We start from the raw sequence: 115,343 nt of genomic DNA, 5'->3' as shown, positions 1-115,343 counted from the left end.
GGCCACCGGTATGAGTCAGCAGCGCTTGCTGGGCATTACCATGGTGCCGGCTGTCATCGTCGCCCTGATTGTGGCCTGGTTGAGCCTGAGCCTGGCCCCGCAAGGCGCCAATCAGTTTCAGCTGCTGCTGAACAAGCAAGATGCGCTGACCGAATTCGACACGCTGGAGCCGGGCCGCTTTCAGGCATTGAATGACGGTTCGCGGGTCACTTATACCGAACAGTTGACCAATGACCGGACCCACCTGAACGGGGTGTTCATTACGCAGAAGCCCGCGGCTCAGAACGGCAAGGATCGTGGCATTACCGTGCTGGTGGCAGAGAAGGGGCGTCAGGAAGTGCGTGCCGACGGCAGTCGCTGGCTGATTCTGGATAACGGTTACCGTTATGACGGTAACCCGGGGCAGGCCGACTACCGTGCCATTCAGTACGACACCTATGGTGTGTTGCTGCCCAAGCCTGATGTCAGCGATGAAGTGACCGACCGCGATGCGATGCCGACCATGGATCTTGTCGGTAACCCGGATATTCGTGCGCAAGCCGAACTGCAATGGCGTTTTTCCATGCCGCTGCTGGTCTTTATCGTGACGCTGATCGCGGTTCCGCTGTCTCGCGTCAATCCGCGTCAGGGGCGCTTCCTCAAGCTGTTACCAGCCATTCTTCTTTATATGGCGTATGTGACCGCTTTGATTCTGGTCCGCGGTGCCCTGGAAAAAGGCAAGATTTCACCGGCGCTCGGTTTGTGGTGGGTGCATGGCCTGTTCCTGATCATTGGCCTGTTGTTGTTTTACTGGGAGCCTTTGCGCTTGAAACTGGCGAATCGCCGTAGCGTGAAGGAGATGGCCCGTGGTTAAGCTCGATCGCTATATTGGTAAAAGTGTGTTCCTGGCGATCCTGGCGGTAACCGGGATCATTCTGGGGCTGGCGTCGCTGTTCGCGTTTATCGATGAGGTAAAGAGCGTCTCCGATACCTACACGATCATGGACGTTTTCAGTTTTGTCATGCTGACAGCGCCGCGCCGCATGTACGAAATGTTGCCGATAGCGGCGCTGATCGGCTGCCTGATTGGTCTGGGCAGTCTTGCGAGCAACAGCGAACTGACGATCATGCGTGCGGCCGGTGTGTCCACCGGGCGTATTGTCTGGGCGGTCATGAAGCCAATGCTGGTGCTGGTGCTGGCCGGCATCCTGATCGGCGAGTATGTCGCCCCGGCAACTGAAACCGTTGCCCAGGCCAACCGTGCACTGGCCCAGGGTGGCGGTGACGCACAAAGCTCCAAGCATGGTCTGTGGCATCGCCAGGGTGATGAGTTCATCCATATCAACGCTGTTCAACCAAACGGCATGCTGTTGGGCGTAACCCGCTACCGGTTTGATAAAGAACGTCATCTGCTGTCGGCGAGTTTCGCCAAGAAGGCCCAGTTCGACCAGGATCAATGGCTGTTGAGCGATATTGCAACCACGGTTTTCCATGAGCGCAGCACTGAAGTCATCAAGGTGCCTGAAGAGCGTTGGGATGTTTCGTTGAGTCCGCAGTTGCTCAATACCGTGGTCATGGCTCCGGATGCGCTGTCCATCAGCGGCCTGTGGAATTATATCCACTACCTGAAAGATCAAGGTCTGAACAACGGCCGTTACTGGCTGGCATTTTGGGTGAAAGTGCTGCAGCCACTGGTTACGGCGGCGCTGGTATTGATGGCCATCTCCTTTATTTTCGGGCCGTTGCGTTCCGTCACCCTGGGGCAGCGCGTGTTTACCGGTGTATTGGTGGGCTTTGCTTTCAAAATCGCGCAAGACTTGCTGGGGCCGGCCAGTCTGGTGTTTGGCTTCTCACCGCTGTTTGCGGTACTGCTGCCGGCCGGTATTTGTGCGCTGGCCGGTATCTGGCTGTTGCGCCGGGCACGTTGATGAACTGCTCTTGATGCAATCAGAAGCCTCTATCACGCGATAGGGGCTTTTTTGTGCGGGGCTATTGGCCTGCGGACGTGACGCTTGGCGCGCGGATCAGGTACAATTCCCGGCTATTTTTCGGCGGGCAGTCTGCCTGCGACTTTTTTTGAGTGTTGACCCGTGAGTGATTTGAGTCATATCCGCAATTTCTCCATCATCGCCCACATTGACCATGGCAAGTCGACGCTGGCCGATCGTTTTATTCAGATGTGCGGCGGCCTCGCCGAGCGCGAAATGGAAGCCCAGGTTCTGGACTCCATGGACCTCGAGCGCGAGCGCGGGATCACCATCAAAGCCCACAGCGTCACCCTGTATTACACGGCCAAAGACGGCAAAACCTATCAGCTGAACTTCATTGATACCCCGGGCCACGTTGACTTCACCTATGAAGTCAGCCGGTCTCTGGCGGCGTGTGAAGGTGCGTTGCTGGTGGTCGATGCCGGGCAGGGCGTAGAAGCCCAGTCCGTAGCCAACTGCTACACCGCCATCGAGCAGGGCCTTGAGGTTATGCCGGTCTTGAACAAGATCGACTTGCCCCAGGCCGATCCTGATCGCGTCAGGGATGAAATCGAAAAAATCATTGGTATCGATGCCACTGATGCCGTGACATGCAGCGCCAAAACCGGCCTGGGCGTCGACGAAGTGCTTGAGCGCCTGGTGCAGACCATTCCTGCGCCGACCGGCAACTACGAAGATCCGCTGCAAGCGTTGATCATCGACTCCTGGTTCGACAACTACCTGGGCGTTGTGTCCCTGGTTCGCGTGCGCCACGGCCGCGTGAAAAAGGGCGACAAGATCCTGGTCAAGTCCACCGGCAAGGTGCATCTGGTCGACAGCGTGGGTGTGTTCAACCCCAAGCACACCGCGACCACTGATCTGAAAGCCGGTGAAGTAGGCTTCATCATCGCCGGTATCAAGGACATTCACGGTGCGCCAGTGGGCGACACCCTGACCTTGAGCTCCACCCCGGATGTTGACGTACTGCCAGGTTTCAAGCGGATTCAGCCGCAGGTCTACGCGGGCTTGTTCCCGGTCAGCTCTGACGACTTCGAAGACTTCCGTGAGGCCCTGCAAAAGCTCACGCTGAACGACTCGTCGCTGCAGTACACCCCGGAAAGTTCCGACGCCCTGGGCTTCGGCTTCCGTTGCGGGTTCCTCGGCATGCTGCACATGGAGATCATCCAGGAGCGCCTTGAGCGCGAATACGACCTGGACCTGATCACCACGGCGCCTACCGTAATTTTTGAGCTGCTGCTCAAGACCGGTGAAACCATTTATGTGGATAACCCGTCCAAGTTGCCGGACGTGTCCTCCATTGAAGACATTCGCGAACCTATCGTTCGTGCCAATATCCTTGTGCCTCAAGAGCACCTGGGTAACGTCATTACCCTGTGCATTGAAAAGCGCGGCGTTCAGCATGACATGCTGTTCCTCGGCTCCCAGGTGCAAGTGACTTACGATTTGCCGATGAACGAAGTGGTTCTGGACTTCTTCGACCGTCTCAAATCCACCAGTCGCGGCTATGCTTCGCTCGACTACCATTTTGACCGTTATCAATCGGCCAACCTGGTCAAGCTTGATGTCTTGATCAACGGCGAGAAGGTTGACGCACTGGCTCTGATCGTTCACCGCGACAACGCTCACTACAAAGGGCGTGCGCTGACCGAGAAGATGAAAGAGCTGATTCCGCGTCAGATGTTCGATGTGGCAATTCAGGCTGCCATTGGTGGCCAAATCATTGCGCGCTCGTCTGTTAAAGCGCTCAGAAAAAACGTACTGGCCAAATGCTACGGTGGTGACGTTAGCCGTAAGCGCAAGCTGTTGGAAAAGCAGAAAGCCGGTAAAAAACGCATGAAGCAAGTGGGTAACGTGGAAATTCCACAAGAAGCCTTCCTTGCAGTGCTCAGGTTGGATAGCTAGGTCCTATGTCACTAAATTTCCCGCTGTTGCTGGTCATTGCTGTTGCCGTGTGCGGTTTGCTGGCGCTGCTCGATTTGGTCTTCCTGGCACCTCGCCGGCGCAAGGCCATTGCCAACTATCAAGCCAGTGTTACACCGGCTGATGCGCAGGTAATCGAAAAGCTCAACAAGGAACCGTTGCTGGTTGAATACGGCAAATCGTTCTTCCCTGTGTTGTTCATCGTGCTGGTATTGCGTTCGTTTCTGGTTGAGCCGTTCCAGATTCCGTCCGGCTCGATGAAGCCAACCCTGGATGTGGGCGATTTCATCTTGGTGAACAAATTTTCCTACGGGATCCGCTTGCCGGTTCTCGATACGAAAATCATCGAGGTGGGTGATCCGAAGCGGGGCGATGTGATGGTGTTTCGCTACCCGAGCGATCCGACGGTCAACTACATCAAGCGTGTAGTCGGCCTGCCGGGCGACAAGATTCGCTACACCAGCGACAAGCATTTGTACGTCAACGATCAACTGGTTGCCGAGCAACTGGTGGGAACGGAGCCGGGCACCCTGGGCAGCGCGGAGCTCTACAAAGAGAAGCTGGGCGAAGTCGAGCACATGATCCGCAAGGAAATGAGCCGTTATCGCGCGCCGCCTGACAAGGAGTGGACGGTTCCGGCCGGTCACTACTTCATGATGGGTGACAACCGCGACAACTCGAACGACAGCCGTTACTGGGATGATCCGAACATTCCCAAAGACGAACTGGGCATGGTTCCCGACAAGAATATCGTCGGCAAGGCCTTCGCTGTCTGGATGAGCTGGCCGGAACCCAAGACAAGCAACCTGCCGAACTTCTCGCGGGTTGGATTGATCAAGTAGCCAAGACGGCGCTGTTAATAACAGCGCCGAATGCTTTTCAGGCGTCCGAATAAATTCGGAGGTCAGCGGTTCTTAAGGTCGTCATGCCGCTTCAGGCATGCCGGCCAACAGTATTCAGGATGTGGATTTGAACAAAGCGTTAAGTGTGACGGCGGCGAACAGCCTGTTCCCTGTCCATTTGCTATGCGATAAACGAGCATCACTGATCCCTAATATCGGTCCGGTGGTGACATTCGGCCACGAACTCAGCGTGGGTAAATCGTGAGTTTTTCTTTAGAGCGTTTAGAGCGTCAGCTCGGCTATACCTTCAAAGACCAGGAGCTGATGATTCTGGCCCTGACACACCGCAGTTTCGCGGGGCGCAATAACGAGCGTCTCGAGTTTCTGGGGGATGCCATTCTTAATTTTGTAGCCGGCGAAGCGCTGTTTGACCGCTTTCCGCTGGCCCGGGAAGGCCAGCTGTCGCGCTTGCGTGCCCGCCTGGTAAAAGGGGAAACCCTGGCCGTCCTGGCCCGTGGTTTTGAACTGGGCGAGTATCTGCGCCTGGGCTCGGGTGAGCTCAAGAGCGGTGGTTTTCGCCGTGAGTCGATTCTGGCCGATGCCCTCGAAGCGCTGATTGGCGCCATTTACCTGGATGCGGGCATGGATGCCGCCCGTGACCGCGTACTGGCCTGGCTTGCCAGCGAGTTCGAGACCCTGACCCTGGTCGACACCAACAAAGATCCAAAGACCCGCCTGCAAGAGTTCTTGCAGTCACGTGCCTGTGATCTGCCACGTTACGAAGTGGTAGATATCCAGGGCGAACCGCATTGCCGCACATTCTTCGTTGAGTGCGAAATTGCCCTATTGAATGAAAAAAGCCGGGGTCAGGGTGTGAGCCGTCGTATTGCCGAACAGGTAGCGGCCGCCGCAGCACTGATAGCCCTTGGCGTGGAGAATGGCCATGACTGATTCAACTGCAACACGCTGTGGCTATGTCGCCATTGTTGGTCGACCAAACGTGGGTAAATCCACACTGCTGAACCACATTCTGGGTCAAAAGCTGGCGATCACTTCGCGCAAGCCACAGACCACCCGCCACAACATGCTGGGGATCAAGACCGAAGGCAACGTGCAAGCGGTCTATGTCGATACCCCGGGCATGCACAAAGGTGGCGAGAAAGCCCTGAACCGCTACATGAACAAAACTGCATCGGCTGCGTTGAAAGACGTTGATGTGGTGATTTTTGTCGTTGATCGCACCAAGTGGACCGACGAAGACCAGATGGTCCTCGAGCGTGTCCAGTACGTGACCGGTCCTTTGATCGTGGCCCTGAACAAGACCGATCGCATTGAAGACAAAGCCGAGCTGATGCCGCATCTGAGCTGGCTGCAGGAACAACTGCCGAACGCCCAGATCATTCCGATCTCCGCTCAGCATGGTCACAACCTTGAAGCCCTTGAGCGTGTGATTGCCGATCATCTGCCGGAGAACGAGCACTTCTTCCCGGAAGACCAGATCACTGACCGCAGCAGCCGCTTCCTGGCCGCAGAGCTGGTACGTGAGAAAATCATGCGCCAGATGGGTGCCGAACTGCCGTACCAGATCACTGTCGAGATCGAAGAGTTCAAGCAGCAGGGCAAAACCCTGCACATCCACGCATTGATTCTGGTTGAGCGTGATGGCCAGAAGAAAATCATCATTGGCGACAAGGGCGAGCGTATCAAGCGCATCGGTACCGAAGCGCGCAAGGATATGGAACTGCTGTTCGACTCCAAAGTCATGCTTAACCTGTGGGTGAAAGTGAAAGGCGGCTGGTCCGACGACGAACGCGCCCTGCGTTCCCTGGGCTACGGCGACCTGTAACAGGCTGTAATCTGCGGCGCGACAATCGCTGGCAAGCCAGCTCCCACAAAGACTTGCGTGGGTTGGCAGGTTAGCTCCCGCAAGGTCAGATCAAGGCCTGTGTGGGTTAGCAGGTCAGCTCCCACAAGGTCAGTTCAAGACTTGTGTGGGGTGGCAGCTCAGCTCCCACAAGGTCAGTTCAAGACTTGTGTGGGTTGGCAGGTCAGCTTTCACAAGGTCAGTTCAAGACTTGTGTGGGTTGGCAGCTCAGCTCTCACAAGATCAGTTCAAGACTTGTGTGGGCTGGCAGGTCAGCTCCCACAAGACAGGTTCAAGACTTGTGTGGGCTGGCAGGTCAGCTCCCACAAGGTCAGTTCAAGACTTGTGTGGGCTGGCAGGTCAGCTCCCACAAGACAGGTTCAAGGCTTGTGTGGGTTGGCAGGTCAGCTCCCACAAGATCAGTTCAAGACTTGTGGGCTGGCAGGTCAGCTTTCACAAGGTCAGTTCAAGACTTGTGTGGGTTGGCAGCTCAGATCCCACTAGATAGGTTCAAGACTTGTGTGGGCTGGCAGGTCAGCTTTCACAAGGTCAGTTCAAGACTTGTGTGGGTTGGCAGGTCAGCTCCCACAAGACCGGTTCAAGACCTGTGGGAGCTGGCTTGCCAGCGATGGCTCCCTGGAAGTCGTCCAGGGTTTTCAGGATTAACACTGTCCATGTCCAGCAAAACCCCCATCCCGCAACTCGCTTACGTTCTGCACAGTCGCCCCTATCGTGAAACCAGTGCCCTGGTGGATTTCCTCACGCCCCAAGGCCGGCTGCGGGCGGTGCTGCGCAGTGCGCGCGGAAAGGCCGGGACTCTGGCGCGGCCCTTTGTCCCGCTGGAGATCGAGTTTCGTGGGCGTGGCGAGCTGAAAAACGTCGGACGCATGGAAAGCGCCGGTATTTCAACCTGGCTCAATGGCGAAGCGCTGTTCAGCGGTCTCTACCTTAACGAGCTGCTGATTCGCCTGTTACCTGCTGAAGATCCGCATCCCTCGATATTCGATCATTACGCGGCGACCTTGTTGGCGCTGGCTGAAGGCCGGCCGCTGGAGCCTTTGCTGCGGGCCTTTGAATGGCGTTTGCTGGATGACCTGGGCTACGGCTTCTCATTGTCGCTCGATATCCATGGCGAGCCGGTGCAGGCAGACGGCCTGTATCGGTTGCAGGTGGATGCCGGGCTGGAGAGGGTATGGCTGCAGCAGCCCGGGCTGTTCCATGGCGAGCAATTGCACGCCATGGCTGAGGCTGACTGGAGTGCACCGGGGGCATTGCTGGCAGCCAAGCGCCTGATGCGCCAGGCATTGGCGGTGCATCTGGCAGGCAAGCCGCTGGCCAGTCGTGAGTTGTTTCGCAAGCCCTGAATAGACCGGTATGCTGTGCGCCGAATCTTCAACTCTTCAGGAGAGCCCTCGTGACTACCAGTAACCGCATTCTTCTCGGCGTGAATATCGACCACGTAGCCACGCTGCGCCAGGCGCGCGGCACCCGTTACCCTGATCCGGTCAAGGCTGCCCTGGACGCAGAAGAGGCGGGCGCTGACGGCATCACCGTGCACTTGCGCGAAGACCGCCGGCACATCCAGGAGCGTGATGTACTGCTGCTCAAGGATGTACTGCAAACGCGCATGAACTTCGAAATGGGCGTCACCGAAGAAATGATGGTATTTGCCGAGCGCATTCGCCCGGCCCATGTCTGTCTGGTGCCTGAGACCCGTCAGGAGTTGACTACCGAAGGTGGTCTGGACGTTGCCGGGCAAGAAGCGCGGATCAAGGCTGCCGTCGAGCGCCTGGCGAAAATAGGTTGTGAAGTCTCGTTGTTTATCGATGCCGATGAGCGGCAGATTGCGGCTTCAAAACGCGTCGGTGCCCCTGCTGTCGAGTTGCACACCGGGCGTTATGCCGATGCGCAAACCCCGACCGAAGTGGCCGAAGAGTTACAGCGGGTGGCTGATGGCGTGGCATTTGGCCTGGCGCAAGGGCTGATCGTTAATGCCGGTCATGGCCTGCACTACCACAACGTAGAAGCGGTGGCGGCGATCAAGGGCATCAATGAGCTGAACATTGGTCATGCCTTGGTGGCACATGCTCTGTTCGTTGGCTTCAAGTCGGCAGTGGCGGAGATGAAGGCGCTGATTCTGGCGGCGGCAAAGGCTTAAACCCGGTCACGGCTCGACGGGTATTGGCGGTGCTGGCTTAAAGCTGCGGCTCTTCTTTAGGCTTGGTCTTGTTGATACCCGGTATGTGCAGCTTGCCGTCAGCGGCCTGATCGCCCTCAAGCTGTGGCTGTGTGGCCCATGTCAGGATGTCGTAGTAACGACGGATGTTGGCCACAAAGTGCACGGGCTCGCCGCCCCGGGCGTAGCCATAGCGGGTTTTGCTGTACCACTGCTTCTGCGCAAGGCGAGGCAGCATTTTTTTCACGTCCAGCCACTTGTTCGGGTTCAGGCCTTCTTTCTTGGCCAGCTTTCTCGCGTCATCCAGGTGACCGCCGCCAACGTTGTAGGCCGCCAGTGCAAACCAGGTGCGATCAGGCTCTTCGATATCGTCGTCCAGTTCGCTCTTGATCAGTGCCAGGTACTTGGCACCGCCCATGATGCTTTGCTGCGCGTCCAAGCGGTTGGACACGCCCATGGCTTGTGCAGTGTTCTGGGTCAGCATCATCAGGCCGCGAACGCCGGTTTTGGAGGTGACGGTGGGCTGCCACAAGGATTCCTGATAGCCCATGGCTGCCAGCAGGCGCCAGTCGACCTGTTCCTTTTTGGCCGCATCCTTGAAGAATTTTTCGTATTTGGGCAGGCGCTGCTGCAGGTGCTGGGCGAAGGTATAGGCGCCGACGTAACCCAGTACGTCGACGTGGCCGTAGTAACGGTCCTTCAAGCGTTGCAGGGTGCCGTTCTTTTCGACCTTGTCCAGGTAGGCGTTGATCTCGTTGAGCAGGCTGTTGTCTTCACCGGCCATTACCGCCCAGCGCTGGCTGCGGGCATCACCCAGGTCAAAGGCCACGCGAACGTTGGGGAAGTACACCTGGTTCATTGCCACTTCGTTGGAGTCGACCAGGGTCAGGTCTATCTGTCCTTCATCGACCATGCGCAACAGGTCGACGACCTCGACAGCGTCGGACTCTTCGTATTCGATTCCGGGATATTGCTTCTTGAGTTCGGCAAGTTGCTCGGCGTGGGAGCTGCCTTTAAGCACCATGATGCGTTTGCCCACCAGATCGGCGGCATTGGTGGGGCGCGACTGACCGTTGCGGTAGATGATCTGGGGCGTGACTTCAAGGTACGGGTGAGAGAACTTGGCTTGCTGCAGGCGTTTCTCGCTGCTGACCAGACCGGCAGCAGCTAAAGCGGGACCGTCAGGTTTACCCAGCTGTATGAAGATGTCGTCCAGGTTGTCGGCTGTTTCGATCTTCAGTTCGACGCCCAGATCGTCGGCAAAGCGCTTCACCAGCTCGTATTCGAAGCCGGTTTCGCCGTTGCGATCTTCGAAGTAGGTGGCTGGGCTGTTACGGGTGATCACCCGCAGTACCCCATCCTCCTTTACGCGCTCAAGGGTACTGGGTTTTTCAACGCAGGCACCGAGCATCAGGAAGAGTCCGGTTACGAGTAGCCATCTGGCTCCACGCTGGCGGAATGCAGTTAGAGAAAACATTCGCGCAGTATACGCAAAGCAGCACGGGTGCCATATCTCGACAATTTACGGTCATTCTGATAACAGCTGCCAAAAACGACAAAACCCTTATGGAATGGGGTGTCGGGGGCTGTTTAAAGATCATGACCGCCCATCCACAAACGCTCTGATAGCTATAAAGAATAAGGCTTTGGTCGGTTAACGGCCTTTGGCGCACGTCAGGTGTGCCGTTTCGGGTGCCGTTAGCGCCGGTTTAGGCTAGAATGCCGGGCCTCAAAGCATACCCCTCCCGAGGCTGTCCCGAAGATGTTGATCCTGCGCGGCGCTCCTGCCCTTTCTGCCTTTCGCCACAGCAAACTCCTTGCACAACTGAGCCTGAAGGTTCCGGCTGTCACTGGTTTGTATGCTGAATTCGCCCACTTCGCCGATGTTACCGGTGAGCTGACCAGCGATGAACAGCAGGTCCTGGCTCGTCTCTTGAAGTACGGCCCTAGTGTGCCGGTCCAAGAGCCCAGTGGCCGACTGTTCCTGGTGTTGCCGCGGTTCGGCACCATTTCCCCTTGGTCGAGTAAGGCCAGCGACATTGCCCGTAACTGTGGCCTGGCTAAAGTCCAGCGCCTGGAGCGTGGCATTGCGTTTTACGTGGCCGGTCAGTTCAGCGACGCTGATGCAGAGCTGATTGCAGCGGCACTGCATGACCGCATGACGCAAATCGTGCTGGGCAACCTTGAGCAGGCTTGCGGTCTGTTCAGCCATGCCGAGCCCAAGCCGCTGACGGCGATTGACGTGCTGGGCGGCGGTCGCGCCGCGCTGGAAAAAGCCAACGTCGAGCTGGGCCTGGCTCTGGCTGAAGACGAAATCGATTACCTGGTCAATGCGTTCAACGGTCTTGGCCGCAACCCGCACGACATCGAACTGATGATGTTCGCCCAGGCCAACTCCGAGCATTGCCGTCACAAGATCTTCAATGCCAGCTGGGACATTGACGGCCAAAGCCAGGATAAAAGCCTGTTTGGCATGATCAAGAACACCTACGTGATGCACAGCGAAGGCGTGTTGTCGGCTTATAAGGACAACGCTTCGGTCATCGTCGGCAGCGTTGCAGGGCGTTTCTTCCCGGACCCTGAAACCCGCCAGTACGGCGCGGTGCAGGAGCCGGTGCATATTTTGATGAAGGTTGAGACCCACAACCACCCGACCGCCATTGCCCCGTTCCCGGGCGCGGCGACCGGCTCCGGTGGCGAGATCCGTGACGAAGGTGCTACCGGTCGTGGCGCCAAGCCAAAGGCCGGCCTCACCGGCTTCACCGTATCCAACCTGCAAATCCCGGGCTTTGAACAGCCATGGGAAGTGCCGTACGGCAAACCCGAGCGCATCGTTACCGCGCTGGACATCATGATCGAAGGCCCGCTGGGCGGCGCCGCGTTCAACAACGAATTCGGCCGTCCGGCCCTGACCGGTTACTTCCGTACCTTCGAGCAGTCGATCACGACTCCCCGTGGCGAAGAAGTGCGCGGTTACCACAAGCCAATCATGTTGGCCGGCGGCATGGGCAACATCCGCGCCGAACACGTACAGAAAGCCGAAATCACCGTTGGCTCCAAGCTGATCGTGCTGGGCGGCCCGGCAATGCTGATCGGCCTGGGTGGCGGTGCAGCTTCCTCCATGGCCACCGGCGCGAGCTCGGCCGATCTGGACTTCGCTTCGGTACAGCGCGAAAACCCGGAAATGGAACGCCGTTGCCAAGAGGTCATCGACCGTTGCTGGCAACTGGGCGACAAAAACCCCATCAGCTTCATCCACGACGTGGGCGCAGGCGGTCTGTCCAATGCCTTCCCGGAACTGGTCAACGATGGTGAGCGTGGCGGTCGTTTCGAACTGCGCAATATTCCCAACGACGAGCCGGGCATGGCCCCGCACGAAATCTGGAGCAACGAATCCCAGGAACGCTATGTAATGGCGGTGGGCGTTGCCGATTTCGAGCGCTTCAAAGCGATCTGCGAACGTGAACGTTGCCCGTTTGCCGTGGTCGGTGAAGCCACTGCCGAACCGCAGCTGACGGTTACCGATAGCCACTTCGGCAACAACCCGGTGGACATGCCACTGGAAGTGTTGCTGGGCAAGGCGCCGCGCATGCACCGTTCGGCCGTCCGTGAAGCCGAACTGGGGGATGACTTCGATCCGTCCACGCTGGCCATCGGCGAGTGTGTCGAGCGCGTACTGCATCACCCGGCCGTGGCCAGCAAAAGCTTCCTGATCACCATCGGCGACCGGACCATTACCGGCCTGGTAGCCCGTGACCAGATGGTAGGTCCGTGGCAAGTGCCGGTTGCTGACGTAGCGGTCACCGCCACCAGCTTTGACGTATACACCGGTGAAGCCATGGCCATGGGCGAGCGTACTCCGCTGGCACTGCTGGATGCTCCGGCATCGGGCCGTATGGCCATCGGCGAAACCCTGACCAACATCGCGGCTTCGCGGATCGGCAAGATCAGCGACATCAAACTGTCGGCCAACTGGATGTCCGCGGCGGGTCACCCCGGCGAAGACGCCCGTCTGTACGACACCGTAAAAGCGGTCGGCATGGAGCTGTGCCCTGAGCTGGGCATCACCATTCCAGTGGGCAAAGACTCGATGTCGATGCAAACCCGCTGGAGCGAAGAGGGCACTGACAAGACTGTCACCTCGCCGCTGTCGCTGGTAGTAACCGGTTTTGCTCCGGTGCTCGATGTGCGTCAGACCATGACCCCGGTGCTGCGCATGGACAAGGGCCTGACCGATCTGATCCTGATCGACCTGGGCCGTGGCCAGAACCGCATGGGCGCCTCGATCCTGGCCCAGACTTACGGCAAGCTCGGTAAACACGCCCCGGACGTGGATGACGCAGAAGACCTCAAGGCCTTCTTCGCCGTGATCCAGGGCTTGAATGCCGATGGCCACCTGCTGGCTTACCATGACCGTTCCGACGGTGGTTTGCTGACCAGCGTGATGGAAATGGCGTTCGCCGGTCACTGCGGTGTCAACCTGGCACTCGACGGCCTGGCTGAAACCGCTGCCGACATTCCGGCCATCCTGTTCAACGAAGAGTTGGGTGCGGTGGTTCAGGTGCGTCAGGACTCTACTGCTGACGTACTCGCACAATTCAGCGCCGCCGGCCTGGGTGAGTGCGTGTCGGTAATCGGTCAGCCGCGCAATTGTGCAGACGTCACTATCACCTTCAATGGCGAGACCGTTTTCGCCGGTCAGCGCCCTCTGCTGCAACGTCAGTGGGCTGAAACCAGCTACCAGATCCAGCGTATGCGTGACAACGCAGACTGCGCCCAGCAAGAGTTCGACGTGCTGCTGGAAGAAGACAATCCGGGCCTGAGCGTTCAGCTGAGCTTTGATGTCAACGCCAACATCAGTGCGCCGTATATCAAGAAAGGTATTCGCCCACAGGTTGCCGTACTGCGCGAGCAGGGCGTCAACGGCCAGGTTGAAATGGCGGCGGCGTTTGACCGTGCCGGTTTCAACGCGGTCGATGTGCACATGAGCGACATTCTGGCCGGCCGTGTCGACCTCAATGACTTCAAGGGCATGGTTGCGTGCGGTGGCTTCTCCTACGGTGACGTACTGGGTGCCGGTGAAGGCTGGGCCAAGTCGGCCCTGTTCAACGCCCGTGCACGTGATGCGTTCCAGGGCTTCTTCGAACGTACCGACAGCTTCACCCTGGGTGTTTGCAACGGTTGCCAGATGATGTCCAACCTCAGCGAACTGGTACCGGGCAGCGAGTTCTGGCCGCACTTTGTGCGTAACCGTTCCGAGCAGTTCGAAGCCCGGGTGGCAATGGTTCAGGTACAGGAGTCGAACTCGATCTTCCTGCAGGGTATGGCCGGTTCGCGCATGCCAATCGCCATCGCCCACGGTGAAGGCCATGCCGAGTTCGCCAGCCCTGAAGCCCTGCTGCAAGCCGATCTGTCGGGTTGCGTGGCACTGCGCTTCGTCGACAACCACGGCAAGGTTACCGAGAGCTACCCGGCCAACCCGAACGGCTCGCCGCGCGGGATTACCGGTCTCACCAGCCGTGACGGCCGTGTGACTATCATGATGCCGCACCCGGAGCGGGTATTCCGCGCCGTGCAGAACTCGTGGCGTCCTGACGAGTGGAACGAAGATGCGCCTTGGTTGCGCATGTTCCGTAACGCGCGCGTGTGGGTCGACTAAGGGCATGTACAAGCTCAGCTTCTTCGTTCCTCCAAGCCACGTCGAAGTGGTCAAGGATGCTGTATTCGCTGCCGGTGGCGGACGGATCGGCAACTATGATCACTGCGCCTGGCAGGTATTGGGCCAGGGCCAGTTTTGCGCGCTGGACGGCAGTCAGCCGTTTATCGGGCAAACCGGTCAGGTCGAATATGTCGGGGAATGGAAAGTTGAGCTGGTCGTTGCCGATGATCTGATCCATGGGGTGGTGGCTGCGCTCAAGCACAGTCACCCCTATGAGACGCCCGCTTATGAAGTGTGGCGACTGGCGGACTTGTAACCCCCAAACACCAACCTGTAGGAGCGAGCTTGCCTCGCGATGCAAACAATGCGCGGTTTCTGAGAAAACGCATTGAGACCATCGTGAGGCAAGCTCGCTCCTACAGTTCGTTCAGCGTGCGTGATCTGGCCTGATCAATCGCGCCAGCGCTTCGCTCAACCCCTGCGCCTGTTCCCCCACCAATACATGCCAAACGCCATCGGCGTGCTGGCTGATGCCCTGGCTGCCCAGTGCCTTGAGCTGGCTCTGCGACAACGAACGCTGGTCTCCCAGCTTGATCCGCAAGCGGGTGAGCGCTACGCACTCGACGTGCAATACATTGCTGCTGCCGCCCAGCGCGCCCAGCCATTTGTTGGCGGCCTCGCGCCCGACCTCGTGCGCCGGTTCCACCGCAGGGGCTTGAGCCTTGCTGACGGCGGGCGAACGGTTGACCCGGGTTAGCGCCAAACGTATTTCATCGGCAATGCTGTCGGCCATCGGCCCGACCACTACTTGCAGGCTGCCCGCGCGGCCAGGACGCATCACCCCCATGGCGCCCAGCGCCTTGAGTTCGCTGTCCTGAGCCTTGTTGCGATCGGCCAGCTCCAGGCGCAGGCGCGTGGTGCAGGCGCCGACGGTGAGCAGATTGTCCGGGCCACCCAGCGCCTGGATATAGCCATCAGCCCGCTGGTTTTCGGTGAGGTCGGCGGTTTCTGCCACTGGGTTGTCTTCACGGCCCGGGGTTTTGAGTTTGAAGCGGCGGATGCAGTAATCAAACACCAGGTAATAAATGGCGAAGTAGACCAGCCCGACGGGAAAGATCATCCAGCCATTGGTGGACTTGCCCCAGCCCAGCAGCATATCGATGGCACCACCGGAAAAGGTGAAGCCCAAATGGATATTCAGCAGGTTGGTGATGGCCATCGACAGCCCGGTCAGCAACGCATGCAACAGATAGAGGAAGGGCGCGAGGAACATGAAAGCAAATTCGATGGGTTCGGTGACGCCGGTCAAAAACGCGGTCAGCGCCAGTGACAGGAAAATCCCGCCCATCAGTTTGCGCCGCTCCGGCAACGCATTGCGGTACATCGCCAGGCACGCAGCCGGCAGGCCAAACATCATCACCGGGAACATGCCGGTCATGAATTGGCCGCCCTTGGGGTCGCCCGCGAAGTATCGGGTCAGGTCGCCGGTCACCACTTGCCCGGCATCGGTGGTAAAGCTGCCGAACACGAACCACGCCATATTGTTAAGGATATGGTGCAACCCGGTGACGATCAGGATGCGGTTCAGCACGCCAAAAATGAACGCCCCCAGGCTGCCGCTTTCGAGCAGCAACACACCCAGGCTATTGATGCCTTCCTGAATCGGTGGCCAGATCAGGCCGAACAGGGCCCCCAGGGCTACGGCGGCAAACCCGGTGACGATCGGCACAAAACGCCGGCCGCCAAAAAACGCCAGGTATTCCGGCAGTTTGATGTCCTTGAAGCGGTTGTACAGCGCCCCGGCCATCAGGCCGCTGACGATCCCGGCGAGCATGCCCATGTTGATATGGGGGTCCAGGGCCTTGAGGGTCGAGATCAGCACCAGATAACCGATGGCCCCGGCCAGGCCCGCAGTACCGTTGTTGTCGCGGGCAAAACCCACGGCAATGCCGATGGCGAAGATCAGCGCCAGGTTGGCGAAAATCGTGTTGCCGGCATCGTGGATGATTGCGATGTTGAGCAAGTCGGTGTCGCCCAGCCGCAGTAGCAGCCCGGCAATGGGCAAAATCGCAATCGGCAGCATCAACGCCCGGCCAAGCCGCTGCAGACCTTCGATGAAGTATTGATACATGAGAAATTCTCCGTCGTTGTTTTTGTTGTTGTCAGTCGGAAAGCGGCCAGTACTGATGACAGGCCTCGCGTACAGATTTTGCGTTGCTCATGTTCAGCAGTTTCTGGCTCAGTGTTTGACACATTCCGGCGTCCAGCTGGCGGACCCTGGCCTTGATTTCACCGATTTGCAGCGGGCTGACCGACAGCTCGCGAACCCCCAGGCCGATCAGCACCGGGGTGGCCAGAGGGTCGCTGGCCAGTGCACCGCACACGCCTACCCAGCGTCCGTGCTTTGCCGCACCGGCACAGGTATGGGCGATCAGGCGCAGCAGCGCCGGATGCAGGGCATCGACCCGTGAGGCCAGCCCTGCATGGTCGCGGTCCATGGCCAGGGTGTACTGCGACAGGTCGTTGGTGCCGATGGACAGAAAGTCCGCGTGCTCGGCCAATTGTTCTGCCATCAGGGCCGCTGCCGGCACTTCAATCATCACCCCCAGTTCCGGGCGCTGGCTCAGGCCCATTTCACCGCGCAAGGCCTCCAGGCGACGGCGGATATGCAGCAGCTCGTCGACCTCGGTGATCATTGGCAACAAGATGCGGCAGCGTTGTACCGGGCTGACCTGCAGCAGGGCGCGCAGTTGCTGATCGAGGATGTGCGGATGCATCTGTGCCAGGCGGATGCCGCGCAGGCCCAATACCGGATTGGCTTCGGCGGGCAGCGGCAGATAATCAAGTTGCTTGTCGCCGCCCACATCAATGGTGCGAATGATCACCGGCTTGTCACCCATCGCATCGACCACGCCCTGGTAGGCCGCAATCTGCTCCTGTTCATTGGGAGCAGTGCTGCGATCGACAAACAGGAACTCGGTGCGCAGCAGTCCGACGCCATCTGCGCCATTGGCATGGGCGCCGGCCGCTTCGTGGCTGGAGGCAACGTTGGCGGCAATTTCGATCTGCAGCCCGTCACCGGTCACTGCCGGTTCGTGGGCGTGCAATTGCTGCCGGGCAAAGCGTTGCTGACGGGCGAGAATGCTGTTTTGCACCTGTTCGATGCGTTCGGCGCCGGGGCTCAGTTCCAGGCGGGCGCTGTCGGCGTCGAGAATCACCTGTTGTCCGGCCGGCAAGTCCAGCAACCCTGAGCCCAGGGCCACCAGGCAAGGCAGGCCTTTGCCCCGGGCCAGAATCGCGACATGGGAGGTGGCCCCCCCTGCGGCCATGCATAAACCGGCAACTTGCTGTGCGCTGAGCATGAGCAGGTCGGAAGGGGTCAGCTCGTGTGCGGCAACAATGGCTCCGGGCGGCACCTGGCACTGGGCACTTTCCCCCAGTAATGCTCTGAGAACCCGTTGTTGCAGGTCATGCAAGTCGTTGGAGCGTTCAGCCAGCAAGGTATTGCCCAGTTGTTGCAGAATCGCGCATTGCTGCTCGATTGCATCACTCCAGGCGTGGGCCGCATTGCGGCCCTGGGCGATGGCGCCGTGGCTGGCCTGCAGCAGCTCGCTGTCTTCGAGCAAGGCCAGGTGAGTGTCGAAAATGGCTTCTTCGTCGAGGTTGCCCTCGGCCCGGGCCTGGATCAGGGTCAGGCGGATCTCGGCGCGCACCTGCTCCAGCGCCGAATGCAGCGCCTGCATTTGCTCCTCGGGGAGGTGATTGCCGAGGTCGGGTGGCAGTTGCACGGTGCTTAAAAAATACAGCGCACCACTGGCTAGGCCGGGGGCCGCACTCACTCCGTTCAATTGTCCTTCTTGATTGATGGGGCGAGCGACGGCCGGCAGCATTTTCAGCGTGGTGGCGGCCGGTCTGACCTGATCTTTGGCCAGTGCGGCCAGAATGGCCTGCAGCGCGGCGTCGGCATCCTCGCCGGCACAGCTGACTTGAACTTCATCGTGCTCGCTGATGCCCAGGGCCAGCAGCCGGACAATACTGTCGCACGGAGCCGAATTGGCGCCGATGTGCAGCCGGCAAGTGCTTTTGAAACCCAGTGCTGTTTGCCGTATCAGCGCAGCCGGACGTGCATGCAGGCCACCGTGGTGAGTTATGCGCACGCTGCCTTGTGCCTGCCCCTGAGAACTGTCGGTCGCGGTAACGGCGGCCTCGATCTGGCGCGCGGCTATCTGCAGCAGTGGCTCGCCGGCCACGGCGGTGTCGTGTTGCAGCAGTTGCAGCGCGAACCGATCGCCATTGGTCAGCACCAGCAGGCTGATCAGGCTGGTGCAGCGCTGGGCGATGTAATCGGGGTCGAAGCGTACCAGGGGCTGGCCGTTGCTGATCTGCTCGCCGTTTTCCACCAGCAGTTGAAAACCTTCGCCCTGTAGATCAAAGGTGTCCAGCCCCACATGCAAAAGCACCTCGGCGCCATTATCGGCACGCAGGGTCAGGGCATGGGCGGTCTTGGCCACGTGCACGATCACCCCGTCACAGGGCGCATACAAACAGTCGTTCAATGGGTCGATGGCAATCCCGTCGCCCATTACGCCGCTGGAAAATACTTCATCCGGCACCAGGGCGAGTTTGATGATCGGCCCGCTGAGCGGCGCACTGAGGGTGAGCTTTTTATTATTGTGCATGGCGCGATACTCATTAAACCTGCGGGGGAAGACAACTCAGTGGGTACGGGTCACTTTGCTCAGGAACCGTGGCTGATCCGGGTCCAGCCCCCGGGCCTCGGCCAGACCCGCAGCCATCACGTAGAAACTTTGAATGGCCAGGATCGGGTCCAGATCCGGGTGTGCCGCCTGGCTCAACGTCAGGTCGCGCTCGGCCACATCATCCGGGGCCGCCAGCAGCACCCGGGCGCCGCGCTGGCGCATGTCACGGGCCAGGGTCAGCAAGCCCGCCTGTTCCACACCCCGAGGGGCGAAAATCAGCAGCGGGTAGTCTTCTTCGATCAGGGCCATCGGGCCGTGGCGCACTTCGGCACTGCTGAAGGCTTCGGCCTGCAGGGTCGAGGTTTCCTTGAATTTGAGCGCGGCTTCCTGGGCGATGGCAAAGCCCGCGCCCCGGCCGATCACCAGCAATCGCTGGGCATCGCGCAAGGTCTCGATGGCTTTGCTCCAGTCCTGGGTGCAGGCGTCGCGCAAGTCGGCGGGCAGCAGGTGGCCGGCCTCAAGCAGGGCTTTATCATTGGCCCAGTGCGCAACCAGGCGGGCACCGGCACTCAAGGTGGCGATAAAGCTTTTAGTGGCTGCGACGCTGATTTCGGCGCCGGCACACAAGGGCAAGCTGTAGGCGCAGGCGGCTTCCAGTGGTGTGTTTTCGGCATTCACCAGCGCCACGCTCAGCGCCCCGCGTTCACGCAACAGGCTCAGGCTGTCGATGATGTCGGGGCTCTGGCCGGACTGGGAAAAGGCAAATACCGCCTGGCCCTGCACCCGCAGCGGGGACTGGCGCAAGGTCACCACTGACATCGGCAACGACGCCACGGGCACGCCCACATGCTGCATGGTCAGATAGGCAAAGTAACTGGCGGCATGGTCGGAGCTGCCACGGGCCAGGGTCATGGCTACGTCGGGCGGGCTGGCCCGCAGGTCGCGGGCAAGGTCGATCAGGCGCGACTCCAGGTTGAACAGTTGACGTTCCACCGCTTCGCTCGCGGACCGGGCCTCTTCCAGCATTTTTGACGGCTTGTTAGAAGACAAGTGCTTCCCCTTCGACCATGACAGCGGTGAGATTCAATGAACGGTCCAGGCGCACGCAGTCGGCCCAGCTACCGGGCTGCAAACGCCCGCGTTCGGTAATGCCGAGGTAGTCGGCCGGGTACTGCGACAGGCGTTGCGAGGCTTCGGCCAGTGGCAGGCCGATTTTCACCAGGTTGCGCAGTGCCTGATCCATGGTCAGCGTGCTGCCCGCCAGCGTGCCGTCTGCCAGGCGTACGCCGCCCAGGCATTTGGTGACGGTGTGGCTGCCCAGTTGGTATTCGCCATCGGGCATGCCGGTGGCTGCAGTGGAGTCGGTGACGCAATACAGGCACGGAATCGCACGCAAGGCTGCGCGAATGGCGCCGGGATGCACGTGGAGCAAGTCGGGGATCAGTTCGGCAAAACGCGCATGGGCCAGGGCGGCACCCAGAATGCCGGGCTCGCGGTGATGCAGCGGGCTCATGGCGTTATACAAATGGGTGAAGCTGGTGGCGCCCGCATCCAGTGCGGCCACGCCTTCTTCATAACTGCCCAGGGTATGCCCCAGCTGCATGCGAATGCCCCGGGCGCTCAGGGCGCCGATCAATTCGATATGGCCGGCGATTTCAGGGGCGATGGTGATGACTTTGATCGGCGCCAGACTCAGGTAATCCTCGACTTCGGCCATCAGCGCGGTATGGGCGAAGTTAGGTTGAGCGCCGAGTTTGCCGGGGTTGATAAACGGGCCTTCGAGATGCACCCCCAGTACCCGGGCGCAGCCGGCCGGCCGTTGCTGACAAAACTCGCCGAGGGCACCGAGCACGCGGCTGATCTCGTGATTCGGCGCGGTCATGGTGGTGGCCAGCATTGCCGTGGTGCCGAAGCGCAAGTGGGTGCGGGCGATGGTGTCGAAGGCCGGTGCGCCTTGCATGATGTCTTTGCCGCCGCCGCCGTGCACATGCAGGTCGATAAAACCGGGCAGCAGGTAAGGCAAGTCGTTGTCGGCCGGGTCACAAGGGCTGCCCTGGATGCCGAGGACTTTGCCGTTCTCGTGCAGCAGGCGGCCGCGGACCCAGCCTTGGGGCGTGAGGATGTTGTCTTCGGACATGTACAGCCCTCCGGGGGTGTTGTCGGGTCAGCGGCGCAGTTCGGCCACAAAATCGTAGAAATCGTTACGGCAGTAGGTATCGGTGACTTCGATGGGGGTGTTGTCTTCGAGGTAGCCGACCCGGGTCATCAGCAGCATGGCGGCCCCGGGTTCGATCCCCACCAGGGCGGCAAACTCTGCGCTGGCGTTGATCGCCTGAATATGTTGCAGGGCGCGGACCACCGGTTTGCCGATGCTGTCCAGATACTCGTAGAGCGAGTCGCCAAGCACCTGCGGCTGCGGGATCAGGGAAGCGGGCAGGGCGCTCATTTCGATGGCCATGACCGTGTCATCGGCTTTGCGCAGGCGCTTGAGGCGCGCGACTTTATCCGTGGGGGACAGCGCCAGGCGGATCAGCTCTTCATGGGTCGGCTGGGTGATTTCCCGCTGTAACCACTGAGAGCCAGGTACGAAGCCCTTGAGCCGGAGCATTTCGCTGAAACTGGACAGCCGCGACAAGGGTTGCTCAAGGCGCGGGGTGATGAAGGTTCCGGAGCCCTGGCTGCGGCGGATCAGGCCTTGTTCGAAGAGAATTTCCAGGGCTTTGCGGGCCGTGACGCGAGACAGGCCCAGTTGTTCGCTCAGGCTGCGCTCCGAAGGCAGCGCCTGCTCGGCTTTCCAGACCCCGGCATGGATCGCGGACTCCAGGTTGCGGGCCAGTTGCAGGTACAACGGCGTGGCCAGACGGTCATCCGGGCGCAGGTCGGCGAGGGTGGTCATAGGGCTGTTCATGGTGGTGGATCCGATGCGGTTATTGGAGTTTTGTCGCCCGGTAATGGCGCGAAAGTAATACCACTTCAATACCAAGTCAACGCATGCACAGGCGTATTTCCCGCCGAAAACAGGGTGTTTGGCCGTTGTGATTTTATGTGGTGTTTAAGTGGTATTAGGAGTGCGCTGAAGGCGCCGAGATGCTGCGGGCCCGTTCGGGCCCGGCGACAGGTAAAGGTATTAGGAGTAGGCGGGAGGGCGTAACGGGGACAAAAGGTAATTTATTTTTGCTTAAGGCCGGATTTCAACCAGAGTGCCGTCCTTGACCAGGCTCCAGACTTCACGCATTTCGTAGTTTTTCATCGCGATACAGCCATCGGTCCAGTCCAGGGTATGGAACAGCTCTTCGGGATTCTCTTCGGAGTCCGGCGTACCGTGGATCATGATCATCGACCCGGGGTTCAGGCCTTGGCGCCGGGCTTGGGCCGCGTCACTGACGTTGGGGTAGTTGATATGCATCGCCAGGTTGAACTTGTCGCTTTTTTTGCGCCAGTCGACCCAGTAAAGGCCCTCCGGGGTGCGTTTGTCGCCCTCCTGCAGTTTTGGCCCCTTGGGTTGTTTGCCCAATGAAATGCGGTAGCTCTTGATCGGTTTGCCATCGCTGATCAGCTGCAGCTTGCGGGCCGACTTGAGCACCAGGATTTTTTCGATTTTTTGCCCGGCTTTGATCGTCTGTGTTGACTGGGCCGGTTTGAGGACCTGATTTTTATCGACGGGTTTGCCATTCACGGTAATGAAAACGGAAGCTTGGCAAGTAACAGCAAACGACAGGCAGAGGGCAGCGAGCAACCAACGCATTAGAGGGATATTCCTGAATTACACGGCAAACAACATTATTGTTGGGGTTTGGTCAGGCCGGCCAGAGGCGCCACGGCCTCGCTGCGTACGGGGTAGAGGTTACCCGGGCGGTCGGCGAAAAAGCATTCTAAGGTACGGCTGACCGTGCGAAAAGCCAGCTCTGACCAAGGGATGTCGGCTTCATCGAAAAGCCGCACCTCAAGGCTTTCTTCACCTGCGGCAAAGTCCGGGGTCAGCAGCTCGGCGCGGTAGAACACATGTACCTGGTTGATGTGGGGTACATCGATCAGGGTATAGATAGCCAGGTTTTCGACCTTGGCACAGGCTTCCTCGAGGGTTTCGCGGCGAGCGGCCTGTTCAACGGTCTCGCCGTTTTCCATAAAACCGGCAGGCAGTGTCCAGTACCCTTTGCGCGGCTCGATGGCGCGTCGGCACAGCAGCACCTGAGTGCCCCAGGTGGGCAGGCACCCGGCAACAATATTGGGGTTCTGATAATGAATGGTCTGGCAGTGGTCGCAGACATAGCGCAGGCGCGAATCGCCTTGCGGGATATGCTGGCTGACAGAATGACCGCACTGGCTGCAAAATTTCATGCTGGGTTCTCTGATAAGGCGCTTATCTTGAGGCTGAGTCGGGCTGGCGGCAAGTGCCGCGGTGGTTGCTGCGACACTGCGGGGCTTGGGTGCCCGGTGCGATTTGGTGCATGATGCCCGATAAGTGACGGATCGAGATGACCTATGCTGGACGAGCTGCTTGGCCGTGTGAGCCGCTATACCCCACGGACTCTGGAAACAGATCGGCATTTTCCCGAGGCGGCAGTATTGCTGCCGGTGACGCGCAGTGCTGAACCCGAACTGATTCTGACCCTGCGTGCCAGCGGGCTGTCGACCCATGGTGGTGAGGTGGCTTTCCCAGGCGGGCGGCGCGATCCTGAAGACCCGGATCTGATCTTTACCGCTCTGCGTGAGGCCGAAGAAGAGATCGGCCTGCCGCCGGGCCTGGTGGAGGTGATCGGTCCCCTCAGCCCCTTGATCTCGTTGCACGGTATTCGCGTAACCCCCTATGTCGGACTGGTACCTGACTACGTTGAGTATCTGGCCAACGATGCCGAGATCGCTGCGGTGTTCAGCGTGCCGCTGGAGTTCTTCCGCCAGGACCCGCGCGAGCATACCCACCGCATCGATTACCAGGGCCGCAGCTGGTATGTGCCGAGTTACCGTTTTGGGGTGTACAAGATCTGGGGGCTGACGGCGATCATGATCGTCGAGCTGATGAACCTGCTCTACGACGACGTCAATATCAGCCTGCATACTCCGCCTGAACGCTTTATCAATATTTAGAGCTGTCAGCAGACAGCCGCTCAGCCTTGAGGACACTCCCATGAAATATCGCTTGGGCGACTCGCTCGTCGAAACCCATCCCGACAGCTGGACGGCCCCCAACGCCACCCTGATCGGCAAGGTACGGCTGCAAGAGGGTGCCAGCGTCTGGTTTAACGCTGTGTTGCGTGGCGACAACGAACTGATCCTGATCGGTAAAAACAGCAACGTGCAGGATGGCGCCGTCATGCACACCGACATGGGCTACCCATTGACCCTGGGCACCGGTGTGACCATTGGCCATAACGCCATGCTGCATGGCTGCACTGTGGGTGACTACAGCCTGATCGGTATCAACGCGGTGATCCTCAATGGCGCAAAAATCGGCAAGCATTGCATCATCGGCGCCAATTCGCTGATCGGTGAGGGCAAGGAAATCCCCGATGGTTCGCTGGTCATGGGCTCGCCCGGCAAAGTGGTGCGCGACCTCACCGACGAGCAGAAAAAACTGCTGGAAGCCAGTGCGGCGCACTATGTGCACAACGGCCAGCGTTATGCCCGTGACTTGCAGGTGCAAGAATAATGAGTGATACAGAACGCCCGGTGGCCTCACCCTGCGTGAATATTTGCGCGCTGGACGACGATGATCTGTGCACCGGCTGCCAGCGTTCGGTGGCCGAAATTACCCGTTGGAGCCGCATGACCAATCCTGAGCGCCGTGAGGTGCTGGCGTTGTGTCATGAGCGCGCGAAATCCAGTGGCATGGTGTGGACGGTGGGCAGCCTGTAGTCCCTGCCGCAGGCTGCGATACACCCTGTGGGCGCTGGCTTGCCCGGGATGCAGGCAATGGGCACTTCGAGGCTGACTGCGGGGCTGTAAATCCCCGGCAAGCCGGCTCCCGCGGTCGAACTGTCCAGCCTCGGTGTACACGCTACAAAATCAGGCATGACTCAAGTACCCTGTGCGCCTTATTCAGAGGTATCACCAGGTCCCATGTTGTTTCTAATCGCTTATATCGCCAGCGTCGTGCTGATCAACTACGCGTTTTCGACGGCGCCGCACCTCGATATCATCTGGTCGGCCTGGGGCGGGCTGGTGTTCGTGCTGCGGGACATGGTGCAAATCCGCTTCGGCCACGGCGCCATTCTGGCCATGCTGGCGGCGCTGGTGCTGTCGTACGTCACCTCTGATCCCTCTATTGCCCTGGCCAGCGCTACCGCGTTCGCTGTATCGGAGTGTATTGACTGGCTGGTGTTCTCCATCACCAAGCGCCCGTTGCATGACCGGTTGTGGATCAGCTCTGCGCTGAGCATCCCCCTCGATACCTTTATCTTTTTCGGCATGATCGACGCCTTTACCCCTGGCGTGATCCTCACTGCCATGGCCTCCAAGTTCGCCGGTGTCACCTGCGTATGGCTGGCCATGGCCTGGCGTCTGCGCAAAGCCGCTGAGCGCTCGCGGATCATGTAAAATGCCGGCCTTTCTTCCCAGCAGGCGCAAGCGTTGCGAGCGCCTTCGATGATTTGCTTCCTTGAGGACCTGAAATGACCCGTATCGGAACTCCACTGTCGCCTACCGCGACCCGCGTAATGTTGTGTGGCTGCGGCGAGCTAGGCAAGGAAGTCGTCATCGAATTGCAGCGTCTGGGGGTCGAAGTCATCGCTGTCGATCGCTACGCCAACGCCCCGGCCATGCAGGTGGCGCACCGTAGCCACGTGATCAACATGCTGGATGGTGCTGCCCTGCGTGCCGTGATCGAGCTGGAAAAGCCGCATTTTATCGTTCCGGAAATCGAAGCCATCGCCACCGCGACCCTGGTCGAGCTGGAAGCTGAAGGCTTTACCGTGATCCCTACGGCCCGTGCGACCTCGCTGACCATGAACCGCGAAGGCATTCGCCGTCTGGCGGCTGAAGAGCTGGACCTGCCAACTTCGCCGTACCACTTTGCCGACACCTTCGAGGATTACAGCAAAGCGGTGCAGGATCTCGGTTTCCCGTGTGTGGTCAAGCCGGTCATGAGCTCGTCGGGTAAAGGCCAGAGCCTGCTGCGCAGTGCCGACGATGTGAAAACCGCCTGGGACTACGCTCAGGAAGGCGGACGGGCGGGCAAGGGTCGGGTCATCATCGAGGGCTTTATCGACTTCGATTACGAAATCACCTTGCTCACCGTACGCCATATCGGCGGCACCACGTTCTGCGCCCCGGTTGGTCACCGCCAGGAGAAGGGCGATTACCAGGAGTCCTGGCAGCCCCAGGCCATGAGCCCGATTGCACTGGCTGAGTCTGAGCGTGTGGCCAAGGCCGTTACCGAGGCGCTGGGTGGCCGTGGTCTGTTTGGAGTCGAGCTGTTCATCAAGGGCGATCAAGTGTGGTTCAGCGAAGTTTCGCCGCGCCCCCATGACACAGGTCTGGTGACCCTGATTTCGCAGGATTTGTCGCAGTTCGCGCTGCATGCGCGGGCGATTCTGGGGTTGCCGATCCCGTTGATCCGTCAGTTCGGACCCTCGGCTTCGGCAGTGATTCTGGTGGAAGGGCAGTCGACCCGCACCGCGTTCTCCAACCTGGGAGCGGCCCTGAGCGAGCCGGATACCGCCTTGCGTCTGTTCGGCAAGCCCGAGGTCAATGGCCAGCGCCGCATGGGCGTGGCACTGGCCCGGGATGAGTCGATTGAAGCGGCACGGGCCAAAGCGACCCGTTCGTCCAAGGCGGTTGTCGTAGAGCTATAACCCCCCCCCGCAACAACCTGCTGTAGGAGCGAGCTTGCTCGCGAGCTTTTTGCACAGCTCGCTCCTACAGGTTTATATGACCTTGTTCAGGTCTGCCTCTCTGGTTTCCTTCAAGCACAGTACAGCGATCAGGCTGAGTACCGCTGCGCCTGATACATAGCCGCCAACCCAGCTCAGACCGCCCATGCTCACCAGTTTCTGGGCGAAGAACGGTGCGGCCGAGGCGCCGACAATGCCCCCCAGGTTGTAGGCCGCCGATGCGCCGGTATAGCGCACGCGGGTGGGAAACAGTTCAGGCAGCAGGGCTCCCATCGGAGCAAAGGTCACCCCCATCAAGAACAGCTCGATGCACAGAAACAGTGCCACCCCCCAGGTCGTGCCATGGGTGAGCAACGGCTCCATCAGAAACCCGGACAAAACTGCCAGTATGCCGCCGACAATCAATACCGGTTTACGTCCGTAACGGTCGCTGGCCAGGGCTGACAGTGGGGTGGCCGCGGCCATGAACAGCACGGCAAAGCACAGCAGGCCGAGGAACGTTTCTCGGGTGTAGCCCAATGTCGAAACGCCATAGCTGAGTGAAAATACGGTCGAGATGTAGAACAGTGCATAACACACCACCATCGACGCAGCGCCCAGCAGCATGGGTGCCCAGTACTGGCTGAAGAGCTCGACGATCGGCATCTTCACCCGTTCGTGCTGGGCTACGGCCTTGGCGAAGACCGGTGTTTCTTCCAGTTTGAGACGCACATACAGGCCGACCATCACCAGGGCGGCACTCAGCAGGAACGGGATGCGCCAGCCCCAGGAGCGGAACTGTTCATCACTCAGGGTCAAGGCCAGTGCCAGAAACAGGCCGTTGGCTGCGAGAAAACCAATCGACGGACCCAGTTGCGGAAACATGCCGAACCAGGCGCGCTTGCCTTTGGGGGCGTTTTCGGTGGCCAGCAAAGCTGCGCCGCCCCATTCCCCGCCGAGCCCAAGCCCTTGGCCAAAGCGCAGCACGCAGAGCAGGATCGGTGCCCAGGCACCAATGGTGGCGTAGCCCGGCAAAACGCCGATCAGGGTGGTACACACCCCCATCAACAGCAGGGAAGCGACGAGGGTGGACTTGCGTCCTACCCGGTCACCGAAATGGCCAAACAGAAATGAACCCAGCGGGCGTGCGAGAAAGGCTATGCCGAAGGTCAGGAACGCCGACAGCATCTGTGCTGTGCCGGATGTCTGCGGGAAAAAGACCGGGCCGATAACCAGCGCGGCGGCGGTGGCATACACATAAAAGTCGTAGAACTCGATGGCGGTGCCAATAAAGCTGGCTGTAGCGACACGGGCTGTGGAGTTGGCCGGCTTCTCGGGCGAGGCTTCGCTGTAGGTGGTGCTGGTGGTCATGCGCATATCCCTGACAGTTATAAGCTCGTTGACCTTTATCAGCCTTGGCGGCGGACAGGGCAGAGCGTTTTTTATGGTCGTTTGGCCAGTGGGGGCAAATGCCAGTCAGTCAGGCGAGCGCAGTCTCAAGCGGGGAGATAAACCGGTGGGAACTGTTCAGCCAGCTCCCACTGAAGATATGCGGTGTTTTAATCGACTGGCTTTACCCCGCAAGCGGGGTGTAAGCGGAAATGATTATAGGGAGGCCTGTTCGAATGTAACAAGACCTTACGCGGCGATTAAACCGCGGGTTTGACGCTGTTGTGCCAGATCAGTACGCGGCTGACGCGGTTTTCTTCGGTTTCGAGAATTTCCAGGCGATAGCGGCCGATCTTCAGGCAAACAGTGGTTTCGGGAATGGTTTCCAGTGCTTCGGTGACCAGCCCGTTAAGGGTTTTCGGACCGTCGCAAGGCAGGTGCCAGCCCAGGGCCTTGTTCAGTTCGCGGACCGAGACTGCGCCATCAACCACAAAGCGGCCGTCGGGCAGGGGATCGATCAGCGGGTTGTCGATGTTTTGCTCGTCCTCGAACTCACTGACGATCTCTTCGAGGATGTCTTCCAGGGTCACGATTCCCAGTACTTCTCCGTATTCATCGACCACGACGCCCAGTCGGCGTTGTTGCTTGTGGAAGTTGAGCAGCTGCAGCTGCAGGGGCGTGCTTTCAGGAACGAAGTAGGGCTCGGTGCAGACGGCCAGCAGCGCTTCCTTGGTGAGACTGGCATCCGTCAGCAGGTGCTGGACGTGGCGGGTATTGAGGATGGCTTCGACCTGATTGATGTCGTTATGAAACACCGGCAGGCGTGTGCGCTTGGTCTGGCGCAGTTGCTCGATCAGATCTTCGATGGAGTCGTCGAGGTTCAGGCCTTCGACTTCGCTGCGCGGGATCAGGATGTCGTTGACCGTGATGTTGTCCAGCGCATGGATGCCGGAGAGCAGTTGCGGCCGGCTGGCGGAGAGTTCGTCGTCTTGCTGGGCAGGTGTGTGGCGCGTCTGCGGCACCTCGGCACGAAGGACCTTCCTGTTGTTTGTGCCCCATAGAAAACCGGCGAACAGCCCGGCTGCTGCGATCAAAAATGCCAGAACTGCCAGCATCGGCCCGGGGGGCAAGCTATCCATAATCATCGCCCGTCAGATATGCAGAATGTATTCACGAACCAGCTTGCTGCCAAAGTAGGCCAGCATCAGCAGGCAGAAACCGGCAAACGTCCAGCGTATGGCTTTGTGTCCGCGCCAGCCGAGGTGGTGACGCCCCAGCAGAAGTACGCTGAATACGATCCATGCCAGGCAGGCCAGCAAGGTTTTATGGACCAGATGCTGGGCAAACAGATTGCCCAAAAACATCCAGCCGGAGATCAATGACAGTGACAGCAGCGACCAGCCGGCCCACAGGAAGCCGAACAGCAGGCTTTCCATGGTTTGCAGGGGCGGGAAGTTCTTGATCAGGCCTTTGGGGTGCTTGTTCTTGAGCTGGTAGTTCTGCAGGGTCAGCAGCAACGCCTGAAACACCGCGATGGTGAACATGCCATAGGCCAGGAGCGATAACAGGATGTGGGCGAGGATGCCGGGCTCTTCATCTATTACCTGAACCGTACCGGGCGGGGCGAACTGCGACAGCAGCACCGTGAGCATTCCCAGCGGGTATAGAAGCAGCAACAGGTTCTCGACGGGGATCCGCACACATGCCACCAGCGTTACGCCAATGACTGCTGCGGCAATCAGGCTGGCAGCACTGAAGAAGTCCAGTTCAAGACCCGCCGGGGTCATCAGGTGGGTGAACAGGCTCATGGCGTGGGCGATTACGGCGAGAATGCCGAGTGTCACCAACAGGCGTTTGTTCGCCTTTGCGCCTTGGCGCAGGCAAGTGCCTTGATAGAGGGTCGCAGCGGCATATAAACAGGCGGCGGCGAGGCTGGGTAGCAAACTCGGTGACAAGGGGAGCATAAATCCTGTTAGGCAAGCCCGAAAGGGCTGAGTTTGGCATACAACCGCCCATGCACGAAAGACTACATAAGCCGACGGCAAGGTGTCGTATGCGGCCAGTCTTCGCTATAATCCGCGACCTGCCCACGCCGCAGGCTCGCCGAGCATCAGTTTTACACGGGCTGGGCCGCAATAACCCCGGTCTACTTTGGGCCTGAAAGGATCGCGCATGTTTGAAAATTTAACCGATCGTCTCTCGCAGACGCTGCGCCATGTTACCGGCAAGGCCAAGCTGACCGAGGACAACATCAAAGACACCCTGCGTGAAGTGCGCATGGCGTTGCTGGAAGCCGACGTGGCTTTGCCAGTGGTCAAGGACTTCGTCAACGCGGTCAAAGAGCGCGCTGTCGGCACTGAAGTGTCGCGCAGCCTGACGCCGGGCCAGGCGTTTGTGAAGATCGTCCAGGCCGAGCTTGAAAGCCTGATGGGTGCTGCCAACGAGGACCTGGTCCTCAATGTCACGCCGCCTGCAGTAGTTTTGATGGCTGGTTTGCAAGGTGCGGGTAAAACCACCACCGCCGGCAAGCTGGCGCGCTTCCTTAAAGAGCGCAAAAAGAAAACAGTGATGGTGGTCTCGGTCGACGTTTATCGTCCTGCGGCAATCAAGCAGCTGGAAACCCTGGCGGCGGAAGTGGGGGTTACGTTCTTCCCGTCCGATATCAGCCAGAAGCCGGTGGCCATCGCGCTGGCGGCCATTGCTGAAGCCAAGCTCAAGTTCATTGATGTAGTCATTGTCGATACCGCGGGTCGTTTGCATATCGACGCCGAGATGATGACCGAAATCCAGGAACTGCACGGCGCCGTCAAGCCGGCAGAAACCCTGTTTGTGGTCGACGCCATGACCGGCCAGGATGCCGCCAATACGGCCAAGGCCTTTGGCGATGCGCTGCCGTTGACCGGTGTGATCCTGACCAAGGTTGACGGCGATGCCCGTGGCGGTGCGGCATTGTCCGTGCGCTCGATCACCGGCAAGCCGATCAAGTTCATCGGTATGGGCGAGAAGAGCGACGCTCTGGAACCGTTCCACCCGGATCGTATCGCTTCGCGCATTCTGGGCATGGGCGACGTGCTCAGCCTTATCGAACAGGCCGAACAGACCCTCGATAAAGACAAAGCCGACAAGCTGGCGAAGAAACTCAAGAAAGGTAAGGGCTTCGATCTCGAAGACTTCCGCGATCAGCTGCAACAGATGAAGAACATGGGCGGCCTTGGCGGCCTCATGGACAAGCTGCCGAACATGGGTGGCGTGAATCTGGCGCAAATGGGCAACGCCCAGGGCGCGGCAGAAAAGCAGTTCAAGCAAATGGAAGCCATCATCAACTCCATGACTCCGGCCGAGCGCCGTGACCCTGACCTGATCAGTGGTTCGCGCAAACGTCGTATTGCCATGGGTTCCGGCACCCAGGTGCAGGACATCGGTCGCTTGATCAAGCAGCACAAGCAGATGCAGAAAATGATGAAGAAGTTCTCCGCAAAAGGCGGAATGGCCAAAATGATGCGCGGCATGGGCTCCATGATGCCTGGTGGCGGCATGCCGAAAATGTAAATTACCTGCCTGAGCGCTCGCGCTTGGGCGGCTCGCAGTGATGCGAGATACCCGGCAAACCCGCACGTGCGGGAGCCGACCTGTCGCCATTCGTGGCGGCCTTATAGCAAATCTTTATGGCATGTCGACTAGGCGCCAGAAAAAGACATTTGCAAAAGTCCGGATATTCCTTAGAATATGCGGCCTTTCGGGCACCTATGCCCGCTGTGCATTTAGATTTGCAGCACCGACTACAGGAACGATGTTCACATGCTAACAATCCGTCTTGCCCTTGGCGGCTCCAAAAAGCGCCCGTTTTACCACTTGACCGTTACCGATAGCCGTAACCCACGTGACGGTTCCCACAAGGAACAAATTGGCTTCTTCAACCCGGTTGCCCGTGGTCAGGAAGTTCGTTTCTCCATTAAAGAAGACCGCCTCGCCTACTGGTTGGGTGTCGGTGCACAAATGTCTGAGCGCGTTGCTCAGCTTGTGAAAGAAAACGCTAAGGCTGCGGCCTGAGCAATATGAGCGTGACGCCTGATCTTGCTGATGATTTGATCGTTATCGGCAAAATTTATTCAATTCACGGCGTTCGCGGCGAAGTGAAGGTTTATTCCTTTACGGATCCAATTGATAACCTGTTGGACTACAAAAAGCTGACGCTTCGGCGCGGTAATGAAGTACGACAGGCAGAGCTGGTCAGTGGCCGTTCTCATAACGGCAAGTTTCTGGTCGTGAAGCTCAAAGGTCTTGATGATCGTGACGAAGCTGGTCTTCTGCGCGAATTCGAGATCTGCGTGCCACGCAACCTGTTTCCTGAACTGACCGATGGCGAGTACTACTGGTACCAGCTGCAGGGTCTTAAAGTGACCAACCTCGAAGGGCAATTGCTCGGCAAGGTTGTTGATCTGATGGAAACTGGCTCGAACGATGTCATGGAAGTCAAACCTTGCCCAGGCAGCCTGGATGATCGTGATCGCTTGTTGCCCTATACAGAGCAATGTGTGTTGAGCATCGACCTGGAAGCTGGCGAGATGAAGGTGGATTGGGATGCGGACTTCTAAGCGTGGCTAAATTGCGCGTAGAAGTGATCAGTTTGTTTCCCGAAATGTTTTCCGCCATCAGCGACTACGGCATCACTAGTCGTGCGGTGAAACAAGGGCTGTTGCAGCTCACCTGTTGGAACCCGCGTGACTACACAACGGACCGGCATCACACTGTGGACGATCGCCCATTTGGCGGTGGTCCGGGCATGGTGATGAAGATCAAGCCTCTGGAAGATGCACTGGTTCAGGCCAGAGAAGCAGCCGGAGAGGCGGCGAAGGTAATTTACCTGTCGCCCCAAGGCCGTCAACTGAATCAGTCGGCGGTACGCGAACTGGCGAATGAGGAAGCATTAATCCTCATTGCAGGTCGCTATGAAGGCATTGACGAGCGTTTTATAGATGCTTATGTCGATGAAGAGTGGTCGATTGGTGACTATGTACTTTCCGGTGGCGAGCTGCCGGCGATGGTTCTGATTGATGCGGTTACACGACTGCTGCCTGGAGCTTTAGGGCATGCGGACTCCGCGGAGGAAGATTCCTTCACGGATGGTTTGCTGGATTGCCCGCACTACACCCGACCGGAGGTGTATGCGGATCAGCGTGTTCCCGACGTATTGCTTAGTGGCAATCATGCACATATCCGGCGTTGGCGTTTACAGCAGTCCCTTGGGCGGACCTTTGAACGACGCGCCGATCTTCTGGAAAGCCGCTCGCTTTCTGGAGAAGAGAAGAAGCTGCTCGAGGAATATATCCGCGAGCGGGACGATAGTTAACAACGTATCGATGGTAGATCAGACGATCTACCTTAGGAGCACAGCATGACTAACAAAATCATCCTTGCACTCGAAGCAGAGCAGATGACTAAAGAGATCCCTCCTTTTGCCCCGGGCGACACCATTGTCGTTCAGGTGAAAGTGAAGGAAGGCGATCGTTCGCGTCTGCAAGCTTTCGAAGGTGTAGTGATTGCCAAGCGTAACCGTGGCGTGAACAGTGCTTTCACTGTTCGTAAAATCTCCAACGGTGTTGGCGTAGAGCGTACTTTCCAGACCTACAGCCCGCAAATCGACAGCATGGCAGTCAAGCGTCGCGGTGACGTTCGTAAAGCCAAGCTGTACTACCTGCGTGACCTGTCCGGTAAAGCAGCTCGCATCAAGGAAAAACTGGCTTAAGTCCAGCTTCCCGATGCAGAAAAAAGCAGCCTTCGGGCTGCTTTTTTGTGCCTGAAATTTGTCAGTTTTTTGTTTGGTTGCAGGTAGTAAAATCATGGCTTCGCGTGAGCAAGAGATTCAACGTCGTACCGAATTGTCCGTAACCCGTATTACTAAAGCGGTATTCCCGTCCACCACCAATCATCACAACACCTTGTTCGGCGGCACTGCACTGGCCTGGATGGACGAGGTCTCGTTTATCGCCGCGACCCGTTTCTGCCGTTTGCCGCTGGTGACTGTGTCCACCGACCGGATCGACTTCAACCACCCGATTGCGGCCGGCTGCATAGTCGAGCTGATCGGGCGTGTGGTTAAAGTCGGCAATACCAGCCTCAAGGTTGAGGTTGAGGTGTATGTCGAAAGCATGAGCTGTGATGGTCGCGAGCTGGCGATCCAGGGCCTGTTCAGCTTTGTCGCCATTGATGATGACAAGCGCCCGGTACCGGTATTGCCAGGCTTTGCCCGGCAAGGCGAGTAATAACCAACACAGGTTGGAGCCAGCCTGGCTCCAACAGGCTAGGCGTCCTGCCTGATCAAGGCCAATAGCGTCCAGCCGGCTCCCGGCTTCAAATCGCTGTCTGGCGTCACCACATGCACCCAACTGTTGTGGTCGCGGGCAAACAGCAGTGTGGCGCGCTCGCCATGCAGGGCCTGGTAATCCTCCCAAGTGAAGTTTTCAGTCAGCTGAGTGCTGTATATCTCGGCACCGTTGTGCAGTTCACTGGCCAGTTGGGTATAGGTCAGGACCGGGTTGCCCAGTGATTGCCCGCGATGCTCATGACTGGCGCGATGTTTGTCGGTGCGGCGGATTTCCTGACCACTGGCCAATGTATACAGGCGCCTGGGGCCAAATTCATGGCGAAAGCGGATTGCGGCCAGGGTATTGAGCTCACCCGATGGCGACAGCGCAAGCAGGTGCCCGAGGCCCACCAGGTCCAGATGCACCTCGGCGTGTTGCGAGGCCGGGTTGCCAAAGTAGGTCGGCAGATTCTCCATGCGCGCTGCGCGGATATTTTCCCAGTTGGAGTCGGTCAGCAATACGCGACTGCCCAGCTGTTGCAGGGCTTTGCCAATGGCCCGGGCCGGACCGTTGGCGCCGACGATCAGAAAGCCGCTGGGGGCTGGCTCGGCGACCTTGAGCAGGCGTGCCAGGGGGCGAGCAGTAGCACTCTGCAGCACAACGGTGCCAATGATCACGGCAAACGTCAGTGGCACCAGCAACAGCGCCCCTTCATGTCCGGCCTGATCCAGGCGAATTGCAAAAATGGCCGACACCGCCGCCGCAACAATGCCCCGCGGTGCGATCCAGGCCAGTAGCGTGCGCTCACGCCAGTTGAGTTTTGAGCCGAAAGTCGATAGCAGTACGTTCAGCGGGCGAGCAATGAATTGAATGATCAGCAGCAACACCAGCACCACGGGCCCCAGCGCGATCATGGCATGCAGGTCCAGGCGTGCCGCCAGCAAAATGAACAGGCCCGAAATCAGGAAAATACTCAGGTTTTCCTTGAAGTGCAGAATGTTGCGTACATCAACGCCCTTCATATTCGCCATCCATATGCCCATCAGCGTGACGGCCATCAGTCCTGACTCATGCATCACCGTATTGGAGGCAATGAATATGGCCAGCACTGTCGCCAGTGTGGCCAGGCTGTGCAGGTATTCGGGCAGCCATTGCCGGCGCAGGATATGCCCCATGACCCAGCCGCCCACGATGCCAAACAGGCTGCCGCACACAATCACTCCGCCAAAGGTCAGCAGGCTGTGGCTCAGGCCTTCGCCTGAAGCGCGGGTAATGATGAAGCTGTACACCACCACTGCCAGTAACGCGCCAATGGGGTCGATGACAATGCCTTCCCAGCGCAGGATATTGGCGATCGATGCCTTGGGTCGCACCACGCGCAGCATTGGCACAATCACCGTTGGCCCGGTAACCAGTGTCAGGGTGCCGAACAGCAGCGCCAGCAGCCAGTCAAAGCCCAGCAGCCAATGCGTGGCCAGGGTAATCACCGCCCAGGTCGAGAGGGCCCCGATGGTAACCAGGCGGCGCACTACGCTGCCTATTTCGCCCCATTCGGACAGGTGCAGGGTCAGGCTGCCTTCAAACAGGATCAGCGCCACTGACAGCGAAACCAGAGGCATCAGCAGAGGGCCGAACAGCTCTTGCGGATCAAGCCAGCCCAGAACGGGCCCTACGAGAATCCCGGTCAGGAGCAAAAACAGGATGGCTGGCAGTTTCAGGCGCCAGGCCAGCCACTGAGAGCCCAGGGCGGCGATGCCGATTCCTCCCAACGCCAGCAGAATCTGTTGTTCATTCATAAGGGGCTCCTGTGAGAACCTGTGGTTTATGGCATCAGCCGGCCATGAAAGACTAGCGGCCACTTTTGCAGTTCACCTTTTATTTATGCGCGGCCTGCGGGCTGCGCTTTTCGAGCGCCAATGCCTGCTATAGACAATCCACTTATCGACCGTTTCCTGGATGCCCTGTGGCTGGAAAAGGGGCTGTCGGACAACACCCGTGACGCTTATCGCAGCGATTTGGCGTTATTCAATGGCTGGTTGCAGGAGCGCGGTCTTGAGCTGGCCGGTGCCGGCCGCGAGCTGATTCTGGATCACTTGGCATGGCGCCTGGAGCAGGGTTACAAGCCTCGCTCCACAGCGCGTTTTCTTTCCGGAGCCCGTGGCTTCTATCGCTATTTATTGCGCGAAAAGCTGATTGCAGTCGATCCGACCTTGCAGGTCGATATGCCGCAATTGGGCAGGCCGCTGCCCAAGTCCCTGTCAGAGGCGGATGTCGAGGCGTTGCTCGCCGCCCCGGATCTGGCAGAAGCCATTGGTCAGCGTGACCGGGCGATGCTCGAGGTGCTTTATGCCTGCGGCCTGCGGGTTACCGAGTTGATCAGCCTGACTCTGGAGCAGGTCAACCTGCGTCAAGGGGTGTTGCGGGTAATGGGCAAGGGCAGCAAGGAGCGGCTGGTGCCAATGGGGGAGGAGGCGATTGTCTGGGTTGAGCGCTACATGCGCGATGCCCGCCATGAGCTGCTGAACGGCCGCCCCAGCGATGTCATGTTCCCCAGTCAGCGCGGTGAGCAAATGACCCGTCAGACCTTCTGGCACCGTATCAAGCATCAGGCTCAAGTGGCCGGGATCGACAAATCCCTGTCGCCCCACACCTTGCGTCACGCCTTCGCGACCCACTTGCTCAACCATGGTGCCGATTTGCGGGTGGTGCAGATGCTGCTGGGCCATAGTGATCTGTCCACCACCCAGATTTACACCCATGTGGCGCGTGCCCGCCTGCAAGAAATGCATGCCCTTCATCACCCCCGGGGCTGAGCTGTTTATAGATGCTTGCGTCGGCTGGAGTCGGCCACGCAAGCCAACTGTGGTAGGCTTTGCCGGTTAATAAAGCGCGCCGCCGGAATCCTTTTTTTCAGATCGTGATTTTCCGGTTTGGCCGCTTGTCCGCCCTCAGGAGTTCCCATGCGCGTGACCCGAATTTTTGCCGCCGCAGCCATTGCGTTGGTCAGTACCTTTTCTTTTGCCGATAGCGGTGCCGAACAAGCGATTCGCAAGAGCCTGGAAACGCTGCAACTGGATGTTCCGGTCGAGAGCATCAGCGCCAGCCCAATGGCCGGCCTGTACGAAGTCAAGCTCAAGGGCAGTCGCGTGCTGTATGCCAGTGCCGATGGACAGTTCATCGTCCAGGGCTATATGTTTCAGCTCAAGGACGGCAAGCCGGTCAATCTGACCGAGCAGGCCGAACGCATTGGCGTCGCCAAGTTGATCAATGGTATCCCGGTGGCAGAAACCGTGGTTTACCCGGCAATCGGTGAAACCAAGTCGCATATCACGGTCTTTACCGACACCACTTGTCCGTACTGCCACAAATTGCACGCCGAAATCCCTGAACTGAACAAAATGGGGATTGAAGTGCGCTATGTTGCTTTCCCGCGTCAGGGCCTTGGCTCGCCGGGTGACAAGCAACTGCAGGCGGTCTGGTGTTCCACGGACAAGAAAGCTGCCATGGACAAGATGACGGATGGCAAGACGGTAGAGGCGCCTAAATGTGCCAATCCGGTTGCCAAACAGTTCGCCATGGGCCAGTCCATTGGTGTAAATGGTACGCCGGCGATTGTTTTGGCAGATGGCCAGGTCATTCCGGGCTATCAGCCTGCTGCGCAGGTTGGCAAGCTGGCACTCAGTGTTAAATAATCCGGCATCGTCACGGTAAGCCTTTGACGATCATGGCGGGGCGGTTCAGTGGCCCGGCTATTAATAGAGAACCGTGGCAGTCCACGGTTGTTTTCCACGGCCGACCTTGAGTCGGCCGTTTTATGGGGAGTTCAGCGTGAATCCGGTCAAAGTAGGTATCTGTGGGCTCGGGACCGTCGGTGGCGGCACCTTCAACGTACTAAAGCGTAACGCCGAGGAGATTGCCCGCCGTGCCGGGCGTGGTATCCAGGTTGCGCAAATTGCCATGCGTACGCCAAACCCTCAGTGCGACATTACCGGTACCCCCATTACCAACGATGTATTCGCTGTTGCGACCAACCCTGAGATCGACATCGTTATCGAGCTGATTGGTGGTTACACCATCGCTCGCGAACTCGTACTCCTGGCCATCGAAAACGGCAAGCACGTGGTTACTGCCAACAAGGCGCTGATTGCGGTTCACGGCAACGAAATTTTTGCCCGGGCACAAGAGAAGGGCGTGATCGTTGCGTTCGAAGCGGCAGTTGCTGGCGGGATTCCGGTGATCAAGGCCATCCGTGAAGGCCTGTCGGCCAACCGCATCAACTGGGTTGCGGGCATCATCAACGGTACGGGCAACTTTATCCTCACCGAGATGCGTGAGAAGGGCCGCACCTTTGAAGACGTGCTGACTGAAGCCCAGGCCCTGGGTTACGCCGAAGCCGATCCGACGTTTGACGTCGAAGGCATCGACGCCGCACACAAATTGACGATTCTGGCTTCGATTGCGTTCGGCATCCCGCTGCAATTCGACAAGGCCTACACCGAAGGCATCACCAAGCTGACCACGGCTGACGTGAATTACGCCGAGGCGCTGGGCTATCGCATCAAGCACCTGGGTGTGGCACGCAGTACTGCCAGCGGTATCGAGTTGCGGGTGCACCCGACACTGATCCCGGCTGACCGTTTGCTTGCCAACGTCAACGGTGTAATGAACGCAGTCATGGTCAATGGTGACGCAGCAGGCTCAACCCTGTTCTACGGCGCCGGCGCCGGCATGGAGCCAACCGCTTCGTCGGTGGTGGCAGACCTGGTGGACGTGGTGCGTGCGATGACCTCCGATCCCGAGAATCGCGTCCCGCACCTGGCCTTCCAGCCGGATTCGCTGTCCGATCACCCGATTCTGCCAATCGAAGCCTGCGAAAGCGCTTATTACCTGCGCATCCAGGCCAAGGACCATCCGGGCGTACTGGCCCAGGTGGCCAGCATCTTGTCGGAGCGCGGGATCAACATCGAATCGATCATGCAGAAAGAAGTTGAAGAACATGACGGTCTGGTGCCGATGATTCTGCTGACCCACCGTGTGCTCGAGCAGCACATGAACGATGCGATCGCAGCGCTTGAAGCACTGCAGGGCGTTGTGGGTCCGGTGGTTCGCATCCGCGTTGAGCATCTTATTTAATTAAGCAGCGGCAAGCGCCAGGCTGCAGGCTGCAAGTCAAGCCAATGCGCTTTTACTTGCAGCTTGTCGCCAGACAGCTTGCCGCTCAAACCGAAGGTTTGAAACCATGCGCTATATCAGCACCCGTGGCCAGGCACCGGCCCTGAACTTTGAAGATGTCCTGCTGGCCGGTCTGGCCAGCGACGGCGGTTTGTACGTACCGGAAAACCTGCCGCGCTTTACCCAGGAAGAAATCGCTTCCTGGGCCGGCCTGCCGTATCACGAACTGGCTTTTCGGGTCATGCGCCCGTTTGTCACCGGCAGCATTCCTGACGCCGATTTCAAAAAGATTCTCGAAGAGACCTACGGCGCGTTTTCCCACGCAGCTGTAGCACCACTGCGCCAGCTCAATGGCAACGAGTGGGTCCTGGAGCTGTTCCATGGTCCTACGCTGGCGTTCAAGGACTTTGCCCTGCAACTGCTCGGACGCTTGCTCGACTATGTGCTGGAAAAACGTGGCGAGCGCGTGGTTATTGTCGGCGCTACTTCCGGAGACACCGGGTCTGCGGCCATTGAAGGCTGCAAGCACTGCGAAAACGTCGACATCTTTATCCTGCACCCCAACAACCGGGTGTCCGAGGTACAGCGTCGCCAGATGACCACGCTGTTCGGCGACAACATCCACAACATCGCCATCGAAGGCAACTTCGATGACTGCCAGGAGATGGTCAAGGCCAGCTTTGCCGATCAGGACTTCCTCAAGGGCACACGCCTGGTGGCAGTGAACTCGATCAACTGGGCGCGGATCATGGCCCAGATCGTTTACTACTTCCACGCAGCCCTGCAACTGGGCGGCCCGCATCGCTCGGTTTCGTTCTCGGCGCCTACCGGTAACTTCGGCGATATTTTTGCCGGCTACCTGGCGCGCAACATGGGTTTGCCGATCAATCAGTTGATCGTTGCCACCAACCGTAACGACATTCTGCACCGCTTCATGAGCGGCAATCAGTACGCCAAGGACACCCTGCACGCGACCCTGTCGCCGTCGATGGACATCATGGTGTCCTCCAACTTCGAACGCCTGCTGTTCGATCTGCACGGCCGTAATGGCGCGGCAGTTGCGGGTCTGATGGAAGCCTTCAAGCAAACCGGCAACTTCAGCGTCGAAGATGATCGCTGGACCGAAGCGCGTCGTTTGTTCGATTCGCTGGCAGTCGATGATGAGCAAACCTGCGAAACCATCGCCCAGGTGTTTGCCGAAACTGGCGAAGTGCTGGACCCGCATACCGCTATCGGGGTCAAGGCCGCCCGTGAGTGCCGTCGCAGCCTGGATATTCCGATGGTTATTCTGGGCACTGCGCATCCGGTCAAGTTTCCTGATGCGGTAGAAAAGGCCGGTGTCGGGAAAGCGCTTGAGCTACCAGCGCATCTTGCTGATCTGTTTGCGCGGGAAGAGCGCTACACCGTTCTGGCCAATGACTTGAAAGCCGTACAAGCTTTTGTCAGCCAGCATGGCAATCGCGGCAAGCCACTCTAAGTCTTGCGTATGTTGAAGCCCGTCATTTGACGGGCTTTTTTATTTGTGGCCGATAACGTGCTGCCGGCCCGGTCTGCCACCAAGAAGTTTCCTGTCGGTATTTAGGAATCATCCGATGTTTATTGCTGGCCATCCGCTCTAGAGTCGACTCCCCTGCGCCAAGTACGCGTTATGCTCCAAAGGCCCATGATGCGCTCCCTGAAAGTTTTGATTGTTGACGACAACCCTTTCCAGCTGATGTCGTTGCATCAGATGTTGAATGCCTATCACATATTCGATGTCCTGGCGGCTGACAACCTAGAGTCTGCCCGGGGCTCGCTGGCCAGGCGCGGGGCCATCGATGTGGCCATTTGTGATTTGTATCTGGAAGCCGCCGACGCACTGCAGCTGATCCATGAAATGTCCGCCAAACCTGAGGCGCCGGCACTGATTTTTGTCGGCGGGGCCGAGTCCCATGTCCTGGAAAGTGCGGTAAGCACAGCCCGCAAGGATGGTCTCAGGGTGTTGGGATATTTGCCCAAGCCGGTGACTGTAACCGGCTTGGGGCTTTTGCTGGACTCCTATCAGCAGAGCCGCGCAGTGGCCGGGGCTTGATAGTGCGAATTGATTGCATATGCCGGGGAACCTTTCCCGCAGGTGCTATGTCAGATTCAGCATCAACAGGATCAAGCTTATTGCTCCGATGCTTGTAGCCTGTTGAGTGGGTCTTCATGACCTTGTTAAATCCCGGGTTGTCTCCCCACTGCCCGGGATTTTTTTTGTGCTTTTTTTGTCATTGTCCCTGGCCGTCCCGGGGTTCTGGCAGTCGCCGGTGTGGCCGGCCCCGGGGCATATCCCCGCCGGGGCGCGCAGTCCCTCATGGCCGATCAGCCAGTATGGCGTTGACTCTGCGAATGACTTCGCGCCCTTCAGGGGTATTGGTACAGCCGATGTAAATGGGCTGGTAGGCGGGGGCACCGAGGATGCGGTAGAAAATCAGCGACTCAGGATTGAGCCCTTGTTGTCTTGCCTTGGATTGAATCTCCGGCCAATAGCCCAGCAGCGCCTGAACCCGGCCGGCACTCTGCATGTGCAGCAAACTGCCCAGCGGATCGTTGCCGTAGTGGATGAAGAGCTGGTGTTTGCGGCCTTGTGACACTTGAGCATCAATCCATGGTCCGTAGCTGCGCTTGGCGATGACGCCGAGCTTCAAGGTTTGAGCGTCGAGCATGGCCGTCAGGTCTACCGCCTTGTCGCGGACAAAGGGCTCAATCAGTTTTTGATCTTCGCGTCGAATCACCAGGCCATTGCCATGCAAGCCGATGACCGGGCTGGAATAGACAATTGAGTGGGCGCGCCTGGGGTTCCATACCAGTGCCGGGTCGCAGGCCAGCGAAGCTTCTTCGAGCATCCGAATGGCCCGGGCACGATTGACCGGCAAGATGACGTGCTGATATTGCGGCATGCCTGTCATCAATGCGGGCATCAGCTGGTCAATGAGCCCCTGACCTTTTTGCGGGCCATCGCGCACCGTCAATGGCGGCAGATCGCGCATCAACCAGATGAGCTTTGGTGCCGCCAGAGTCTCTGGGGGCCAGGCAAGCAATGCCAGCGTGACCAGACCTGCGCAAATGCCGCGCCACTTTGAGTGCCGGGTCATGGTGCTGATCTTTTCCCGTAGCAACTAACAATCACCGGTCAAATGGCACCTGCCAGCTTGAGCTCAGCGATGGCTGCAGCGTCGTAGCCCAAACCGCTCAGCACTTCATGATTGTGTGCACCCAGCTCCGGGCCCACCCAGTCGGCGGAACCCGGGGTCTCGGATAGCCGCGGTACGATCCCCGGCATCTTGAAGTCTTTACCGTCAGGCAGTTTGGCTTGCAGAAACATTTCACGGGCCAGAAATTGCGGGTCGGTGAACATGTCTTCTGCCGAAAAAATGCGACTGGCCGGGACCTGGGCAGAGCTCAGTTGTTCGAGCACGGTCTGCAGCGGCAATGAGGCCACCCAGCGATCAATCACGCCGTACAGCTCGTCACGGCGGGCGTCGCGTCCGTCGTTGCCGGCAAGTTCAGGGTCATTGGCCAGGTCATCCCGGCCGATGATGAGCATGAACCGTTTGAAGATGGCATCGCCGTTGGCGCCAATTTGTACGTGCTTGCCGTCCTGGCTGGTGTGGATCGAGGAGGGGGTAATGCCGGGCATGATATTGCCGGTGCGCTCGCGAATAAAACCGAACACATCGAACTCGGGCACCATGCTTTCCATCATTGCGAAAATCGCCTCGTACAGTGCGACGTCAACCACTTGCCCCTGGCCGCCGTTAACCTCGCGATGACGCAACGCCATCAGGGCGCCAATCACACCCCACAGCGCGGCAATCGAGTCACCAATGGAAATGCCGGTACGTACCGGAGGGCGATCCTCAAAGCCGGTGATATACCGCAGCCCGCCCATGGATTCACCGACGGCACCAAACCCCGGCTGGTCTTTCATCGGCCCTGTCTGGCCAAAGCCCGAGAGGCGCACCATCACCAGCTTCGGGTTCAGGGCATGCAGTACATCCCAGCCCAGGCCGAGTTTCTCCAGAACCCCGGGGCGGAAGTTCTCGATCAGGATATCGGCGTCTGCCAGCAACGCCTTGAGCACGTTGAGGCCGTCAGGATGCTTGAGGTTCAAGGTCAGGGATTTTTTGTTGCGGGCCTGGACGAACCACCACAACGAGGTACCTTCGTACAGCTTGCGCCATTTGCGCAGCGGATCACCGCCGTCGGGGGATTCAACCTTGATCACCTGGGCGCCAAATTCGGCGCAGATGCGCGACGCAAAAGGCCCCGCTATCAGGGTACCCAGTTCGACGACTTTGAGGCCTGAAAGGGGTTTGGTGGCGAGTGGCATGGGTAGTCCTTGTCCAGGGCGAGCGAGTAGAGCCTTTTAACATAGGTGGCAGCACCTGTCTTATCTGTGGGTTTAGCCCTCTTGCACAAGCGTGCCCTTACAGTTGAATTGAGCGCAGGCGGGGGTGTATCGGTTAGACTTGGCGCCTTTCTCCGTATCAAGAAGCCCGTTCATGGCCCAGCCGTCCACGACTTACAAGTTTGAACTGAATCTCACCGATCTCGATCGCGGGGTGTATGAAAGCGTCAAGCAGACCATCGCCCGTCACCCGTCTGAAACTGAAGAGCGCATGACCGTGCGTCTTCTGGCGTATGCCTTCTGGTACAACGAGCAGCTGGCTTTTGGTCGTGGTCTTTCGGATGTCGACGAGCCGGCACTGTGGGAAAAAAGCCTGGACGACCGCGTTCTGCACTGGATCGAAGTCGGCCAGCCCGATGCCGATCGTCTGACCTGGTGTTCGCGCCGTACTGAACGCACCAGTCTGCTGGCCTATGGCAGCCTGCGCGTTTGGGAAGGCAAAGTGATCCCGGCCATCAAGAACCTGAAGAACGTCAATATCGCGGCCGTTCCGCAAGAGATTCTTGAAGTCCTGGCCAAAGACATGCCGCGCGTTATCAAGTGGGACGTGATGATCAGCGAAGGCACGATTTTCGTGACCGACGATCGCGGCCAGCACGAAGTCCAGTTGCAGTGGCTGCAGGGCGATCGCGGTTAACAGAGCACATGAAAACTGCTGCGCTCGACAATACTGGGTTAAAGGCAGGCCCGGACTGCCCATTTTCACCCCGTAAACTGCGCGTCCTCGCCTGCTTTTGCCTTGTCTTGCCTTCGCTCGCGACGTTTTCAAGCGACCTGTACAAGTACATTTTTCAATAAGAGCCTCCATCCAGCTTATGCGCATCGAACCTCGTCCACTGCCCGAAATCCTGCCTTTTCTGGGCGAAATGCCGACATTGCTGACGCGTCTTTACGCCGCCCGTGGCGTGCAGTCGCAAGCGGAACTGGACAAGAGCCTGGCGCGGCTGATTCCGTATCAGCAGCTCAAGGGCATCGATGCCGCCGTGGATTTGCTGGTGGTGGCCCTTGAACAGCGCCAGCGCATCCTGATAGTCGGAGACTTTGACGCCGACGGCGCCACGGCCAGTACCGTCGGCATGCTCGGTTTGCGTCTGCTGGGCGCGGCCCATGTCGATTACCTGGTGCCTAACCGTTTCGAATATGGCTACGGCCTGACCCCGGAAATCGTCAAAGTCGCATTGACCCGCACGCCACAGTTGCTGATCACCGTCGACAACGGCATTTCCAGTATCGAGGGTGTGGCAGCGGCGAAAGAGGCCGGGTTGAGCGTTCTGGTCACCGACCACCACTTGCCGGGCAACGAGCTGCCGGCGGCTGATGCCATCGTCAATCCCAACCAGCCGGGCTGCGAGTTTCCGAGCAAGGCACTGGCGGGTGTCGGGGTGATCTTCTATGTGCTGATCGCTTTGCGTGCTCGCCTGAACAGTCTGGGCTGGTATCAAAACAGCAAGGCGCCAAACATTGCCGAGCTGCTGGACCTGGTGGCCCTGGGCAGCGTGGCGGACGTGGTGCCGCTGGACGCCAACAACCGGATTCTGGTGCATCAGGGGCTCGAACGCATTCGGGCCGGGCGTGCGCGGCCGGGGCTCAAGGCCATTCTTGAAGTGGCCAAGCGTGACCACTCGCGTATTACCTCCACCGATCTTGGATTTATTCTTGGGCCGCGCCTGAATGCCGCCGGTCGTCTGGACGACATGAGCCTGGGTATCGAATGCCTGCTCACCGACGACGCCAATGCCGCGCGGGAAATGGCCGCGCAGCTCGACGAAATGAACCAGGATCGCAAGTCCATTGAGCAAGGCATGCAGCGTGAAGCGCTGGCCCAACTCAAGGAGCTGCCGGTTGAAAGCATGCCGTTTGGTTTGTGCCTGTTCGATCCGGAGTGGCACCAGGGGGTGATCGGGATTCTGGCTTCGCGCCTCAAGGAGCGTTACTTCCGCCCGACGTTCGCGTTTGCCGATGCGGGTGACGGCATGCTCAAGGGCTCCGGTCGTTCGGTGGCGGGCTTTCATATCCGCGATGCGCTCAGCGTGGTGGCTGCCCAGCACCCGGACCTGATCAGTAAATACGGCGGCCACGCCATGGCCGCAGGCCTGACCCTGCCCGAAGCGAACTTCGCGGTGTTTTCCCGTGCGTTCGATGCCGAAGTGCGGCGTCAACTGCGTGAAGAAGACCTGACGGGGCGATTGATGTCGGACGGCAGTCTGGCGGTAGAAGAGTTCCATCTGGAACTGGCGCGGGCCCTGCGCAATGCCGGGCCATGGGGGCAGCACTTCCCCGAGCCGCTGTTTCATGGGGTGTTTCAGTTGGTGGAGCAGCGAATTGTCGGGGAGCGCCACTTGAAAGTGGTGCTCAAAACCGAGTGCGGCAGCGTCAAGCTGGACGGCATTGCCTTCGGAGTTGACCGCGAAGTGTGGCCGAATCCGACCATTCGCTGGGTTGAACTGGCCTATAAACTCGACCTCAACGAATTTCGCGGCAACGAAACCGTACAACTGATGATTGCCCACATCGAACCGCGTTAACCCCGGCGCTCAACCCTTGCGGGAGCTGGCAAGCCAGCTCCCGCAATCTGTACAAAAGATGAACCCCACCTCTTGCAGGGTTGTCGACTAGGCTCTAGGTACGCTTGTTCCCTGGAGCCTGCCCACTGTCATTAGAGGTGACCCATGAGTCTGCTGCTAGAGCCCTATACCCTGCGTCAACTGACCCTTCTCAACCGCATTGCGGTCTCGCCAATGTGTCAATACTCCAGCGTTGACGGGCTGGCCAATGACTGGCATCTGGTGCATCTGGGCAGCCGTGCTGTTGGCGGCGCCGGTCTGGTTTTTACTGAAGCTGTGGCGGTAACCCCTGACGGGCGTATCACCGCGCAGGACCTTGGCTTGTGGAACGACGAACAGATCGAGCCCCTGCAGCGCATTACCCGCTTTATCCGGGCCCAGGGTGCCGTGGCCGGTATTCAGCTGGCCCATGCCGGGCGCAAGGCCAGCACCTATCGTCCCTGGCTGGGCAAGCAGGGCAGCGTCAAAGTGGAAGAGGGCGGTTGGGTGCCGGTCGGTCCTTCGCCCATAGCCTTTGACCCGCGGCACACTGCCCCGACCCAGCTCGACGAAGCCCAGATCAACGACCTGATTCAAGCCTTTGTCGATGCCGCCAGGCGGGCACTTGTGGCTGGTTTCTCGGTGGTTGAAATTCACGCTGCCCATGGCTACCTGCTGCATCAATTCCTGTCCCCGCTGAGCAATCAACGGCGCGACCAGTACGGTGGCTCCTTCGACAACCGTATTCGCCTGGTGCTGCAAGTCACCAAGGCCGTACGTGACATCTGGCCTGAAGAGTTGCCGCTGTTTGTCCGGGTATCGGCGACCGACTGGGTGGAAGATGGCTGGAACCCGGACGAAACCGTAGAGCTGGCGCTGCGCCTCAAAGCGCTGGGGGTCGATCTGGTGGATGTGTCTTCGGGGGGCACCGCCGCCAATGCCGAGATCCCGGTCGGGCCGGGGTATCAAACCCGTTTTGCCGAGCGTGTACGCAAAGAGGCAGGCATCGCCACCGGCACTGTAGGCATGATTACCGAGCCGGCTCAGGCAGAACATATTCTGCGTACCGGTCAGGCCGATTTGATCCTGCTGGCCCGCGAGCTATTGCGTGACCCCTACTGGCCGCTGCACGCCGACGATGATCTGGGCGGCCAGAAGGCGATTTGGCCAGCCCAGTACCAGCGTGCCACTCACCGCGACCAACCGATACACGAGTCGGATCTGCGCGACTGAGATTCTCCCCTGCCACCCATTTACGAGAGGTGTTTAATGAATACGCGTGGATTGCTCGATCAGTTGCTCAAGTCCGGTCAACAGATGTTGCAGAATAAAACCGCGGGGCAAAGCACCCCCTCCGGCTCAGACAAAGGTGGACTGGGCGGCCTGCTGGGAGGCTCCGGCGGGTTGGGCGGGTTGCTTTCAGGTGCCGGTGGCGGTGCGCTGGCGGCAGGCGTGCTGGGGATGTTGCTGGGCAACAAGAGTGCCCGCAAATATGGCGGGCAGGCCCTGAGCTATGGCGGTCTGGCCGCGTTGGGGGTACTGGCCTACAAAGCCTACGGCAACTGGCAGGCCAACCAGGGTACGGCGCCGCAAACAGAACCGCAGACGATCGACCGGGTAGCGCCCCAGCAGGTAGAGCAGCACAGCCAGGCGATTCTCAAGGCGCTGGTTGCAGCGGCCAAAGCTGATGGTCATATCGACGAGCGTGAGCGACAGCTTATTGATGGCGAGTTCAGCAAGCTGGACGGTGACCCGGCCCTGCAGCAATGGCTGAAAACCGAAATTGACAAGCCACTGGACCCGGCTGAAGTGGCGAGTGCTGCCAGCACCCCGGAAATCGCTGCCGAAATGTACATCGCCAGCCTGCTGCTGGTGGATGAAGAGAGCTTTATGGAAAAGGCCTATCTGCAAGAACTGGCCAAGCAACTCAAGCTCGATCCGGGCCTGAAGGCTGAGCTGGAGTCCCAGGTTAAACAGGCGGCGGAGTAACCCTTTACTGCAGGAGCGGGCATTTTCAAATGCCGGACAGCTCGCGATCAAGCTCGCTCCTGCAGCTTTATGAATATTTTTGCAGATTGCTGTGAGATCAGTCTCAGCGCCCATACGAATCCTCGCGTACCCTCGGCTATACTCCCCATCATTTGAATGGCTCCCCGAGGATTGACTGTGAAGAACTGGACGTTGCGCCAACGCATTTTGGCGAGCTTTGCGGTAATCATCGCCATCATGTTGTTGATGGTCGTCGCGGCTTATTCTCGCCTGCTTTCAATCGAAAGCAGCGAAGAGACAGTCCGGGCCGACTCGATTCCCGGGGTCTATTACAGCTCGATGATTCGCAGTGCCTGGGTGGACAGTTACGTCTTGACCCTGCAACTGGTGGGCTCGTCCAACCAGCGCGACCTGAACAATGAAGACCGCAAACTGTACGCCAGCTACGAAGAACGGCTGAAGCTTGAGCTGGAGAACTATCGCGGCACCATTTTCGATAAAAACGATCGCGCCGCGTTCGATGAGTTTGAGCGGCTGCATCAGCAATACGCGCAGATTCTGGCGAACGTGCTTGAACTGTACCAGGCCAAGCAATTCGCCCAGGCCCATACCATGGTCACCGAGCAATTGGCGCCGGCCTGGATGGCTGGACGCAAACAGCTCAACAGTGTAATTGACGCCAATCGCTCCTCGGCTTCCGAAGCCACCGAAAACATTGCTCATTCAGTCATGACCGCCAAAGTCAGCATGCTGGTCTCGCTGCTGATTGCCGTACTCGCCGCCGCCCTCTGCGGCTATCTGTTGCTAAAAGCGATCATGTCGCCCATGAAGCGTATTGTTTCGATTCTGGAAGTGATGCGTTCCGGTGACCTGAGTTCGCGCCTGAACCTGGAGCGTAAAGACGAGTTCGGCGCGGTAGAAACCGGCTTCAACGACATGATGACCGAGCTGACCTCTTTGGTGTCACAAGCCCAGCGCTCCTCGGTGCAGGTCACCACCTCGGTCACCGAAATTGCCGCGACCTCCAAGCAGCAACAAGCCACCGCGACTGAAACCGCGGCCACCACCACGGAAATTGGCGCGACTTCCCGCGAAATCGCAGCCACTTCCCGTGATCTGGTACGCACCATGACCGAAGTCACCTCGGCTGCCGATCAGGCGTCGATCCTGGCCGGCTCCGGGCAGCAGGGTCTGGCGCGCATGGAAGAAACCATGCATCAGGTCATGGGCGCCGCCGATCTGGTCAACGCCAAACTGGCGATCCTTAACGAGAAGGCCGGCAACATTAACCAGGTGGTAGTGACCATTGTTAAAGTGGCCGACCAGACCAACCTGTTGTCTCTGAACGCTGCCATCGAAGCAGAGAAGGCCGGTGAGTATGGCCGTGGCTTCGCCGTGGTCGCCACTGAAGTCCGCCGCTTGGCCGATCAGACCGCCGTGGCCACTTACGATATCGAACAGATGGTGCGCGAGATTCAGTCAGCGGTCTCGGCTGGCGTAATGGGCATGGACAAATTTTCGGAAGAAGTCCGCCGCGGCATGTTCGAAGTGACCCAGGTGGGTGAGCAGCTATCGCAGATCATCCATCAGGTTCAAGCGTTGGCCCCGCGGGTGCTGATGGTCAATGAGGGCATGCAGGCCCAGGCCACAGGCGCGGAGCAGATCAACCTTGCACTGGTACAACTGGGGGATGCCAGCAGCCAGACCGTCGAGTCTCTGCGTCAGGCCAGCTTTGCGATCGATGAGCTCAGCCAGGTTGCCGTCGGGCTGCGCAGCGGCGTTTCGCGTTTTAAAGTCTGATGAGCGATCCTCGGGCCAAATCCAGCGGTGGGGGAGCGCCGAACAATCGCCTGTTCCTGGTGTTTCATATCGGCGATGAACGTTATGCCTTGCCGGCCACCGATGTGGTCGAAGTGCTGCCGCTTCTCCCGCTAAAACCTATTGCCCATGCCCCGGCATGGGTGGCTGGCGTGTTTACCCATCGCGGGCAGGTGGTGCCGGTGATCGATATCAGCGCCATGACGTTCGGCCAGGCCGCTGTGGCCCGCACCAGCACCCGGCTGGTGCTGGTCAACTATCGCGGGCAAGTACTGGGTTTGATGCTTGAGCAGGCCAGCGACACGTTGCGCTGCAACCCCGCGGACTTTCAGCCCTATGGCCTGGATAACCGCGATGCGCCGTATCTGGGCCCCGTGCGCAGTGACCAGCATGGGCTTGTGCAATGGATCAGTATCGATGAACTGCTGAGCCCGGCGGTTTCTGCGCTGATCTTCGCCGCGCACCCGGATGACACCGGCCCACAGGTGTACCCATGAACGCCGATCAGCGGTTTTTCGATTTTTTGAAGAAATGCATCGGTCTGGATGTGGCTTCAGTAGGTCCGGCCATCATCGAACGTGCTGTTCGTCAGCGCTGCATGGCGTTGAACATGCTTGACCATGATGATTACTGGCGGCGTTTGATCAGCTCCCAGGATGAACAGCAAGCCCTGATCGAATCGGTGATCGTGCCCGAAACCTGGTTCTTCCGTTACCCCGAATCATTTTCCACCCTGGGGCGCCTGGCCAGAAAGCGCCTGGCCGAAATCGGCAGTCGCCGGACCCTGCGTATCTTGAGCCTGCCCTGTTCAACCGGTGAAGAGCCCTATTCGATTGCAATGGCGCTGTTTGATGCCGGTTTTGCCGCGTATCAATTCAAGGTGGACGCGCTGGATGTCAGCCCGCTTTCGGTGCAGCGGGCTCAGTCTGCGCGGTACGGAAAAAACTCATTTCGCGGGCAGCAAACGGATTTTCGCGAGCGCTATTTCAGCCTTGTGGACGACGCTTATCAACTGTCGAACAGGGTCTGCGAGCAGGTCAGTTTTCACGTCGGTAACTTGCTGGACCCGGCCCTGCTGGCCAGTTACCCACCCTATGATTTTGTATTTTGTCGCAACCTGCTGATCTATTTCGACCTTAAAACCCAGCAGCAGGCACTGGATGTGCTCAAGCAATTGACCCGTACCGATGGCGTGCTGTTTATCGGTCCGGCCGAGGGCAGCCTGCTGGGCCGGATGGGCATGCGTTCGATCGGTGCGCCGCAGTCGTTTGCTTTTTGCCATAGCCACGAGCCATTACCCGCGGCCCGCCCGGTGCTGGCCGAATTCAAGCCGCTGGTCCGTCCGCAACCGCCAGCGGCGCCACCGGTCATCCGGCCATTTGCCCCGCGCCCCCAGTCCTTGGCCCCGCGCCAAACGGACTCGCAGGCTGCTGAGCCCAAGGCCCTGCTTGAACAAATTGCGCTGCTGGCCAATGCCGGCAAGAGCAGCGAGGCCCGTGCTGCCTGCGAGCAATTACTGCAATTGCATGGCCCGCAGGCCCAGGCCTATTACTGGCTGGGTTTGCTCAGTGACGTCCAGGGCCAGACGGCTCAGGCCCAGGGGTTTTATCGCAAGGCGTTGTACCTGGAGCCCCAGCATGCAGAAGCCCTGGCACACCTGGCGGCCTTGCTGGCCTCACAGGGTGATGTAACAGGCGCTCAACGCTTGCAGGAGCGCGCGGCCCGTAATGAGCGATCCGTTCACAGTGAGCGTAAACAATGAGCGGTTTAACAGCCCAGAACTTGATCCACTCCGAAGCGCAGGACATTGATGACTGCTGGAACCGTATCGGCATCTTCGGCGATAAATCCTGTGCGCTGCTGGCTGAACATATCCATTGTCGTAACTGCTCGGTGTATTCGGCTGCGGCCACCCGCTTGCTGGACCGCTACTCGTTTGAGCAGGAGCATGTGGCCCAATACTCCCCCCGGGAGCTTGAGCGAAAAGTGGCGACCCGCTCGCTGATGATCTTTCGTCTTGGGGATGAATGGCTGGGACTGGCGACGCGCTATCTGGATGAAGTGGCCCCGCTGCAGTCGATCCATTCACTGCCGCACCAGCGTTCACGTGCGCTGTTGGGGGTAGCCAATGTGCGCGGCGCCCTGGTGCCCTGTTTGTCGCTGGTCGAGCTACTGGGCCTGGACCCGACATTGGCGGGGCCGGCATCGCTGCGGATCATGCCGCGCATGCTGATCCTGGCCGCACAAGGCGGGGCAGTGGTATTGCCGGTGGATGAAGTGGATGGCATCCACAACATTGAAGAATCTGTTTTGAATGGCGCGTCACTCTCGGGCGAGCAGGCCAGTGCCAAGTACACCCGTGGCGTATTGCTGTGGAAAACCCGCAGCCTGCGCTTGCTGGACGAAGAGCAATTACTGGGCGCGATCGCCCGGAGCCTGACATGACCCCCGAGCAAATGCGTGACGCCTCGTTGCTTGAGTTGTTCAGTCTTGAGGCCGAGGCCCAGACCCAGGTCCTGAATGCCGGCCTGTTGGCGCTGGAGCGTAACCCGACTCAGGCCGACCAGCTCGAAGCCTGCATGCGCGCGGCCCACTCCCTCAAGGGGGCGGCGAGAATTGTCGGCGTGGATGCCGGGGTCAGCGTTTCCCATGTCATGGAGGATTGCCTGGTCAGTGCCCAGGAAGGCCGTCTGTACCTGCAGCCCGAGCATATTGATGCCTTGTTGCAGGGCACTGACTTGTTGATGCGTATTGCCACACCAGGCAGTGCCAATGTCGGCCCGGCCGACATTGATGCCTATGTCGGGCTGATGAACCGCTTGCTTGATGGCGGCGACAGCCATGTCTCGGTGGCGCCCCCGGCGTTCGACGTGTCGCAGCTGTTGCTGCCCCCGGAGCCGGCCGTGCCTGTGGTTGAGCTGGCGCTGGAGGCTGACACCGCTCCGGAGCCTGGTCTTCGGTCCCGGCGCCGTACTGATACTGGCGAACGGGTGTTGCGGGTCACCGCCGAGCGGCTCAACAGTTTGCTCGATCTGTCCAGCAAGTCATTGGTCGAAACCCAGCGGCTCAAGCCTTATCTGGTGACGTTGCAGCGCCTCAAACGCATGCAAAACAGCGGTCTGAAAGCATTGGACTACCTGCGCGACCAGCTCAAAGTGCTGGATCTGAGCCATGAAGCGCAAGAGGCCTTGACTGATGCGCGGCGGATACTGGCTGAGTCCCAGCATTTGCTGAGTGAACAGACTGCCGAACTCGACGAATTTGGCTGGCAGGCCGGCCAGCGCGCGCAATCGCTGTACGACACCGCGCTGGCGTGCCGCATGCGGCCATTTGCCGATGTGCTGGTCGGTCAGGAGCGCATGGTCCGTGATTTGGGGCGCGCCCTGGGCAAACAGATCCGCCTTGAAATCGATGGCGAGAAAACCCAGGTCGACCGTGATGTACTGGAAAAACTCGAAGCGCCGCTCATCCATTTGCTGCGCAATGCCGTCGATCACGGGATTGAAACGCCGGAACAGCGGCTGCTGGCCGGCAAACCTGCCGAAGGCCTGATTCGTTTGCGCATCTCCCATCAGGCGGGTTTGCTGGCGCTGCAGTTGAGTGATGACGGCGCGGGTGTTGATCTTGAGCGTTTACGCCAGACCATTGTCGAGCGCCAGTTGTCGACGGCTTCCACCGTGGCACAGCTGAGCGAAGAGGAACTGCTGGCCTTTCTCTTTCTGCCGGGCTTCAGCCTGCGCGACACCGTGACCGAAGTCTCCGGACGCGGCGTCGGGCTGGATGCGGTGCAACACATGGTGCGCCTGCTGCGGGGCGCAATCGTCCTGGAGCAGACTTCGGGGCAGGGCAGTCGTTTCAGTCTGGAAGTGCCGCTGACCCTGTCCGTGGTACGCAGTCTGGTGGTTGAAGTGGCCGACGAAGCCTATGCCTTTCCACTGGCGCACATCGAGCGCATGCGCGACTTGATGCCCGATGAAATCGTGCAGCTCGAAGGTCGCCAGCATTTCTGGCACGAAGGGCAGCACGTGGGGCTGGTGGCTGCCAGCCAACTGTTGCAGCGCCCTCCAAGCCAGAGCGAGGATGAAACCCTCAAGGTGGTGGTCATTCGCGAGCGTGATGTGGTGTATGGCGTGGCCGTCGAGCGTTTTATCGGTGAGCGCACGCTGGTGGTTCTGCCCCTCGATCCGCGCCTGGGCAAGGTGCAGGATATTTCGGCCGGAGCCTTGCTCGACGACGGGTCTGCGGTACTGATTGTCGATGTCGAAGACATGCTGCGATCCGTGGACAAACTGCTCAATACCGGGCGACTGGAGCGAATTGACCGGCGTAACCGCCACGCCGCGCAACTGACCCGCAAACGCATTCTGGTGGTGGATGACTCGCTGACGGTACGCGAGTTGCAGCGCAAACTACTGATCAACCGGGGCTACGAAGTGGCCGTGGCCGTTGATGGCATGGACGGCTGGAACGCCTTGCGGGCCGAGCACTTCGATTTATTGATCACCGACATCGACATGCCGCGCATGGATGGCATCGAACTGGTCACGCTGTTACGACGTGACAACCGTTTGCAATCAATGCCGGTGATGGTGGTTTCGTATAAAGATCGGGAAGAGGACCGCCGGCGCGGACTGGATGCCGGGGCCGACTATTATCTAGCGAAAGCCAGTTTCCATGACGATGCTCTGCTTGATGCAGTGGTTGAGCTCATTGGAGGAGCTCAACCATGAAAATTGCCATCGTTAACGACATGCCCATGGCAGTTGAAGCCTTGCGCCGGGCGCTGGCTTACGAGCCTGCCCATCAAGTGCTCTGGGTGGCCGCCAACGGCCTGGAAGCCGTGCAACGCTGTGCCGAGAACACCCCGGACCTGATCCTGATGGACCTGATCATGCCGGTGATGGACGGCGTCGAGGCTACGCGGCGGATCATGGCTGAAACCCCGTGCGCCATTGTCATAGTGACGGTTGACCGTGAACAGAATGTCCATCGCGTGTTCGAGGCCATGGGCTTTGGCGCGATGGATGTAGTGGACACTCCCGTGCTGGGAGGAAGTAACCCCAGGGAAGCGGCCGCGCCCTTGCTGCGCAAGATCCTCAATATTGGCTGGTTGATCGGGCAAAGTGAAAAAAGCGTCACCCCGGTTTCTGCCCAGCCCCGGATCTCGGGTGTTCGGGGCGGGCTGGTGGCTATCGGTTCGTCGGCAGGCGGCCCGGCCGCCCTCGAAAGCCTGCTCAAGGGGCTACCGAGGAACTTTGCGGCGGCCATTGTGCTGGTCCAGCATGTTGATCAAGTCTTTGCGGCCGGGATGGCCGAGTGGTTGAGCAGCTCGTGCGGTCTGGACGTGCGCCTGGCGCGACACGGTGAGACGCCACAGGCGGGGACGGCTCTGCTGGCCGGGACCAACCACCACATCCGGTTGTTGAAGAACGGCACCCTGGCCTATACCGCCGAGCCGGTAAACGAGATTTATCGACCCTCGATCGATGTATTTTTTGAAAGTGTTGCCAGGCACTGGCATGGTGATGCGGTGGGTGTTTTGTTGACCGGCATGGGGCGTGACGGGGCTCAAGGGCTCAAACTCATGCGCCAGCAAGGTTTTCTCACCATCGCCCAGGATCAACTGAGCAGTTCGGTGTATGGCATGCCCAAAGCGGCAGCCGCCATCGATGCCGCGGTTGAAATTCGCCCCTTGGACATGATTGCGCCACGCTTGCTGGAGATATTTGCCAAATGACTGGTAAAACCCCGCTGGACTGGCTTGAAGGTGGTAATTCAGGTGAACGCGCATGAGTGACTTGCAGTTGGACGACGTTAAAACTGACGAAAACTCGGCCATGGTGTTGCTGGTAGACGATCAGGCGATGATCGGCGAAGCCGTACGTCGCGGGCTGGCGCTGGAGCAGAACATAGATTTCCATTTCTGTGCCGATCCCCATCAGGCCATTGCCCAGGCGATCCGCATCAAGCCGACGGTGATCCTGCAGGATCTGGTCATGCCGGGGCTTGATGGCTTGACCTTGGTGCGCGAATACCGCAACCACCCGGCCACGCAGAATATCCCGATCATCGTGCTTTCCACCAAAGAAGACCCGTTGATCAAAAGTGCGGCCTTCGCGGCCGGGGCCAATGACTATCTGGTGAAACTGCCCGATAACATTGAGCTGGTGGCCCGTATTCGCTACCACTCGCGCTCTTACATGACGTTGTTGCAACGTGATGCTGCATACCGGGCGTTGCGGGTCAGTCAGCAGCAATTGCTGGATACCAATCTGGTATTGCAGCGGCTGATGAACTCCGACGGCCTGACCGGGCTGTCCAATCGCCGGCATTTCGATGAGTACCTGGAGCTGGAGTGGCGCCGCGCCTTGCGTGAGCAGACCCAGCTGTCCTTGTTGATGATCGACGTCGACTATTTCAAGTCCTATAACGATAGCTTCGGTCATCTGGATGGCGACGAAGCATTGCGCAAAGTGGCCGCGGCCATTCGCGATGCCAGTAGCCGTCCTTCCGACTTGCCGGCCCGCTATGGGGGTGAAGAGTTTGCCATTGTGTTGCCCAACACCTCCCAGGGCGGTGCCCGGCTGGTGGCGGAAAAACTGCGCCAGGCGGTGCAGGGGCTAATAATCCCGCATATATCGCCTGCTCCCGGCAGCAGCCTGACCATCAGCATTGGCCTGGCTACCCTTACCCCGCAGCAGGGCGGCACCTGCCGTGAGCTGATTTCCGCAGCGGACAAAGGGCTGTACCTGGCCAAGAACAACGGTCGTAACCAGGTAGGAATCTCGTAGCCGCTGCCGCAGGCTGCCAAGGGTTGCGTAGCAACCCGTTTCCTTGAGGCCCACCGCGGCCTCGTCGCAGCCCGACAGCGACTACAGATGATCCAGAGCTGAATTCATCGAGCCTTAACCCCGCCAGACGGGCTGCTGATACGGGCTGTTTCCGGTATACTCCCCGGCTTTGTAAAAATCGCCTACGAGTGCCGCCAGCCATGGAAATCAACCCGATCCTTAACAGCATCAAGGACCTGTCAGAGCGCTCCGAAACTATTCGGGGGTATCTTTGACTACGATCAAAAGCATGAGCGTCTGACCGAAGTCAATCGCGAGCTTGAAGATCCGAGTGTCTGGAACAACCCTTCGTACGCCCAGGAGCTGGGGCGCGAGCGCTCCCTGCTGGCGCAGATCGTTGAAACCCTCGATGAGATGCACACAGGTCTGGCCGATGCCAAAGACTTGCTGCTGATGTCCGCCGAGGAAGAAGATCAGGCCGCTGTCGATGACGTTGCCGCAGAAGTCGAACGTCTGCGCGAAGCCCTTGAAAAACTCGAATTCCGCCGCATGTTCAGTGGTGAGATGGACGCCAACAACGCTTACCTGGACATTCAGGCAGGCTCTGGCGGTACCGAAGCGCAAGACTGGGCCAATATCCTGTTGCGGATGTATTTGCGCTGGGCCGACAAGCGCGGCTTCGATGCCACCATCATGGAACTGTCTGCCGGTGAAGTGGCCGGGATCAAAGGCGCAACTGTACACATCAAGGGCGAATACGCATTTGGTTGGTTGCGCACCGAGATTGGCGTCCATCGTCTGGTCCGTAAAAGCCCTTACGATTCGGGCAACCGTCGTCATACCTCGTTCTCGGCCGTATTCGTATCGCCGGAAATCGACGACAACATCGAAATCGACATCAACCCGTCAGACCTGCGGATCGATACCTATCGTTCCTCCGGTGCCGGTGGTCAGCACGTAAACACCACCGACTCGGCCGTTCGTATTACCCACGTTCCGAGCAACACCGTGGTGTGCTGCCAGAACGAACGATCCCAGCATGCGAACAAAGACACCGCGATGAAAATGTTGCGGGCGCGTCTTTACGAGCAGGAAGTGCAGAAGCGTAATGCTGCCTCTCAGGCCCTGGAAGATACCAAGTCGGATATCGGCTGGGGACACCAGATCCGCTCGTACGTACTCGACGCCTCGCGGATCAAGGATTTGCGTACCAACATCGAGCGCAGCGATTGCGACAAGGTACTCGACGGCGATATCGACGAATACCTGATTGCCAGCCTGAAACAAGGGCTGTAAGTCGCGCAACAACACGTAAAGTGCGCAGCCGGTGCGATGCCTTCAAGGCGCGCCAAAGCCCGCTTCCCCCTGTCGCAAGGCGGGGGCAACGAACCTGTGATGGAATTTTTTAAGACATGAGCGACCAACAACTCGACCCGCAAGACCTGCAACAGGAAGAAAATACCCTGATCGCCCTGCGCAAGGAAAAACTTGCAGCCGAGCGCGCCAAGGGCAATGCCTTCCCGAATGACTTCCGTCGCGACAACTACTGCGCCGATCTGCAGAAGAAGTACGCCGACAAGACCAAGGAAGAGCTGGCTGAAGCCGGTATTCCGGTCAAGGTTGCCGGTCGCATCATGCTTAACCGTGGCTCGTTCATGGTGATCCAGGACATGACCGGGCGCATCCAGGTCTACGTCAACCGCAAGACCCTGCCGGAAGAAACCCTGGCCGCCGTGAAGACCTGGGACCTGGGCGACATCATTGCCGCCGAAGGCACCCTGGCCCGTTCCGGCAAAGGCGACCTGTACGTTGAAATGACCAATGTGCGCCTGCTGACCAAATCCCTGCGCCCGCTGCCGGACAAGCACCACGGTCTGACCGACACCGAGCAGCGCTACCGCCAGCGTTACGTTGACCTGATCGTCAACGAAGAAGTGCGCCACACCTTCCGTGTGCGTTCCCAGGTGATTGCGCACATTCGCAGCTTCCTGATGCAGCGCGACTTCCTTGAAGTGGAAACGCCGATGCTGCAAACCATCCCGGGTGGTGCAGCGGCCAAGCCGTTCGAGACCCATCACAACGCTCTGGACATGGACATGTTCCTGCGCATCGCGCCTGAACTGTTCCTCAAGCGTCTGGTGGTTGGCGGTTTTGAAAAAGTGTTCGAGATCAACCGCAACTTCCGTAACGAAGGTGTCTCGACTCGTCACAACCCAGAATTCACCATGCTGGAGTTCTACCAGGCTTACGCCGATTACGAAGACAACATGGACCTGACCGAAGAGCTGTTCCGTGAACTGGCTCAGCTGGTTCTCGGGACTACCGACGTGCCGTACGGCGACAAGGTGTTCCACTTCGGCGAGCCGTTCGTGCGTCTGTCGGTGTTCGACTCGATTCTCAAGTACAACCCCGAGCTGACCGCCGATGACCTGAACGACATCGACAAGGCTCGCGCCATTGCCAAGAAAGCCGGGGCCAAGGTGCTGGGCTTTGAAGGTCTGGGCAAGCTGCAGGTAATGATTTTCGAAGAGCTGGTCGAGCACAAGCTGGAACAGCCGCACTTCATTACCCAGTACCCGTTCGAAGTGTCGCCGCTGGCCCGTCGTAACGACGACAACCCGAACGTGACTGACCGTTTTGAACTGTTTATCGGTGGCCGTGAAATCGCCAACGCTTACTCCGAGCTCAACGATGCAGAAGACCAGGCCGAGCGCTTCATGGCCCAGGTAGCTGACAAGGACGCGGGCGATGACGAAGCCATGCACTACGACGCCGACTTCGTACGCGCACTGGAATACGGCATGCCGCCGACTGCCGGTGAAGGTATTGGCATTGACCGTCTGGTGATGCTGTTGACCAACTCACCGTCGATTCGCGATGTCATCCTGTTCCCGCACATGCGGCCACAGGCGTAACGCTAGAAAATAAAAAGCCGCCGACTGAGGCGGCTTTTTATTGCCTGACACCCGGTGATGCGCCGATTCTGGGAGCTGGCTTGCCAGCGATGCAGGGAACATGGTTTTTAGTTGATGTAATCGCCGGCAAACCGGCCCCACAGCCAACCAGTCTCGTCAGTGGCACCATTGTCTTCAACACAAGGAGTCTTTCGTGAACCTAGCCAGGGCTCAAGAAGGGGCGGCGCATGTCGCTACGGCGGTAGCCGAAAGTGTTCAGTATCAAGGGCGCAAGGCCAGTCGCCACGGCAGTGAGCAGCGCCGCCAGCAGATTCTCGATGCGGCCATGCGCATTGTTGTGCGTGACGGCGTGCGTGGCGTGCGGCACCGGGCGGTTGCGGCTGAAGCAGGGGTGCCGTTGTCGGCGACCACCTATTACTTCAAAGACATCGATGACCTGCTTAATGACACCTTCGCCCAATATGTCGAACGCAGCGCAGCCTTTATGGCCAAGCTGTGGCTGAGCACTGAAGGCCAACTGCGTGAACTGGTGGCCTATGGCGATGGCAGCCCGCAATCTCGCGCGCAACTGGCCGATGAAATCGCCCGCATGGCCGCCCACTATATCCAGCACCAGTTGCTTACCCGTCGCGAGCACCTCATGGCGGAACAGGCTTTCCTCCAGGCGGCGTTGCTCAACCCGCGCCTGGCGGTTCTGGTCAGGGCTCATCAACAGATTTTATGGCAGGGTACGTGCCAGATATTACAGGTGCTGGGCTCGAAACAACCGCAGCAGGACGCCAATGTCTTGACGGCGATAATCGGTCGGATGGAATATCAGGACCTGCTTAACGGTGCGCAGCCAGAGGCCGATGCTGGCCGACTCGCTACTCTCACGCGTTACATGCACTTGGTACTGGCCGCTCTATAGAAGGATGCAGGCATGAAAGCTTGGCGCGTAATGCTTATGGCACTGTCGTTTTTAATGTTGAACGGTTGTCTGGTGACCTTTAACGAGGCACCGCTGGTGGCCGAGACAGCGCCCCGGCAGCTGCTTGGAAAATGGGTCAGCAAGGATGCCTGGGGGCAGGCGCGCAACCTGTTGATCAGCGCCATCGACAAACAACACTATCAGGCAGTGGTCTACCCCGCGGGTGAGCCCAAGGCCCAGGAACGCTACAGGTTCATCGTCGCTCGTCATGGCAGCCGCTGGTACGCATCGGCCGCGCTGCCGGAAAAGCTGGGTGGCCACTACACCCTGAGCGGTTTTGAACTGACCGACAGCAATGAACTGGTGGTCTACGATCTTGATCTGGACCAGATCAAACAGGCCATTGGCCAGTCGGCATTGAGCGGTGACGCCATCGAAACCGCCGAAGGCCCCGGCGCATTGATCAACAGCCCGTCGGCCAAGGTCTTTGCCTACCTGGATGATCCGGCCAACTCCGACGTATTCGTGGAAGCTGCCCGCTATCAACGTGTGGTCAAGTAACCCAACATTAAGCCCATTCAAGGAGCACCGGGTGGACGACTACCAGCGCACGATTCGCACATTGTCAGACCGTATCGTACTGGCGCAAACACCGATCCGCGTACTGGATGCGGTGAAGTGGGACGACAGCATCCGTCAGGGTTTCTTCAAGGCCAAGGGCAAGGAAATGCCGGCGGTCAATCGCGACTATTACCTGGGGCGGCCGCTGTCCTTTGACTCCGGGGCGGTAAAGCTGGAGTTCCAGAACATCGAGCGCGATATCACCCGCCAGCTGGGGCAATTCAACCCGGTCGGGCAGATCATGCGCCGCATGTGCAAAGAGTACCGCATGGTGGTGCGCATGCTCGAAGCCCGTGGCACTGAAGACTTCGGGCTGATTTCCCAGGAGCTGTACGGGGCTGCGTCCGACGCCTTCCATGCCGGCGACCCGACGCTGGCCGATCTGGGGCTGATGATGTCCGATTACCTGGACAACATCGACGGGCGCGGCGACCTCAAGGACGAAGCCAAGACCCTGACCGCCAAAGATGCCGTGGGCCTGCTGCAAAGTCGCTTGAACAAGGTGTTTGGCGAGGCCGAGGAAACCATCCGGGTATTCGAGTCCGACGGTATTGTTGCGGACGCTGCGGCGGGGGCGGATTACATCAAGATTCGCGCCGACGCGATGTTCAACGAGCGCGACGTGCGGGCGCTGGAGGTGCATGAGGGGCTGGTGCATGTGGGCACTACGCTCAACGGGCAGAACCAGCCGATATGCACCTTCCTCGCCAAAGGCCCGCCATCCTCGACGGTGACCCAGGAAGGCCTGGCGATCTTGATGGAAATCATCACCTTTGCCTCCTACCCGAGCCGCCTGCGCAAACTGACCAATCGCACCCGCGCTATCCATATGGTGGAAGAGGGCGCCGACTTCATGCAGGTTTACGAGTTCTTCCGTGAGCAAGGCTTTGAAATGTCGCAAAGCTATGGCAATGCCAGTCGGGTTTTCCGCGGCTCGGTGCCAAATGGCCTGCCATTTACCAAAGACTTGTCCTACCTCAAGGGCTTCATCATGGTTTACAACTACATTCAGCTGGCCGTGCGTAAAGGCAAGCTGGAGCAAGTACCGTTGTTATTCTGTGGCAAGACCACCCTGGAAGACATGCGAACCCTGCGCCAACTGGTGGATGAAGGCCTGGTGGTAGCGCCCAAGTACCTGCCCGAACAGTTCCGTGACATGAACGCACTGGCGGCCTGGATGTGCTTCTCCAACTTCCTCAACCATCTGAGCCTGGACCGGATTGAAGCGGATTACTCCAACATCCTGTAACCCTTGAACAGCCGGTAGTCGCTGACCCAGGCTGCGAAGGAGTGCGAAGCAATCCGTTATTCTGAAAACCATACGCACGGACCTCATCGCGGCCTTGGGCAGCGACTACAAATGGTGACTTGTTAGATGAAAATCCTGGCTGCCCTCTGCCTGCTGTTGACCCTCAGCGGATGCAGCTCATTGCTGTTCTACCCCGAACCCGGCCAGCCGATTACGCCAACTGCCGCGGGTTTGAAATATCGTGATGTAACCCTCACCGCCGCCGATGGCACGCGCCTGCATGGCTGGTGGCTGCCCGCCAAAGCCGGGGTGCCGCTCAAGGGCACGGTGCTGCACCTGCATGGAAATGGCGGCAACCTGGCCTATCACCTGGGCGCCACTGCCTGGTTGCCCGAGCAGGGTTATCAGGTGTTGATGCTCGATTATCGCGGCTACGGCCTGTCCGCGGGCGAGCCCGGTTTGCCTGCGATCTATCAGGACATCGACGCCGCTTTCGAGTGGTTGCAGCAACAACCCGAAACCCGGGGTCAGCCACTGATCGTGCTGGGGCAAAGCCTGGGCGGGGCGATGGGTGTGCATTACCTGAGCCGGCACCCTGAGCAGCGGGCCCGGATCAAGGCCATGGTGCTCGATGGAGTACCGGCCAGCTATCGTGAAGTGGGGCAATTTGCCTTGAGCACTTCGTGGCTGACCTGGCCCCTGCAAGTCCCTTTGTCATGGCTGGTGCCCGATGCAGACAGCGCCGTGTATGCCATGCCGGAAATGGGCGGGGTACCGATGCTGATCTTCCACAGCATGGATGACCCGATCGTGCCGCTTTCCAATGGTCTGCGACTGTATCAAGCTGCGCCCCCGCCCAAGGTGTTGCAACTGACGCGCGGCGGTCATGTACAGACGTTTGCCGACCCGACCTGGCGTCAAGTGATGCTGCGTTACCTGGATGACCCGCAACACTTCAATGGCGTACGGCGCTTGGGCGAAATCCCCAATTACCCCGCCTCACCCGATTCGATTAATGCTGCAGAGAGCCCGCAATGAGTGAAGAACGCAACGCCATCCCCCTGATCATTACCGGTATTTGCACCATCATCGGCACCGTGGGGGCCCTGTGGTACTACGGTTACCTGCACTTTGCCAAACCCGAAGACGCACTGCTGCTCAGCGACTTCACCATGCTCAAGACTATCCCCGGGGAGGACTACAAGGTGTCGCTGACGCCGGCCAATCAGGTGGCGCAGTGCATCGATGGCATCGTCGTACTGTTCGACACCGAGCAAAAAGGTCTGACCGGGGTGCTGGTCAACAACAAGAAACAAGCGGTGCACTGTCTGGTCCAGAAGGCCCCGCAACCCTAAGAGCGAACGCTTGAACAGCCTGCTCCTGCAGGATTGCAGTTGCTCACAAAAAAGCCCCGCCTGATTGCTCAGGCGGGGCTTTTTATTTTGCGCTTACAGACTTACTTCATCGACGAGCGCGGAGCTACCGGCTGGTTGTCGTTGGAGATGGTCACTTCAACCCGGCGGTTCTGGGCACGGCCCGAGTTGCTGTTGTTGTCAGCCACCGGATATTCCTTGCCGTAGCCCTGGGCGACGATGCGCGTAGGATCTACCCCGGCACGCACCAGCGCCGCCTTGACGGCGTTTGCACGACGTTCAGACAGGTTCTGGTTGTACGAAGCCGAACCCTTGCTGTCGGTATAACCTTCAACAATCACCTTGCGGTCCGGGTTTTTGATCAGGTAGTTGGACAGTGTGGTGATGCTGTCACGGCTGTTGGGCTTGAGGCTTGCCTTGTCGAAATCAAACAGCACGTCACCGAAGGTCACCAGAGTGCCGCGTTCGGTCTGCTTGGCGTTCATGCCTTGCAGTTGCTTGATCTGCGCATCACGGGCGTCCAGCAGTGCTTGAGAACGGGCCGCTGCGGAGTTGTTCAACTGGTTTTCAGCAGTACGCAACGCAATGGTCTGCTTGGCCACTTCAACCCGCTGGTTGGTCAGATAGGCCAGCTGGTCCACTTTGCTGTCATCCTCTTTGTCCATGTAGGCCTTTTGCGCCTTGTCCAGCCATTCGCTGGCATCCTTGGTTTCCAGCGCGGCTACCTTGGTGGCTTGCGGGTTGGCCTGCAGGGCCGAGAAATTGGTCTGGGCATTTTCCAGGTTGACGTTCGGCTGGTGGGAGCATGCAGCCAGGCCAACGCTTAGAGCCAGCAGGGCGGGGATCAGTACTTGATTACGCATAATGTTTGTCCTTTATATCGATTAGGAATGCTGTGTCTGGGCCAGAGGCAAAAAGGGGCAGCGCTTATTGAACGCTGCGCATACCTTCCTGACGCAGTTCCTGGACGGCTTTCTGAGCATCCTGTACGGCCTTCTCGGCTTTTGCGGCCTGGGCTTTGCGCTCTGCTACGCGGGCATCCCATTCCGCTTGTTCAGACAGACGACGGGCGTCTTTGTAGTTCTTGTCATGCATGGCCATCTCGGCCTGCTTGAGCTTGTCCTGTGCCGACTTCATTTCTACCGGAGCGTATTCAGTGCCACCAGCGCTTACGGCGTTGTTGACCGCTGCCTGGGTCACTGCGTACTGCTCCGACGGAGGATTGCCAGCGCAACCGGCCAGAACGAAGCTGGCACCGAGTGCCAGCGCGGCCAGTTTTAGCCCGCGCAGGCGAGGCGAGTTGGTTTTGACAGTGCGGGTCATCATGGTCTTCGACTCCATTGGGAAGCTCCTTATAAAAATCAAGTTCCATCACGACTAAGGCATCACACGGGAGTGTTGGAACACAGGTGCAAGAGGTGATGGTTATTGGCTGTGACCCGAACGATTTTTGAATAGTTCAAATTAAATGGTGGCGCATTGCCTAAAAAATTCTGACCGTTTGGTCAGGCGTTTTTTACAGGCTTTGGCACGGGATCTCTTGTCAAAAGCAGTCCTCGCAACGCACTCTTGGGCAGGAGCTGGTCCCCGGAATCTGCTGGAGAAATTGCTGATGACCGATATTGATGCACGCTTGCGCGATGATGTTCACCTGCTGGGTGAACTGTTGGGAAATACCATTCGTGACCAGTACGGCGAAGCATTTCTCGCCAAGATCGAGCGTATCCGCCAAGGGGCCAAGGATGACCGGCGCGGCACCACGGGCGAGGAGCTGAGTGCCATTCTGGATGCCCTGGGCGACGATGAAGTTCTCCCCGTTGCGCGGGCGTTCAACCAGTTTCTGAACCTGGCGAACATCGCCGAGCAATACCAGCTGATTCACCGTCGCGAAGAAGGCCAGCCGCAACCGTTCGAGTCGCTGGTGCTGCCCACCTTGCTGACCCGGCTGCTGGACGAAGGGCATGACCCTGACACCCTGGCGCGGCAAATCGGTCGTCTCGACATCGAGCTGGTGCTCACGGCCCATCCCACTGAAGTCACGCGCCGTACCCTGATCCAGAAGTACGATGCCATTGCCGAACAACTCGCAGCCCAGGACCATCGCGACCTGACCCAGGCCGAAAAGTCCCGGATCGAGCAGCGTCTGCAACGCTTGATAGCCGAGGCCTGGCACACCGAAGAAATCCGCCGTACCCGACCCACCCCGGTGGACGAGGCCAAGTGGGGCTTCGCGGTCATTGAGCACTCCTTGTGGCAAGCCGTGCCGCATATGCTGCGCAACGCCGATCAGGCGCTGCACGCGGCCACCGGCCTGCATTTGCCTTTGGAAGCGGCGCCTGTGCGTTTTGCTTCCTGGATGGGCGGCGACCGTGACGGCAACCCCAATGTCACAGCCAGTGTGACTCGCGAAGTGCTGTTGCTGGCGCGCTGGATGGCGGCTGACCTGTACCTGCGTGATATCGACAAACTGGCTGCCGATCTGTCGATGCAGCAAGCCACTGCCGAACTGCTGGCGGTAGCCGGGGATGGCGCCGAACCGTATCGCGCGGTCCTCAAGCAGTTGCGTGAGCGGCTGCGGGCGACCCGCAACTGGGCGCATAACGCCTTGAGCAGCGCCCAGCCTGCACCGGACGGGGTGTTGCAGGACAACCGCGATCTGCTGGCACCGTTGCAACTGTGCTACCAGTCGTTGCATGCCTGCGGCATGGGGGTAATTGCCGACGGGCCGCTACTTGATTGCCTGCGTCGTGCGGTGACGTTTGGCTTGTTTCTGGTGCGCCTCGATGTACGCCAGGATGCGGCCCGCCACGCCTCGGCCATGACTGAAATCACCGATTATCTGGGCCTGGGCCGCTATGAAGACTGGGACGAAGATGCACGTCTGACCTTCCTCAACCGCGAACTGGCCAACCGTCGACCGCTGTTGCCGGGTTACTTCAAACCCGGGGCCGACACTGCCGAAGTGCTGGCCACCTGTCGCGAAGTGGCTGCAGCACCGCAGGCTTCGCTGGGCTCCTATGTAATCTCGATGGCGGGGGCTGCCTCTGACGTGCTGGCGGTGCAACTGCTGCTTAAAGAAGCTGGGCTGGAGCGCCCGATGCGCGTGGTGCCGTTGTTCGAAACCCTGGCCGACCTCGACAATGCAGGGCCGGTGATCGAACGCCTGCTGCTGTTGCCGGGGTACCGCGCACGCCTGCATGGCCCGCAGGAAGTGATGATCGGTTATTCCGATTCGGCCAAGGATGCGGGCACCACCGCAGCGGCCTGGGCGCAATATCGGGCCCAGGAAAAACTGGTCAATATCTGCCGCGAGCAAGAGGTTGAACTGTTGTTGTTCCATGGTCGCGGTGGCACCGTGGGCCGTGGCGGCGGTCCTGCCCATGCGGCGATTCTGTCGCAGCCGCCGGGCTCTGTGGCGGGGCGATTCCGTACCACCGAGCAGGGCGAAATGATTCGCTTCAAGTTCGGTTTGCCGGACATCGCCGAGCAAAATCTCAACCTCTATCTGGCCGCAGTGCTGGAAGCCACTTTACTGCCGCCGCCGTTGCCCGAGCCGGGCTGGCGGGTGCTGATGGACGAGCTGGCTGGCGATGGGGTCGAGGCCTACCGCGCAGTGGTGCGGGACAATCCGCAGTTCGTTGAATACTTCCGCCAGTCCACCCCCGAGCAGGAGCTGGGCCGCTTGCCGCTGGGCAGTCGTCCGGCCAAGCGCCGGGCAGGGGGGATTGAAAGCCTGCGTGCCATTCCGTGGATTTTTGGCTGGACCCAGACCCGTCTGATGTTGCCCGCATGGCTGGGTTGGGAGACCGCATTGAGCCGGGCGCTGGAACGGGGGGAGGGCGAACAGCTGGCACAAATGCGCGAGCAGTGGCCGTTCTTTCGGACCCGTATCGACATGCTGGAAATGGTCCTGGCCAAGGCCGATGCCGACATCGCACGGCTCTATGACGAGCGTCTGGTAGATCAGGAACTACTGCCATTGGGTGCGCATTTGCGCGACTTATTGTCGCAGGCGTGTTCGGTGGTGCTAGGTTTGACCGGTCAATCGCAATTGATGGCGCACAGCCCGGACACTCTGGAGTTCATCCGTTTGCGCAACACCTACCTGGATCCCCTTCATCTATTGCAGGCAGAACTTCTGGCCCGTTCAAGGCGCCAGCAAGCGGCCCAGGACAGCCCTCTGGAACAAGCGTTGCTGGTAACTGTGGCCGGGATTGCTGCCGGCTTGCGTAACACCGGTTAAGCCAAAAGCAAGACGGGTTGTCGTGCAACGGGCCCGGGAGCGCTGAAGATTTGCTGCGGATCCCCGGGCTCGCACGACACTTTTTTGTAGGGTTGCGAGCTGCGACACCTGGCCGCAAGTGCGCGTTTGCTAGAGATTATTCCTGGTTTGGCCTGCTTGTGTGGGCCGGGCCTGCTGTGTATCTTGATCAGCCCTTGGCCGTTTTGACGGCCATAACCCGATTTTGAGATTGGCCCAAAGAGGCGAGTCTGTTGTCATTTAAATAAAAATTTGAGGAGCATATCGATGCGCGTAATTCTGCTGGGAGCTCCCGGGGCCGGTAAAGGTACTCAGGCAAAGTTCATCACTGAAAAATTTGGCATCCCGCAAATCTCCACCGGCGACATGTTGCGTGCAGCGGTAAAGGCCGGCACCGAACTGGGCCTGATCGCTAAGAGCGTGATGGACAGTGGTGGTCTGGTATCTGATGACCTGATCATCAATCTGGTTAAAGAGCGTATCAGCCAGCAAGACTGCAAAAACGGTTTCCTGTTCGACGGTTTCCCGCGCACCATTCCGCAAGCCGAAGCACTGGTTAAAAACGGCGTCGAGCTGGATCACGTGATTGAAATCGCGGTTGACGACGAAGAAATCGTTCAGCGCATTGCCGGTCGTCGTGTTCACGAAGCCTCTGGCCGGGTTTACCACACCATCTACAACCCGCCAAAGGTTGAAGGCAAGGACGACGTAACTGGCGAAGAGCTGATCCAGCGCAAGGACGACACTGAAGAAACAGTTCGTCATCGCCTGTCGGTTTACCATTCGCAAACCAAGCCGCTGGTAGCCTTCTACCAGAACCTGGCTGAGACTCAAGGCAAGCCGAAGTACAGCCACATCGAAGGTGTAGGCTCGGTTGAAGCCATCACCGGCAAGGTACTTGAAGCGCTGAGCTGATCGTCGAATTGCTCTGATACAACAGCCCGCTTGCGGGCTGTTGTTGTTTATACTGCTGCACTTTTTTCAATTCTCAATTCTGACGGGAACACCGATGAGCACCTTGCTGGCCCTGGATACCGCGACTGAAGCTTGCTCTGTTGCCCTGCTGCATGATGGCAAGGTCACGAGCCACTACGAGGTGATCCCGCGCCTGCATGCGCAAAAGTTGTTGCCGATGATTAAAGACCTGCTGGCTGAGGCCGGGGTTGAACTGTCAGCCGTCGAAGCCATTGCTTTCGGGCGCGGGCCGGGAGCCTTTACCGGGGTGCGGATTGCCATTGGCGTGGTGCAAGGTCTGGCCTTTGCCCTGGAGCGCCCGGTGTTGCCGATCTCCAACCTGGCGGTATTGGCCCAGCGTGCCCATCGCGAGCATGGCGCGACCCAGGTGGCGTCGGCCATTGATGCGCGCATGGACGAAGTGTATTGGGGTTGCTACCGCGAGCAGGCGGGTGAAATGCGTCTGGAGGGTGCTGAAGCCGTATTGCCACCGGAAGTGGCCGCCTTGCCTGCCGGTGCCGGCGGTGACTGGTTTGGCGCGGGGACCGGCTGGGGTTATGCCGAGCGTTTGAACGTCAAACCCTACGCGATGGATGCGGGCATGTTGCCCCATGCTGAAGACCTGCTGACCCTGGCCCGCTTTGCCTGGGAGCGCGGTGAAGCAATCGCCGCCGACCTGGCGCAGCCGGTGTACCTGCGTGACAAGGTAGCCACTCCAAAAGCAGAGCGTTGATCGGGACAGGCAGCACAGCCCATTCCCTGTAGGCGCTGGCTTGCCAGCGATACAGGCAACGCGGTTTATCAGGCAGGGCGGCGGGGATTTGCTTACTTGGCCCAACGTCGCTAAATTGCCTTTATCGCTACCGAGCAAGCAGCCATGCGCATAGACGGCTTTTCCTCCCGGTCCTACCCCGTCAAGCGCAAGCAGCGTAAAGATCAGGCGCTGGTTGATGAGTCGGTGGAGGACAGCGAAACCACGTTTGAAAGCGCCCCCCAAACTGCTCGCACGCCACCCTCCGGTGAGCGTATTAACTCGTTCCCCGTCCGTTCTCAAGACATGATCTTCCAGCGCTCCATGAGCAAAAGCGCGGCCAGCGCCCTGGCCAGTTATTTGACGACTGCCGGCTTCGTCGATTGGGAAATAGAAGAGCAGGTGCTGGACCTGTACATTTGAGCCCATGAAAGATCTTCCTTACTATCTGGGTTGCCCGTCCTGGAGCGAAAGCGCCTGGCGCGAAGGGCTGTACCCGCAGAATGCCCGGCCAGCGGAATTTCTGGGCCTGTACGCTCAGGTCTTCAACGCTGTCGAAGGCAATACCACTTTCTATGCCCGTCCCGCGCCAGCCACTGTCGAGCGCTGGGCACAAAGCCTGCCCGGACATTTTCGCTTTACTGCCAAGTTCCCCAGGGATATCAGCCACGGCGGTGATCTGCGTGAACAAAATCATGCGGCCGAAGATTTCCTGCAGTTGTTGCGACCTCTTGGGGCGCGCGTAGCGCCACTTTGGCTACAACTCCCGGCCAGCTTCGGGCCTCAGCGTCTGGCAGAGCTGGCGAGCTTCATGGACGCTCTGGAGCGCCCGTTAGCGGTGGAAGTGCGCCACCCTGAGTTCTTCGCCAAAGGGGATAGCGAACGCTTGCTCAATCGCTTGCTCAAAGATCGCGGGGTGGAGCGTATTTGCCTGGATCCGCGGGCGCTGTTCAGCTGCACTTCGACCGATCCGGCGGTGCTCCACGCCCAGGCGAAAAAGCCCAGGGTGCCGCCCCGTCCGGCAGCCTTCACTCAATTCCCGCAAGTGCGTTTTATTGGCCGGCCGGAGCTGCAAGCCAACGACCCGTATTTAGTGCCCTGGATTGACAAAGTCGCGGGCTGGATCGAGGAAGGGCGCACGCCTTACGTGTTTCTTCATACGCCGGACAATCACCGCGCTCCGGAACTGGCGCGGCGCTTTCATCAACAGTTGAGCGAAAGATTACCGGGGTTGCCCGCATTACCCGAGTTGCACCAACCCCAGGCGACAGAACAACTGGGACTGCTTTAAGCCGCCAGGCGCATATTGTTGATGACCAATGGTCTGGCCCAGCCAAGATCGAAGTCCATGGCCCGTTGTTGCTCGATCAGGGTCAGGGGGTCGAACGGCTCGGCAGGCTTGTCGAGCAAGTCCATTTCAAACTCGGCAATCGGCAGATGCAACGGCCGTGGTTCAGGCCCCGGGCCCGGATCAGGCAGCGGATGGCCGAAAGCCATAACCCTCGGGCGTACCCAGGTGGTTTCGAAGTCCTGTTGATGCTGCTGTGCACTCACTTGTTCTGCGGCAAAGGGTGTGGCGGGCGGTGGCAGCAAATCCGGATCGAACTCGGCAATCGGTAAAAACAACGCTTCAGGGGGCTGCAGTTCGGTGTCCTGCACCTGGCAATGTCGCTGGGTCACGATATTGCCCAGCAGGTCGCTGCCACCCCGGGGCTCAACCTGCTCCTCCACGGCCTGCGGGGTTGCTTCAATCGCAGGGAACTCCGACGTCGCGCATTGTTCGGCCAATGCCTGGGCGTAAAAGTCCTTCCACAGGTGGTTGACGCTACCCGTGATCTGCGAATTGTGCCGGCCAAAGTCGCCAATTGGGGCGATAAAGCCGATGGATGTGCAATGAATGTCTGACATAGCTCTCGGTCGACGCCCGGCTCTGGCAAAATGCCGGATATTTCATTTATCGGCAGCCTTTGCCGATCATTAAATTTTTGAGCGTGTTTTTAGATGAGTGAGCAAGCAGCAGGCTGTCGTATCAAAGTCGAAGCATTGGGCGAGGCCTATCAGGCCCTGGCCGGGCAATGGGCTGAACGTCTGGGTCTGCCTCTGGCCGAGCCCGAGGCTGAGTTCGCCTTGCAAGTGGGCGCGCAGGGGTTGCAGCTGCAACAACTGGGGCCGGACGCCCCGGGCCCGGTGCGGGTCGACTTTGTAGAGGGAGGGGCGGCCCATCGACGTTTGTTTGGTGGCGGTACGGGGCAGATGATTGCCAAGGCGGTCGGCGTACAGCAGGGCGTGCGTCCGCGGGTACTGGACGCCACGGCGGGTTTGGGCAAAGACGCGTTCGTGCTGGCGAGCCTGGGTTGTGAAATGAGCCTGATCGAACGTCAGCCGCTGATCGGAGCGCTACTTGAAGATGGCCTGGCCCGCGGCCTGGACGACTTTGAGGTGGCGCCGATCGTGTCACGCATGCACTTGCTCAAGGGCAACTCGATTGAGGTGATGCGCAACTGGGAAGGCGAGCCGCCGCAAGTCATCTACCTCGACCCTATGTTTCCGCACCGTGAGAAAACAGCCTTGGTGAAGAAGGAAATGCGCCTGTTCCGGCCATTGGTGGGTGATGACAATGATGCTCCGGCCCTGCTTGAAGCGGCGTTGGCGCTGGCCAGCCACCGGGTAGTGGTCAAGCGCCCGCGCAAGGCACCGTGCATTGCCGGGCCCAAGCCGAGCCATGCGCTGGACGGCAAGTCGAGCCGTTACGATATTTATCCGAAGAAAGCGCTAAAGCCCTGACCCCGATCTTCCAGCAGGAGCGAACTTGCTCACGATCTTTCAAGCGCAAGAGATCGCGAGACAAGCTCGCGCCTACAGGGGCGGTGTGATCAGAGCGGGCGATACGCGCGCATGAAAACCCCCACCACTTCCTGCACGTGCGCCTCGGCGCCCGCATCGTCCAGCGGCTCGCCGCAGCCATAGAGCAGGCGAAAATTGGGTGAGCCCTTGAGCATGCAAAAGAAGTGCTCCGCTGCGTAGTGCGGCTGATCAATCTGCAATTCACCGGTGCGGTGGATTTTTCCCAGCAGACGCTCCATCTCCAGCACCACTCGCTCCGGCCCCGCCTCAAAGAAAATTTGCGACAACTTAGGGTCCTGGCTGCCTTGGGTCATCATCAGCCGATGCAGGTTGAGTGACTCCTGGCTGTTTATCAGGCTGTGGAAACCCCGGGCAATGTTCAGCAGCACCGCCTCGACCGGTGCGCCGCCAGGCAATTCAAAAAACAATTCCGGCAACTGATCTGTGCACTTGGCCATGATCGCCGAAGAAAAGAGCGTCTCTTTGTCGGTGAAATGGCTGTAGACGGTGAGTTTTGACACGCCTGCCAGGCCTGCGACCGCGTCCATGCTGGTGCTGGCATAGCCCTTGGTCAGAAACAGGGTTTTCGCCGCGTCAAGGATCGCCTGGCGTTTTGCCATGTCCTTGGGACGCCCGAGCGCATTGGGGGGTAAAGGATTGTCAGACATTCTCGTTTATTACTGGACTGGTGAGTTTGGTATTAATAACATGCCGCCCAGTATAAATATTCCAAGCCCTATTAGCGAAAGGTCATCTCCATGTTGCGCCATGCCTTGCCCCGCGCTGTGCCTGTGTGTCTGGTGTTTTTGTTATCCGCGTGCGGCCATGAAGAGCCTGCTCAAATCAGCATCAGCCCGGCAATGGTGGAGCAGCCACAGCCTTCTGCGCTGGCGAGCCAAAGCTATCCGGGTGAAGTCCGGGCCCGGTTCGATCCGCAACTGGCGTTCCGCATTGGTGGCAAAGTGACCCGACGCCTGGTGGATGAAGGTGAGCGGGTCAAGGCCAATCAGCCGCTGGCTGAGCTGGACCCGCAAGATGTGCGCCTGCAACTGGAGGCGACCCGGGCCCAGGTTGCAGCGGGGCAGGCCAACCTGAATCTGGTGCGAGCGGAACGTGACCGCTACAAAACCCTGCTCGACCGGCAGATGGTCAGCCGTTCGCAGTTCGACAATGCCGAAAACCTCTATCGCTCGGGTGAAGCCCGGCTCCAGCAGCTCAAGGCCGAGCAGGACGTGGCCAGCAATCAGGCCAGCTACGCCGTGTTGCGCGCGCCCCAGGACGGGGTGATCGCCCAGCGCCAGGTTGAGGTCGGTCAGGTCGTGGCCGCAGGGCAAACGGTGTTTACCCTGGCTGCCGACGGCGAGCGTGAAGTGCTGATCAGCTTGCCGGAGCAAGCCTTCGGCCGCTTCAAGATTGGCCTGCCGGTTTCGGTTGAACTGTGGTCGCAGCCCGATCAACGCTTCAGCGGGCGCATTCGCGAACTGTCGCCTGCGGCTGATCCCCGGTCGCGGACCTTTGCCGCCCGTATCGCCTTCACTTCCGGCAAGGTGCCGGCCGAGCTGGGGCAAAGTGCCCGGGTCTTTATCCAAAGCGAAGGCGTGAGTCCGTTGTCGGTGCCGCTGTCGGCATTGAGCGCTGAAAATGGCGCGACCTATGTCTGGCGTGTCGGCCCGGGCAACAAGCTGGAGCAGGTTCCCGTGCGTACCGGGCCCTTTGGCGAGAAAAACGTGCCGGTGCTTGAAGGTCTCAAGGCTGACGACTGGATTGTCTCGGCCGGGGTGCACGTGTTGCATCCTGGGCAGCAAGTGCGGCCGGTTGATCGCTCCAACCGAACGATCAATGTTGCGGTGAAGGAGTAATCCCGATGGGTTTCAACCTTTCCGCCTGGGCGTTGCGCAATCGTCAAATCGTACTGTTTCTGATGTTGTTACTCGCTATCGTCGGTGGGCTTTCCTACACCAAGTTAGGGCAAAGTGAAGACCCGCCGTTCACCTTCAAGGCCATGGTGATTCGCACGTTGTGGCCGGGTGCCAGCGCCGAGGAAGTCTCGCGCCAGGTGACCGAGCGCATAGAAAAGAAGCTGATGGAAACCGGCGATTACGAGCGGATTGTTTCGTTCTCGCGACCTGGCGAGTCACAAGTGACCTTCATGGCCCGTGACTCAATGCCTTCGGCGCGGATTCCGGAGCTGTGGTATCAGGTCCGAAAAAAAATCAGCGATATTCGTCAGAATCTGCCGCCGGATATTCAGGGACCATTTTTCAACGATGAGTTCGGCACTACTTTCGGCAATATCTACAGCCTGAGTGGCGAAGGCTTCGACTACGGGGTGCTTAAAGACTACGCCGACCGCATCCAGATCCAGCTGCAACGGGTCAAGGATGTGGGCAAGGTCGAGCTGCTGGGGCTGCAGGACGAGAAAATCTGGATCGAACTCTCCAACCTCAAGCTCGCCACTCTGGGCCTGCCGCTGGCGACTGTGCAACAAGCCCTCAAGGAGCAGAACGCAGTCTCTACCGCCGGTTTCTTCGAGACCCCGACCGAGCGTGTTCAATTGCGCGTGAGCGGCAATTTCAAAACCGTTGAACAGATCGAGGGGTTCCCGATCCGGGTGGGGGAGCGCACCTTGCGGATCAGTGATGTGGCGGACGTACACCGCGGCTTTAATGATCCTCCGGCACCGCGCATGCGCTTCATGGGGCAGGATGCCATTGGCCTGGCCGTGGCGATGAAAGACGGCGGCGATATTCTGGTACTGGGCAAGGCGCTGGAAACAGAGTTCGAACGACTCCAGAAAAACCTCCCCGCCGGGATGCAACTGAGCAAGGTGTCGGATCAACCGGCGGCGGTGAAAAGCAGCGTCGGTGAATTCGTCCAGGTGCTGGTGGAAGCACTGGCAATCGTGTTGCTGGTGAGCTTCTTCTCGCTTGGGGTGCGCACCGGCCTGGTGGTGGCGCTGACGATCCCGCTGGTGTTGGCGATGACATTTGCCGCCATGTACTACCTGGGCATCGGCCTGCACAAAATCTCCCTGGGTGCGCTGGTGCTGGCGCTGGGGCTGTTGGTGGATGACGCGATCATCGCCGTGGAAATGATGGCGATCAAAATGGAGCAGGGCTACGACCGGCTCAAGGCGGCGAGTTTTGCCTGGACCAGCACCGCGTTCCCGATGTTGACCGGCACCCTGATTACGGCAGCGGGTTTTCTGCCGATTGCCATGGCGCAGTCGAGCACCGGTGAGTACACCCGCTCGATCTTCCAGGTGGTGACCATTGCGCTGCTGGCATCCTGGATTGCCGCGGTGGTGTTCGTGCCGTATCTGGGGGCATTGCTGCTGCCGGATCTGGCGAAGATCCATGGGGCCAAACACGGCAGCGCGACGCCCGACCCCTACGGCACCCCGTTTTATCAACGGGTACGACGGCTGGTGGAGTGGTGTGTGCGTCGGCGCAAGACCGTGATTGTACTGACGGTGCTGTTGTTTTTAGGGTCGGTGATGCTGTTCCGGTTCGTTCCGCAGCAGTTTTTCCCGGCTTCGAGCCGCCTGGAATTGATGGTCGATTTGAAACAGGCAGAAGGTGTCTCGCTGAGCAACACCAACGAGCAAGTCAAACATCTGGAAAGCTTGCTCAAGGATCACCCCGGGATTGCCAACTATGTGGCTTACGTGGGGACCGGTTCGCCACGTTTTTACTTGCCACTGGATCAGCAGTTGCCGGCGGCCAGCTTCGCCCAGTTCGTGGTGCTGGCCAAGAGCATCGAGGAGCGTGAAACCCTGCGCACCTGGTTGATCGAGACCCTTGATCAACAGTTCCCGGGGGTTCGCTCGCGGGTTACCCGTCTTGAAACAGGCCCGCCGGTTGGATACCCGGTGCAGCTTCGGGTGACTGGCGAGCATATAGAAGAGGTACGGGCCCTGGCGCGCAAGGTAGCGGCCAGGGTTCGGGAGAATCCCCACGTGGTCAATGTTCACCTGGACTGGGAGGAACCGAGCAAAGTGGTGTACCTCAATGTCGACCAGGACCGGGCGCGGGCTTTGGGCGTGAGTACGGCGAACCTGTCGCACTTCCTGCAGAGCACCTTGCTGGGCTCCTCCGTCAGCCAGTACCGGGAAGACAACGAGTTGATCGAAATCCTGTTGCGCGGCACCCCCCATGAGCGCACCGAACTTTCGTTGCTGCCGAGCCTGGCGGTACCGACCGACAATGGTCAGAGTGTCGCCCTGTCGCAAATCGCGACCCTGGAATATGGCTTTGAAGAAGGCATTATCTGGCACCGCAACCGCCTGCCGACCGTGACCGTGCGCGCCGATATTTATGGCAAGGAACAACCGGCCACGCTGGTGCAGCAGATTCTGCCGACATTGCAGGATGTGCGGGCAGAGCTGCCGGACGGTTACCTGCTGGAAGTGGGCGGCACGGTTGAAGACTCCAGCCGTGGGCAGGACTCGGTGAAAGCCGGTGTACCGTTGTTTATCGTGGTGGTGCTGACCCTGTTGATGGTGCAGCTGCGCAGCTTCTCGCGCATGGTGATGGTGTTTTTGACCGCGCCGCTGGGGTTGATCGGGGTGACCCTGTTCTTGCTGGTGTTCGGCAAACCTTTCGGCTTTGTTGCGATGCTGGGCACCATTGCCCTGTCCGGGATGATCATGCGCAATTCGGTGATCCTGGTGGACCAGATCGAACAGGACAAAGCCGCAGGGATGGACCCCTGGCAGGCGATTATCGAAGCGACGGTACGCCGGTTCCGGCCGATTGTGCTGACTGCCCTTGCCGCGGTGCTGGCGATGATCCCGCTGTCCCGTAGCGTGTTCTTCGGGCCGATGGCGGTAGCGATCATGGGCGGGCTGATAGTGGCGACGGCCCTGACTCTGCTGTTCTTGCCGGCGCTGTACGCGGCGTGGTTCAGGGTGAAGAAGGTTTAACCCTGGCCTGAGGTGGGGGCATTGTTGAAGTGGGGGCTGGCTTGCCGGCGATGCAGGCAACTCCAGCCCCTACAGGATCATGCGCTGTTTATTGTTGAACCTGATCAACCCGCAGGCGAATCGGTTGCTGGGTTTTGGCATTCAGGTCGACGCTGTTGCGCTCAGTGGTGATGAACAACAACTGACCGTTATCTTCAATCCGTGCACTGACTGCATAGGTGTGGCCCGGTTTGACTTCAGCCGGGTCATAGCTCAGGTGGAAAGGCAGCGGAACCTGGCCTTTGACCGGGCCGCTTTGTTTGGCCAGGGTGACTGCCGGAGCGTCGGCCAGTGACACATCCTGCAGGCTCACTTCAAGGGTGGCGCCAGGCGGCAGGGCGATACGTTGCAGGTAAAACACTTCGCCATCGAGAGCGGCTTGCGGGGCAGGTGTCATAGAGCTGCAGGCTCCGAGCAGGGCAGTCAGGCTGAGTAAAAGGACTTTTTTCATGCGGGAGGCTCCATAGGGCAGGCATTAACGCCATGCGTTGAGAGGGCGCCTGCCAGACAAATGTTCAATCTGGCAGGCGCTTTTGCTTATTTAAGCGGTTTTTCCAAAGACAGCGGCGCTTGATCTGCCGGGTCTTCGCTGCGGTGCAAGGCCACCTGACGGATCGACAGGCGGATCTCGGCGGGTAGCACGCGTTTGGCCGCGCCTTCGGCCAGTTCGCCAAGCAGCTCGTGATAGCTCAACTTGCCGTTGGCGTCGCGACGCAAGACGTCTTCTTCGAGCAAGCTCTGGATAAAGTGGCGGAACAGGCTCTTGTCGAAGAACTCCGGGGCATTGAGGCCATGCAGGATCGACAGGCGCTGGGCCATCATGGTGCACAGGTCTTCCAGCTCTTCGGCGCTCAAGGTGTTCTGGCCGCTGTTGAGCAGCAACGAGATGGCCATGTAGAAGCGCTGCAGGGTTTGCGCAATGCTCCTGGACAGTAGCGTCAGCAGCACAAAATGCCGCGAGCTCGGGGCCGGGCGCAGGTACACAGCGTTTTCAAAGCGCAGCAAACCCTGTTCGACAAACGCCTCCAGCCACTGATCCACCACGGCGTCCAGCTCATCCTCGGACCAGCGGATAAACAGTTCCGATTGCAGGTACGGATACAGGGCGTGGGTGTAACGCAGGATTTGCTCGCGGGTCATGCGCGAGCTGCTCTGGAAGAAGCTGGCCAGCAACGCCGGCAGGGCAAAGATATGCAGCACGTTGTTGCGGTAGTAAGTCATCAGGACGGCGTTTTGCTCATCCAGGTACAGGACCTTGCCCAGTGCATCGCTCTGCTCGGAGAGCAGGTCCATGCTTTTCACGTGTTCGATCAGTGCCTGACCGTCACCTTCAGGCACGGTGGTGTGGGGTGAATAGGGGACGCGGCGCAGCAGGGCCAGATACAGGTCCAGCACGCGGGCCATGGCCCGGTCATCCAGCGCCAGTTTGCTGGTGGACAGGAGCACCAGCGCCACCAGGTTGACGGGGTTGATGGCTGCGGCTTCGTTCAGGTGCCGGGCGACTTTCTCCCCCAGCCGGTTAGTAGCCCCGTGCAACCACTCAGGCCGGTACGACGGAGCCAGTTCCTGCTGGCGCCAGCCCGGTTGTTCCCCGTCCAGAAACTCGGCGAGTTTGATCGGCTCGCCGAAGTTGACTGCCACCTGGCCAAACTTCTGTTTCTTGAGTGCGCCGATGACTTTGAAAATATCGAATACCGATTCTTTTTTCTTGCTCGCCCCGCGCAGCTCTCCGAGGTAGGTGCGGCCCTCCAGCACCCGCTCGTAACCGATGTACACAGGTACAAAGACGATCGGCATGCGCGATGAGCGCAGGAAGCTGCGGACGGTGATGGCCAGCATGCCGGTTTTCGGTTGCAGCATGCGCCCGGTGCGCGAGCGGCCGCCTTCGACGAAATACTCCACCGGGAAGCCTTTGGTGAACAGGGTATGCATGTATTCGTTGAACACCGAGGTGTACAGCGGGTTGCCCTTGAACGTGCGGCGCATGAAAAAAGCCCCGCCACGGCGCAGCAAGCGCCCCATCAGCGGCATATTGAGATTGATCCCGGCAGCAATGTGCGGCGGAGTCAGGCCGTTGCGAAACAGTAGATAAGACAGCAGCAGATAATCGATATGGCTACGGTGGCATGGCACGTAGACGATTTCATGGCCCTGGGCCACGTTCTGCACGCCCTCGATGTTGTGGATTTTGACCCCGTCGTAAATCTTGTTCCAGAACCAGCTCAGTATCACTTCAAAAAAACGGATTGCCGTGTAGGTGTAATCCGAAGCGATTTCGTTGGCGTAGCGCAGCGCCAGGGCTTTGGCTTTGTCCGCAGAGATATTCTCGCGCTCGGCTTCATCCACAATCGCCTGGCGTACGGCCGGCTCCTTGATCAGACCTTTGACCAGGTTGCGGCGGTGGGACAGGTCGGGGCCGATGGTGGCGGTTTTGAGGTTGCGAAAGTGCACTCGCAAAATGCGCTGGGCCATGCGTACCGTGCGTTCATGGCCCTTGTTGTGGTCAATCAGTTCGCGCAAATGAATCGGCGCGGAAAACTGCACGCGGGTCTTGCGCCCCAAAATAAGAATGCGCAGCAAGCGGCGCAGGCGCCCGGTGACTGCCCAGCTGTCGGCAAACAGCAGCTTCCAGGGGCTGGACTCGCTGTCGGGGGACTGGCCCCAGAACACGCTGACCGGGATGATTTGCGCGTCCTCGCCCGGGTTGAGGGTCAAGGCGTCTACCAGGCGGGTCAGCGCAGGAGGGGCGCCGCGCTTGTCCTGACGTCCCAGCCAGTCGGGCTCGGGGGTCAGGTAAAAGAACGCTTCGGGCTCGATCATGCTGCCAACGGCGACCGGCAGCACGGGGCGCGGCAAGCCGGCCTTGGTGCACTCGGCGTCGACCACTGCCAGTTCGGTCAGTGAGGGCGATTGCAGCACGTAGAACACCGGCCGGCTGCGATCCAGATTCAGTGTCAAGGACGACTGATTGATCGTTTCCGAGCGCACCCACAGGTACAGCAAGCGACGCAGCGCGCCAAATACAAGACGACGGAATGGGGAGCGGGTCATACGGCTTCTGCGTTAGTGGATTAAAACGAGTGTTTACTCGTGCCGGTAGTGTGCCGTATCTCTGGAAAATCGGCAAAAAAGCAGCGAACTAATATTGATTGAGTGTTTTTTTTGCTGACTTATACTCGGGGGTCTTTCGCCATGCTGCACAAGACCCAGTCTGCAAAAACCAGGTTCGAGCGAAAGTTCTCAAAGGGCTGATGGTAGAGCCCGATCAATAATAAAAAGGGGGAAGGATTCATGAGTACGCGCGTAACAGGCAGTGTGAAGTGGTTCAACGACGCCAAAGGCTACGGCTTTATTCAGTGTGCCGATGGTGCCGATGTGTTCGTGCATTACCGTGCCATTCGCGGCGAGGGGCATCGTTCCCTGGCCGAGGGACAGCAGGTCGAATACACCCAGGTCAAGGGTGACAAGGGCTTGCAGGCTGAGGATGTGGTGGGGTTGTAGGCAGGCCCTGTAGCCGCTGTCGCAGGCTGCGATAAGGGCCGCCGGCCCTTCAAGCAGCAGGGGTGCTGCGCACCCCGTCGCAGCCTGTGTCAGCGGCTACATGTTTCACTTCAGGCCCCGGTTTTCCAGGTGATTTCTTCCTGACCGTCTTCGCTGATACGAATCCAGCGATCAGCGTCAGCTTCGCCCTGTTCCTCTTCCCACGTGCCCGGTGCGCAACGCACTTCGACGTTCAGCGCTTTGAAAGCGGCCTGGGCGCAGGCAATGTCGTCATCCCACGGGGTTTTATCGCTGTCCAGAAACAGGCTGTTCCATTTGCCGACGGCATTTGGCATCCAGGTCACAGGTATGTCGCCGGCGGTGCATTTCCACACCTGGCCTTTCTTCACCCAGGGGGTGCAGGGGCCCAGGGCCTCGCTAAGCCATGTAACGACGTGTTCATGACCGGCTTTGGCTTCTTTCAGGTAAATCTCAATATCGGGCTGGCGCATGGATGTCCTCACTGCGTATCTGAAAAATCCATTCGCGGATTAGTCGGGCCAGGGGCGGCTGCCCCTGGCCGTAAAGTGGGTTATTGAAGAATGAAGTAATCGTAGCGCATCGACACAGTGACCACTAAAGGCTGCGGGTGGTCGATGACCTGGGCCCGACGTTCGGCACTGGCACGCCAGCCATGGGGGGTCATGGCCAGCAGGTTGGCGCGGTCCTTGGGTTCACTCAGGCTGAGCACGAACTCCAGGGTTTCACTGTGCTGCAACTGCATGCCTTCAGGCACCAGCGCCAGGTGTTTGTCGTCAGCGTAGTCGCGTACTTCGTCGTACAGCCGTTCACGCAGTTCCATCAGGTGTCCGCGGGTCGGGCCTACGCGCATCAGGCCGCCGCCGGGGCTGAGCAGGCGTTTGGCTTCGAGCCAGTCCAGCGGGCTGAACACGCTGGCCAGAAACTGGCAGCTGGCATCGGCCAGTGGCACCCGGGCCATGCTGGCGATCAACCAGGTCAGGTGCGGGTTGCGCTTGCAGGCACGCTTGACGGCTTCGCGGGAGATGTCCAGCGCGTAGCCGTCGGCGTTGGGCAGCGCCTCGGCGATTTGCGCGGTGTAGTAACCCTCGCCGCAACCGATGTCGAGCCAGCGCTGGGGGGCGCGTTCGGCGGCCAGTTCAGCCAGTCGCTTGGCCACAGGCGCGTAGTGACCCGCGTTGAGGAAATCGCGACGGGCTTCAACCATGGCCTGGTTGTCGCCAGGGTCGCGGCTGTTTTTGTGCTGCACGGGCAACAGGTTCAGGTAGCCCTGACGGGCGCGGTCAAAGCGATGGCCCGTCGGGCAGGCCACGCCATTGTCGACTGCGCTGAGGGGTTGCGAACAGATAGGGCAGGCAAGCATCAGGCAAGCAACCTGATCAGGGTCTGGTAGTAGATTTCGGTCAGCACGTCGAGATCGCTGGCCAGAACCCGCTCGTTGACCTGGTGGATGGTCGCGTTGACCGGGCCCAGTTCAACCACTTGGGTACCCAGGGTCGCGATGAAGCGTCCGTCCGAGGTGCCGCCGCTGGTGGAGGCTTTGGTTTCGCGGCCGGTCACCTGTTTGATGCTCGACGACACCGCATCCAGCAGTGCGCCCGGCTCGGTCAGGAACGGCAGGCCGGACAGCGCCCAATCGATGTGCCAGTCCAGGCCGTGCTTGTCGAGGATGTCTGCGACACGCTTTTGCAGCCCTTCAACAGTGGACTCGGTGGAGAACCGGAAGTTGAACACCGCCACCAGATCGCCGGGAATCACGTTGGTGGCGCCGGTGCCGGAGTTCAGGTTGGAGATCTGGAAGCTGGTTGGCGGGAAGAAGGCGTTGCCGTTATCCCAATGCTCGGCGGCCAGTTCGGTCAGTGCGGGCACGGCCAGGTGAATCGGGTTTTTGGCCAGATGCGGGTAGGCCACATGACCCTGTACCCCGCGCACGGTGAGTTTGGCGCCCAGGGAGCCGCGACGGCCGTTTTTAACCACGTCGCCCACCAGAGTGGTGCTCGACGGCTCACCGACGATGCACCAGTCCAGACGCTCATTGCGGGCCTTGAAACGCTCGATCACGGCCTTGGTGCCGTGATGGGCCGGGCCTTCTTCGTCACTGGTGATCAGAAACGCCACCGAACCCTTGTGGTCCGGGTAGTCGGCGACGAAGCGTTCGGCGGCAACCAGCATGGAAGCAAGACTGCCTTTCATGTCGGCAGCGCCACGGCCGCAGAGCATGCCGTGCTCGTCGATCAAGGCGTCGAATGGGTCGTTTTGCCAGGCCTGCACCGGGCCGGTGGGCACCACATCGGTATGGCCAGCGAAGCACAGCACCGGGCCTTCGTTTTTACCGTGGGTGGCCCAGAAGTTGTCTACGTCTTCGATGCGCATGGGTTCCAGCTTGAAGCCGGCATCACCCAGGCGCTGCATCATCAGCTTCTGGCAATCGGCATCGATCGGGGTCACTGAAGGGCGACGGATCAAATCGCAGGCAAGTTGCAGGGTCGGCGAAAGGTCGGCGTGGGCCGTCATGGGGTGGACTCCGAAGCTGAGCGTGGCAGGGCACAAAAGGGCGGTTATCTTAAAGCAAAACGGCGACCAGAGGCCGCCGTTTAGTGGTTGCAGTCAATTTATACGGCCGGGTGCTCTTCTGGCGCTTCCACCGGTTTGGGCAGTGAAGACAAGAAGGCCATGATCAGCGCCGCCAGATACGGCAGCGACTGCACCAGCAGCATGACCACCCAGAAACGCATGTCGTTGCTCGGCAGGCCCTGGACCAGGAAGATCCCCAGTGCCGCGCCCCAGAGCAGCAGCATGATGAACACCTCTTCACGGGCTTCCGAGATGGCGACCCAGAATCCGTGATTGTCGGCGTTTTTCGGGGTGCGGAAGAACGGAATGCTGGTGGTGAAAAATCCGTACAGCACCGCTTTGGCGATGGTATGGGACAGGGCCAGACCTGCCAGGGCCGCGGCAAACGCGTCCTTGAGGTTGACCCCCACGGCGCGGCGGTACAGGAAGATGATCTTGCCTACCTTGAACACAAACAGGGCCAATGGCGGGATGGCGAAAATCAGCAGCGGCGGATCAACCCGCGTCGGCACAATGATCATCGCCGCCGACCACAGCAGGGCGCCCACGGTGAAGAAGATGTTCATGCCGTCGGCTACCCACGGCAACCAGCCCGCGAGGAAGTGATAACGCTGGCCACGGGTCAATTGCGTATCTTTGCCGCGCAGCAGGCTGGAGGCGTGACGCTTGATAATCTGAATCGCACCGTAGGCCCAGCGGAAGCGCTGTTTCTTGAAGTCGATAAAGGTGTCGGGCATCAGCCCTTTGCCGTAGCTATTGTGGGAATAGGCAGCGGAATAGCCTTTTTCGAACACGCGCAGACCCAATTCGGCATCTTCACAGATACACCAGTCTGCCCAGCCAAGCTCCTCGAGCACGGAACGCCGGGTCATGGTCATGGTGCCGTGCTGAATGATCGCGTCGCGGTCATTGCGGGTGACCATGCCGATATGGAAGAAGCCCTTGTACTCCGAGTAGCAGAGCTTCTTGAAGGTGCTTTCGTTCTGATCACGGTAGTCCTGGGGCGACTGCACGATGGCGATTTTCGGATCGGCAAAGTGCGGCACCATGTGCTTGAGCCAGTTGCGATCGACACAGTAATCGGAGTCGATCACGGCAATCACTTCGGCATCCGGCGCGGTGTGCGGGATCAGATAGTTCAGCGCGCCGCCCTTGAAGCCGGCCAGAGGGGCAACATGGAAGAACTTGAAGCGCGGGCCAAGGGTTGCACAGTAGTCGCGCACCGGCTCCCAGACCGCCGGATCCTTGGTGTTGTTGTCGATAATCAACACTTCGAAGTCCGGGTAGTCGAGGTTCGCCAGTGCATCGAGGGTCTGTTTGACCATCTCTGGCGGCTCGTTGTAGCACGGCACGTGGATCGACACTTTTGGCCGGTAGGCGTCCTCGTGTTCAACCGGCAGAAACTCGCGCCGCCGCTTGCGAATCCATACGGCCTCGGCCAGTTCATGGGCCTCGGTCAGCAGTACGATAAACACCCCGAACGCACCGAGTCCGAGCAGGATGCCTACGGTCAGACTGAACCAGGTGCTGTATTGCTGGCTGTAGTCGTAACCGATCCACACCAGCACCGACCCGCACAGGAACGCGGTGAAGGTCAGGAAAGTGCGGCCACGCTGACGCAGGGCGGAACCGTCGATCAGCAGCAAGGCCAGCGACAGCAGGCCCATGACCACTGAGCCAATGGCCAGTACCCGCCACTGCGGGATAGCCACTACCGGGCCTTCAAAGTTGAATTTTTGCTGGCGCGCGGCGTTGTACACGCCCCAGTACGCGCCCACCGAGCCTTCGTCACTGGCTTTCCAGGGTTGGTCGAAGGCTTCGATCACAAAGTAGTTGTAGCCGCGACGGTTAAGCGTATTGACCAGTGTGCGCAGGTAAATGGCCTGGTCAGCCGGGGTCGCATCGGCGCCACCGCGCATGCGGCCGTTGCTCGGCCAGCCAACCTCCGAGAGCAGCAGCGGTTTTTTCGGGAACATTTTTTTCAGGTCGCGGGCACGGTCCAGGACGAACTCGCCGGCCTTGTCCACGGGGATAAATTCCCAGTACGGCAAAATGTGCGCAGCGATCAGGTCAACGTGCTTGGCCAGTTGCGGGTATTTCTCCCAGATATGCCACTGCTCGGAGGTGGTGACCGGCACCTTGACGGCTGCCCGCACCCGGTCCAGCAACACGATCAAGTCTTCCGGGGTGATCTCTTCACGGAACAGGGCTTCGTTACCCACCACAACCCGCACTACGCTGCGCGAGTTATTGGCCAGTTCGATGGCTTTCTGGATTTCGCGCTCATTGCGCTCAAGGTCCGGACTGATCCAGATTCCGATGGTGACCCGCAAGCCGAACTCTTCCGCCAGCTTGGGAATATCGCCCAGGGTGCCGTCGACCGAGTAAGTCCGGATGTTGTCGGTCAGCTTGCTGATGATTTCCAGATCGCGACGCATTTCGTCGTCGGTCGGGTACTGGTCTTTCTGCGGGTACTGGCCTTGCTGAAACGGCGAGTAGGAAAAGCCCGAGATTTGCTCGGGCCAGTTAGGCGCAGAAACCGGGCGATTGATCAGCGCCCAGAAGCCGGTGAACAGGGCGGCGATGGCCAGCACCACCACCAGGTTGAGTCCAAATTTACGCGATGACATAACTATTTCGGGTTCCAAAGGGAGTGGAACGAAGATCGTTCGGCAGTTACCAAGCGGCGCGCATCCTACACCGCGCTCTGACCTACCGTACAGCGCACGGAATCAGGTCCGGCGTTTGGCAGCGGCGGCGGATTTAAGTTCTTGCATTATTATTTGCAGCTCTTGCCTCGTTGTACCTCCAGGTATTAAAGCAGGCTTGGTCGCGCAGCCTCCAGGAAAGATACAAAACCCCGGGTCATGCCCCTATAATGCGCGCCGGTTTCAGGGTGATGGTCATGAGTACAGAAGATCCACGGTTTGCCGGTGTAGCCCGGTTATATGGCATAGAAGGCCTGGAGCGGCTGCGCGCGGCCCATGTAGCAATCGTCGGTGTGGGCGGTGTCGGGTCGTGGGCGGCAGAAGCCATTGCCCGTTGTGGCGTAGGTGAAATCTCGCTGTTTGATCTGGATGACGTGTGCGTCAGCAACAGCAATCGCCAGTTACACGCCTTGAGCACGACCATTGGTCGAGACAAGGTGGAAGTGATGGCCGAGCGTCTGCGTCAGATCAATCCTGACTGCAAGGTGCATGCAGTGGCTGACTTCGTGACTCGCGAAACCATGGCCGAATACATCACCCCCGATATCGATTGCGTGATTGACTGTATCGATAGCGTGAATGCCAAGGCAGCGCTGATTGCCTGGTGCAAGCGGCGCAAGATCCAGATTATCACTACTGGTGGTGCGGGGGGGCAGATTGACCCGACGCTGATCCAGGTCTGCGATTTGAACCGCACCTTCAATGATCCGCTGGCTTCAAAAGTGCGTTCGACCTTGCGCCGCGATTATGGCTTCTCGCGCACCATGACCCGTCATTACAGCGTGCCTTGCGTATTTTCCACCGAGCAGCTGCGCTATCCGAAGCCTGACGGCAGTATTTGCCTGCAGAAAAGCTTTGTGGGTGACGGGGTCAAGCTTGATTGCGCCGGTGGATTTGGCGCGGTGATGATGGTGACAGCCACTTTTGGCATGGTCGCGGCCACCAAGGCCGTGGACAAGATCGTGGCGGGCGTGCGGCGGCCCTCGGAGCGGGTGAAGCCTGCCTGATCGGCCCCGTTAATCGTCCCGATGCCATCGCTGGCAAGCCAGCTCCCACACTGTTTTTGTAGGCGCTAATACCCCGTGGGAGCTGGCTTGCCAGCGATGGGGGGTTAGCCTGCCAGCTCTCATACTGTTTTTGTAGGCGCTAATGCCCTGTGGGAGCTGGCTTGCCAGCGATGGGGTTTAGCCTGCTAGCTCGCGCATCCGCTGCAATACGGCATTCAGCCCATTACTGCGCGACGGTGACAGCTGCCGGCTCAAGCCCAGCTGGTTGAACCACTCGGGCAAATCCACCTGTTGCAGCTGTTCGCCGGACAAGCCATTGACCCGTGCCAGCAATAGGGCGACCAGCCCGCGGATCAATCGTGCATCGCTACTGGCTGCAAACTGCCAGTGACCGTCGCGCAGCTCACCCAGCAACCACACCTGACTTTCGCAGCCATGCACGCGGTTGGCTTCGTTTTTGTCTGCCAGGTCAAGCTCGGGCAGGCGTTGCCCCCATTGCATCAGCAAGCGCGCGCGTTGTTCCCAGCCTGTGCAGTGTTCAAAACTGTCGAGGGCGGCCTGTGCATCGGCGGGCAGGGTCATTGCAGCAACTCCAGCGCCTGGTCCAGCGCCTCGAAAAAACGCTGTAAATCGTCGGAGTCGTTGTACAGCGCCAGCGACACGCGGATAGCTCCGGCCAGACCGAAGCTTTTGAGCAGCGGCATGGCACAGTGATGACCGGCCCGCACAGCGATGCCTTGCTCAGTCAGCAGATGTGCCAGGTCGGCATTGTGCACGCCATCAACCACAAAGCTCACCAGCGCCAGCTGTGGCGAACCCAGCAGGCGAACCCCCTGGCGTTGCGTCAAGCCGTCGATCAGCAGGCTGTGCAATGCGGCTTCGTGGGCTTCGACGGCTGCTTGATCCAGAGTGGACAGATAGCTGAGGGTTGCGCCCAGACCGATCACGCTGGCAATCGGCGGAGTACCGGCTTCAAAGCCCAGCGGTGCCGGGCGAAAGGTTGCGCTCTGGTAGTCAGCGTCTTGCACCATCTCGCCACCGAACTGCCAGTGCTGCAGGTGGGCCAGCGCGGCGTGGCGGCCAAACAGCACGCCCAGCCCGTCCGGGCCGTACAGTTTGTGGCTGGAGAAGACGTAAAAGTCGCAGCCCAGGGCGTTCACGTCATGCCGGCCATGGACGATGCCCTGGGCGCCATCAACCACGGTCAGCGCATTTTGCGCTTTAGCCAGAGCCAGCAGCTCAGGTAACGGCTGCCATACACCGAGCACATTGGATAACTGGCTGACGGCCAGCAGGCGGGTGCGGGGGGTGATCAGGCGGGCGGCGGCATCGAGGTCGATCACGCCGTCGGCATCCAGCGGCAGTACCACCAGAGTCAGTTTTTTACGCTTGGCAAGCTGTTGCCACGGCAGCAGGTTGGCATGGTGTTCCAGGGCGCTGATAACGATCTCGTCGCCCTGGGTAAATTGGTGTTCCAGCCCATAGGCCAGAAGGTTCAGCGCCGAGGTGGCGCCGTGGGTGAAAACAATTTGCCCGCAGTCGCTGGCGTTGAGCCATTGCGTCACTTTCTGACGGGTGTTTTCAAACGCCTGGGTCGCATGGGCGCCCGGCAGATGCTGGGCGCGGTGCACATTGGCTGCGCCATTGGCGTAGTAATGCTGCAGTGCGTCGAGCAGGGCCTGGGGTTTTTGTGTGGTTGCAGCGTTGTCCAGATAGGTCTGGTCCTGACGTTGCATGGCGGCGATGGCAGGGAAGTCAGCGCGCCAGGGGGAAGGCAAAAGCATGGTGTTCAGGGCTCTGTTGACGGGACCAGAGGCTGGCCCCGTCAGTGGCAGACAGACGCTTAGTTGTGAGCGTGCAGTGCTTCGTTCAGCTCGATGGCCGACTTGTGGGTTTTGCATTCCACAGCGCCGGTTTCCGAGTTGCGGCGGAACAACAGGTCTGGCTGGCCGGCCAGGTCACGGGCCTTGACCACTTTGACCAGCTGGTTGTTCTCGTCCAGCAGCGCGACCTTGGTGCCGGCGGTTACATATAGGCCGGACTCAACGGTGTTGCGGTCGCCCAGCGGGATACCGATACCGGCGTTGGCGCCGATCAGGCAGCCTTCGCCAACCTTGATCACGATGTTGCCGCCGCCCGACAGGGTGCCCATGGTGGAGCAGCCGCCGCCCAGGTCCGAGCCCTTGCCGACGAATACGCCCGCCGAGACGCGGCCTTCGATCATGCCCGGGCCTTCGGTGCCTGCGTTGAAGTTGACGAAACCTTCGTGCATCACGGTGGTGCCTTCGCCGATGTAGGCGCCCAGACGGATCCGCGCGCTGTCAGCGATACGCACGCCGGCCGGAACCACGTAGTCGGTCATTTTCGGGAACTTGTCGACCGAGAACACTTCCAGCAACTCGCCACGCAGGCGGGCTTCGAGCTGACGCTCGGCCAGTTCGCCCAGGTCGATGGCACCCTGGCTGGTCCATGCCACGTTCGGCAGCAGCGGGAACACGCCAGCCAGGCTCAGGCCGTGGGGCTTGACCAGGCGATGGGACAGCAGGTGCAGCTTGAGGTAGGCCTCGGGGGTGGAGGTCAGGGCTGCATCTTCGGCCAGCAGGGTGGCGACCAGCGGCTTGTGGCTTTCAGCCAGACGGGTCAGCAGGGCGGCCTGGGCGGTGTCGATCGGTTTGGCGATTTCGGCCATTTGTGCAGCTTGCGCGGTGCTGAAGGTGATTGCTTGGTTGCCGCCGGTGTAGCCCAGGATCGGGGCGATGGCTGCGATCAGCTCGGCCGACGGGTTAAGCAACGGTTGGGCGTAAAACACTTCCAGCCATGCGCCTTGACGATTCTGGGTACCAACACCAAAGGCCGCGCTGAATAGGGTAGTAGACATGCAATTACCTCTTGAACATAAATAAATGGGCGGGCTTTAAAGAAGGGCCGCCGCATAAAGATCTGGCTTGAAGCCAATCAGGGTTTTGTCTCCGAGATCGAGCACCGGGCGCTTGATCATCGAGGGTTGGGCAAGCATCAGTTCAATGGCTTTCGCCTGGTCGAGATCGGCTTTGCGTTCGTCGTCGAGTTTGCGAAAGGTTGTACCGGCGCGATTGAGTACCACTTGCCAGCCGTGCTCGTTGCACCATTGGGTCAGGTGCTCGCGGTCAATACCGCTGGCTTTGTAATCGTGGAAGTCGTAGCGCACCGCATGCTCATCCAGCCAGGTGCGAGCCTTCTTCATGGTGTCGCAGGCCTTGATGCCGAAAAGGTGCAACGTCTTGTTCGAATCGGTCACTGGATTGCCCCTCCTTTGAATACGCCGGGAAATGATCGGTGGCGGATTATGCCATGAGCAGCGGCCTTGGGCTCGGCCGGGTGCAAGCTTGGCATGTACGTGTGACAGGTCGTCGCATTGCGACTTTTGTTCAGCGGTCAGAGCCCGGGCTTAAAGGCTACTATGGTACGCAATGGGGAAATTGTTGCCTCATATGTTTTAAGGCTTATTGTTCGGGAATCCTGTTGATATGCAAACTGCCTATACCGTCCTCATCTTGCTGATGCTGGTGGGCGTCTCGCGTTTATTGGGGCGCGTGATTCCGCTGCCTCTGCCCCTGGTGCAGATTGCTGCCGGTGCAGTGCTGGCGTGGCCAACCCTGGGCTTGCACGTGGCGCTGAACCCCGAGTTATTCCTCTTTTTGTTTTTGCCGCCGTTGTTGTTCTCGGACGGTTGGCGCATGCCAAAGCGCGAATTCTGGCGCCTGCGGGGGCCCATTCTGACGCTGGCCGTCGGCTTGGTGCTGTTCACTGTCGTGGGGGCCGGCTACTTCATTCATTGGCTATTACCGAGCATTCCTCTACCCGTTGCGTTTGCCCTGGCCGCCGTACTGTCGCCGACGGATGCGGTGGCGGTATCGGCCATTGCCCAAAACCGGCTGCCGGCACCCCTGATGCATATGTTGCAGGGCGAGGCGTTGATGAATGACGCGACCGGCCTGGTGACCTTCAAGTTCGCCCTGGCGGCAGCCATCACCGGGGTATTTTCCCTGGCCAATGCCAGCGTGACTTTTTTGCTGGTGGCTTGTGGCGGCCTGGCGATAGGTGTGGCATTGAGCTGGGTTGTAGGGCGCATGCGCTCGTGGATGATCACGCGGGGCTGGGATGATCCGGCCACGCACGTGGTGTTCATGCTTCTGCTGCCGTTTGCCGCTTATGTACTGGCCGAGCGTCTGGGGGCTTCGGGTATTTTGTCGGCGGTAGCGGCGGGGATGATGCAGAGCTGGCTGGATTTGTTGCCGCGGCAAACCAGTACCCGGTTACTGAACCGCAGCGTGTGGTCGCTGCTGGAATTTGCCTTCAATGGCCTGATTTTCTTGCTGTTGGGCCTGCAGTTGCCGGACATCATCAAAGCCGTCGTCAGACTGGAGCCCACACTGTGGCCGACCCTGATGTATCGCTGCCTGGATGTAGTGGTGATCTTTCTGGTGCTGTTGGCGTTGCGTTTTATCTGGGTGCAGAGCATCTGGCGCTTGTCCGGCCTGTTGCGCCGCTGGCGCGGCAAGGGCGAGTTGACCATGGTGCCGACTGCACGTTCCTGCTGGTTGCTGACGGTGGGCGGGGTGCGTGGGGCCGTGACGCTGGCGGGCGTGATGTCGGTGCCGCTGTTGATCAGCGAAGGCCTGGATTTTCCGGAGCGCGAACTGTTGATCTTCATTGCCGCCGGGGTGATTTTGCTGTCGTTGATCGTGGCCTGCATTGCCTTGCCCCTGTTGTTGCGCGGTATCCCCAAGAGTCAGGACGATGCCATGCGGGCTGAAGTGCGCGAAGCGTGGCGGCGCACGGCGGAAGCGGCGATTCATGCGCTGGAGGCTGAAGAGGTGGTCGAGCCCGAGAAGCAGGATGCTGCGCTGGCGGCATTGGCGGCTGAATTGAAGGCGCGGATCATGTCCGAGTACCGGCATCAGCTTGAGGTGTTCAATGACTCGGCGGAAGCTCAGGCGCTGGCGTCGCAGATGGACCATCTGGAAAGCCGTTTGCGGCTCAAGGCGCTCAGGGCGCAGCGGCTGGAGCTGTACAGCTTGCGTCGCCACCATGAAATCGGTGATGACGTACTCAGTGAAGTCCTGCGGGATCTGGACTTGAGCGAGGCCAACCTGGGAACCGTGAAGTAGCCCGACATCTGCAGCAGCGAGCTCGCCTCATGATCTTTAAAGATCGCGGGGCAAGTTCGCTGCTGCAGGTCTGGAGGTTATCTGCGGCGCAGAATGAACTCGCGAATCCGTTCTGCGGCTTCTACGCATTCTGCCAGCGGCGCTACCAGTGCCATGCGCACGCGGCCGGCGCCGGGGTTGAAGCCGTCGACTTCGCGGGACAGGTACGAGCCCGGGACCACAGTCACCTGTTCTTCGGCGAACAGGTCGCGGCAAAAGTCTGCGTCATCCCCTTCAACTTTGGGCCACAGGTAAAAGCCGCCGTCCGGGCGCTGTACGTCGAGGACCGGGCCCAGGATTTCCAGCACCGCATCGAACTTCTCGCGATACAGGTCGCGGTTGGTGCGCACGTGGGCTTCGTCGTTCCAGGCCGCAATGCTGGCCAGCTGGGTTTGAACCGGCATGGCGCAGCCGTGGTAGGTGCGATACAGCAGAAATGCCTTGAGGATCTCGGCGTCACCGGCCACGAAACCCGAGCGCAGGCCCGGCAGGTTGGAGCGCTTGGACAGGCTGTGGAATACCACGCAGCGTTTGAAATCTTCACGACCCAGGTCTACGCAGGCGCTCAGCAGGCCGACGGGCGGTGTCTGCTCGTCGAAGTACAGTTCGCTGTAGCACTCGTCGGCGGCAATCACGAAGTCATGTTTGTCAGCCAGGGCGATCAGTTTTTTCAGGGTGTCGAGGGGGATCAGCGCGCCCGTCGGGTTGCCCGGTGAGCACAGGAACAGGATCTGGCAGTTGTCCCAGGTCTCGGCCGCTACGGCGTCGAAGTCCGGGTTGAAGCCATGCTCTGCCAGGCACGGCAGGTAGTGCGGTTTGGCGCCGGCGAGGAACGCCGCGCCTTCGTAGATCTGGTAGAACGGGTTCGGACTGATCACCAGCGCGTCGTCGCCACGGTTGACCACGGTCTGGGTGAAGGCAAACAGCGCTTCACGGGTACCGTTGACCGGCAGGATGTTGCGCGCCGGGTCGAGCCAGCCTTTTGGCACCTGGAAACGTCGCTCGGCCCAGCCGCCAATGGCTTCGCGCAGGGCCGGGATGCCGAGGGTGGTCGGGTAGACCGCCATCTGGTCCAGGTTGTCGGCAAGGGCCTTGGCCACGAAATCCGGCGAGCGGTGTTTGGGTTCGCCAATGGACAACGCAATCGGGCGTTTGTCGGTGTTGGGCTGCACGCTGCCAAGCAGGGCGCGCAGTTTTTCGAACGGATAAGGCTGAAGCTGGTTTAGAGCGTTGTTCATTGGATGCGGGTCTCGCTCGGCGGCGCTTAAATGCTCAGGCGCCACGGTTCAGGGGTTGAGTCTTTGTCGACGGTCAGCTGTTTAACGATGGCTTCCTGCAAACGCATGCACAGCTGCGGATCGGACAGCGGCTGATTGTTTTCGTCAGTAACGAAAAACACGTCTTCGACGCGCTCGCCCAAAGTGGCAATCTTGGCGTTCTGCAACGACAGGTCGAACTCCAGAAAAATCATCCCGATACGGGCCAGCAGGCCGGGCCGGTCGGGTGCGCTGAGTTCCAGTACGGTCACCGGGCGCTGCGCGTCATTGTGAATCGTCACCTGGGGCGGGAAAGCAAAATGCTTGAGCTGGCGGGGAACCCGGCGCTGGATGATGTTGGGGTAGTCATCGGGGTTGCGCAGCGCTTCAGTCAGGCCCTTGCGGATTCTCTCGACGCGGGCCGGGTTATTGCCGATCGTTTCGCCGTCGTTGTCGAGCACGATGTAGGTATCGAGGGTGAACTTGCTGCTGGAGGTGATGATTCGCGCGTCATGGATGTTCAGGTTGAGCTGATCCATCGCGGCCACGGTTACGGCAAAGAAGTCATGCTGGTCGGGCGCGTAGATGAAAATCTGGGTGCCGCCTTCGAACTCGCGCTGGGTGGTTTCCTTGATCAGTACCAGCGGGCCGCCATCGGCCGGTTGTTGCAGGATGGCCTCGGTGTGCAGGGCCACATCGGCCGAGGTATGGCGCAGGAAGTAGTCGTCGCCAAGCTGGGACCAGAGTTGTTCCACGTCGTCCTGGTCGTTGCCGTTGCGCACCAATATGTCCAGCGCGGCACTCTGGGTCTGGCGGATCTGCTCTTCGCGATCAACCGGGTTTTCCAGGCCGCGACGCAGTGCGCGCTTGGTTTCGGTGTAAAGCTGGCGCAACAGGCTGGCGCGCCACGAGTTCCACAGGGTCGGGTTGGTGGCATTGATATCGGCCACGGTCAGGACGTACAGGTAGTCGAGACGGGTTTCGTCGCCCACGATCTGGGCGAAGTCATGGATGACCTGGGGGTCGGACAGATCCTTGCGCTGGGCGGTGGTCGACATCACCAGGTGATTTTGCACCAGCCACACGATCAGGCGTGTATCCCACTGCGGCAACTGGTGGCGGATGCAGAACGCCTCGGCATCTACCGCGCCAATCTCGGAGTGGTCGCCATGCCGGCCTTTGCCGATATCGTGATACAGGCCGGCCAGGTAAATCAGTTCGGGCTTGGGCAGCTTGGCCATCAGCTTGCTGGCCAGCGGGAATTTCTCTGACACCTGGGTGTACTGCAATTTACGCAGATGCTTGATCAGGTTCAGGGTGTGGGCATCGACGGTATAGATGTGGAACAGGTCGTGCTGCATTTGCCCGACGATAAAGCCGAATTCGGGCAGGTAGCGTCCGAGAATGCCGTAGCGGTTCATCCGGCGCAGGTTGCGATGGATGCCGATCTTGCACTTGAACAGCTCGATAAACAGGCTGGTGTTGCGGATGTCTTTACGGAAGTCGTCGTCGATCAGGTAGCGGTGTTCGCGCAACAGACGAATGGTATCGGCCCGCACGCCCTTGATCTCGGGGTGCTGGGCCATCAGCAGGAAAATTTCGAGCATGGCAAACGGCGTGCGTTTGAACACATGGTCGCTGGTGGCCTCGATGTAGCCATCGTGCAGCTGGAAGCGCGAGTTCAGCGGGGCAGGCGGCGCGGCGTCGTCGGGGGCCAGAATCACTTCTTCGAAGTGCTGGATGATCAGGTCGCTGAGCTGGGCGATGCTCATGACCACCCGGTAGTACTGCTGCATGAAGTTTTCGATGGTCTGTTTGGTATCTTCGCCGGTAAAGCCGAGCAACTCGGCGATGCTGCGTTGATGATCAAACAGCAGGCGGTCTTCAGCGCGGCCGGCGAGCATGTGCAGGGCGTAGCGGACTTTCCACAGGAACTCTTGCGAGGATGCCAGCAGGGCGTGCTCGCTCTCGACCAGGAAACCTTCACCCGCCAGGGCGCGCAGATTGAGGGTGCCGTACTGACGTCGGGCCACCCACAAAATGGTCTGGATATCGCGCAGGCCGCCCGGTGAGCCTTTGACGTTGGGCTCCAGGTTGTATTCCGTGTCGTTGTATTTGTGGTGACGAGCTTTCTGCTCGGCACGCTTGGCCAGAAAGAAATCCTTGCTGGGCCACATGTGGGCGGTACTGGTGACGTCCAGCATGCGCTGGCGCAGGCGCTCAGGGCCGGCCACGGTACGGCTTTCCATCAGGTTGGTGATGATGGTCAGGTCGGCACGGGCCTGCTCGGCGCATTCGTCCACCGAGCGCACGCTCTGGCCAACTTCGAGACCGATGTCCCAGAGCAGGGTCAGAAAGCGTTCGATGGAGTCGCGGAAAATTTCGTGATCGGCGTTGTCCAGCAGGATCAGCAAATCGATGTCGGAGTAGGGGTGCAGTTCGCCACGGCCGTAGCCGCCGACGGCAACCAGGGCGATATCGGCCTGGTTGCTCCAGCTGAACTGATCCCACGCCTGTTGCAGGATATTGTCGACGAACCAGGCGCGATCTTCGATCAGGCGTCGAATATCGCGGCCACTGCGAAAGCGTTCGTCCAGAGCCTCTCGCGCCTGGCGGATGGCCTTTTTGAAAGCGGCAATGGGGCTTGCCTTCAACGCCAGTTCGGCCTGGAACTGGCCGCGGTCAAAAAGTTCGGGATCCACCTGCGGCATCGATTGGCTTTCCTATCGCTGTAAGGCTTTTATATAGGGAGAATCTATATAGAGACTGCTTGAGGTATCAGGCCGAAACGCGAGGGATGGTGTCATCGCTGCGCAGGGTGAAGATCTCGTAGCCCGTCTCGGTCACCAGCAGGGTGTGTTCCCACTGCGCTGACAGCTTGCGGTCCTTGGTGATTGCGGTCCAGCCATCACCCAGAACCTTGGTATCGGCTTTGCCCTGGTTGATCATCGGCTCGATGGTGAAGGTCATGCCTGCTTTGAGTTCCATGCCGGTGCCGGCGCGACCGTAGTGCAGGATTTGCGGCTCTTCGTGGAAGACCTTGCCAATGCCGTGACCGCAGAACTCGCGAACTACCGAGAAGCCGTTCTTTTCAGCGTGCTTCTGGATCACTTCGCCGATGTCGCCCAGGCGGCAGCCCGGTTTGACGATTTCAATGGCCTTGTACATGCATTCCTGGGTCACTTGCGACAGGCGCTCGGCCCAGACCGGTACCTTGCCGACGTGGAACATGCGGCTGGTATCGCCGTGGTAACCGTCCTTGATGACGGTAACGTCGATATTCAGGGTGTCACCGTCTTTCAGCACCTTGTCGCCCGGGATGCCGTGGCACACCACATGGTTGATCGAGGTGCAGATGGACTTTGGAAAGCCTTTGTAGTTGAGCGGAGCGGGGATGGCCTGCTGCACGTTGACAATATAGTCATGGCAGATGCGGTCCAGCTCTTCGGTGGTAACGCCGGGCTTGACGTGCTCGGCAATCATTTCCAGGACTTCGGCGGCCAGTTTGCCGGCGATACGCATTTTTGCGATGTCCTCGGGGGTTTTGAGGGTGACGGTCATTCGGGCTCTCTTCGCGCGTTGGCGCTCATCATCAGGATTGCGGGGGTGCTTTGCTGCTGCACACCGCCATAAAAATGCGATTCTAACAGACGGTCGGCGATAATCATGGGCCTCTCGCCATCGCTTCTCTTAATAGAATGGGGCATTCTGGCTCTATTCCAGACCCTGCGCAAAAGGGCGAGGAAGAAAGTCTGATTCCGTGTTTCGTTTTTTGCGCATCTTGTGGTATAAAATGCGCCGCTTTCCGGGTATAGCCCGCTAAGCACAAACCCACACACGTATCGACACGATGACCTGGGTGCCTTCAGCTCGAAGCTGCTGGTTGGTCGTTGGGATACGTGGAGGCCTAACCCGACTTACTAAGGAACTACCATGTCCCAAGTCAACATGCGCGATATGCTGAAGGCCGGTGTGCACTTCGGTCACCAAACCCGTTACTGGAACCCGAAGATGGGTAAATACATCTTTGGCGCGCGTAACAAGATCCACATCATCAACCTTGAAAAAACCCTGCCAATGTTCAACGAAGCTTTGACTTTCGTAGAGCGTCTGGCCCAGGGCAAAAACAAGATTCTGTTCGTCGGCACCAAGCGTTCCGCTGGCAAGATCGTTGCTGAAGAAGCAACCCGTTGCGGTTCGCCGTACGTTGATCACCGCTGGTTGGGCGGCATGCTCACCAACTTCAAAACCATCCGTGCTTCCATCAAGCGTCTGCGTGACCTTGAAATCCAGGCCGAAGACGGTACTTTCGCCAAGCTGACCAAGAAAGAGGCGCTGATGCGCACTCGCGATCTGGAAAAGCTGGATCGTAGCCTGGGTGGTATCAAGGACATGGGCGGTCTGCCAGACGCACTGTTCGTTATCGACGTTGATCACGAGCGTATCGCGATCACCGAAGCTAACAAGTTGGGTATCCCGGTTATCGGCGTTGTCGATACCAACAGCAGCCCAGAAGGTGTTGACTACATCATCCCGGGTAACGATGACGCAATCCGCGCTATCCAGCTGTACATGGGTGCGATGGCTGATGCTGTGATCAAAGGCCGTAACCACGTTGCTGGCGGCACCGACGTTTTCGTCGAAGAAGCTCCGGCTGCAGCGGTAGTTGAAGGCTGAGTAATTAACGCCTAGCGTTTACTCAGTACGCAAAAAGGGGGCTTGGCCCCCTTTTTGCCACCTCGAAATCCATTTGTTGGAAGTTGCCCTGGCGTTGCTGTATCAGATTGCGGCTGGCAGGGTTGTATCGAGGCATGCTTCACACGAATTGAACGCCCGTTCGGTCGGGTGGAATGGTTGAAAACCTATCCAAGAGGAATTTTGAAATGGCAGAGATTACTGCAGCGTTGGTTAAAGAACTGCGTGAGCGTACCGGCGAAGGCATGATGGATTGCAAGAAAGCCTTGACCAAGGCTGGCGGCGACATCGAAAAAGCCATTGATGACATGCGTGCTTCGGGCGCCATCAAGGCTGCCAAAAAAGCAGGCAACGTTGCTGCTGAAGGCGCTATCGCAGTTAAAGTTGCTGAAGATGGCAAATCTGCCGTTATTCTTGAAGTTAACTCGCAAACCGACTTCCTGGCTCTGCAAGACGACTTCAAAAAATTCGTTGCTGACAGCGTAGAAAAAGCTTTCGCTGAGAAGCTGACCGACGCAGCTCCGCTGATCGCTTCGCAAGAAGCTGATCGTCTGGTTCTGGTTGGTAAAGTAGGCGAGAACGTAAACATCCGTCGCCTGGCCCGCATCGAAGGCGACGTTGTTGATGCTTACCTGCACGGCAACAAGATCGGTGTTGTAGTAGCTCTGAAAGGCGGCAACGCCGAGCTGGCACGTGACATCGCCATGCACGTAGCTGCAAGCAACCCTGAGTTCCTGCTGCCATCGCAAGTTTCCGCTGACGCTATCGAACGCGAAAAAACCGTGTTCATGAGCCTCAACGAAGACAAGATCAAAGGCAAGCCAGCAGAAATCGTTGAAAAAATGGTTGCCGGTCGTATCAGCAAGTTCCTGGCTGAAGCCAGCCTGGTTGAACAAGCTTTCGTTAAGAACCCGGAAATCAAGGTCGGCGAACTGGCCAAGAAAGCCGGCGCTGAAATCGTTTCCTTCACCTACTTCAAAGTAGGCGACGGTATCGAGAAGCCAGTTGATGACTTCGCTGCTGAAGTTGCTGCACAAGTGGCTGCAAGCAAGCAATAAGACGGTTCTAAACTGTCGACCCGAAGAGGCTGCCCGCTCACGCGCGCAGCCTCTTTTCAAATGGGTGGGGATTTTCCCTTCCCGGCGGAACCGGTTTACAAAATAGTGTTCCGATGGTGCTGCTGTGCAGTGCCAGCTAGAGTAAGCGCGGGCTGTAAACAGCCTCGCACAGATTTTTTATAAAACGCGGCAGGAGAGATTCGCAATGGCTCAGCAGGGCAGTGGTTATCAAGCTCGCTATAAACGCATTCTACTCAAGCTAAGCGGCGAAGCCCTGATGGGCTCTGAAGAGTTCGGGATCGATCCCAAAGTTCTCGACCGCATGGCGCTGGAAGTCGGCCAGCTGGTTGGTATCGGTGTTCAGGTAGGGTTGGTGATTGGTGGTGGCAACCTGTTCCGTGGGGCTGCGCTGAGTGCTGCAGGTATGGATCGCGTTACAGGCGACCATATGGGCATGCTGGCAACCGTGATGAACGCCCTGGCCATGCGCGACGCGCTGGAACGTGCGAATATCTCCGCCATCGTAATGTCGGCCATTTCCATGGTGGGCGTGACTGATCATTACGATCGTCGCAAAGCCATGCGTCACCTGAACGCCAAGGATGTGGTGATTTTTGCTGCAGGTACTGGTAATCCATTCTTCACGACGGATTCGGCTGCCTGTTTGCGTGCCATTGAAATTGACGCTGATGTGGTGCTCAAGGCAACCAAGGTCGACGGCGTGTACACCGCAGATCCATTCAAAGACCCGCATGCCGAGAAGTTCGATCATCTGACTTACGATGAAGTACTGGATCGCAAGCTGGGCGTAATGGACCTGACGGCTATCTGCTTGTGCCGCGACCATAAAATGCCATTGCGTGTATTTAACATGAACAAGCCCGGCGCCCTGCTTAATATTGTCCATGGCGGCGCTGAAGGCACTCTGATCGAGGAAGGTCAACAATGATCAACGAAATCAAAAAAGACGCTCAAACGCGCATGCAGAAATCGCTGGAATCTCTGTCCCATGCATTTGGCCAGATCCGTACCGGCAAGGCTCACCCGAGCATTCTGGGTAGCGTGATGGTGCCTTACTACGGCTCGGATACTCCGATCAGCCAAGTGGCCAACATCACTGTCAAAGACTCCCGTACCCTGCAAGTCGTAGCGTTCGAGCGCAATATGCTCGGTGCGGTAGACAAGGCAATCCAGAGCGCCGGTCTGAACCTCAATCCGACCAACCTGGGCGAATTGCTGCTGATCTCCATGCCTGCCCTGACTGAAGAAACCCGCAAGGTGTTCGCCAAGCAGGCCCGTGACGCAGCTGAAGATGCCCGCATTGCTGTGCGTAATATTCGTCGCGATGCGTTGAGCCAGTTGAAAGATCTGGTCAAGGAAAAAGAAATCAGCGAAGACGAAGAGCGTCGTGCTGCTGATGATATTCAGAAGCTGACCGACAAGGCTGTAGCTGATATCGAAACTGCCACCAAGCAGAAAGAAGCTGACCTGATGGCCGTATAAGGGTCTGGGCGTTTTATGGAAATGACCAAGCAGGCTGAGCCGTCATCGGTGCCGCGACACGTCGCCATCATTATGGACGGTAATAATCGCTGGGCGAAAAAACGCTTTATGCCGGGTGTTGCCGGGCATAAAGCGGGAGTGGATGCGGTTCGCGCAGTGATTGAAGTGTGTGCCCAGGCCAAGGTCGAGGTACTGACGCTGTTCGCGTTCTCCAGTGAAAACTGGCAGCGCCCGGCAGCAGAAGTCAGTGCCTTGATGGACTTGTTCTTCCGGGCACTGCGTCGTGAGGCCAAGCGCCTCAATGAAAACAACATCAGTCTGCGGATCATTGGCGACCGCTCACGCTTTCATCCCGATTTGCAAATGGCGATGCGTGAAGCGGAAGCAATGACTGCGGGTTCTGAGCGCTTTGTGCTGCAGATCGCCGCTAACTACGGCGGTCAGTGGGACATCGCCCAGGCCGCTCAGCAGTTGGCGCGTCAGGTGCAGGCAGGGCATTTGCAGCCTGAAGACATCACCCCTGACGTGTTGCAAGCCTGTCTGGTAACGGGTGATCTGCCTTTGCCTGATCTGTGCATTCGCACCGGTGGCGAGCATCGCATCAGCAATTTTCTGCTGTGGCAGCTGGCCTATTCCGAGTTGTACTTCTCCGACCTGTTCTGGCCGGACTTCAAACACGAAGCCATGCGTCATGCATTGGCTGATTTCGCTTCTCGCCAGCGCCGCTTCGGTAAAACGAGCGAGCAGGTTGAGGCTGGAGCCCGGGTTTAATGCTTAAACAACGAATCATTACTGCTCTTATCTTGCTGCCAATTGCCCTGTGCGGTTTTTTCCTGCTTGAGGGGGCCGGCTTTGCGCTGTTTATTGGCCTGGTCGTGACCCTGGGGGCCTGGGAATGGGCACGCCTGGCGGGCTTTGAAGCTCAGCCGGCCCGCGTTGCCTTTGCTGCGGTTGTAGCCTTGCTGCTGTTTGGCCTGCACATATTCCCTGATCTGGCGCCATGGGTGCTGGGTGCTGCGGTTCTATGGTGGGCAGTGGCAACTTACCTGGTGCTGACCTTTCCGCAATCATCGGTGCACTGGTCAACGACTGCGACCAAACTGGTCATCGGCCTGTTGATTCTGTTGCCGGCCTGGCAGGGGCTGGTGCTGATCAAGGCGATGGCGCTGGGTAACTGGTTGATCATGGCAGTGATGGTTCTGGTGTGGGGTGCCGATATCGGCGCCTATTTCTCGGGGCGTAAATTCGGCAAGCGCAAGCTCGCACCGAAAGTCAGTCCGGGCAAAAGCTGGGAGGGTGTATTTGGCGGCTTGTTGCTGAGCTTGCTGATCACCGCTGCGGTCGGTGTGGTGCGTGGCTGGAGCGCCTCCGAGATGTTTGCCGCACTGGTCGGTGCTGGCGTGATCGTATTGATTTCGGTGGTGGGTGACCTCACCGAAAGCATGTTCAAACGCCAGTCCGGGATCAAGGACAGCAGTAACCTGCTGCCTGGCCATGGTGGTGTTCTGGACCGCATCGACAGTTTGACTGCGGCGATCCCGGTATTTGCTGTATTGCTGTGGATGGCGGCGTCATGAGCCGTCCACAACAGATTACTGTTCTGGGGGCTACGGGTTCGATTGGCCTGAGCACCCTGGATGTTGTTGCCCGTCACCCTGATCGCTATCAGGTGTTCGGTTTGAGCGGTTACAGCCGTCTCGCCGAGCTGCTGGCGTTATGCATTACCCACAAGCCAAAGGTTGTGGTCGTGCCGGATGATCGTGCGGCCAGCCAGTTGCTGGCCGGCCTGCGCTCGGCAGGGCTCGGTGTCGAGGTCCTGGTGGGTGAGGAAGGCCTGTGCCAGATTGCTTCGGCGCCCGAGGTTGACTCGGTCATGGCGGCGATTGTTGGTGCTGCGGGCTTGCGTCCGACACTGGCAGCGGTCAATGCAGGCAAAAAAATCCTGTTGGCGAATAAAGAAGCGTTGGTGATGACCGGCGACCTGTTTATGCAGGCTGTTCGCCGCAGTGGTTCGGTGCTGTTGCCCATTGATAGTGAGCACAACGCCATTTTCCAGTGCCTGCCGCAGGATTTCGCCCGAGGCCTGACTAATGTTGGCGTTCGCCGGATTCTGTTGACGGCGTCTGGCGGACCTTTTCGCCAGACCCCCCTGGCGGAGCTTGAGCACGTTACGCCGGATCAGGCCTGTGCCCATCCCAACTGGTCGATGGGGCGCAAGATTTCCGTAGACTCTGCCAGCATGATGAACAAGGGCCTGGAGTTGATCGAGGCTTGCTGGCTGTTTGACGCCAGACCGGACCAGGTCGAGGTGGTCATCCATCCGCAAAGCGTGATTCATTCGCTGGTCGATTATGTGGACGGTTCGGTGCTTGCCCAGCTGGGTAATCCGGATATGCGCACTCCGATTACCAATGCCCTGGCATGGCCTGAGCGCATTGATTCGGGGGTCGCGCCGCTGGATCTGTTTGCAGTTGCGCGTCTTGATTTCCAGCGCCCGGATGAGCAGCGCTTTCCCTGCTTGCGCCTGGCCCGTGAAGCGGCCATGGCGGGCAACAGTGCGCCGGCGATGCTGAATGCGGCGAACGAAGTAGCGGTTGCGGCCTTTCTTGATGGCCGAATCCGTTACCCGCAAATTGCCCGTATCATCGAAGACGTTTTGAACAGTGAGCCTGTGGTTGCAGTAGACGAGTTAGAGGCGGTCTTCGCCGCCGATACCAAGGCGCGAATGCGGGCTGAACAGTGGTTGAGTCGTAACGGCTGATAAGTGGTGCTTGCCGGAACCGGACAGGATCGCGGAGAAAGTAGATGAGTGCGCTATATATGATTGTTGGCACCCTGGTGGCATTGGGTGTGCTGGTCACTTTTCATGAATTCGGTCACTTTTGGGTGGCGCGCCGTTGCGGCGTCAAGGTTCTACGTTTCTCCGTGGGTTTCGGTACGCCTTTGCTGCGCTGGCATGACCGCAAGGGTACCGAGTTTGTCATTGCAGCCATCCCGTTGGGTGGCTACGTGAAAATGCTCGACGAGCGCGAAGGCGAGGTTCCCGCCGATCAGCTGGATCAGTCCTTCAATCGCAAGACCGTTGGTCAGCGCATAGCCATTGTCGCCGCCGGGCCGATCGCCAACTTCTTGTTGGCGATGGTGTTTTTCTGGGTGCTGGCAATGATGGGCAGCCAGCAGGTGCGGCCTGTAATCGGTGCCGTAGAAAGCGCCAGCCTGGCAGCTCAGGCCGGCCTTGTGGCCGGCCAGGAAATCGTTGCCATTGACGGCGAGCCGACCGTTGGCTGGTCGAACGTAAACCTGCAACTGGTCCGCCGTCTGGGCGAAAGCGGTTCTATCCAGATCGCAGTGCGCGGGCCGGGCTCGGATGTCGAGACTTCGCATCAGTTGATTCTGCATGACTGGCTCAAGTCTGCTGACGAGCCGGATCCGATCAAGTCGCTGGGTATTCGCCCGTGGCGCCCCGAGTTGCCGGCAGTGCTGGCAGAGCTTGACCCGAAAGGCCCGGCACAGGCTGCCGGACTTAAAATCGGTGACAAGCTGTTGGCCATCAACGATCAGGCCATCAACGACTGGCAGCAGGTGGTTGACTGGGTTCGCGTGCGGCCGGATTCCCGTGTTGTGTTGCATGTCGAGCGCGACGGGGTTGCGCTTGATGTCCCTGTTACCCTGGCGGCTCGCGGCGAAGGTAAGGCGGCAACCGGCTATCTGGGGGCGGGGGCCAAAGGTGTCGATTGGCCACCGGCAATGATTCGTGAGGTCAGTTACGGCCCGCTCGCCGCAATCGGGGAGGGTGCAAAGCGTACGTGGACCATGAGCGTATTGACTCTCGATTCGCTGAAGAAAATGTTGTTCGGTGAGCTCTCGGTAAAAAACTTGAGTGGACCGATAACCATTGCTAAAGTGGCGGGCGCTTCTGCCCAGTCGGGCGTCGTGGATTTCCTGAGTTTCCTGGCTTATCTGAGTATTAGCCTTGGGGTTCTGAATTTGTTGCCCATCCCTGTACTGGATGGGGGGCATTTATTGTTTTATCTGATCGAGTGGGCGCGTGGTCGTCCCTTGTCGGATCGGGTGCAGGGTTGGGGGATGCAGATCGGTATCAGTTTGGTGATCGGGGTGATGTTGCTTGCTCTGGTCAACGATCTGGGACGTCTGTAAACACTTCGCTGAATTGCGAATCTGCCGCATTTTGCGGCAGTTTGTTTATTGCCAGTTGGAATAAGAAAGGACTTCATGAAACGTCTGCTGCTAACTGCGGTTCTCGCCGTACTGATGATCGCCGAAGTTCACGCCGAGTCCTTCACTATCTCTGATATTCGTGTCAACGGGCTGCAGCGGGTTTCCGCCGGTAGCGTGTTTGGTGCGTTGCCTCTGAACGTGGGTGAAGTAGCGGATGACCGCCGTTTGGTGGAATCCACTCGTGCGTTGTTCAAAACCGGTTTCTTTCAGGATATCCAACTGGGTCGTGATGGCAATGTGCTTGTCATTACGGTTGTCGAACGTCCATCCGTCTCCAGCATCACCATCGACGGTAACAAGGCGATCTCCACTGATGACCTGATGAAAGGGCTCAAACAGTCGGGCCTGGCCGAAGGTGAAATCTTCCAGCGTGCAACCCTTGAGGGTGTACGCAACGAGCTGCAACGCCAGTATGTTGCTCAGGGCCGCTACTCGGCCACGGTTGACACCGAAGTGGTGCCCGAGCCGCGTAACCGCGTTGCCCTGAAGGTCAACATCAATGAAGGCACGGTTGCTGCTATCCAGCACATCAACGTGGTGGGCAACACCGTCTTCCCTGAAGAAGATCTGGTTGACCTCTTCGAACTGAAAACCACGAACTGGCTGTCGTTCTTCAAGAATGACGACAAGTATGCTCGTGAAAAACTGTCGGGTGACCTTGAGCGTCTGCGCTCTTACTACCTCGATCGCGGCTATATCAATATGGATATCGCTTCGACCCAGGTATCGATCACCCCCGACAAGAAGAACGTCTACATCACGGTCAACGTGAATGAAGGCGAAAAATACAATGTCGGCGAAGTGAAACTGAGCGGTGACCTCAAGGTTCCTGAAGATCAGATCAAATCGCTGTTGCTGGTTCAGCCAGGGCAGGTGTTCTCGCGCAAGCTGATGACCACTACCTCCGAACTGATTACCCGTCGTCTGGGTAACGAGGGCTACACCTTCGCCAACGTGAACGGTGTGCCTCAGCCAAACCCTGAAGATCACACGGTAGCCATCACTTTTGTGGTTGATCCGGGCAAGCGTGCTTACGTGAATCGCATCAACTACCGCGGCAACACCAAGTCTGAAGACGTGGTTCTGCGTCGCGAAATGCGCCAGATGGAAGGTGGCTGGGCTTCGACTTACCTGATCGACCAGTCCAAGGTTCGCCTTGAGCGTCTGGGCTTCTTCAAGGAAGTGAACGTTGAAACTCCGGCTGTGCCAGGCACTGACGACCAGGTTGACGTGAACTACGCCGTAGAAGAACAGGCTTCGGGTTCGATCACTGCCAGCGTCGGTTTTGCCCAGAGCGCCGGTTTGATCCTGGGTGGCTCGATCACGCAGAACAACTTCCTGGGTACGGGTAACAAGGTCAGCATTGGCCTGACCCGCAGCGAATACCAGAGCCGCTACAACTTCAGCTACGTTGATCCGTACTGGACTGCAGATGGCGTAAGCCTGGGCTACAACGTGTTCTACCGCACCACTGACTACAAAGATCTGGACGTTGATGTTGCCAACTACTCCGTTGACAGCCTGGGTGCAGGCGTCAGCATGGGCTACCCGATCAGCGACACCTCGCGTCTGACCTATGGTCTGACCGTGCAGCAGGATGAAATCAGTACCGGTCAGTACACCGTTGACGAGATTTTCGACTTCGTAAACCGTGAAGGCACCAAGTACCTCAACTTCAAGGCATCGGTCGGCTGGTCTGAATCGACCCTGAACAAAGGTGTACTGCCAACACGCGGCAGCTCGCAGAGCCTGGTGCTTGAAAGCACGATTCCTGGCAGCGACCTGCAGTTCTACAAGCTGGACTACCGTGCCCAGCTGTTCCAGCCGTTGACCGACACCTACACCATGCGTCTGCACACTGAGCTGGGCTATGGCGACGGTTACGGCTCGACTGAAGGCCTGCCGTTCTACGAGAACTACTACGCCGGTGGTTTCAACTCGGTACGTGGTTTCAAGGACAGCGCTCTGGGCCCTCGCAGCACGCCTAGCTCGGGTAAAAACCCGGGCACCATCGCTGACCCTGATCAGGATCCGCTACCATTTGGTGGTAACGTGCTGATCCAGGGCGGTGTGGAAGTTCTGTTCCCGATGCCGTTCGTCAAAGATCAGCGCTCCCTGCGGACCTCTGTGTTCTGGGATGTTGGTAACGTGTTCGACACCAACTGCAAGGGCGATACCAAGGATTGCGACATCAGCTTTAGCAATATGGCCAGCTCTGTCGGTGTTGGCGTGACCTGGGTGACTGCACTTGGCCCGCTAAGCTTCAGCTTGGCAATGCCGGTCAAGAAACCGGATGACGCAGATACCCAGGTATTCCAGTTCTCCCTCGGCCAGACTTTCTAAAAGCCTGACTTTAGACACAGACAACAGATTTTTTAGGAGTGCATCGTGCGCAAGTTGACTCAATTGGTTCTCCTGGCTTCGGTCCTGGTCGCTGGCCCAGCCTTTGCTGATATGAAAATTGCCGTACTGAACTATCAGATGGCATTGCTGGAATCTGACGCTGCCAAGCGTTATGCCGTGGATGCCGAGAAGAAATTTGGCCCGCAACTGACCAAGCTCAAAAGCCTGGAAAGCAGCGCCAAGGGTATTCAGGATCGTCTGGTAAAAGGCGGCGACAAAATGCAGCAGGGCGAGCGTGAGCGTCTGGAGCTTGAATTCAAGCAAAAGGCCCGCGATTTCCAGTTCCAGTCCAAGGAACTGAACGAAGCCAAAGCAGTTGCTGACCGTGAAATGCTGAAACAGCTCAAGCCAAAACTGGACAGCGCTGTTGAAGAAGTCATCAAGAAAGGTGCCTTTGACCTGGTATTCGAGCGTGGTGCTGTGATTGATGTCAAACCTCAGTACGACATCACTCGCCAGGTTATCGAGCGCATGAATCAGCTGAAGTAATTATGACTGCGACTATAAAACTCGGCCAATTGGCCGAGTTCCTCGGTGCCACCTTGCGTGGCAGCGCGGAGAAAGAAATTACTGGGCTAGCCACTTTACAAGAGGCTGGCCCAGCTCAGTTGAGCTTTCTGGCCAATCCCCAGTACCGAAAATTCCTTGTCGACTGTCACGCGGGAGCTGTATTGCTCAAGCCGGACGATGCCGAGGATTATGTCGGTGATGCGCTATTGGTACCTGATCCTTATCTGGCATATGCCCGAATTTCCCACTTGTTCGATCCCAAGCCCAAGGCGGCGCCCGGCATTCACCCGACGGCAGTCATTGCTGTTGATGCGGTGATTGATCCGCTGGCCAGCATTGGTGCTTTTGCGGTAATTGAAAGTGGTGCTCGAATCGCTGCCGGCGTCACGGTCGGTCCCCACTGCTTTATCGGGGCCCGTTGTGAAATCGGCGAGGGCGGCTGGCTGGCACCACGGGTAACGCTTTATCACGACGTACGCATCGGCAAGCGCGTGGTGATTCAGTCGGGTGCTGTGCTGGGCGGTGAGGGTTTTGGTTTTGCCAACGAGAAGGGTGTCTGGCAAAAGATCGCGCAGATCGGTGGGGTAACCATCGGTGATGATGTCGAAATTGGCGTCAACACCGCCGTCGACCGCGGTGCTTTGGCCGATACGGTGCTGGGTAATGGCGTCAAGCTGGATAACCAGATCCAGATCGCCCATAACGTTCAGGTCGGTGACCATACGGCCATGGCTGCCTGTGTGGGCATTTCCGGTAGCACTAAAATCGGCAAGCACTGCATGTTGGCGGGTGGTGTCGGTTTGGTGGGGCACATTGAAATTTGTGACAACGTGTTCTTGACTGGTATGACGATGGTGACTCACTCGATTACCAAACCAGGCGCCTATTCTTCAGGGACCGCCATGCAGCCGGCGGCCGAATGGCGCAAGAGCGCGGCACGTATTCGTCAGCTGGACGATATCGCCAGACGGCTTAAACATCTGGAAAAGCACGTCGGGGAAGTGACCCCGGACGGTAAAGCTTCTTCAGAGGGCTAATACATTTTCCATATCAAGTGTGCATAGCCACTGGTTTGCTTCCTTGATTTGCTAGAGGAGCGCGCCTTAGTCGCGCGCGCCCAATCTTTATTACAGGCTTCCCCACGAAATGATGGACATCAACGAGATTCGCGAATATCTGCCCCACCGTTACCCGTTCCTGCTGGTGGATCGCGTAGTGGATCTGGATATCGAGAACAAGCGCATTCGTGCCTACAAGAATGTCAGCATCAATGAACCTTTTTTCAACGGTCACTTTCCGGCGCACCCAATCATGCCCGGCGTTTTGATCATTGAAGCGATGGCTCAGGCAGCTGGTATCCTTGGCTTCAAAATGCTCGACCTCAAGCCTGCCGACGGCACGCTTTACTATTTCGTGGGCTCCGACAAGCTGCGCTTCCGTCAACCGGTCACCCCGGGTGATCAACTGATTCTTGAAGCCAAATTTCTAAGCTGCAAGCGTCAGATCTGGAAGTTCGAGTGCCAGGCTTCGGTTGATGGAAAGCCGGTTTGCTCGGCTGAAATTATCTGTGCGGAACGCAAACTATGAGTTTGATTGACCCTCGCGCAATCATCGATCCGACGGCCATATTGGCCGACGACGTCGAGGTCGGCCCATGGTCGATCATCGGCGCAGGTGTGGAAATCGGCGAGGGGACAGTGATTGGGCCGCATGTGATTCTCAAGGGCCCAACCAGGATCGGTAAGCACAATCGTATCTACCAGTTCTCTTCGGTAGGCGAGGACACACCTGATCTGAAGTACAAGGGCGAAGAAACCCGCCTGGTGATCGGTGACCACAACGTCATTCGTGAAGGGGTCACCATTCATCGCGGTACCATTCAGGATCGCGCCGAAACAACCCTGGGCGATCACAATCTGGTCATGGCTTATGCCCACATCGGCCATGACAGCGTGATCGGCAATCACTGCATTCTGGTCAATAACGCTGCCCTGGCGGGCCATGTGCACATGGGTGACTGGGCGATCCTGTCCGGTTTTACTCTGGTTCATCAGTTCTGCCATATCGGCGCCCACAGCTTCTCGGGCATGGGCACCGCCATTGGCAAGGACGTACCGGCATTTGTGACGGTGTTTGGCAGCCCTGCGCAAGCGCGCAGCATGAACTTCGAAGGCATGCGCCGTCGCGGTTTCAGTGAAGACGCCATTCATGCGTTACGCCGCGCCTATAAAGTGGTGTACCGCCAGGGCCTGACCGTTGATCAGGCGCTGGCCGAACTGGCTGAGCCTGCTGCGCAATTCCCTGAAGTTGCAATGTTTGTTGAGTCGATTCAATCCTCCACCCGCGGCATTACGCGCTAGTCATGGCTAGATTGCGTATCGCGCTGGTGGCAGGGGAGGCTTCGGGCGACATTTTGGGCTCGGGGCTGATGCGGGCACTCAAGGCACAGCATCCGGATGTCGAATTTATCGGCGTCGGCGGCCCATTGATGGAAGCTGAGGGCATGAGCTCTTACTTCCCGATGGAGCGACTGTCGGTCATGGGGCTGGTTGAGGTGCTGGGTCGTTTGCGCGAATTGCTCAAGCGCCGCAAGCTTCTGGTCCAGACCCTGATCGCAGAAAGGCCCGATGTCTTTATCGGCATCGATGCGCCTGACTTCACGCTCAATATCGAACTCCAGTTACGTCGTGCCGGGATCAAAACCGTGCACTACGTCAGCCCTTCCGTGTGGGCGTGGCGTCAGAAGCGAGTGCTGAAAATCCGCGAAGGCTGCGATTTGATGCTGACCTTGCTGCCGTTTGAAGCCAGGTTCTATGAAGAGCACGGTGTACCTGTGCGTTTCGTCGGACACTCTCTGGCAGACACCATCCCGCTTGAGGCCGACAAAGCCGGTGCGCGTGCCGAGCTGGGGTTGCCCGAGGGGCCGCTGGTCGCTTTGATGCCGGGCAGTCGCGGTGGCGAAGTGGGTAAGCTGGGCGGGCTGTTTCTGGATGCTGCGCAAAAAATTCGTGAAGCACGGCCTGATGTGCGGTTTGTCCTGCCTTGCGCCAATGCGGCGCGCCGGGCGCAAATTGAACAGTTGCTGGTCGGGCGTGATCTGCCCCTGACCTTGCTCGACGGCCGCTCGCATCTGGCCCTGGCGGCATGTGATGCGGTATTGATTGCATCCGGTACGGCCACCCTGGAAGCGCTGCTGTACAAGCGCCCGATGGTGGTGGCTTATCGTCTTGCAGGTCTGACCTACTGGATTCTCAAGCGTCTGGTCAAAAGTCCCTACGTGTCATTGCCCAACCTGCTGGCTCAACGGATGTTGGTGCCTGAACTGTTGCAGGATGCGGCTACCCCGCAAGCATTGGCGCAAACCCTGCTGCCCTTGCTGGACGGTGGCGAAGAGCAGACCCGGGGCTTTGACGAGATTCACCGTACATTGCGTCTCGACGCTTCCAATCAGGCCGCCAAAGCGGTGCTGGATCTGATTGCGCAATCCAAATGAGTAAAGTAACCATGCAAATCGGGCTGGACTTCAATCTGGTCGATCTGGCCGAAGACCTTGTGGCCGGAGTCGATGAGGTGGGCCGCGGGCCGTTGTGCGGCGCGGTAGTGACCGCAGCGGTAATTCTTGACCCTGCGCGTCCCATCGCCGGGCTCAATGATTCGAAAAAGCTCACCGAAGCGCGGCGTGAAAAGCTTTACGACGAAATCTGCGAAAAAGCCCTGAGCTGGTGTATTGCCCGGGCCGAAGTTGAAGAAATCGACGAGCTGAATATTTTGCACGCCACCATGCTGGCCATGCAGCGGGCTGTCGAAGGCCTGAGCATTACCCCCAAGCTGGCCATGATCGATGGCAACCGCTGCCCTAAACTGGCGATGCCGGCTGAGGCCGTGGTTAAAGGCGACAGCAAGGTTCCGGCGATTGCAGCGGCTTCGATTCTGGCCAAGGTCAGTCGTGACCGGGAGATGGCCGCCTTTGAGTTGATCTATCCCGGCTATGGCATCGGCGGACACAAGGGTTATCCGACCCCGGTACACCTCGAGGCGCTCGAACGCCTTGGTCCCACACCGATACACCGGCGTTCGTTTGGTCCGGTGCGTCGGGCCTGGGAAGCCCGCGAGGCGACCGAGATTTAGCCCCAAGGCTGATGTTTTTGCCAAGGCCCGGTACAATCCGGGCCTTGTTGTTTCTCAAAGCTTAAAGACAGGATCACCATGCCGGCTTCATTCGTTCACCTGCGCCTGCACACTGAATACTCCCTGGTCGATGGCCTGGTGCGGATCAAACCGCTGATCAAAACCCTGGCCGGGATGAATATGCCCGCCGTGGCGGTGACCGACCAGAACAACATGTGTTCTTTGGTCAAATTCTATAAAGCGGCCATGGGCGGCGGGATCAAGCCGATTTGCGGGGCTGACCTGTGGTTGTCGAACAAAGACCCGGAAAACCCGGTGAGTCGCCTTAGCCTGTTGGCGATGAATGGCGTCGGCTACCGCAATCTGACTGAACTGATCTCCCGTGGCTTTATTGATGGCCAGCGTAACGGCCAGGTCATTATCGAGCGCGAATGGGTAGCCGAGGCTGCGGAAGGCCTGATCATGCTTTCGTCAGCCAAGGAGGGTGAAATCGGCATCGCGCTGATCAGTGGCAACACTGAAGAGGCCGAGGTTCTGGCCCGCGAATGGATGACCGTATTCCCTGACCGGTTCTATCTCGAGGTTCAACGCACCAAACGTCCCAATGACGAAGAGCACCTGCATGCAGCGGTAGCGCTGGCAGAGACAGTCGGCGCGCCACTGGTGGCGACCAACGATGTGCGCTTCATCAGGCAAGAAGACTTCGAAGCCCACGAAACCCGTGTCTGCATCGGTGAAGGCCGGGCGCTGGACGACCCGCGTCGCTCGAAAAACTACAGCGACCAGCAGTACCTGAAAAGCGCCGAAGAAATGGCCGAGCTGTTCAGTGATTTGCCAGAGGCGCTGGTGAACTCGGTTGAAATCGCCAAGCGCTGCAACATCGAAGTAAAACTGGGCAAACACTTTTTGCCCAACTTCCCGATTCCCGATGGCATGACCATCGATGAGTATTTCCGCAAGGTGTCCTTTGACGGTCTGGAAGATCGCCTCAGCGTTCTGCTGCCTAAAGACACCACCGAAGACTATGACGCCAGGCGCCAGGTGTATGTCGACCGGCTGAATTTCGAGCTGGATATCATCATCCAGATGGGGTTCCCCGGTTACTTCCTGATCGTAATGGACTTTATCCAGTGGGCTAAAAGCAACGGCGTACCCGTTGGTCCGGGTCGAGGGTCGGGTGCCGGGTCACTGGTGGCCTATGTGCAGAAGATCACCGACCTTGATCCGCTGGAATACGACCTGCTGTTTGAACGATTCCTTAACCCGGAACGGGTATCGATGCCCGACTTCGACGTCGACTTCTGCATGGATGGTCGAGACCGGGTCATTGAGTATGTAGCCGAAAAGTATGGTCGCAACGCGGTAAGCCAGATCATTACCTTTGGTTCGATGGCTGCCAAGGCGGTAATCCGTGACGTGGCCCGGGTCCAGGGCAAGTCCTACGGCCTGGCGGACCGTCTGTCGAAGATGATTCCGTTCGAAGTCGGCATGACCCTGGAAAAAGCCTACGAGCAGGAAGAAATCCTGCGCGACTTCATCAAGGTCGATGAAGAAGCGGCCGAGATCTGGGACATGGCCCGCAAGCTCGAGGGCGTAGTCCGTAACGTTGGCAAGCACGCGGGTGGCGTTGTAATCGCGCCGACCAAACTTACCGACTTTTCGCCGATTTACTGCGACGAAGAGGGCGGCGGCCTGGTAACCCAGTTCGACAAGGACGACGTTGAGTCGGCCGGTCTGGTGAAGTTCGACTTCCTGGGGCTACGGACCCTGACAGTCATCGACTGGGCGCTGAAAACCATCAACCGTGATCGCGCCAAGGTAGACGAGCCGCCTCTGGATATCGCTTTCATTCCGCTGGATGACAAGCCGACCTATCAGTTGCTGCAAAAGGCCGAAACCACTGCAGTGTTCCAGCTTGAGTCGCGGGGCATGAAGGAGCTGATCAAAAAGCTCAAGCCCGACTGCCTGGAAGACTTGATCGCACTGGTGGCCCTGTTCCGTCCGGGGCCGCTGCAGTCAGGCATGGTTGATGACTTTATCAACCGTAAACACGGTCGTGCCGAACTGGCGTACCCGCACTCGGACTACCAGTACGAAGGGCTCAAGCCGGTATTGGCCCCGACATACGGCATCATTCTGTATCAAGAACAGGTGATGCAGATTGCCCAGGTCATGGCCGGCTACACCCTGGGTGGTGCCGACATGTTGCGCCGGGCCATGGGCAAGAAAAAGCCCGAAGAAATGGCCAAGCAACGCGGCGGCTTTATCGAGGGTTGTGCCAACAACAATATCGATGGCGACCTTGCCGGTAACATTTTCGACCTGGTAGAGAAATTTG

101 protein-coding genes and 1 pseudogene (2 of these 102 cut by a window edge) are annotated in these 115,343 nt (G+C 59.0%); 71 read left to right on the top strand and 31 right to left on the bottom strand.

The window, feature by feature from the left end; translation table 11 throughout:
* The 8 genes from lptF to pdxJ form a co-directional block, all read left to right on the top strand.
* A protein-coding gene (gene lptF / locus EQV90_RS08650) for an LPS export ABC transporter permease LptF (RefSeq protein ID WP_003440150.1) crosses the window boundary here: on the top strand, window positions 1-853 show its 3' portion. The gene continues 266 nt to the left of window position 1, outside the view; the window shows 853 of its 1,119 coding nt (coding positions 267-1,119); the start codon falls outside the window, past its left edge; its stop codon occupies window positions 851-853.
* Complete coding sequence (gene lptG / locus EQV90_RS08645; protein WP_003440153.1) at window positions 846-1,907, top strand: LPS export ABC transporter permease LptG; 1,062 nt, start codon at window positions 846-848, stop codon at window positions 1,905-1,907. Before lptF ends, lptG begins: the two co-directional genes overlap by 8 nt.
* Window positions 1,908-2,069: 162 nt before the next feature.
* Complete coding sequence (gene lepA / locus EQV90_RS08640) at window positions 2,070-3,869, top strand: translation elongation factor 4 (protein WP_029612404.1); 1,800 nt, start codon at window positions 2,070-2,072, stop codon at window positions 3,867-3,869.
* A 5-nt stretch (window positions 3,870-3,874) separates the two neighbouring features.
* Window positions 3,875-4,729 (top strand): signal peptidase I, encoded by an 855-nt coding sequence (gene lepB, locus EQV90_RS08635; protein ID WP_010655992.1) that lies wholly within the window; start codon window positions 3,875-3,877, stop codon window positions 4,727-4,729.
* Between the two features lie 261 nt (window positions 4,730-4,990).
* A complete protein-coding gene (gene rnc / locus EQV90_RS08630) occupies window positions 4,991-5,680 on the top strand; it encodes a ribonuclease III (protein WP_003440162.1) in 690 nt (229 codons plus the stop codon).
* The gene (gene era / locus EQV90_RS08625; protein WP_010655991.1) at window positions 5,673-6,575 is read left to right on the top strand and encodes a GTPase Era; all 903 of its coding nucleotides are present in this window, start codon (window positions 5,673-5,675) and stop codon (window positions 6,573-6,575) included. The genes rnc and era overlap by 8 nt, the downstream gene beginning before the upstream one ends.
* 692 nt (window positions 6,576-7,267) lie before the next feature.
* Window positions 7,268-7,957 carry a DNA repair protein RecO gene (gene recO, locus EQV90_RS08620; RefSeq protein ID WP_010655990.1) on the top strand — a complete coding sequence of 230 codons (690 nt, stop codon included), beginning with the start codon at window positions 7,268-7,270 and terminating at the stop codon, window positions 7,955-7,957.
* 50 nt (window positions 7,958-8,007) lie between these two features.
* Complete coding sequence (gene pdxJ, locus EQV90_RS08615) at window positions 8,008-8,751, top strand: pyridoxine 5'-phosphate synthase (protein ID WP_003440201.1); 744 nt, start codon at window positions 8,008-8,010, stop codon at window positions 8,749-8,751.
* A gap of 37 nt (window positions 8,752-8,788) precedes the next feature.
* On the opposite strand, the gene mltF is transcribed toward pdxJ, so the two are convergent.
* Window positions 8,789-10,246 carry a membrane-bound lytic murein transglycosylase MltF gene (gene mltF, locus EQV90_RS08610; protein ID WP_010655989.1) on the bottom strand — a complete coding sequence of 486 codons (1,458 nt, stop codon included), beginning with the start codon at window positions 10,244-10,246 and terminating at the stop codon, window positions 8,789-8,791.
* Between the two features lie 285 nt (window positions 10,247-10,531).
* Here mltF and purL point away from each other — a divergent pair, with 285 nt between their 5' ends.
* Both purL and EQV90_RS08600 read left to right on the top strand, forming a co-directional pair.
* Window positions 10,532-14,428, top strand: coding sequence for a phosphoribosylformylglycinamidine synthase (gene purL, locus EQV90_RS08605; protein WP_240877983.1), 3,897 nt, complete (start codon window positions 10,532-10,534; stop codon window positions 14,426-14,428).
* Window positions 14,429-14,432: 4 nt separating this feature from the next.
* A complete protein-coding gene (locus tag EQV90_RS08600) occupies window positions 14,433-14,744 on the top strand; it encodes a YqfO family protein (RefSeq protein WP_003440210.1) in 312 nt (103 codons plus the stop codon).
* Between the two features lie 111 nt (window positions 14,745-14,855).
* Here EQV90_RS08600 and nagE read toward each other — a convergent pair whose 3' ends face one another.
* From nagE to EQV90_RS08565, 7 genes are all read right to left on the bottom strand, one after another.
* The gene (gene nagE / locus EQV90_RS08595; protein ID WP_240877982.1) at window positions 14,856-16,559 is read right to left on the bottom strand and encodes an N-acetylglucosamine-specific PTS transporter subunit IIBC; all 1,704 of its coding nucleotides are present in this window, start codon (window positions 16,557-16,559) and stop codon (window positions 14,856-14,858) included.
* A gap of 31 nt (window positions 16,560-16,590) precedes the next feature.
* A complete protein-coding gene (gene ptsP / locus EQV90_RS08590) occupies window positions 16,591-19,107 on the bottom strand; it encodes a phosphoenolpyruvate--protein phosphotransferase (RefSeq protein WP_240877981.1) in 2,517 nt (838 codons plus the stop codon).
* Between the two features lie 36 nt (window positions 19,108-19,143).
* A complete protein-coding gene (locus EQV90_RS08585; protein ID WP_010655985.1) occupies window positions 19,144-20,154 on the bottom strand; it encodes an SIS domain-containing protein in 1,011 nt (336 codons plus the stop codon).
* A 13-nt stretch (window positions 20,155-20,167) separates the two neighbouring features.
* Window positions 20,168-21,265, bottom strand: a complete 1,098-nt coding sequence (gene nagA, locus EQV90_RS08580) for an N-acetylglucosamine-6-phosphate deacetylase (RefSeq protein WP_003440214.1) — start codon at window positions 21,263-21,265, stop codon at window positions 20,168-20,170.
* A gap of 27 nt (window positions 21,266-21,292) precedes the next feature.
* Window positions 21,293-22,036 (bottom strand): GntR family transcriptional regulator, encoded by a 744-nt coding sequence (locus EQV90_RS08575; protein ID WP_178092390.1) that lies wholly within the window; start codon window positions 22,034-22,036, stop codon window positions 21,293-21,295.
* A gap of 270 nt (window positions 22,037-22,306) precedes the next feature.
* Window positions 22,307-22,873 carry a L,D-transpeptidase family protein gene (locus tag EQV90_RS08570; RefSeq protein ID WP_240877980.1) on the bottom strand — a complete coding sequence of 189 codons (567 nt, stop codon included), beginning with the start codon at window positions 22,871-22,873 and terminating at the stop codon, window positions 22,307-22,309.
* 35 nt (window positions 22,874-22,908) lie between these two features.
* Window positions 22,909-23,466, bottom strand: a complete 558-nt coding sequence (locus EQV90_RS08565) for an NUDIX hydrolase (protein ID WP_003440217.1) — start codon at window positions 23,464-23,466, stop codon at window positions 22,909-22,911.
* Between the two features lie 144 nt (window positions 23,467-23,610).
* Here EQV90_RS08565 and EQV90_RS08560 point away from each other — a divergent pair, with 144 nt between their 5' ends.
* The 5 genes from EQV90_RS08560 (at window position 23,611) to purT (ending at window position 26,918) form a co-directional block, all read left to right on the top strand.
* The gene (locus EQV90_RS08560) at window positions 23,611-24,213 is read left to right on the top strand and encodes a CoA pyrophosphatase (RefSeq protein ID WP_003440220.1); all 603 of its coding nucleotides are present in this window, start codon (window positions 23,611-23,613) and stop codon (window positions 24,211-24,213) included.
* A gap of 40 nt (window positions 24,214-24,253) precedes the next feature.
* On the top strand, window positions 24,254-24,775 hold the full coding sequence (locus tag EQV90_RS08555; protein WP_003440222.1) for a gamma carbonic anhydrase family protein: 522 nt from the start codon (window positions 24,254-24,256) through the stop codon (window positions 24,773-24,775).
* Complete coding sequence (locus EQV90_RS08550; protein ID WP_003440224.1) at window positions 24,775-24,981, top strand: DUF1289 domain-containing protein; 207 nt, start codon at window positions 24,775-24,777, stop codon at window positions 24,979-24,981. The genes EQV90_RS08555 and EQV90_RS08550 overlap by 1 nt, the downstream gene beginning before the upstream one ends.
* 204 nt (window positions 24,982-25,185) lie before the next feature.
* Window positions 25,186-25,662, top strand: coding sequence for a VUT family protein (locus tag EQV90_RS08545; RefSeq protein ID WP_003440227.1), 477 nt, complete (start codon window positions 25,186-25,188; stop codon window positions 25,660-25,662).
* A 74-nt stretch (window positions 25,663-25,736) separates the two neighbouring features.
* Window positions 25,737-26,918 carry a formate-dependent phosphoribosylglycinamide formyltransferase gene (purT, locus tag EQV90_RS08540; protein ID WP_003440230.1) on the top strand — a complete coding sequence of 394 codons (1,182 nt, stop codon included), beginning with the start codon at window positions 25,737-25,739 and terminating at the stop codon, window positions 26,916-26,918.
* Window positions 26,919-26,990: 72 nt separating this feature from the next.
* On the opposite strand, the gene EQV90_RS08535 is transcribed toward purT, so the two are convergent.
* From EQV90_RS08535 to ccsA, 3 genes and pseudogenes are all read right to left on the bottom strand, one after another.
* Window positions 26,991-28,307 (bottom strand): MFS transporter, encoded by a 1,317-nt coding sequence (locus EQV90_RS08535; protein ID WP_003440231.1) that lies wholly within the window; start codon window positions 28,305-28,307, stop codon window positions 26,991-26,993.
* A gap of 278 nt (window positions 28,308-28,585) precedes the next feature.
* Window positions 28,586-29,275 (bottom strand): annotated as a pseudogene (locus EQV90_RS08530) (transporter associated domain-containing protein); the annotation flags it as partial.
* A gap of 201 nt (window positions 29,276-29,476) precedes the next feature.
* Window positions 29,477-30,289, bottom strand: a complete 813-nt coding sequence (gene ccsA, locus EQV90_RS08525; protein WP_003440240.1) for a cytochrome c biogenesis protein CcsA — start codon at window positions 30,287-30,289, stop codon at window positions 29,477-29,479.
* Between the two features lie 208 nt (window positions 30,290-30,497).
* On the opposite strand from ccsA, the gene ffh reads away from it, so the two are divergent.
* The 6 genes from ffh (at window position 30,498) to EQV90_RS08495 (ending at window position 34,588) form a co-directional block, all read left to right on the top strand.
* Complete coding sequence (gene ffh / locus EQV90_RS08520) at window positions 30,498-31,874, top strand: signal recognition particle protein (protein WP_003440242.1); 1,377 nt, start codon at window positions 30,498-30,500, stop codon at window positions 31,872-31,874.
* A 249-nt stretch (window positions 31,875-32,123) separates the two neighbouring features.
* Window positions 32,124-32,375: a 30S ribosomal protein S16 gene (gene rpsP / locus EQV90_RS08515; RefSeq protein WP_003440261.1), complete on the top strand. Its 252-nt coding sequence runs from the start codon at window positions 32,124-32,126 to the stop codon at window positions 32,373-32,375.
* Window positions 32,376-32,380: 5 nt separating this feature from the next.
* Complete coding sequence (gene rimM / locus EQV90_RS08510; protein ID WP_003440264.1) at window positions 32,381-32,920, top strand: ribosome maturation factor RimM; 540 nt, start codon at window positions 32,381-32,383, stop codon at window positions 32,918-32,920.
* A gap of 2 nt (window positions 32,921-32,922) precedes the next feature.
* Window positions 32,923-33,675 (top strand): tRNA (guanosine(37)-N1)-methyltransferase TrmD, encoded by a 753-nt coding sequence (gene trmD, locus EQV90_RS08505; RefSeq protein ID WP_003440270.1) that lies wholly within the window; start codon window positions 32,923-32,925, stop codon window positions 33,673-33,675.
* Window positions 33,676-33,720: 45 nt separating this feature from the next.
* Window positions 33,721-34,071, top strand: coding sequence for a 50S ribosomal protein L19 (rplS, locus tag EQV90_RS08500; RefSeq protein WP_003440273.1), 351 nt, complete (start codon window positions 33,721-33,723; stop codon window positions 34,069-34,071).
* A gap of 94 nt (window positions 34,072-34,165) precedes the next feature.
* The gene (locus EQV90_RS08495) at window positions 34,166-34,588 is read left to right on the top strand and encodes an acyl-CoA thioesterase (RefSeq protein WP_003440275.1); all 423 of its coding nucleotides are present in this window, start codon (window positions 34,166-34,168) and stop codon (window positions 34,586-34,588) included.
* A 38-nt stretch (window positions 34,589-34,626) separates the two neighbouring features.
* Here the strand turns inward: EQV90_RS08495 and EQV90_RS08490 are convergent, their stop codons facing one another.
* Complete coding sequence (locus EQV90_RS08490; protein ID WP_010655981.1) at window positions 34,627-36,426, bottom strand: sodium:proton antiporter; 1,800 nt, start codon at window positions 36,424-36,426, stop codon at window positions 34,627-34,629.
* Between the two features lie 120 nt (window positions 36,427-36,546).
* On the opposite strand from EQV90_RS08490, the gene xerD reads away from it, so the two are divergent.
* From xerD to EQV90_RS08465, 5 genes are all read left to right on the top strand, one after another.
* Window positions 36,547-37,443 (top strand): site-specific tyrosine recombinase XerD, encoded by an 897-nt coding sequence (gene xerD, locus EQV90_RS08485; protein WP_003440282.1) that lies wholly within the window; start codon window positions 36,547-36,549, stop codon window positions 37,441-37,443.
* Window positions 37,444-37,590: 147 nt separating this feature from the next.
* Complete coding sequence (locus EQV90_RS08480) at window positions 37,591-38,322, top strand: thioredoxin fold domain-containing protein (RefSeq protein ID WP_003440287.1); 732 nt, start codon at window positions 37,591-37,593, stop codon at window positions 38,320-38,322.
* A gap of 136 nt (window positions 38,323-38,458) precedes the next feature.
* On the top strand, window positions 38,459-39,763 hold the full coding sequence (locus tag EQV90_RS08475) for a homoserine dehydrogenase (protein ID WP_003440289.1): 1,305 nt from the start codon (window positions 38,459-38,461) through the stop codon (window positions 39,761-39,763).
* Window positions 39,764-39,869: 106 nt separating this feature from the next.
* Window positions 39,870-41,279 (top strand): threonine synthase, encoded by a 1,410-nt coding sequence (gene thrC / locus EQV90_RS08470; RefSeq protein ID WP_240877979.1) that lies wholly within the window; start codon window positions 39,870-39,872, stop codon window positions 41,277-41,279.
* 186 nt (window positions 41,280-41,465) lie between these two features.
* Window positions 41,466-41,873: a response regulator gene (locus EQV90_RS08465; protein ID WP_003440292.1), complete on the top strand. Its 408-nt coding sequence runs from the start codon at window positions 41,466-41,468 to the stop codon at window positions 41,871-41,873.
* 262 nt (window positions 41,874-42,135) lie between these two features.
* On the opposite strand, the gene EQV90_RS08460 is transcribed toward EQV90_RS08465, so the two are convergent.
* Both EQV90_RS08460 and EQV90_RS08455 read right to left on the bottom strand, forming a co-directional pair.
* Window positions 42,136-42,918 (bottom strand): TIGR02285 family protein, encoded by a 783-nt coding sequence (locus EQV90_RS08460; protein ID WP_003440294.1) that lies wholly within the window; start codon window positions 42,916-42,918, stop codon window positions 42,136-42,138.
* A gap of 38 nt (window positions 42,919-42,956) precedes the next feature.
* Entirely contained in the window at window positions 42,957-44,156 is a 1,200-nt protein-coding gene (locus EQV90_RS08455; protein WP_003440296.1) for a CaiB/BaiF CoA-transferase family protein, read from the bottom strand.
* A gap of 172 nt (window positions 44,157-44,328) precedes the next feature.
* Between EQV90_RS08455 and EQV90_RS08450 the strand changes: the two genes are divergently transcribed.
* The 18 genes from EQV90_RS08450 (at window position 44,329) to EQV90_RS08365 (ending at window position 64,425) form a co-directional block, all read left to right on the top strand.
* On the top strand, window positions 44,329-44,871 hold the full coding sequence (locus EQV90_RS08450) for a YaeQ family protein (RefSeq protein ID WP_003440298.1): 543 nt from the start codon (window positions 44,329-44,331) through the stop codon (window positions 44,869-44,871).
* A 178-nt stretch (window positions 44,872-45,049) separates the two neighbouring features.
* Complete coding sequence (gene recJ / locus EQV90_RS08445; RefSeq protein WP_003440300.1) at window positions 45,050-46,759, top strand: single-stranded-DNA-specific exonuclease RecJ; 1,710 nt, start codon at window positions 45,050-45,052, stop codon at window positions 46,757-46,759.
* 144 nt (window positions 46,760-46,903) lie between these two features.
* Window positions 46,904-48,010, top strand: coding sequence for an NADH:flavin oxidoreductase/NADH oxidase (locus EQV90_RS08440; protein WP_003440303.1), 1,107 nt, complete (start codon window positions 46,904-46,906; stop codon window positions 48,008-48,010).
* A 36-nt stretch (window positions 48,011-48,046) separates the two neighbouring features.
* A complete protein-coding gene (locus EQV90_RS08435; protein WP_010655980.1) occupies window positions 48,047-48,766 on the top strand; it encodes a tellurite resistance TerB family protein in 720 nt (239 codons plus the stop codon).
* Window positions 48,767-48,943: 177 nt separating this feature from the next.
* Window positions 48,944-50,566, top strand: coding sequence for a methyl-accepting chemotaxis protein (locus EQV90_RS08430; protein ID WP_003440311.1), 1,623 nt, complete (start codon window positions 48,944-48,946; stop codon window positions 50,564-50,566).
* On the top strand, window positions 50,566-51,081 hold the full coding sequence (locus tag EQV90_RS08425; RefSeq protein ID WP_003440313.1) for a chemotaxis protein CheW: 516 nt from the start codon (window positions 50,566-50,568) through the stop codon (window positions 51,079-51,081). Before EQV90_RS08430 ends, EQV90_RS08425 begins: the two co-directional genes overlap by 1 nt.
* Window positions 51,078-52,346 carry a CheR family methyltransferase gene (locus EQV90_RS08420; protein WP_240877978.1) on the top strand — a complete coding sequence of 423 codons (1,269 nt, stop codon included), beginning with the start codon at window positions 51,078-51,080 and terminating at the stop codon, window positions 52,344-52,346. The genes EQV90_RS08425 and EQV90_RS08420 overlap by 4 nt, the downstream gene beginning before the upstream one ends.
* A complete protein-coding gene (locus EQV90_RS08415; protein WP_003440318.1) occupies window positions 52,343-53,029 on the top strand; it encodes a chemotaxis protein CheW in 687 nt (228 codons plus the stop codon). Before EQV90_RS08420 ends, EQV90_RS08415 begins: the two co-directional genes overlap by 4 nt.
* Window positions 53,026-55,314: a hybrid sensor histidine kinase/response regulator gene (locus EQV90_RS08410; protein WP_202210989.1), complete on the top strand. Its 2,289-nt coding sequence runs from the start codon at window positions 53,026-53,028 to the stop codon at window positions 55,312-55,314. The genes EQV90_RS08415 and EQV90_RS08410 overlap by 4 nt, the downstream gene beginning before the upstream one ends.
* Window positions 55,311-56,321, top strand: coding sequence for a chemotaxis response regulator protein-glutamate methylesterase (locus EQV90_RS08405; protein ID WP_240877977.1), 1,011 nt, complete (start codon window positions 55,311-55,313; stop codon window positions 56,319-56,321). Before EQV90_RS08410 ends, EQV90_RS08405 begins: the two co-directional genes overlap by 4 nt.
* A gap of 52 nt (window positions 56,322-56,373) precedes the next feature.
* Window positions 56,374-57,375 carry a PleD family two-component system response regulator gene (locus EQV90_RS08400; protein ID WP_003440323.1) on the top strand — a complete coding sequence of 334 codons (1,002 nt, stop codon included), beginning with the start codon at window positions 56,374-56,376 and terminating at the stop codon, window positions 57,373-57,375.
* A gap of 200 nt (window positions 57,376-57,575) precedes the next feature.
* Window positions 57,576-58,671, top strand: a protein-coding gene (prfB, locus tag EQV90_RS08395) for a peptide chain release factor 2 (RefSeq protein ID WP_100917176.1) whose coding sequence is annotated in 2 segments (ribosomal slippage) — window positions 57,576-57,647 and window positions 57,649-58,671 — 1,095 coding nt in all. Because the reading frame shifts where the segments join, the coding sequence is not laid out codon by codon here.
* 116 nt (window positions 58,672-58,787) lie between these two features.
* Window positions 58,788-60,290 carry a lysine--tRNA ligase gene (gene lysS, locus EQV90_RS08390; RefSeq protein ID WP_003440329.1) on the top strand — a complete coding sequence of 501 codons (1,503 nt, stop codon included), beginning with the start codon at window positions 58,788-58,790 and terminating at the stop codon, window positions 60,288-60,290.
* A gap of 193 nt (window positions 60,291-60,483) precedes the next feature.
* Window positions 60,484-61,200, top strand: a complete 717-nt coding sequence (locus EQV90_RS08385) for a TetR family transcriptional regulator (RefSeq protein WP_003440331.1) — start codon at window positions 60,484-60,486, stop codon at window positions 61,198-61,200.
* 12 nt (window positions 61,201-61,212) lie between these two features.
* Window positions 61,213-61,761, top strand: a complete 549-nt coding sequence (locus tag EQV90_RS08380; protein ID WP_240877976.1) for a hypothetical protein — start codon at window positions 61,213-61,215, stop codon at window positions 61,759-61,761.
* Between the two features lie 31 nt (window positions 61,762-61,792).
* Entirely contained in the window at window positions 61,793-63,070 is a 1,278-nt protein-coding gene (locus EQV90_RS08375) for a flavohemoglobin expression-modulating QEGLA motif protein (RefSeq protein ID WP_003440336.1), read from the top strand.
* A 126-nt stretch (window positions 63,071-63,196) separates the two neighbouring features.
* Window positions 63,197-64,108, top strand: a complete 912-nt coding sequence (locus tag EQV90_RS08370) for an alpha/beta hydrolase (protein ID WP_161717990.1) — start codon at window positions 63,197-63,199, stop codon at window positions 64,106-64,108.
* The gene (locus EQV90_RS08365) at window positions 64,105-64,425 is read left to right on the top strand and encodes a hypothetical protein (protein WP_010655975.1); all 321 of its coding nucleotides are present in this window, start codon (window positions 64,105-64,107) and stop codon (window positions 64,423-64,425) included. The genes EQV90_RS08370 and EQV90_RS08365 overlap by 4 nt, the downstream gene beginning before the upstream one ends.
* Before the next feature lie 101 nt (window positions 64,426-64,526).
* Here EQV90_RS08365 and EQV90_RS08360 read toward each other — a convergent pair whose 3' ends face one another.
* Window positions 64,527-65,306, bottom strand: coding sequence for an OmpA family protein (locus EQV90_RS08360; RefSeq protein WP_003440342.1), 780 nt, complete (start codon window positions 65,304-65,306; stop codon window positions 64,527-64,529).
* Window positions 65,307-65,370: 64 nt separating this feature from the next.
* Window positions 65,371-65,784, bottom strand: coding sequence for a DUF4398 domain-containing protein (locus tag EQV90_RS08355; protein WP_003440344.1), 414 nt, complete (start codon window positions 65,782-65,784; stop codon window positions 65,371-65,373).
* Between the two features lie 271 nt (window positions 65,785-66,055).
* Between EQV90_RS08355 and ppc the strand changes: the two genes are divergently transcribed.
* The 5 genes from ppc (at window position 66,056) to EQV90_RS08330 (ending at window position 71,700) form a co-directional block, all read left to right on the top strand.
* Window positions 66,056-68,686: a phosphoenolpyruvate carboxylase gene (gene ppc, locus EQV90_RS08350; RefSeq protein ID WP_010655974.1), complete on the top strand. Its 2,631-nt coding sequence runs from the start codon at window positions 66,056-66,058 to the stop codon at window positions 68,684-68,686.
* Window positions 68,687-68,971: 285 nt separating this feature from the next.
* Complete coding sequence (gene adk / locus EQV90_RS08345) at window positions 68,972-69,619, top strand: adenylate kinase (protein WP_003440349.1); 648 nt, start codon at window positions 68,972-68,974, stop codon at window positions 69,617-69,619.
* Window positions 69,620-69,713: 94 nt separating this feature from the next.
* Complete coding sequence (tsaB, locus tag EQV90_RS08340; RefSeq protein ID WP_010655973.1) at window positions 69,714-70,391, top strand: tRNA (adenosine(37)-N6)-threonylcarbamoyltransferase complex dimerization subunit type 1 TsaB; 678 nt, start codon at window positions 69,714-69,716, stop codon at window positions 70,389-70,391.
* Between the two features lie 144 nt (window positions 70,392-70,535).
* Complete coding sequence (locus tag EQV90_RS08335) at window positions 70,536-70,832, top strand: hypothetical protein (RefSeq protein ID WP_003440351.1); 297 nt, start codon at window positions 70,536-70,538, stop codon at window positions 70,830-70,832.
* 4 nt (window positions 70,833-70,836) lie between these two features.
* Window positions 70,837-71,700, top strand: a complete 864-nt coding sequence (locus tag EQV90_RS08330) for a DUF72 domain-containing protein (protein ID WP_003440353.1) — start codon at window positions 70,837-70,839, stop codon at window positions 71,698-71,700.
* Here EQV90_RS08330 and EQV90_RS08325 read toward each other — a convergent pair.
* On the bottom strand, window positions 71,697-72,317 hold the full coding sequence (locus EQV90_RS08325; protein WP_003440355.1) for a hypothetical protein: 621 nt from the start codon (window positions 72,315-72,317) through the stop codon (window positions 71,697-71,699). The two genes, EQV90_RS08330 and EQV90_RS08325, sit on opposite strands and share 4 nt — an antisense overlap.
* 93 nt (window positions 72,318-72,410) lie before the next feature.
* Between EQV90_RS08325 and EQV90_RS08320 the strand changes: the two genes are divergently transcribed.
* Window positions 72,411-73,193: a class I SAM-dependent methyltransferase gene (locus EQV90_RS08320; RefSeq protein WP_003440357.1), complete on the top strand. Its 783-nt coding sequence runs from the start codon at window positions 72,411-72,413 to the stop codon at window positions 73,191-73,193.
* A gap of 89 nt (window positions 73,194-73,282) precedes the next feature.
* Here EQV90_RS08320 and EQV90_RS08315 read toward each other — a convergent pair whose 3' ends face one another.
* Window positions 73,283-73,921 carry a TetR/AcrR family transcriptional regulator gene (locus tag EQV90_RS08315; RefSeq protein WP_037001390.1) on the bottom strand — a complete coding sequence of 213 codons (639 nt, stop codon included), beginning with the start codon at window positions 73,919-73,921 and terminating at the stop codon, window positions 73,283-73,285.
* A 90-nt stretch (window positions 73,922-74,011) separates the two neighbouring features.
* On the opposite strand from EQV90_RS08315, the gene EQV90_RS08310 reads away from it, so the two are divergent.
* Both EQV90_RS08310 and EQV90_RS08305 read left to right on the top strand, forming a co-directional pair.
* Window positions 74,012-75,112, top strand: a complete 1,101-nt coding sequence (locus EQV90_RS08310) for an efflux RND transporter periplasmic adaptor subunit (RefSeq protein ID WP_003440361.1) — start codon at window positions 74,012-74,014, stop codon at window positions 75,110-75,112.
* A gap of 5 nt (window positions 75,113-75,117) precedes the next feature.
* Entirely contained in the window at window positions 75,118-78,177 is a 3,060-nt protein-coding gene (locus EQV90_RS08305; RefSeq protein WP_240877975.1) for an efflux RND transporter permease subunit, read from the top strand.
* A gap of 88 nt (window positions 78,178-78,265) precedes the next feature.
* Here the strand turns inward: EQV90_RS08305 and EQV90_RS08300 are convergent, their stop codons facing one another.
* Window positions 78,266-78,667, bottom strand: a complete 402-nt coding sequence (locus EQV90_RS08300) for a YbaY family lipoprotein (protein ID WP_003440366.1) — start codon at window positions 78,665-78,667, stop codon at window positions 78,266-78,268.
* Between the two features lie 86 nt (window positions 78,668-78,753).
* Entirely contained in the window at window positions 78,754-81,267 is a 2,514-nt protein-coding gene (plsB, locus tag EQV90_RS08295) for a glycerol-3-phosphate 1-O-acyltransferase PlsB (protein ID WP_010655969.1), read from the bottom strand.
* A 240-nt stretch (window positions 81,268-81,507) separates the two neighbouring features.
* Between plsB and EQV90_RS08290 the strand changes: the two genes are divergently transcribed.
* Window positions 81,508-81,717 (top strand): cold shock domain-containing protein, encoded by a 210-nt coding sequence (locus EQV90_RS08290; RefSeq protein ID WP_003440369.1) that lies wholly within the window; start codon window positions 81,508-81,510, stop codon window positions 81,715-81,717.
* A gap of 110 nt (window positions 81,718-81,827) precedes the next feature.
* Here the strand turns inward: EQV90_RS08290 and EQV90_RS08285 are convergent, their stop codons facing one another.
* The 4 genes from EQV90_RS08285 to EQV90_RS08270 all read right to left on the bottom strand — a co-directional run bounded on the left by EQV90_RS08285 (window position 81,828) and on the right by EQV90_RS08270 (window position 86,939).
* Window positions 81,828-82,208 (bottom strand): hypothetical protein, encoded by a 381-nt coding sequence (locus EQV90_RS08285; protein ID WP_003440371.1) that lies wholly within the window; start codon window positions 82,206-82,208, stop codon window positions 81,828-81,830.
* 80 nt (window positions 82,209-82,288) lie between these two features.
* The gene (locus EQV90_RS08280; RefSeq protein ID WP_010655967.1) at window positions 82,289-83,098 is read right to left on the bottom strand and encodes a putative RNA methyltransferase; all 810 of its coding nucleotides are present in this window, start codon (window positions 83,096-83,098) and stop codon (window positions 82,289-82,291) included.
* Window positions 83,098-84,249 (bottom strand): succinyl-diaminopimelate desuccinylase, encoded by a 1,152-nt coding sequence (gene dapE / locus EQV90_RS08275; RefSeq protein WP_003440376.1) that lies wholly within the window; start codon window positions 84,247-84,249, stop codon window positions 83,098-83,100. Before dapE ends, EQV90_RS08280 begins: the two co-directional genes overlap by 1 nt.
* 98 nt (window positions 84,250-84,347) lie before the next feature.
* Window positions 84,348-86,939 carry a glycosyltransferase gene (locus EQV90_RS08270; protein WP_003440388.1) on the bottom strand — a complete coding sequence of 864 codons (2,592 nt, stop codon included), beginning with the start codon at window positions 86,937-86,939 and terminating at the stop codon, window positions 84,348-84,350.
* A gap of 269 nt (window positions 86,940-87,208) precedes the next feature.
* On the opposite strand from EQV90_RS08270, the gene tcdA reads away from it, so the two are divergent.
* Window positions 87,209-88,024, top strand: coding sequence for a tRNA cyclic N6-threonylcarbamoyladenosine(37) synthase TcdA (gene tcdA / locus EQV90_RS08265; protein WP_177412962.1), 816 nt, complete (start codon window positions 87,209-87,211; stop codon window positions 88,022-88,024).
* A 177-nt stretch (window positions 88,025-88,201) separates the two neighbouring features.
* Here tcdA and EQV90_RS08260 read toward each other — a convergent pair whose 3' ends face one another.
* Genes EQV90_RS08260 through EQV90_RS08245 form a run of 4 tightly spaced genes read right to left on the bottom strand, consistent with a single transcriptional unit; the run spans window position 88,202 to window position 91,301 of the window.
* Window positions 88,202-88,606: a SufE family protein gene (locus EQV90_RS08260; RefSeq protein WP_003440394.1), complete on the bottom strand. Its 405-nt coding sequence runs from the start codon at window positions 88,604-88,606 to the stop codon at window positions 88,202-88,204.
* Entirely contained in the window at window positions 88,603-89,808 is a 1,206-nt protein-coding gene (locus EQV90_RS08255; RefSeq protein ID WP_240877974.1) for a cysteine desulfurase, read from the bottom strand. Before EQV90_RS08255 ends, EQV90_RS08260 begins: the two co-directional genes overlap by 4 nt.
* A gap of 59 nt (window positions 89,809-89,867) precedes the next feature.
* Complete coding sequence (gene dapD, locus EQV90_RS08250) at window positions 89,868-90,902, bottom strand: 2,3,4,5-tetrahydropyridine-2,6-dicarboxylate N-succinyltransferase (RefSeq protein ID WP_003440400.1); 1,035 nt, start codon at window positions 90,900-90,902, stop codon at window positions 89,868-89,870.
* Between the two features lie 36 nt (window positions 90,903-90,938).
* Window positions 90,939-91,301: an ArsC family reductase gene (locus tag EQV90_RS08245; protein ID WP_127196014.1), complete on the bottom strand. Its 363-nt coding sequence runs from the start codon at window positions 91,299-91,301 to the stop codon at window positions 90,939-90,941.
* A 229-nt stretch (window positions 91,302-91,530) separates the two neighbouring features.
* On the opposite strand from EQV90_RS08245, the gene EQV90_RS08240 reads away from it, so the two are divergent.
* Window positions 91,531-93,174 carry a Na+/H+ antiporter gene (locus tag EQV90_RS08240; protein ID WP_003440407.1) on the top strand — a complete coding sequence of 548 codons (1,644 nt, stop codon included), beginning with the start codon at window positions 91,531-91,533 and terminating at the stop codon, window positions 93,172-93,174.
* 77 nt (window positions 93,175-93,251) lie between these two features.
* Here EQV90_RS08240 and dapC read toward each other — a convergent pair whose 3' ends face one another.
* From dapC to map, 3 genes are all read right to left on the bottom strand, one after another.
* Window positions 93,252-94,451: a succinyldiaminopimelate transaminase gene (gene dapC, locus EQV90_RS08235; protein WP_240877973.1), complete on the bottom strand. Its 1,200-nt coding sequence runs from the start codon at window positions 94,449-94,451 to the stop codon at window positions 93,252-93,254.
* Between the two features lie 26 nt (window positions 94,452-94,477).
* Window positions 94,478-97,180, bottom strand: coding sequence for a [protein-PII] uridylyltransferase (locus tag EQV90_RS08230; protein WP_240877972.1), 2,703 nt, complete (start codon window positions 97,178-97,180; stop codon window positions 94,478-94,480).
* 67 nt (window positions 97,181-97,247) lie between these two features.
* Entirely contained in the window at window positions 97,248-98,111 is an 864-nt protein-coding gene (map, locus tag EQV90_RS08225; protein WP_083912784.1) for a type I methionyl aminopeptidase, read from the bottom strand.
* A 291-nt stretch (window positions 98,112-98,402) separates the two neighbouring features.
* Between map and rpsB the strand changes: the two genes are divergently transcribed.
* The 16 genes from rpsB to dnaE all read left to right on the top strand — a co-directional run.
* Window positions 98,403-99,146, top strand: coding sequence for a 30S ribosomal protein S2 (rpsB, locus tag EQV90_RS08220; RefSeq protein ID WP_003440422.1), 744 nt, complete (start codon window positions 98,403-98,405; stop codon window positions 99,144-99,146).
* Window positions 99,147-99,352: 206 nt separating this feature from the next.
* Window positions 99,353-100,222, top strand: coding sequence for a translation elongation factor Ts (gene tsf, locus EQV90_RS08215; RefSeq protein ID WP_003440424.1), 870 nt, complete (start codon window positions 99,353-99,355; stop codon window positions 100,220-100,222).
* A gap of 205 nt (window positions 100,223-100,427) precedes the next feature.
* Window positions 100,428-101,171 (top strand): UMP kinase, encoded by a 744-nt coding sequence (gene pyrH, locus EQV90_RS08210; protein ID WP_003440426.1) that lies wholly within the window; start codon window positions 100,428-100,430, stop codon window positions 101,169-101,171.
* Window positions 101,168-101,725 carry a ribosome recycling factor gene (gene frr, locus EQV90_RS08205; protein WP_003440428.1) on the top strand — a complete coding sequence of 186 codons (558 nt, stop codon included), beginning with the start codon at window positions 101,168-101,170 and terminating at the stop codon, window positions 101,723-101,725. Before pyrH ends, frr begins: the two co-directional genes overlap by 4 nt.
* Before the next feature lie 15 nt (window positions 101,726-101,740).
* Window positions 101,741-102,496, top strand: a complete 756-nt coding sequence (gene uppS, locus EQV90_RS08200; protein ID WP_003440430.1) for a polyprenyl diphosphate synthase — start codon at window positions 101,741-101,743, stop codon at window positions 102,494-102,496.
* A complete protein-coding gene (locus EQV90_RS08195; protein ID WP_127196010.1) occupies window positions 102,496-103,302 on the top strand; it encodes a phosphatidate cytidylyltransferase in 807 nt (268 codons plus the stop codon). Before uppS ends, EQV90_RS08195 begins: the two co-directional genes overlap by 1 nt.
* Entirely contained in the window at window positions 103,299-104,486 is a 1,188-nt protein-coding gene (gene ispC, locus EQV90_RS08190; protein ID WP_003440436.1) for a 1-deoxy-D-xylulose-5-phosphate reductoisomerase, read from the top strand. Before EQV90_RS08195 ends, ispC begins: the two co-directional genes overlap by 4 nt.
* 44 nt (window positions 104,487-104,530) lie before the next feature.
* On the top strand, window positions 104,531-105,883 hold the full coding sequence (rseP, locus tag EQV90_RS08185) for a sigma E protease regulator RseP (RefSeq protein ID WP_003440439.1): 1,353 nt from the start codon (window positions 104,531-104,533) through the stop codon (window positions 105,881-105,883).
* A gap of 75 nt (window positions 105,884-105,958) precedes the next feature.
* A complete protein-coding gene (gene bamA, locus EQV90_RS08180) occupies window positions 105,959-108,307 on the top strand; it encodes an outer membrane protein assembly factor BamA (protein ID WP_003440442.1) in 2,349 nt (782 codons plus the stop codon).
* 45 nt (window positions 108,308-108,352) lie between these two features.
* The gene (locus EQV90_RS08175) at window positions 108,353-108,856 is read left to right on the top strand and encodes an OmpH family outer membrane protein (RefSeq protein WP_003440444.1); all 504 of its coding nucleotides are present in this window, start codon (window positions 108,353-108,355) and stop codon (window positions 108,854-108,856) included.
* A 2-nt stretch (window positions 108,857-108,858) separates the two neighbouring features.
* Complete coding sequence (gene lpxD / locus EQV90_RS08170; protein WP_003440447.1) at window positions 108,859-109,914, top strand: UDP-3-O-(3-hydroxymyristoyl)glucosamine N-acyltransferase; 1,056 nt, start codon at window positions 108,859-108,861, stop codon at window positions 109,912-109,914.
* Between the two features lie 109 nt (window positions 109,915-110,023).
* Window positions 110,024-110,464, top strand: a complete 441-nt coding sequence (gene fabZ, locus EQV90_RS08165) for a 3-hydroxyacyl-ACP dehydratase FabZ (protein ID WP_003440450.1) — start codon at window positions 110,024-110,026, stop codon at window positions 110,462-110,464.
* Window positions 110,461-111,237: an acyl-ACP--UDP-N-acetylglucosamine O-acyltransferase gene (gene lpxA, locus EQV90_RS08160; protein ID WP_003440454.1), complete on the top strand. Its 777-nt coding sequence runs from the start codon at window positions 110,461-110,463 to the stop codon at window positions 111,235-111,237. The genes fabZ and lpxA overlap by 4 nt, the downstream gene beginning before the upstream one ends.
* A 2-nt stretch (window positions 111,238-111,239) precedes the next feature.
* Window positions 111,240-112,370, top strand: coding sequence for a lipid-A-disaccharide synthase (lpxB, locus tag EQV90_RS08155; RefSeq protein WP_003440456.1), 1,131 nt, complete (start codon window positions 111,240-111,242; stop codon window positions 112,368-112,370).
* 11 nt (window positions 112,371-112,381) lie between these two features.
* A complete protein-coding gene (rnhB, locus tag EQV90_RS08150; RefSeq protein ID WP_003440459.1) occupies window positions 112,382-113,005 on the top strand; it encodes a ribonuclease HII in 624 nt (207 codons plus the stop codon).
* A 78-nt stretch (window positions 113,006-113,083) separates the two neighbouring features.
* On the top strand, window positions 113,084-115,343 hold the 5' portion of the coding sequence (gene dnaE / locus EQV90_RS08145) for a DNA polymerase III subunit alpha (protein WP_003440462.1). It continues 1,262 nt past the right edge of the window; only the first 2,260 of its 3,522 coding nucleotides appear in the window; the start codon lies at window positions 113,084-113,086; the stop codon falls past the right edge of the window.

Origin of the sequence: Pseudomonas sp. TMW22089, from assembly GCF_022496645.1 — a bacterium.
Lineage (GTDB): Bacteria > Pseudomonadota > Gammaproteobacteria > Pseudomonadales > Pseudomonadaceae > Aquipseudomonas > Aquipseudomonas paraversuta.
This window is presented reverse-complemented; position numbering and strand designations above follow the sequence as displayed.

Coding starts and splice junctions, on each gene's coding strand:
- ptsP (WP_240877981.1), bottom strand. CDS start 19,107: ATGCACAATAATAAAAAGCTCACCCTCAGTGCGCCGCTCAGCGGGCCG.
- rimM (WP_003440264.1), top strand. CDS start 32,381: ATGAGCGTGACGCCTGATCTTGCTGATGATTTGATCGTTATCGGCAAA.
- EQV90_RS08315 (WP_037001390.1), bottom strand. CDS start 73,921: ATGTCTGACAATCCTTTACCCCCCAATGCGCTCGGGCGTCCCAAGGAC.
- EQV90_RS08370 (WP_161717990.1), top strand. CDS start 63,197: ATGAAAATCCTGGCTGCCCTCTGCCTGCTGTTGACCCTCAGCGGATGC.
- EQV90_RS08440 (WP_003440303.1), top strand. CDS start 46,904: ATGAGTCTGCTGCTAGAGCCCTATACCCTGCGTCAACTGACCCTTCTC.
- recJ (WP_003440300.1), top strand. CDS start 45,050: ATGCGCATCGAACCTCGTCCACTGCCCGAAATCCTGCCTTTTCTGGGC.
- dapE (WP_003440376.1), bottom strand. CDS start 84,249: ATGACGGCCCACGCCGACCTTTCGCCGACCCTGCAACTTGCCTGCGAT.
- EQV90_RS08600 (WP_003440210.1), top strand. CDS start 14,433: ATGTACAAGCTCAGCTTCTTCGTTCCTCCAAGCCACGTCGAAGTGGTC.
- EQV90_RS08270 (WP_003440388.1), bottom strand. CDS start 86,939: ATGTCATCGCGTAAATTTGGACTCAACCTGGTGGTGGTGCTGGCCATC.
- EQV90_RS08285 (WP_003440371.1), bottom strand. CDS start 82,208: ATGCGCCAGCCCGATATTGAGATTTACCTGAAAGAAGCCAAAGCCGGT.
- EQV90_RS08435 (WP_010655980.1), top strand. CDS start 48,047: ATGAATACGCGTGGATTGCTCGATCAGTTGCTCAAGTCCGGTCAACAG.
- purT (WP_003440230.1), top strand. CDS start 25,737: ATGACCCGTATCGGAACTCCACTGTCGCCTACCGCGACCCGCGTAATG.
- EQV90_RS08255 (WP_240877974.1), bottom strand. CDS start 89,808: ATGCTTTTGCCTTCCCCCTGGCGCGCTGACTTCCCTGCCATCGCCGCC.
- EQV90_RS08550 (WP_003440224.1), top strand. CDS start 24,775: ATGAGTGATACAGAACGCCCGGTGGCCTCACCCTGCGTGAATATTTGC.
- EQV90_RS08415 (WP_003440318.1), top strand. CDS start 52,343: ATGAGCGGTTTAACAGCCCAGAACTTGATCCACTCCGAAGCGCAGGAC.
- EQV90_RS08365 (WP_010655975.1), top strand. CDS start 64,105: ATGAGTGAAGAACGCAACGCCATCCCCCTGATCATTACCGGTATTTGC.
- EQV90_RS08230 (WP_240877972.1), bottom strand. CDS start 97,180: ATGCCGCAGGTGGATCCCGAACTTTTTGACCGCGGCCAGTTCCAGGCC.
- EQV90_RS08240 (WP_003440407.1), top strand. CDS start 91,531: ATGCAAACTGCCTATACCGTCCTCATCTTGCTGATGCTGGTGGGCGTC.
- bamA (WP_003440442.1), top strand. CDS start 105,959: ATGAAACGTCTGCTGCTAACTGCGGTTCTCGCCGTACTGATGATCGCC.
- EQV90_RS08565 (WP_003440217.1), bottom strand. CDS start 23,466: ATGAAATTTTGCAGCCAGTGCGGTCATTCTGTCAGCCAGCATATCCCG.
- EQV90_RS08380 (WP_240877976.1), top strand. CDS start 61,213: ATGAAAGCTTGGCGCGTAATGCTTATGGCACTGTCGTTTTTAATGTTG.
- tsaB (WP_010655973.1), top strand. CDS start 69,714: ATGAGCACCTTGCTGGCCCTGGATACCGCGACTGAAGCTTGCTCTGTT.
- EQV90_RS08405 (WP_240877977.1), top strand. CDS start 55,311: ATGAAAATTGCCATCGTTAACGACATGCCCATGGCAGTTGAAGCCTTG.
- EQV90_RS08195 (WP_127196010.1), top strand. CDS start 102,496: ATGCTTAAACAACGAATCATTACTGCTCTTATCTTGCTGCCAATTGCC.
- lpxB (WP_003440456.1), top strand. CDS start 111,240: ATGGCTAGATTGCGTATCGCGCTGGTGGCAGGGGAGGCTTCGGGCGAC.
- EQV90_RS08495 (WP_003440275.1), top strand. CDS start 34,166: ATGGCTTCGCGTGAGCAAGAGATTCAACGTCGTACCGAATTGTCCGTA.
- EQV90_RS08410 (WP_202210989.1), top strand. CDS start 53,026: ATGACCCCCGAGCAAATGCGTGACGCCTCGTTGCTTGAGTTGTTCAGT.
- ccsA (WP_003440240.1), bottom strand. CDS start 30,289: ATGCTCCCCTTGTCACCGAGTTTGCTACCCAGCCTCGCCGCCGCCTGT.
- ispC (WP_003440436.1), top strand. CDS start 103,299: ATGAGCCGTCCACAACAGATTACTGTTCTGGGGGCTACGGGTTCGATT.
- EQV90_RS08555 (WP_003440222.1), top strand. CDS start 24,254: ATGAAATATCGCTTGGGCGACTCGCTCGTCGAAACCCATCCCGACAGC.
- EQV90_RS08335 (WP_003440351.1), top strand. CDS start 70,536: ATGCGCATAGACGGCTTTTCCTCCCGGTCCTACCCCGTCAAGCGCAAG.
- thrC (WP_240877979.1), top strand. CDS start 39,870: ATGCGCTATATCAGCACCCGTGGCCAGGCACCGGCCCTGAACTTTGAA.
- EQV90_RS08460 (WP_003440294.1), bottom strand. CDS start 42,918: ATGACCCGGCACTCAAAGTGGCGCGGCATTTGCGCAGGTCTGGTCACG.
- EQV90_RS08570 (WP_240877980.1), bottom strand. CDS start 22,873: ATGCGTTGGTTGCTCGCTGCCCTCTGCCTGTCGTTTGCTGTTACTTGC.
- rnhB (WP_003440459.1), top strand. CDS start 112,382: ATGCAAATCGGGCTGGACTTCAATCTGGTCGATCTGGCCGAAGACCTT.
- plsB (WP_010655969.1), bottom strand. CDS start 81,267: ATGACCCGCTCCCCATTCCGTCGTCTTGTATTTGGCGCGCTGCGTCGC.
- xerD (WP_003440282.1), top strand. CDS start 36,547: ATGCCTGCTATAGACAATCCACTTATCGACCGTTTCCTGGATGCCCTG.
- era (WP_010655991.1), top strand. CDS start 5,673: ATGACTGATTCAACTGCAACACGCTGTGGCTATGTCGCCATTGTTGGT.
- EQV90_RS08305 (WP_240877975.1), top strand. CDS start 75,118: ATGGGTTTCAACCTTTCCGCCTGGGCGTTGCGCAATCGTCAAATCGTA.
- pyrH (WP_003440426.1), top strand. CDS start 100,428: ATGGCTCAGCAGGGCAGTGGTTATCAAGCTCGCTATAAACGCATTCTA.
- EQV90_RS08535 (WP_003440231.1), bottom strand. CDS start 28,307: ATGACCACCAGCACCACCTACAGCGAAGCCTCGCCCGAGAAGCCGGCC.
- uppS (WP_003440430.1), top strand. CDS start 101,741: ATGGAAATGACCAAGCAGGCTGAGCCGTCATCGGTGCCGCGACACGTC.
- dapC (WP_240877973.1), bottom strand. CDS start 94,451: ATGAACAACGCTCTAAACCAGCTTCAGCCTTATCCGTTCGAAAAACTG.
- rpsP (WP_003440261.1), top strand. CDS start 32,124: ATGCTAACAATCCGTCTTGCCCTTGGCGGCTCCAAAAAGCGCCCGTTT.
- EQV90_RS08455 (WP_003440296.1), bottom strand. CDS start 44,156: ATGCCACTCGCCACCAAACCCCTTTCAGGCCTCAAAGTCGTCGAACTG.
- EQV90_RS08330 (WP_003440353.1), top strand. CDS start 70,837: ATGAAAGATCTTCCTTACTATCTGGGTTGCCCGTCCTGGAGCGAAAGC.
- EQV90_RS08450 (WP_003440298.1), top strand. CDS start 44,329: ATGGCCCAGCCGTCCACGACTTACAAGTTTGAACTGAATCTCACCGAT.
- rplS (WP_003440273.1), top strand. CDS start 33,721: ATGACTAACAAAATCATCCTTGCACTCGAAGCAGAGCAGATGACTAAA.
- EQV90_RS08360 (WP_003440342.1), bottom strand. CDS start 65,306: ATGCGTAATCAAGTACTGATCCCCGCCCTGCTGGCTCTAAGCGTTGGC.
- rseP (WP_003440439.1), top strand. CDS start 104,531: ATGAGTGCGCTATATATGATTGTTGGCACCCTGGTGGCATTGGGTGTG.
- purL (WP_240877983.1), top strand. CDS start 10,532: ATGTTGATCCTGCGCGGCGCTCCTGCCCTTTCTGCCTTTCGCCACAGC.
- EQV90_RS08420 (WP_240877978.1), top strand. CDS start 51,078: ATGAACGCCGATCAGCGGTTTTTCGATTTTTTGAAGAAATGCATCGGT.
- EQV90_RS08300 (WP_003440366.1), bottom strand. CDS start 78,667: ATGAAAAAAGTCCTTTTACTCAGCCTGACTGCCCTGCTCGGAGCCTGC.
- ppc (WP_010655974.1), top strand. CDS start 66,056: ATGACCGATATTGATGCACGCTTGCGCGATGATGTTCACCTGCTGGGT.
- EQV90_RS08310 (WP_003440361.1), top strand. CDS start 74,012: ATGTTGCGCCATGCCTTGCCCCGCGCTGTGCCTGTGTGTCTGGTGTTT.
- EQV90_RS08425 (WP_003440313.1), top strand. CDS start 50,566: ATGAGCGATCCTCGGGCCAAATCCAGCGGTGGGGGAGCGCCGAACAAT.
- EQV90_RS08280 (WP_010655967.1), bottom strand. CDS start 83,098: ATGCTTGCCTGCCCTATCTGTTCGCAACCCCTCAGCGCAGTCGACAAT.
- tsf (WP_003440424.1), top strand. CDS start 99,353: ATGGCAGAGATTACTGCAGCGTTGGTTAAAGAACTGCGTGAGCGTACC.
- dapD (WP_003440400.1), bottom strand. CDS start 90,902: ATGTCTACTACCCTATTCAGCGCGGCCTTTGGTGTTGGTACCCAGAAT.
- mltF (WP_010655989.1), bottom strand. CDS start 10,246: ATGTTTTCTCTAACTGCATTCCGCCAGCGTGGAGCCAGATGGCTACTC.
- nagE (WP_240877982.1), bottom strand. CDS start 16,559: ATGTATCAATACTTCATCGAAGGTCTGCAGCGGCTTGGCCGGGCGTTG.
- EQV90_RS08260 (WP_003440394.1), bottom strand. CDS start 88,606: ATGACCCTGCCCGCCGATGCACAGGCCGCCCTCGACAGTTTTGAACAC.
- nagA (WP_003440214.1), bottom strand. CDS start 21,265: ATGTCCGAAGACAACATCCTCACGCCCCAAGGCTGGGTCCGCGGCCGC.
- EQV90_RS08465 (WP_003440292.1), top strand. CDS start 41,466: ATGATGCGCTCCCTGAAAGTTTTGATTGTTGACGACAACCCTTTCCAG.
- EQV90_RS08355 (WP_003440344.1), bottom strand. CDS start 65,784: ATGGAGTCGAAGACCATGATGACCCGCACTGTCAAAACCAACTCGCCT.
- EQV90_RS08490 (WP_010655981.1), bottom strand. CDS start 36,426: ATGAATGAACAACAGATTCTGCTGGCGTTGGGAGGAATCGGCATCGCC.
- EQV90_RS08575 (WP_178092390.1), bottom strand. CDS start 22,036: ATGAACAGCCCTATGACCACCCTCGCCGACCTGCGCCCGGATGACCGT.
- EQV90_RS08320 (WP_003440357.1), top strand. CDS start 72,411: ATGAGTGAGCAAGCAGCAGGCTGTCGTATCAAAGTCGAAGCATTGGGC.
- EQV90_RS08545 (WP_003440227.1), top strand. CDS start 25,186: ATGTTGTTTCTAATCGCTTATATCGCCAGCGTCGTGCTGATCAACTAC.
- frr (WP_003440428.1), top strand. CDS start 101,168: ATGATCAACGAAATCAAAAAAGACGCTCAAACGCGCATGCAGAAATCG.
- EQV90_RS08480 (WP_003440287.1), top strand. CDS start 37,591: ATGCGCGTGACCCGAATTTTTGCCGCCGCAGCCATTGCGTTGGTCAGT.
- EQV90_RS08400 (WP_003440323.1), top strand. CDS start 56,374: ATGAGTGACTTGCAGTTGGACGACGTTAAAACTGACGAAAACTCGGCC.
- lpxD (WP_003440447.1), top strand. CDS start 108,859: ATGACTGCGACTATAAAACTCGGCCAATTGGCCGAGTTCCTCGGTGCC.
- fabZ (WP_003440450.1), top strand. CDS start 110,024: ATGATGGACATCAACGAGATTCGCGAATATCTGCCCCACCGTTACCCG.
- EQV90_RS08560 (WP_003440220.1), top strand. CDS start 23,611: ATGCTGGACGAGCTGCTTGGCCGTGTGAGCCGCTATACCCCACGGACT.
- rpsB (WP_003440422.1), top strand. CDS start 98,403: ATGTCCCAAGTCAACATGCGCGATATGCTGAAGGCCGGTGTGCACTTC.
- tcdA (WP_177412962.1), top strand. CDS start 87,209: ATGGTCATGAGTACAGAAGATCCACGGTTTGCCGGTGTAGCCCGGTTA.
- EQV90_RS08325 (WP_003440355.1), bottom strand. CDS start 72,317: ATGTCAGACATTCATTGCACATCCATCGGCTTTATCGCCCCAATTGGC.
- lpxA (WP_003440454.1), top strand. CDS start 110,461: ATGAGTTTGATTGACCCTCGCGCAATCATCGATCCGACGGCCATATTG.
- ffh (WP_003440242.1), top strand. CDS start 30,498: ATGTTTGAAAATTTAACCGATCGTCTCTCGCAGACGCTGCGCCATGTT.
- EQV90_RS08290 (WP_003440369.1), top strand. CDS start 81,508: ATGAGTACGCGCGTAACAGGCAGTGTGAAGTGGTTCAACGACGCCAAA.
- recO (WP_010655990.1), top strand. CDS start 7,268: ATGTCCAGCAAAACCCCCATCCCGCAACTCGCTTACGTTCTGCACAGT.
- adk (WP_003440349.1), top strand. CDS start 68,972: ATGCGCGTAATTCTGCTGGGAGCTCCCGGGGCCGGTAAAGGTACTCAG.
- EQV90_RS08585 (WP_010655985.1), bottom strand. CDS start 20,154: ATGCTGGAAGAGGCCCGGTCCGCGAGCGAAGCGGTGGAACGTCAACTG.
- lysS (WP_003440329.1), top strand. CDS start 58,788: ATGAGCGACCAACAACTCGACCCGCAAGACCTGCAACAGGAAGAAAAT.
- lepB (WP_010655992.1), top strand. CDS start 3,875: ATGTCACTAAATTTCCCGCTGTTGCTGGTCATTGCTGTTGCCGTGTGC.